The organism is Pseudomonas sp. H11T01 (assembly GCF_048515765.1).
GTDB lineage: Bacteria > Pseudomonadota > Gammaproteobacteria > Pseudomonadales > Pseudomonadaceae > Aquipseudomonas.
Map to the genome: position 1 here is coordinate 1 of NZ_JBLYED010000025.1, position 87,635 is coordinate 87,635.

Below are 87,635 nucleotides of genomic sequence, written 5' to 3' on the forward strand. Positions count from 1 at the left end.
AACTCACCGCACTGACAAAAAAAGGCATTGGCTTCCCCGATCATCCAAACCTGAAAACCGCGCTTGGAATCGCCACCCCGAACTTGGTGCATCGCTGGAGAAAGGCCGGTGCGGCGGGCCAGATTCCTGGCTATGCCACCCACATTGAAGGCGTCACAAAAGCTGCACAGTACGTCAAATATGGCGGTTGGATCGGCACGGCCGTCGGCGGCGGGGCTTCAGTTATTAAAGTCCAGGGCGTGTGTACAGAAGGCAATGCGGAAGCCTGTGAAAAGGTGAAATTTACCGAAGCGGGAAGCTTTGTTGGCGGAATCGCTGGTGGCGCTGCAGTTGGCACTGCCTTGACAGCAAGTACGGTCGGAACCATCTGCGTGGTGATAGGTGTTCCAACAGGAGGGATCGGCACGTTGCTGTGCGGCGTTGTGGTTGTTGGAGTAGGGGCTTTTGCCGGAGGAGCGGCTGGAAGCTCATTTGGTGGAGCTTTTGCAGACCTTATTTATGAGCAAAGTCGATGATTGATTGGACTGCTCGTGAGTTTTTTATCTTGATAGGCGGCGGAGGCGTTCTAACCGGACTAATTTTTAGTATCGCATTCGGGCTGTATCTCGCTTACACAACAACAGACGTAATGCTTGATCACCTGAAAAACAGCTCATCCGCCAAAGCTTTTGCATCACTTAGACATGGAGGACCTTTGGGCAAGCTTTTAATGGTTGGCGGCATCTCAGGGTTACTGACACTTTCTGACTTTCATCTGAAACGCGGCGGATTAAACTCGGAAGACGTTAAAAATTTCCCAGCTCAACTCAAGCTAAAACTGAAGATCCTATATTGGAGCTTAGTCGTATTTTCCATCTTGCTTTTTCTACTAGGCGGCATAGGTAAAGGTTTAGGCTGGCTTAAATAAACACCTGTACACGCGGCCACTTCCGACTTCCGCATGAGTGGACAGTGCGGTACGCCCACAGGGATTAAAGTATTTTTACGAGATTGCCAAATGAGTTTAGTTACCGCTGACAAGATATTTCTCTGTGTCGGTTTGATCGACTTTGGAGGCCTGTTCGTTTTACTTGGCATTGCGCTGCATCTTGCCTACACCAAGACGGATGTAATGCTAAACCACTTAAAAAACTGTCCCGCGGTTATGATCCGGGCACCCTTTAAGAACGGAGGTCCTTGGGGAAGGTTGTTTCTACTGGGCGCAATAATGGGTGTAGTGACTACGCCTCGCATCTATCTGCGCGATGAAGGTGCTAGTACTGAGGATTTAAAGAGCTTCCCTGCTCACCTTAAACGCAAACTGGTTGTTTTACAGTGGGCCGACTGGGGACTTCTATTTGTAATGTGTGGCCTTGCAACAGTAGTCACGTTCGATCTTCTCTAGATTTTTTCTAGTCGTAAGAGTTGGGGCTTTTGGCTGCATTGGCTGAAGTAACGACGAATGGACAATATTGAACTATGAAGCAAAAAACAAAAAGATGTAGAAACTGTTACGCCGTAAATACGATAAAACTGGGAAAAGGACCGCTCTCCGAACCCGTGAGAGCGGGCTCGCCACGCCCCCGTTGGTATTTGGCTCATTGGTGCAAGGTCGGGAGTGGGCGCTGCCATTCCTACAGAAGTGGCTGACGCACTGAGAGGACGTAATTTCAAAAGTTTCGATAAATTCAGGTCAGCACTTTGGGAAGCGGTCTCAAAATCGGCGGTTGCTGATCAGTTCATAAAACAGAATGTAAGCCGGATGCGCACGGGCAGGGCTCCACGGGTAAGAAAAGCCGACAGGGTCGGGGGTAGGCTGTCTTATGAGCTGCACCACCTCGACAAAGTGTCGGAGGGCGGTGACGTGTATGACATTGATAACCTGCGAGTAAACACCCCAAAAAACCACATTGACATTCACCGAAACGAATAGGCTAGCCATGACAGACACACTCCTGAAAAACAGCATCTCGGAGTACACCGAAACCGAGTTTATCGAGTTGCTAAAAGAACTCGCCAATGAAGATGAAGAGGCCGAAACAGATGATCGTGCCGACCTGCTTCTGCTCCACTTCGAGAAAATCAGCAAGCACCCGGACGGGTCAGACTTGATCTACTACCCGGAAGACGGTGCAGATAACTCCCCTGAAGGCATCACTCGGACTGTGAAGGAATGGCGTGCAGCTCAGGGTTTACCGGGTTTCAGGGACTGATCCTGAAAACTGAATCGTGTTCAGATCCGAGTCTTGTCATCCAGTATCGTCTGCAAAGTACTCGCCCTCTCCGCTCAACGCGCGGGCGGGGTTTATCGCTTCAGAACAACAGCGTTCAATCACCCCGCGCCCGCACGTTCAGAAAATTAATTCGGCGACACCTCAAGCATTGCACTTACTATATTAATCAATGAGAAAAAACATGAATAACAAAGCAGTTATCGTTTTTAGTGGCGGACAAGACTCAACAACCTGCTTGATCCATGCATTGCCGATGTACGATGAAATTCACTGCATTACGTTTGATTATGGCCAGCGCCATCGCGCGGAAATTGAAGTGGCGCAACAGCTTTCGAAAAAGCTTGGCGTGATGGTGCACAAGGTATTAGACACTTCATTGCTAAATGAGCTCGCCATCAGCAGCTTAACGCGAGATAACATTCCAGTCCCAACTACAGACAGTTCTGGGGACAGTCTGCCAAACACTTTCGTACCAGGCAGAAATATTCTGTTTTTAACCTTAGCCTCTATTTATGCATACCAAGTGGACGCTAAAACTGTAATCACAGGCGTTTGTGAAACAGATTTCTCTGGCTATCCTGATTGTCGAGATGAGTTTGTTAAGGCTCTGAATAAAGCCATTGAGTTGGGAATGGACTATAAGTTGCGCATTGAGACGCCGCTTATGTGGTTGAACAAGGCGGAGACATGGGCGTTAGCCGATTACCATAAACAGCTGGACTTGATTCGTTACCATACACTTTCTTGTTACAACGGCATAAAGGGGAGTGGGTGCGCCAACTGTGATGCTTGTAATCTTCGCGTAAAAGGGTTGAATGAGTTCTTGGAGAACAAAACAGAGATCATGAACAGCCTAGAAGACAAGCTAAAATTAAAATAGCTAACCTATTGCAGGGGAATGAATTACTAACAGCTAATCCACCCCCCTGTTTTTTTATGCAGTTCGGGCTCCAGCTATATACCTTTTAAATAAGGACCTTGCTCCATAGGCGGGCAAAATATTAAAAACAGCGAAACACATTTTTATAGCTATCTGAACATAAACTATATTAAGTATATCGCCATTTTGCATAGTTCCATAAAACGCAATAAAGCAAAAAAGAAAGCTGTCTATTATCACCGCAAAAAAAGTACTTAAAAAAACTCGTAAAAATAGAAATCTGGAACTTGTAAGCTCTTTTATCCTACACAACAAATAAGAATTAACATATTCGGAAAAAAGAAAAGAAACAGAGGACGCTACTAACACAGATGATACATGAGTAATGACTTCACTATAGGGCGCATCAAGCTTCCAGCCAGGCAATCCTGGGAGATAGGTAGATACGCTCAGCAAAATGATAATAAGAGCATTACTACCAAAAGCGAATAATATGGCTCTCTTTGCAAGCCTAAGCCCGTAAGATTCGTTCAACAAATCAACTATTAAAAACGTCAACGGGTAAAGAAAAACTCCCGGAGTAAGAACAAGATCAAATTCCTCTACGTAAATAGGCTTTGTCGCAGCAACATTTGTAAATATGTAAAGTGTAAGCAGCAGTAGATTCAGAGCAACATAAATCATCCACGACCTTTCATGACGATCATTTATTTCATATGCAGTTAATGCACCCCCACCAGAATAAAACTTCCTGTATATATCCTTTATTTCCATTTTATTTAAATTGTCTACTATTTCACTCTTCAACAAATCACCAAGCTTTACTTTAATGACTTTCCCTGTAGAGATCACCATGATGACAGCAAGGTTTTTGCTATTTTCAAACCCTAACAATTTGTATTTACTGTTTTCAGCCTCATTATTATCGACCATTAAACCTCTCCTCTATCACTTCTCCAACAACACAAACAACATCGGAATCAAAACAAAACTCATTAGTTATAGATAACTTTTTTGTTGTTTTGTCGTACACCAATTTTTCTCTATTGTCACTCGACAAACCCTTCTTCACTATCAGTAAGTCTCCTGACTCATTTACCCCACTAATTTCGCTTTCCAGAAGCACGCCTATTAAATTGCAGGCCGTGCCGAAGTAATAGGTCAGAGGGTGAGTAGTGGCTAACTCACCAATTCTTTTATCCAGACTCTGAATCAGCAAACTCTCTCTAATTACCGGGACCGCCGCCGGATTCATGTTTCCCTGAAGGGAAACACTACTCTCTATTATTTCCTTCTCTTCAAAATCAACAGTTTCTATCTCTTTATAAGACACACCAAAAAAATCAGAAATTTTGCGGATGGTGGTTTGTTGTACATTGACGACCCTTCCTTCCAGAATGTTATAGATGGTCGTTCTGGTCACACCACTGGAATTGCACAACGACAGCCGCGTTTCCCCGCGACTTTTTATGAGGTACTTTATATTGTTTTTTAACTTTTCCGCTTTATCTTTCTTGTGCATTAAATATCTACCATTTGCTTATTGCTGCAACAAACCACACGTTCGGAGGCGACTTTTTGTGAGTTCAGCATCCTACACACCTAGACTCGGCACAAAAAATATTTCTTCAAACACGCCAGACAACCGTCAAATAATGTTTCACCACCACTTGGCGCGCCCCCTGTATGACAGACACCGCCCACTCGTTTTAAAGAATTTTCTTACAATAACTATGGAGCACCGACGAATTTATGAGCGGCACAATTTTGGCAATTACAAATTGGGTTGATTGAACAACCTAATGATTAGCCACACATGAATCATTTAATTACACAGATGTTCATTTATTTGATTAATAAAATTGAATTTTCTGGTAATAAATCTACCGGCCCGTCAACTCACGTATCGCCGCCAACCAATCCTGGTTGACCGCATGAGACTGGCGCCTTCTTAACTTTGCAAGGAGCTCCGGCATGAAAAAAACCACCCCAAACTCCCCAGAATCGCCAGACGTTCCATCCGTCGACACCGTCGATTTATTCAAGCCCTCCGAAGTCATCGAACGCACCGTCGCCGCCCGCCTGCGCAATCCAGGCCGCTCCGACCCTGTCAGCCACGTCTTCACCATCATCCCGAATGTCGACACGGAATCACTGCTCTGTCACGCCTGTGAAACCCTTGCCTCCCTGAATGTCATGAGCACCGATCTCGCCTGCGAACTGGAAGGCCCGCGCCGCAATGTAGCGTTGGCCATTCAGCAACTGGCCGTGCTGGGCGAGTTACTGGTAAATCGAGCGCTAGACAACCTGGACCTACCCGAAGGGTTGCCTTCAAACAGCCAACGCTGAGTAGTCCCGTTCTTTTACCCAATGGAGGTTTTTTGTCATGGATCGATACATGCCTGTCACCGGCATCGACTGCACCATCGCATCGTTGCTGATCGACACTGAAGCGCCACTGGACGTGTTGCACGAAACCGCGGCCTACCGCATCCGCACCGTTACTCAATTGTTGGAGAGTTTCGCGTTCAGCGAAGGCGTTCACAGTGAGCTGGCGCGGGTGTTAGTGACTTCATTGCGCGATGGTTGCGATTTGATGGATGTCATTGGTCGACGATTGCAGCTGCAGGTTTCGACGTAGAAAAGAAAAACGGGCGACCTCACTGAGGTCGCCCGTTTTTATGATGCCGTGATGAACCCCGACCTGTACGCCCACACCTTCAAGCTCGACGACGTCGACCCACACTGCAGCAAGCTCGATTACCTGCGCGGTGAATTCCGGCAGATGAGCAACCAGTACGTGATGAACAACAACTTTGCCTTCGGTGGTGTGAACACCTCGCTGTTCTTTCGGCGCTGGTCGTAATTGCGCTTGATCGTTCCCACGCGCAGCAAAGGAATGCAGCCCGTGACGCTCCGCCTCACTGCCGAAGCGGACGCGGAGCGTCCAGTGAGGCATTCCCACGCAGAGCGTGGGAACGATCACCGGGTACAACCGCGGTATTACAGGTGTACGCCAATCCCCCTGTAGGAGCTGCCGCAGGCTGCGATCTTTTAAGGCCAGCAAGGCAAATCTCTTTAACTTGCAGGACATTTCCTAGAGAATCTTTGCGCCTTGTGCCTGCCAGATCCTGCGGCTAGTCTTCGCCCCGTCACTGCATATCAGTGATCGGGTTTAGCAGCCTGGGTCCAATAGGCGCATAGCGTCCCATACCTCATGGCAGGCGTTTTTTAACGTCCCCATTTTTATGGTGACTGTGCGCAGGGCACCTTCGGGTGCGCCGGTTTTCCTATTGCCCGGTCTGCTAACCTGCGTACAGCTGCCACCCTCTCGTTTAGCAGCGATCAGTGGCGGCTCCCATGCAGCAATAGGAGCAACACCACATGGACAAAATTACCCCCGATCCACCCATTCCACCCGTCACCCCGTCAATGGACAACGCCTTCACCCGCGACCTGCTCAAGGACCGTGCTGCGCTGTACCGCGCCCTGGATTATTACCTGCCCGATGCCAACCCCGCCGCGCCCGACGAACTGCGCTTTTACAACGTCAGCAAGGATGTGAGTTTCGAAGACTCGATGCTCTACACCGCCGACCTGCTGCGCTGTGCGTCAGTCACGGCTTACGAATGCGGGGATCACCTCAAAGGCTCCGAGCGCGCCATGGTCTTCGCTGTGTGGCATCTGCTCGAAATCGCCAAAGCCATGGTTGACCAGTCCATCGAGCACCTGAAACCGCGAACCCAGCCATAACCGAAAAGCGCCAGCACCGCTTTAAGCGTGCTGGCGCCTCAAGCGATAGGCTCGGCCTTACGGGTCAACAACTCGACAAACGCCTTGGCCATCGGCGAGTTTTGATCCTTCCTCTGCACCAGCCATACCGCCGAAATCGCTTCAGGGTCGAGCAGCGGTCGATAGACCACACCATCGATGCGCATTCGCCGATAAGACGCCGGCAGCACCGACACACCAAGCCCCGCCGCCACCAGGCCGATGATAGTCATCGCCTCACCGGCCTCTTGTGCGAAGTGCGGACTGAAACCGGCATCGCGCGCCAGGCTGAGCAGTTGGGTATATAACCCGCTGCCATAACTGCGCGGGAAGAATACAAAAGGCTCAAGGGCCAGCGCCGACAGGAACAACCCCTCCTCACTGCCGACCACCAGTGGATGCTTGGAACTGAGTACCGCCACTAAAGGTTCTCGCATCAACTCGACCACACTCAACGAGTCCGGCAGGGGCAACGGTCGCATGATGCCGACCTGGATTGACTCATCCACCAGCGCATCGGCCACTTGGGTGCTGCTCATTTCTCGCAGGTTCAGGTGCACGGCCGGGAAGCGCTGACGAAAAGCGAAAATCGCTTGTGGGATATTCGAGTTGAACGGTGCCGACGAGGTGAAGCCGATCTTCAGTTCTCCCAGCTCGCCCAGTTGCGCGCGGCGGGCCACATCGGCGGCTTTGTCGACTTGTGCCAGCACCAGACGCGCCTCTTCCAGAAACAACCGCCCGGCTTCACTGAGCTCGACCCGACGATTGGTCCGCTCGAACAAACGCGCGCCGACCTCTTGCTCCAGCGCCTGAATCTGCTGACTCAACGGCGGCTGGGAGATGCCCAGGACCTGTGCGGCGCGGCCGAAGTGCAGTTCTTCGGCGACGGCGATGAAGTAGCGCAGATGACGCAATTCCATGAAAACCCCATTAGGTCGTAAAACCTATCAAACAGGTCGAACAATATATTGGAAAGAATCATTAGCCAGCTATATGATTTTTTCATTGCCTGTCCGGCTACGCCCCACCGAGGTCCCCCGTGAAAACTGCCGTTGCCCCGCTAGCCCACGAAATGCCGCCTTCTGCGCGGGACGATGTGGTCGCTGAACTGAACGACATCTACATCGAAAAAGGCACGCCGATGTTTATGCGCACGGTGCTGGCGTTGTTTTCTGGCGGCTTCGCGACCTTCGCCCTGCTCTACTGCGTACAGCCGATGATGCCGCTGCTGTCCCACGAGTTTTCCATCAACGCCGCGCAGAGCAGCTTGATCCTCTCGGTCGCCACCGGAATGCTCGCTATCGGCCTGCTGATCACCGGCCCGATTTCCGACCGCATCGGCCGCAAACCGGTGATGGTCGCAGCGCTGTTCGCTGCCGCGCTGTGCACCCTCTTCAGCGCGATGATGCCGAGCTGGCAAGGCGTGCTGGTGATGCGCGCGTTGACCGGGTTGTCGTTGAGCGGTTTGGCCGCTGTGGCCATGACTTACCTGAGTGAAGAAATCCATCCACAACACCTCGGCCTGGCGATGGGTTTGTACATTGGTGGCAACGCGATTGGCGGCATGTGCGGACGCTTGATCACCGGCGTATTGATCGACTTCGTCACCTGGCACACCGCAATGCTGGTGATCGGCGGTCTGGCGCTGATTGCCGCAGCAGTGTTCTGGAAGATCCTGCCGGAGTCGCGCAACTTCCGCGCCCGCTCAATGCACCCGCGCAGTTTGCTCGATGGCTTCACCATGCACTTTCGCGATGCCGGTTTACCGTGGCTGTTCCTCGAGGGGTTCCTGGTAATGGGCGCCTTCGTGACGCTGTTCAACTACATTGGTTATCGCTTGTTGGCCGAGCCGTATCACATGAACCAGGCGTTCGTCGGTCTGCTCTCGGTGGTCTATCTGTCGGGGATCTATAGCTCAGCGAAAGTCGGCGCACTGGCCGACACATTCGGTCGCCGAAAAATGCTCTGGGGCACCATCGTGCTGATGCTGGTGGGGATTGCTCTGACGATGCTGACCCCACTGCCAGCGGTGCTGATCGGCATGCTGCTGTTCACCTTCGGCTTCTTCGGCGCGCACTCGGTGGCCAGCAGCTGGATCGGCCGCCGCGCGACCAAAGCCAAGGGCCAGGCGTCGTCGCTGTACCTGTTCAGCTACTACGCCGGTTCCAGCATCGCGGGGACTGCAGGCGGGATGTTCTGGCATTACGCCGGGTGGAATGGCATTGGAGTTTTTATCACCGCGTTGCTGGTGATTGCGCTGCTGGTGGCGTTGAAACTCGCCAGGCTGCCGTTGTTGCCGAACAATCAACCGATGTAGACAGAACACTTAGAATGCCTGCAACACCAGCCGCGCCTCCAATAGCTTGCCGCGCGTCTCCAGAGTCAGCGATTGCAGCACGGCACCTCCTTGCTCGGTCTGGTCCAGCCAAGCCAACAAGGCCAGCGCGTCGCCGCTGACCGTCAGACGCAGCAGGTCGCCCTCTACATCGAACTGTTGCAGTTCGAGACCCGCCGCGACGGCACTTTCGCTAACCTGAGTGGACGGCGGCTGAGTGGTGGCGGCTCGCCCATTGGGTGGCTGAGCGCGCTGAACCTCCATGGCCAGGGCCAGTCGTTGCTGATACTGCCGCTCAGCCACCAGCAAGCGTTGCTGAGCCGGCTGCCAAACCAGGCTGAAGGCCAGCACTGCCAGCAGAAACACCCCAAGCCCAGTCAACAACAGTCGATCACGCGGCGATTGGCGGCTCCATATTTCAATCATGGCCGCAGGCAATGCTATAGATTTGCCCATCACAATTGTTCCTCGAGTGTCAGTACCGCCTGAACCCGGTTCTGGTGTTTGTTGGCACTGCCGAGCTTGATAGGCATACCGCTCTTTTGCCCACGCTCACGCAGTTGTTCCAGTTCCGCGAAGCTGCTGGCGGTCAGTTGTATTTTCCAGCCCTCACCGGCCCGAAACTCGATCCGCTGAACCTCGACGCTGCTGCCGCCAATGACCTGCTCGGTCAGGTTCACCAAGCGGGCGATCTGTGTGCTCTGATTGACGCTACCTTTTCTTTGCAATGTCTTGAGTTGTGCAGACAGGTCAACAACGCGGGTCTGCTCCGGGTACATCGCCTTGAAGCGCTGTACGCTCTGGGTATACAGCCGCTGAGCTTCGCGTTCGAAAAAATGACTGCGGGCTTCGGTGAAACCCCAGGACAACGCGAATAGTGCCACTCCCGCCAGTAAGATCGTCGCCCATGGCCAGCGGGGCCGAGCCCGGCGGAACCCGCCTTGCAGCAGATTGATGGACTGACCTGTGTTCCCCAGCTGCAGGCTGTTATGGCCCTCCTTCAGCCAGCAAATGTCTGTGGGAAGAAGCGGATCGAGTGTCGCCACGACGTCTGCCGACACAGCCAAACGAGCGTCTAGCGCACCGCCGAGAACCCAACGGCCGAACCACCACGCAGCATAGGCCTGATCACCCGGTAACAGATCGGCATCGACGTAGATGGCTGTGGTTTCAATTCCCAACTCAGCAAGCAGATCCAGTAACGCCTTGAAGCGTGCCTTGTGGGTAACCAGAACCGGATAGCGACCCTCCTGATCGCGCTGTCCGGCACACAGGTGCAGAACTTCGAGCTCTTCCCCTAGTTGATCTTCGACGGCAAAGGCGATTGCCTGAACACCCGGCCGGCGCCTTGAGGGCCACTTTTCGGTACGGAACCAGCCACACATTTCCATCGGCAGCAGCAATTTAATCGCCTGCCCCCCAAGCTCTCTCGCGGCTTCGGCCAAGGTGATGGTTTGCCGCTCGCCAGACGCCGATAAGATACAGCTCGGCCAGTCAGGAGACGGATCGGCCAAGCCTTCGGCGGTCAGGTAGAGCCAGGTTTTCATCGGGAAAGTTCACTTTTAAGCGGGGCCAGGAGGCGTCGTTGCAGGATGTTCAACTGACGGCTTTTGAGATCACGTTCAACATCGGTGACCAGCCGCAAGTGGCTTTGCCCAAGGGCGACTTCCACCGTGATACGAAACCAGCGGCTGGTTACACCGAGGCCATGACTGCTCAGGGCCAGCCCGGAGAGCAGCGGCTCTTCGGTAAATGCTTGAGCAGAGCGATAGCCTTGTGCAGGGCGCTGGCTGACGACGGCCTCGGCGATGGCCGGGGTCATGCCCTCCAGCGTCATGAGCACCTGAGCCGGTGCGGTGTTGATGTTCAGGCTGGCGTCCCTGGGCAATAGTGCGACCCAGGGTTCTAAACGCCGGATCACCTCACCATCGATGCCCGGCAGCAAACGCAATTGGCTGAGGTCGCTCAAACCACCCGCCGGACTTGAGGTTTGCAATGCCTGTAGATCCAGAAGAGGTATTTCCAACAGTGCCAACAACCGCGACCAACGCTCCAGTGTGACCTGATCGATCTGCCCTTCCTTGAACAGGGTATTGAGGTTGAAGCGTCCGGCCAGGTCATCGATGCTGACCCGTATTCCCCCGTCTTCTGCCTCGAACGGCGGCTTGGCCCGAGTCCACTCCTGCGCCAGGTTGACGGTCTTCTGTTCGTCCAGCTCGGGGTTGCGCAATAGCCGCATGGCCCAGGCCTCTCCAGCGAGTCCCAACTGCCGCAACTGCACCTGGTGGAGTTGTTGCGCGCTGCTTACCACGACGAGGCGATGATTTCGCAGCATCCCGGCGGTGACCAGCAACGCCAGACTCATGATCAACAGCACGCTGATCAACGCCACACCACGTTGCCGAGCATTCATGGCGAAGTCCCCGGCAAGAGCACCACACGACGAATCTGCTCGAAGCGTCCCGTCGACAGCGTGACCTCCAGCGCTCTGGGTCGGGCCGCAGGTTTGGCCCGTCTGGTCGGCCAATCGTTGCGCCATCCCGTCTTGCTGTCGAACAACCGCCAACTCAAGGCGCTGACTTCGGTCAGGAGTTTTTGTCGCTGGAGCAATGGCTGCCCGGCACTGCGGCTCTCACGCCAGAGGGTGCCCTTGTCGAGGCGATAGCTGATGTCCTGCAATTCGCTGCGTGGTTGATCCAGCGGGTTACGCCAATTACTGCGCTGAAACTGCAAAAGCGTTTGCTTGAGCACAATGGGTTGCATGTTCACCTGCAAGACATCGCGTTCAATCACGGCGAGTGCGCGCTGCAGGCTTCTCAGCTCTCGTTCATGGACAGCCGTGCTGCGTTCGGCGCGCACCACACCATCGAACAACCTCCAGCAGGCGAGTCCAAGCAAGGCGAAGATCGCCATGGCGATCACCAGCTCGAGCAAGGTGAAGCCTTGCTGCCTATTCATCTCGAGCCTGTAGCCAGCCAGTAGTGCGATGCACGACCTGCTCACTGCCTGAACGACTGACACTGAGTTCAACCTTGAGCAGACGCGGGTCTTCCGCCGGCCCAATGGTCTGGCTCACGACCCAGTCACGTCGGTCGAAGTGTCGAGTCAGTTGCTGGCGACCTTGGGACGGCGCTGCCAGCAGTTGTAGTTCACTCAGTTGATTGTCAGCCAGCCAGGCGCCGCAGAGCTTCTCCTCCAGACGGGCATTCTGCTTCAGGGCATATTGACCGGCGGCCATCACGGCAGCCGCCAGAGTTGCGAAAACCACCAGAGCAATCATGATTTCCAGCAGGGTGAAACCTCGGTGGATCGTCCTGGATTCACGCTGCCTGCTGGATTTTTTTCGTTTCTTGCTATTCATTGATTGCCGGCTCGCCTAGTCCGTCACTGGAGACACTTAACCAACGCTGCTCATCCGTCTCGAGGTGCAGCGTGAAGGCACTGGTTTCATCGTTGCTGAGCAGCAACAAATGAGGCAGTCCAGGTCGATCCCCGAGTTTCAACGCTTGGCCTTCCTGCTCCAGACGCAGCTGCAACCCGGCCGGCAAGCGATAAGCCGTTCCGGCCGGACGCCAATCCAGGCCATCGAGCTTCAGCACCTGATAACCGTCGGTCTCAAGCCGCACGCCATATTCGCGGCCTTCAAGTACTGCTTGTTCTCGAAGTTTGTGCAGAAGCTGAATCAACCCGCTGGCTTCCTGCCGCGCCTGGCGCGCAGGATTGTTGCCGGTCGCAAAGCTCACCATGCCCAGCAAAACGCCGATCAACACGATGACCACCATCAACTCCAACAAGGTAAAACCTCGCGAATGCCTGGGCACGTATCAGCCTTCCCAGTTGCCGATGTCGGCACCATGGCCTTCGCCTCCAGGCACGCCATCCGATCCGAAGGAAAACAGGTCATAGCCACCATCGGCAGAATTCACACCGGGATAGAGGTATTGATACGGTGTGCCCCATGGATCGATCGGCAGGCTTTTGAGATAACCCTGGGGATTCCAGTTCTTCGGCACCGGCGCGCCCAGCGGACGTTTGCTCAGCGCCTCCAGACCTTGCTGGGTCGACGGATAGTTGAAGTTATCGAGGCGATACATTTCCAGGCTGGTGGAAACCGCCTGAATATCGGTCTTGGCCGCAGTGACCTTGGCCTGGTCGGGACGACTCATAAACTGCGGAACGACGATGGCGCCGAGCACGCCGATTATGACCACCACGACCATGATTTCAATCAGGGTAAAGCCGCGCTGGGCCTTGGCTGTTTTGTTCTGGACAGGGTTCATGGATCAACTCACCAGTTGGTTAAGGCTAAGAATCGGTAACAAAATGGCCATGACGATCAGCAGTACAACGCCACCCATCAGCACCAACATCATCGGCTCGAATAAACTCACGACCAGCGCAATACGTGCCGCGAGGTTTTTTTCCTGCTGCTCGGCGGCTCGCGCCAGCATGCTATCGAGCTCACCCGCACGTTCACCGCTGGCAATCATGTGCAGCATCATGGGTGGGATATCACCACTCAGTTCGAGCCCCCGAGTCAGGGTCCCGCCCTCACGCACTGAACGCGCGACGTCGTGCATTCGCGCGCGGATCGTCAGGTTGCCAATCACCGCAGCCGCGATTCCCAGAGCGTCGACCAGCGGCACCGCGCTCTTGCCGAGGATCGCCAGCGTGCTGGCAAACCGCGCCGCTTCGATGGCCCGAAACAGCCCGCCCAACAGTGGCGCCCCCAAGACCAGCGCATGCCAGCGCAAACGCAACGAGGGTTGGCGCAGAGTCCAGCGCACCGTCACGGCGGCACCCAATAACAGCGCCAGTAACACCAGACCGTGGCTGCGCAGGCCGTTGCTCAGGGCAATCATCCCTTGAGTCAAAAGCGGTAATGGCTGACCGCTGTCGACAAAAATTTTCACCACATCCGGAACCACATAACCGAGCAGGAAACCGACGATCGCCAACGACGCGAACAGCAATATCATCGGATACACCAATGCCAGTTGAATCCGCTGGCGAGATAACTGACGAGCTTCGGTGTAAGCGGCCAATTGCTCGAGGACATGGCCCAGATGACCGGAACGCTCACCTGCCGCGATGGTGGCGCGAAACAGTTCTGGGAAGGTCCGAGGAAAGCCGGCCAGCGCCGCTGCCAGCGCATACCCCTCCATCACCCGCGCTCTGACCGCCAACAGCAAACTGCTGACACGGCGCTTCTCGCTTTGTGCCGCGACCGCTCGCAGGGCTTCTTCCAGCGGTAACCCGGCCTGAATCAAGGTGGACAATTGCAAGGTCAGCAAAGCCAATTCGCCAGCACTCAAGCGGGTCGTGCTGCCAAAGGCCGTACCCTGATATCCCTGACTCTTTGCCGCACGCAATTCAGCCGGCAGCAAGCCGCGTTCACGCAGTAACTGCCGGGCATGGCGTGGGCTATCAGCCTCCTGCAACCCCCGGCAATGACGGCCGTTGCTGTCCTGGGCCTGGTACTCGAATGTCGGCATGCCCTAATCCTCCTGGGTGACTCGCAGCAATTCGTCGAGGCTGGTCAGGCCCTCCAGCACCAGCCTTTGGCCATCCTGAAACAGACTGCGCGACACCAGCCGCGCCTCGCGGGCGAGCTCCTGCTCACTGGCGCCCTGGTGAATCAGCGCAGACAAGGTCCCGGTGACGCTAACCAACTCATAGATCCCGATCCGCCCGCGATAGCCTTGCTGGCATTGCTTACAGCCGTGGGCCTTGAACAAGTGCGCAGCGGCCCCACTGTCGAGTCCCAGTCGCTGGCAGGCGGTCGCATCAGCGACATACGCTGTCTTACACTCGGGGCAGAGGGTGCGCAGCAGGCGCTGGGCCAGCACACCGATCAGAGATGAGGCCAACAGGTAGGCATCGACACCCATGTCCACCAGCCGGGTGACCGCGCCGACCGCGCTGTTGGTATGCAGGGTCGACAGCACCAAGTGGCCGGTTAACGAAGCCTGTACGGCGATTTCGGCAGTTTCCCGGTCGCGGATTTCTCCCACCATCACCACGTCCGGGTCCTGGCGCAGAATGGCCCGCAGACCTCGGGCGAAGGTCATCTCGACCTTTGGGTTGACTGGCGTCTGGCCGATGCCCGACAAGTGATATTCGATGGGATCTTCGACCGTGAGGATGTTGCGGGTCTGGTCGTTGAGGCTGGTCAGGGCCGCATACAAACTGGTGGTTTTGCCGGAACCGGTCGGACCGGTCACCAGCAAAATCCCGTGGGGTTTGCCGAGAATCTGCTGGAAGCGCGCCAGGGTGTCGGCAGGCATGCCCAACCGCTGCAAATCAAGGCGGCCGGCCTGTTTGTCGAGCAGCCGCAGCACCACTCGTTCACCGTAAGCAGAAGGCAAGGTCGAGACCCGTACATCGACCTCATGTCCGGCCAGCCGCAGAGTGATTCGACCGTCCTGTGGGATACGTTTCTCGGCGATATCGAGGCGGGCCATGACTTTGATCCGCGACACCAAAAGATTAGCCAACTCGCGCTTGGGTCTGAGTACTTCACGTAACTGCCCGTCGACCCGCATGCGCACCGACAGATACTGTTCGAAGGTTTCCAGGTGAACATCGGAGGCCTTCTCTCGCACGGCCTCGCTGAGCAACGCGTTGATCAACCGGATAATCGGCGCATCGCCTTCCTGCTCTAGCAGGTCGGCGGTCTGCGGCACCTGGTCGGCCAGACTAAGCAGATCAAGTTCATCATCCAGCCCTTGGGCGACTTGTTCGGCAGCACTCTGGCCTTCGCTGTAGCAACTCGCCAGACGCGCCGCGAATACGGCAGGCTCAAGCACCTGAAGTGGCAGCTCACGCCCGCTCAGGCGCCTGGCTTCCGCCATGGCACTAAACGGTGTATCCGCACGAACCGACAGACTCAATGCGTCCCCCGTCCCCTCCAGCAACACCCCGAAACGCCGGGCGAAGCCAAAAGGCAACTGCTCGCAAAATACCCCCTGCCAGGTCATGGCGCACTCGGTTCCAGCTTGCGCAGGTCGATGGATTGCGGATCAGTGGACCCATCGAACAGTTGGTGAGGGTCACGGGGCAGTAGCAGCGAATTGTTCTGACGGGCCGTCGGCTGACTGAGGTCGCGCAAGGCGTTGTACCGATCCTGGCTAACCTCGGCGATATCCTGCTTGCTGCGCACAATCGTCGGCCGTAGAAAAACCATTAGGTTGCTTTTGGTCTGAGTGTCTTTGGTCCAGCGGAACAACGCACCGAGATACGGAATACTACGTAGCAAGGGGACGCCACTTTCCTGGGTGCGAACGCTGTCCTTGATCAGGCCACCGATCACGATGATTTCGCCATCATCGGCGAGGATCGTGCTCTTCAACGCACGTTTGTTGGTGATTAGATCCGAGGAGTTCACGCCGGCTACCGAGGGCGCGATGTCCGAGACTTCCTGCTCGACCTCCAGCCGTAAAGTGGAGCCTTCATTGATGTGTGGTTTGATCTTCAGGCGGATCCCGACATCCTTACGCTCCACGGTGGTAAAAGGGTTGTCCGCACCGCTGCTATTGGTGGCATAAGAACCCGTCTTGAACGGGACGTTCTGACCCACCATGATTTCTGCCTCTTGGTTGTCCAGGGTCAGCAGGCTCGGGGTGGACAGAAGGTTACTGCGAGTGTTGCTGGCCAAGGCGGAAATCAAGGCGTTGAAGCGGTCACTACCCAGGCTGAGCAACGCTCCCTCGGGCGCGGGATTTTTTTCATCAAACTTCAACCCTCCGGGAATCGAAATACCTGTGCCGGGGAAGTTGATAAGACCTTTAGCATCTCCAGTACTGACGCCCCATTGAACCCCCAGCGCCTCGACGATATCACCGGAGATTTCCACAATAGCGGCATGGATCAGCACTTGGGCGCGCGGTTGATCCAACTGACGGACGATGTTCTCAATCATCCGGACCTGAGCCGGATCTGCTATCAATACCAGCGCATTCTGACTCTCGTCCGCCTTGACCATGACCTGCGTGACCGGCGTGGAATCTTTTGAGCTCCCAAGAGGGGCGTCCTGTTTGAGCCCCTGTCCCATGGCATCCAGCACCTCGGCCAATTGCTTGGCATCGCTGTGCCGCAGGCGGATCACCCTGGCGTTATCAAGCTTGGCAGTCGCCGGGATATCCAGCGAACGAGCCAGCTTGGTCAGCCGTTGACGCACGGCCTGCGTACCGATAATCACCAAACGGTTAGCCCGCGAGTCGGCAATCACCTGGCTTCCTGCATCCGTTCCCGGCTTGCCGAGAGACAACTCCATAACCTTGGCAATATCAGTGGCCAAGCCATGGCGCACCTCTACGACGACATGAGCGTTTTTTCCGCCGGAGTCCAGTTTTCGGACAACCTGCCCAACGCGCCTGACATTGCTCGCGGTGTCGGTGACCACCAGGGCATTGGCCGAGACCGACGGCCCGACATAGCCATTGGCCGACACCAGAGGTCGTACCAGCCCTGCTAGATCAGAGGCACTGCTTGAGTTGAGTTCAATCACCTCGGTGACGAACTGCGCCGCCGGAGAGGTTGCAGGATCACCGTTGCCAGCTCGTGTCTTGGCTTCCGTCACCGGAGTCACCAATATCCGGTCGCCTTGATCGATCACCGTGAAGTTATGGGCATCAAGCACCGAATAGAACAGCCGACGAACCCCTTCGCGATCCAAAGCTTTTTTGGACATCACGGTGATACGACCTTGAACCCGAGGATCAAGAATCACCGTCGTCCCCAAGATCGACGATATCTCTTCCACGACATCCCGCAATTCAGCGTTGTTCATTGCCAGTTGCCACTGCTGCTGCTCGGCCAGCACCGAGCCTTGAAACAGCAACGCCACCAACGCCATAAGGCGCAACGTGGGGCGAAATAGGCCAACCCTGATAAAACTGTTCATTCAGTCAATCACTCTGACGCAGGTCGGCAGCAGGCCGAAAATAAAGGGAGGATGGCTTGAGAGCGGGGCTGGGGCCTTCGCCCTTGACCGCCAGCAGAGACCGCTCGCCCGCCAATTGCAGAGGCAGCAACTCTTCACGGCCCTTGCGCCAGAGCACTACTTGGGTAATTTCCACGCGACGCAGGACGCTACCGCCCGGCAAGCTTTCACCGACCTGGTAAATGCGCTCACCATCGGGCCCTGCCAACAACGCCCGGGACTCGCCGGTACTGGAAACAAAACTCGCACGTAGCGTCAGCGGTTCGGCACTGCGCACCAATTCGTTTTGCGCGGCCAGACCGAGCACTGTCGCGATGGCGGCAGGATTCAGCTGAGCCCGCGAATCAACAACCGCTGCGGGCGGGACCGGAAGTTCACGTTGCACCACCATGGCCTCGCGCAAGGCCCACGCACTCCAGGCCAGGAACGCTGTGTAACCAAGCAGCAGAACCAGCAAGACGATCTTGAGCAAGGCGGGCCAATGACCGGACACTGCTGTGGCTGAAAACTTCAATCTCGATTCACATCAATCATTTTTTTTCCAGTCAGCTGAGACTCGGAAAGACATACGTTCAAGAACGCTACGCCCTGAAACTTCATGTTTAATGACGGCAGTTACGTGCAAGGCGATCAAGAGCGCGAGCAACAGACAAGCCCACACATGAACCGTTACAGACAGGGCGATAAAATCGGGGTTATCCAACGGTTGAGGGATAAAAAAAAGATCGAAAACACTGATCGCTCGATCCATCATTAAAATACCCGTCACCAATACAACACCAATGACCAGATAAATAAGCCTGTGCACGAACAGCGCGAGAGACTCTGCGAGTGATCGATTGTGCACGCCCACAGAGCGGTGATAACCAAAAGAAAGGTAAACTCTTAAAGCAAAAAATGGTAAGTACAGAGTGGTCAGCGATACATTAACGAAAGCCACCCATTCTTTGATCGCCAATGGCACATCGAATAACGATACATAGAAGCCGCTTATCAACGCCCATAAAATAACAATGACGGATAACCAGTGTAAAATTTTTTGTTGTCCCGAATAACCTGGCCTTCTCATTTCAAGCTCATACTCAGTCGCACTGATAATAAGTCGCCGTCAGCCAGACGGCTCCAGGCAATCACATGTAATGACTGCCCGGAGCGTTACTGGATCAACTTATTTTTGATCCCAAGCCATATGCCAGTGACCACCGACACCGGGTTCAAATCCATTAGCCGTTGGGCTGTATTGCTTGCAGTAGCCAGACTCAGGGAACGGCTTGCACTCATAGACCAGACCGTCTTTGGGTTGCAGTACTTTAGTACCGGCAGTGTATTGCTCAATACCCTCCGGGAACTGGAAGTCAAATTCCCCGCCGCCTTCGCCGGTCATTTCAGTCGTTTTCAGATCCTGAAGCGTGGTGCGGCCATCCTCAGTGGTGCCTATCAACTTCACCTGATGAGTGCCCGGTAAAGTGCGCACGTCGACGTTAATCCACGTACTGTTGGAATCGACCACTTGAGTGGTGATCCCTACCGGTTTGTTTTTATCGTTGTAGACCGTCGCCTCGACGTTCAGCTTGCGGTTGGTCAGCACTGGGAAGGACACTTTCCCGCTGCCGTTTTCCAGTTTGAACCCCTCATCGGGCATAGCCGAAATCACCATCCTGGCGTCAGGATCTCCCGGCATATCCAATGTCACTTCGTAACGGATGACACCGCTCTCTTTCTGGGCGTACAGCTTGTTCGTGCCCTTCACCGGTTCGATATTGTCCTGTTCGTCACGCATGCCTGCGCGCACCAGTTTCTGGGTCTTGTTGACCTGTTCGGCCAGTTTGAACGACCAGTTCTCCGGTTTGCCTTCTTCGGCGTTGTCGATAGAGATTGCGACGCTGTACTGCGCACTCTCGCCAGTGGCGGTAAAGGCTCGGGCCTTGACCTTGTCACCCGCCAGCAAGGTCGCAGCTGGGGCAATACTGCCAACGGAGTTCCAGCCGCCCGGCAGTGCAGCTTCGGCCAGGATATTCACGTCTACAACGTTATAAAATGCGGCGTCAGTGTCTCCGACGGCCCACACCCCGAGAATTACATGATGACCGGACTTGTCTTCAGGAATGGCGCACGCATGTTTGTCACCGGAAACCGGCAAAATATTCCCCCCGTCTACAAAGCAAAACGGCGTGCTATCGAAAGACGCACGCTTGAGCGGCTCGTTGGGGTTCCAGCCATTTTTGGTAATGAAGTATTCATGCTTGGTGGCTGGGTGAACAGCTGTGTATTTCCAGTCGAAATTGATATTACGGTCTTTGATCTCGGTCAGGTGCCAGCGAGTAGCCGACTGAGCATCCACTGCCGAGAACAACCCGATACCACCACTGGCAATCTTGCCGTCGACCGGCCCCTGAAGAGGAGCGCCACCAACACCGGCAGGAAACCCTTTGAAGGTTTCACCCACGCTTTGCGGTTCGTACTGTGCGCCACCACAGTCTTTGTTGAGACCTTTTTGGCAGAGAAATGCACGAGATGGTGGTTCGTTCAAGTAACCGTGAGCGGCGACATTCTGTGACGTCAACATCGCCGCCAACAGGGTCAATGAGGAAGCACATCCTGTTAACGCGCCTCCTTTAGAAAAGGTTTTTTTCATATTATTAGTTCCATACTAATTATTGACATTTAGTCACAACCCACCACTCCACCACAAACACTTCAACACCTGTAATCCGAAGCCACTCGATTGCTTTTAATAGGCTATTGGTCAAGTGGAATGCGAGGGAACTCTACAGGCGTGAATTATTTTTCTATGTAGGAATAATCTATAAATAATATAGGAAATATCAGAAAATCGAAAAATCCGACAAGGAGAGCAATACAAACTTACAAGAGGCGGCATTATTTAAAAGAACAAACCTCAACAAAAAATCATCCAAATTCGAAGTCTGTAACAAGCTTAAATAAAGGACATAACTTTAAAAGACTCCAACCATCAAAAGACATTTCAAAATGACTTTTAAGTTGGAGCGGATGAAATAGATTACAACGCACTACTTGGCCAACATATCAAACAAGAGCGTGCTGATAGCACAATACGTATCAAAGAAGGGAGGAGACGTGCATCGGAGGAGAGCAGCCTGTCCGGCGCTAGCACCAGACAAGCTGTAACAGGTAATCCAGGAAAAGATTACTGATGGTATTGCGCAGAAAGCTCATGCACCGCACGCAAGAACGCACCCGCATGTTCCGGGTCGACTTCCGGGGTGATGCCGTGGCCGAGGTTGAATACATGACCGCTGCCTTTGCCATAGCTGGCAAGGATGCGGCCGACTTCGGCGCAGATGGCTTCTGGTTTGGCGTAAAGCACGGTCGGGTCCATGTTGCCTTGCAGGGCGACTTTGCTGCCGACGCGCTGGCGGGCTTCGCCAATGTCACAGGTCCAGTCCAGACCCAGCGCATCAGCACCCGCATCGGCGATGCTTTCCAGCCACAGGCCGCCGTTTTTGGTGAAGAGGATGACCGGTACTTTGCGGCCTTCGTGCTCGCGGATCAGGCCGCTGACGATTTTGCGCATGTAGGCCAGGGAGAATTCCTGGTACGCCGCCGCCGAGAGGTTGCCGCCCCAGGTGTCGAAGATCTGCACGGCTTGGGCGCCGGCCATGATCTGACCGTTAAGGTAGGAGGTCACCGACTGTGCCAGCTTGTCCAGCAACAGGTGCATGACTTGTGGGTTGTCGTAGAGCATGGCCTTGGTCTTGCGGAAGTCTTTCGACGAACCGCCTTCAACCATGTAGGTGGCCAGGGTCCATGGGCTGCCGGAGAAGCCGATCAGCGGCACACGGCCGTTCAGTTCGCGGCGGATGGTGCTGACCGCGTCCATGACGTAGCCGAGGTCTTTGTGCGGATCAGGGATCGGCAGGGCTTCGACGTCGGCCAGGGTGCTGACGACTTTCTTGAAGCGCGGGCCTTCGCCGGTTTCGAAGTACAGGCCTTGGCCCATGGCATCGGGGATGGTCAGGATGTCGGAGAAGAGGATTGCAGCATCCAGCTCTGGATAACGGTCAAGCGGCTGCATCGTGACTTCGCAGGCGAACTCCGGGTTCATGCACAGGCTCATGAAATCACCGGCCTTGGCGCGGCTGGCGCGGTATTCAGGCAGGTAGCGACCGGCCTGACGCATCATCCACACAGGGGTGACGTCTACGGGTTGCTTGAGCAGGGCACGAAGGAAACGGTCGTTCTTCAGGGCAGTCATGTCGGCATCCGGAAAAAAAGTATGGGCATTTTCTCAGAGCGCGACGCAAAAGGCACGGCAAGAGCTGAGCCTTTTTTCTATCGGGTCAATTTGTCGCGCTGGAATGCAGTCTTCGCAACACCCGGAAGCCAATGTGGGAGCGAGCCTGCTCGCGATGAGGGCTTCACATTCAACATCACTGCTGACTGATCCACCGCTATCGCGAGCAGGCTCGCTCCCACAGGGTTTTGCGTCGTTCTAGTTAAACGCCCAGATAATCCAGGATCCCTTCGGCGGCATTGCGGCCTTCGAAGATCGCCGTTACTACCAGGTCAGAACCACGCACCATGTCGCCACCGGCGAAGATTTTCGGGTTGCTGGTCTGGTGTTTGTATTGGCCTTGTTCCGGGGCTACTACACGGCCCTGGCTGTCGGTCTGGATACTGTGCTGTTCGAACCATGGCGCAGGGCTTGGACGGAAGCCGAAAGCGATGACCACGGCATCAGCCGGGATGATTTCTTCGGAACCCGGAATCGGCTCTGGGCTGCGACGGCCACGGGCATCCGGTTCGCCGAGACGGGTCTCGACCACCTTCACGCCTTCGACCCGGTCTTCACCAACAATCGCAATCGGCTGGCGGTTGTAGAGGAATTTCACGCCTTCTTCCTTAGCGTTCTTCACCTCTTTGCGCGAGCCCGGCATGTTCGCTTCGTCACGACGATAAGCGCAGGTCACCGATTTGGAGCCCTGACGGATCGAGGTACGGTTGCAGTCCATCGCCGTGTCACCGCCGCCAAGTACCACAACCTTCTTGCCTTTCATGTCGACGAAATCTTCCGGCGACTTTTCAAAGCCCAGGTTGCGGTTGACGTTGGCGATCAGGAAATCCAGCGCGTCATAGACGCCCGGCAAATCTTCACCAGCAAAGCCGCCCTTCATGTAGGTGTAGGTGCCCATGCCCATGAACACGGCATCGTATTCTTCGAGCAGTTGCTCGATGGTCACGTCTTTGCCGATTTCGGTGTTGAGACGGAACTCGATGCCCATGCCGGTGAAGACTTCGCGACGATTACTCAGCACGGTCTTTTCCAGCTTGAACTCAGGGATGCCGAAGGTCAGCAGACCACCGATTTCCGGGTTCTTGTCGAACACCACCGGGGTCACGCCACCGCGCACCAGCACGTCGGCACAACCCAGGCCCGCCGGGCCCGCACCGATCACTGCGACACGCTTGCCGGTCGGTACGACCTTGGACATGTCCGGGCGCCAGCCCATGGCGAACGCGGTGTCGGTGATGTACTTCTCCACTGAACCGATGGTCACCGCGCCGAAGCCGTCGTTGAGGGTGCAAGCACCCTCGCACAGACGATCCTGCGGGCACACCCGGCCGCAGACTTCCGGCAGGGTGTTGGTCTGGTGGGACAGCTCCGCGGCGGCGAGGATGTTGCCCTCGGCCACCAGTTTCAGCCAGTTGGGAATGAAGTTGTGCACCGGGCACTTCCATTCACAGTACGGGTTACCACAACCCAGGCAGCGGTGGGCCTGATCGGCCGACTGCTGGGGTTTGAAGGGTTCGTAGATTTCCACGAACTCTTTCTTGCGTTGACGCAACAGTTTCTTCTTCGGATCCTTGCGCCCGACCTCGATGAACTGGAAGTCATTATTCAGACGTTCAGCCATGTTAAAACCTCATCAAACTCTTCAGGCGCATATCACTGCGGGTTGGCACGGGTGCTGGAAAGCAACGATTTCAAGCTGGCAGCCTTAGGCTTGACCAACCAGAACCGACGCAGATAGTCATCGAGGTTTTCGGCGAGGTTACGACCCCACTCGCTATTGGTTTCCTCGACGTATTCGTTCAGCACACGTTGCAGGTGGCTGCGATAGGCTTCCATCGCTTCGCCGCTGATCCGCTGGATTTCCACCAGTTCGTGGTTGACCCGGTCAACGAAGGTGTTGTCCTGGTCCAGCACGTAGGCGAAACCACCGGTCATGCCCGAGCCAAAGTTGTAGCCGGTCTTGCCCAGAACGCAGACGAAACCGCCTGTCATGTACTCGCAGCAGTGATCGCCAGTGCCTTCCACCACGGTGTGAGCACCGGAGTTACGCACCGCGAAACGCTCGCCCGCGGTACCGGCAGCGAACAGCTTGCCACCCGTGGCGCCGTACAGGCAGGTGTTGCCGATAATGGCGCTGTCCTGAGTCTTGTAGGCGCTACCAATTGGCGGAACGATGACCAGCTTGCCGCCCGTCATGCCTTTGCCGACGTAGTCGTTGGCGTCGCCTTCCAGATACATGTTCAGACCGCCGGCGTTCCACACCCCAAAGCTCTGACCAGCAGTGCCTTTGAAGCGGAAAGTGATGGGCGCCTTGGCCATGCCCTGGTTGCCGTGAGCCCGCGCAATTTCACCGGAGATCCGCGCGCCGATGGAACGGTCGCAGTTGCAGATATCCAGCGAGAAGTCGGCACCGCTCAGGTCGTTGATCGCCGAGGTGGCCATCTCGACCATTTGCTCGGCCAACAGGCCTTTATCGAACGGTGGGTTGCGCTCAACCTGGCAGAACTGTGGTTTGTCCGCCGGGATGTGGTCGCTGCCCAGCAACGGGGTCAGGTCCAGATAGTTTTGCTTGGTGGTTTGACCCTCAAGGATTTCCAGCAGATCGGTACGCCCGATCAGCTCTTCGAGGGAACGCACGCCCAGCTTGGCCAGCCACTCACGGGTTTCTTCGGCGACGTAGGTGAAGAAATTCACCACCATGTCGACGGTACCGATGTAGTGATCCTTGCGCAGTTTGTCGTTCTGAGTCGCAACGCCGGTGGCGCAGTTGTTCAGGTGGCAGATACGCAGGTATTTGCAGCCCAGCGCGATCATTGGCGCGGTGCCGAAGCCGAAACTTTCAGCGCCGAGGATTGCTGCCTTGATCACGTCGAGGCCGGTTTTCAGGCCGCCGTCGGTCTGTACCCGAACCTTGCCACGCAGGTCGTTGCCGCGCAGGGTCTGGTGGGTTTCGGCCAGGCCGAGCTCCCACGGAGCACCCGCGTATTTGATCGAGGTCAGCGGCGAAGCACCGGTGCCACCGTCGTAGCCGGAAATGGTGATCAAGTCCGCATAGGCCTTGGCCACACCGGCAGCGATGGTGCCAACACCCGCTTCTGCTACCAGCTTCACCGACACCAGCGCCTTCGGATTGACCTGTTTGAGGTCAAAAATCAGCTGCGACAAGTCTTCGATGGAATAGATGTCGTGGTGCGGCGGTGGCGAAATCAGGGTGACGCCAGGCACCGCATAACGCAGCTTGGCGATCAGACCGTTGACCTTGCCGCCAGGCAGCTGACCACCTTCGCCGGGCTTGGCGCCCTGAGCGACCTTGATCTGCAGCACTTCAGCGTTGACCAGGTATTCCGGGGTCACCCCGAAACGGCCGGTGGCCACTTGCTTGATTTTCGAGCTTTTGATGGTGCCGTAACGCGCAGGGTCTTCGCCGCCTTCGCCGGAGTTGGAACGCGCACCCAGGCGGTTCATGGCTTCGGCCAGGGCTTCGTGAGCTTCCGGCGACAATGCGCCCAGGGAGATCCCGGCGGAGTCGAAACGCTTGAGAACCGACTCCAGTGGTTCGATTTCGCTGATATCCAGCGGCTGATCAAGGGTTTTCACCTTGAACATGTCGCGAATCATCGAGATCGGACGGTTGTCCACCAGCGCGGTGTATTCCTTGAATTTGCTGTAGTCGCCTTGCTGCACAGCGGCCTGCAAGGTGCTGACCACGTCCGGGTTGTAGGCGTGGTATTCGCCACCGTGGACGAACTTCAGCAAACCGCCCTGCTGGATCGGCTTGCGCGGGCTCCAGGCCTCAAAGGCCAACGCTTTCTGCTCGGCTTCGAGGTCGACGAAACGCGCGCCCTTGATGCGGCTCGGCACACCACGGAAGCACAACTCGCAAATTTCTTCGGACAGGCCGATGGCCTCGAACAGTTGCGCACCGCGATACGAGGTGATGGTCGAGATGCCCATCTTCGAGAGGATCTTGAGCAGACCTTTGGTGATGCCTTTGCGGTAGTTCTTGAACACCTCATAGAGGTCGCCCAGCACTTCACCGGTACGGATCAGGTCGCCCAGCACTTCGTAGGCCAGGAACGGATAGACCGCCGAAGCACCGAAGCCGATCAGCACGGCAAAATGGTGCGGATCACGCGCGGTGGCGGTCTCGACCAGGATGTTGCTGTCGCAGCGCAGACCTTTTTCGGTCAGACGATGGTGTACCGCGCCGGTGGCCAGCGAAGCGTGCACCGGCAGTTTTCCCGGTGCGATGTGGCGATCGCTCAACACGACCTGGGTACGGCCGGAACGCACGGCTTCCTCGGCCTGGTCGGCGATATTGCGCACCGCCGCTTCGAGTCCGATGTTCTCGTCATAGTTGAGGTCGATGATTTGGCGTTCGAAACCCGGACGATCGAGGTTCATCAGCGAGCGCCACTTGGCCGGAGAAATGACCGGCGAGCTGAGGATCACGCGCGAGGCGTGTTCCGGCGACTCCTGGAAGATGTTGCGCTCGGCACCGAGGCAGATCTCCAGCGACATGACGATGGCTTCGCGCAGCGGGTCGATCGGCGGGTTGGTCACCTGCGCGAACTGCTGACGGAAATAGTCGTACGGCGTGCGTACACGTTGGGACAGCACAGCCATCGGCGTGTCATCGCCCATGGAGCCGACCGCTTCGTAGCCTTGCTCACCCAGCGGGCGCAGCACCTGATCACGTTCTTCGAAGGTGACCTGGTACATTTTCATGTACTGCTTGAGCTGGTCGACATCGTAGAAAGCCGAACCGTGGTCGTTGTCTTCCATGGTCGCCTGGATGCGCAGGGCATTCTTGCGCAACCATTGCTTGTACGGATGACGGGACTTCAGACGATTATCGATCGCATCGGTGTCGAGGATCTGACCGGTTTCGGTGTCCACGGCAAAGATCTGACCCGGCCCAACGCGACCCTTGGCGATCACATCTTGAGGCTGGTAGTTCCAGACGCCGATTTCCGAAGCCAGGGTGATGAAGCCGTTTTTCGTAGTAACCCAACGCGCCGGACGCAGGCCGTTACGGTCGAGCAGGCAGACCGCGTAACGACCGTCGGTCATTACCACGCCGGCCGGGCCGTCCCACGGTTCCATGTGCATCGAGTTGTATTCGTAGAACGCCCGCAGATCGGGGTCCATGGTTTCGACGTTCTGCCACGCTGGCGGAATGATCATCCGCACACCACGGAACAGGTCGATGCCGCCGGTGACCATCAACTCGAGCATGTTGTCCATGCTCGAGGAGTCGGAACCGACACGGTTGACCAGTGGGCCGAGTTCTTCCAGATCGGGCATCAAATCATTGGCGAACTTGGTGCGACGGGCCACAGCCCAGTTGCGGTTGCCGGTGATGGTGTTGATCTCGCCGTTGTGCGCGAGGAAGCGGAACGGCTGAGCCAACGGCCATTTCGGCAGGGTGTTGGTGGAAAAGCGCTGGTGGAACACGCAGATCGCGGTTTGCAGGCGCTGATCACTGAGGTCTGGATAGAAGGCGGTCAGATCCGCCGGCATCATCAGGCCTTTATAAATGATGGTCTTGTGGGAAAAGCTGCAGATGTAGTGATCGGTGTCGGCAGCGTTAGCCACGGACGAACGACGACGGGAGCTGAACAGCTTGATCGCCATGTCCTGATCGCTCAGGCCTTCACCGCCGACGAACACTTGTTCGATCTGCGGCAGACGCTCGAGGGCCAGACGGCCGAGCACGCTGGTGTCGATCGGCACTTTGCGCCAGCCGACGAGCTGCAGGCCGGCAGCCAGGATCTCGCGGTTCATGTTCTCACGAGCGGCTTCGGCTTTTACCGGGTCCTGATTGAAGAAGACCATGCCCACGGCATATTGCTTGGGCAGTTCGACGCCGAAGGTTTCCTGGGCAATGGCACGCAGGAACACATCCGGCTTTTGAATCAGCAGACCGCAACCGTCACCGGTCTTGCCGTCGGCGTTGATCCCACCGCGGTGGGTCATGCAGGTCAGGGCCTCAATGGCCGTTTGCAAAAGGGTATGACTGGGCTCGCCCTGCATATGGGCTATCAGGCCGAAACCACAGTTATCCTTGAATTCATCTGGTTGGTACAGACCTGCTTTCATAGACACTTTCTCACCAGGCTGCCTCTTACCGAGGCAAATTTCTTTTCAATTCAACCACTTACCGTCCACGCCGAACGTACGCCAGCTTTGTGGGGGCAAAAGGGAGGTCATTGTACACACCGACACAGAGGCTCACAAATTTGACGACGAAATGTCGCAAATCTATGTCGCATTTGTGAAAGGTTTAAAGGGATATGCTGTGCTAGTCAAAACTTTTTTTAATTTTGACCGCAACGACTCAAAAGCCACGATGACGCAGACACCACAAAGCACGCGGCTTTGGAAGCAGCATGCGCCTGCGGAAAATTTTGAGGTGCCGGGAGAGGCGGCCTGGGTAAGGCCGCCGAATCTTCAGCGAGTTGTAGCCAGTTCCTGTTGGACGCTGGCGACAGTGCGAGGCCAAGGTTTACCAGCCTGAACCTTCGCTGGCAAGGCCTTGATGGCGGTAACGGCTGCATCGCGGTTAGCGAAGTTACCGTAAGTGATCACATACAGCGGCTTGCCTTGCAGGTTTTTCTTGAAGTAACGGTACTCACCGCCCTGCTCTTTGACGAAGTTTTGCGCAGTCGCTTCGGAGCTGGTGCCGAGGATTTGCACCACGTAGTTGCCCGGCGCTTGCCCGGCGTACCAGCTACCACCGGTAGCGGCTTTGGCGACGGCGACCGGCTTCTCGACCGGTTTCTCAACAGGCTTGGCGACCGGTACCAGCTTGGCCACTGGAGCCGGTGCGGGTTTGGCCGCAGGCGCTGGCTTGGCGGTAGCAACTTGCGTCGGAGCAGGCGTTGGGCGTGCAGCAGGTGTTGGCGCAGGACCAGCCGGGACGCCTGCTGGAGGCGCTGTGGTGGTCACGGTAGGCGGCTTCGCACTGGAACCCGCGACCGGCACGCCGTCGTCGCCTTCGGTGATGCCGCCAGCGGCTTCAGCCAAGGGCCCACGCATGACTGGTTGCGACTGCCCAACCAGCGGCAATGGCATGGGTTGAGTATTCCCGGCGAACTCGACTGCCGGAGCGCCGCCGCTGTTCGGTTTAGGTGTTTGCCCCAATGGCAATTGCGCCTGCTCGTTGGCAGGAGCGCCGGTGGTCGGTGCTTTACTGCGACCTGGCATCAACCAGGCCGCTGCTACCGCCACCACGACGACGGCGGATATCGCCAATACGTGCTTCTTCGGCATATTGAACCCCATACTTGGACGCTTGACCGCTGTGCGGCTGGCAATCATGGCTTCGATCATTGCATCGCGAGCGACCTGGTTAATGGTGCCCGGCCAGCCATCGGAGCCTTCATGAATATCAGAGATCTGATCCGCCGTGAAAAGTTCGATTCCGCGACCCGCGCCTTCGAGACGCTGGGCCAGATATTCGCGGGTTTCTTCTTCGGCGTAGGGCTGCAATTCGATGACGTGGAAGCGTTCTTCCTCGGTGCTCAACTGCTCCAGGGCAGAAATCAGCGAAGATTCGCCGAACAGGAACACATGCGGGCGACCTTCGGGAGCACCTGCGGCCAAAGCCAACAGCGCCTCGAGCGCGGACTCGTCGAGTTGCTCGGCGTCATCCACCAGCAAATAGACTTCCTGACCGGTCAGCGCGAGCTGCACCACTTGCGCCAAAATCGAGCCGACTTCAGCCTGGGCAACGTTCAGCGCCTGAGCCACCTGCCGCAACACGCCTGCCGCATCGCCAGCGCCACGGGCGGAAACCACCACGCTTTGGACTGACTGCTTGTTGGTGCTGGCCACCAGCGCCTGACGCAGCAAGGTTTTGCCGCTGCCTTGTGGCCCGGTGACGACCAGTAGCAGTTGGCTATAACGGGCCAGATGGTGCAATTGCCCCAATACTGGCTTGCGCTGAGCAGGGAAGAATTTGAAGCCAGGCACCCGTGGAGCAAAAGGGTCATGACTCAACTGGTAATGGCCGAGGAAAGCCTCGTCGGCATGCAAACTAGTCATCGGGATCTTATTAACCTTTAAGCTGAGCCAGAGCGCGGTAATCCGCTCCCAGTGTGGCCTGTAAAACCTCTTTCGGATAATCGTCGGTCACTACGGCTTCGCCCATTCGGCGCAACAGCACCAGACGCAAACGACCGTCGATCACTTTCTTGTCAATTGCCATATGTTCGAGAAAATCTGCTTCGGTCATCTCTTCGGGAGGAATGACCGGTAACCCGGCACGCTGGAACAGGCGAATCCCGCGATCACGTTCTTGCTCGGTGATCCAACCCAGTCGAGCGGACATTTCAAGGGCCATCACGGTGCCAGCAGCGACCGCCTCACCATGCAGCCAGACACCATAGCCCATATGGGTTTCGATGGCGTGGCCAAAGGTATGCCCCAGGTTGAGCGTGGCACGCACACCGGACTCGCGCTCGTCGGCCCCCACCACAGCGGCCTTGGCCACGCAGGAGCGTTCGATAGCGACGGTCAGGGCCGATTGATCCAATGCACGCAGTCGATCGACGTTTTCTTCAAGCCAAGTGAGGAACGGCTCGTCGCAGATCAACCCGTATTTGATCACTTCCGCCAGGCCCGCGGACAATTCACGGGGAGGCAGGGTATTGAGCGTCGAGGTATCGATCAGCACCACATTGGGCTGATAGAAGGCGCCGACCATGTTCTTGCCCAGCGGATGGTTGATCCCGGTTTTGCCGCCCACTGACGAGTCGACTTGCGACAGCAGCGTGGTGGGCACCTGGATGAAATCGACGCCGCGCTGATAGCAGGCAGCGGCAAAACCGGCCATGTCGCCAATAACACCGCCGCCAAGGGCGATCACGGTGGTACGGCGGTCATGTCGCGCAGTGAGCAAACCGTCGAAAATAGTTTGCAGGGTTTCCCAGTTCTTGAAGGCTTCGCCGTCGGGCAACACGATGGAAATAACCGAAAACTGCGCGAGGCTGCGGGTCAGACGCTCAAGATAAAGCGGCGCGACGGTCTCGTTGGAGACGATTGCCACCTGCCGCCCGGCGATATGCGGCGCGAGCAGTTCGGGTTGCCCCAACAAACCTTCGCCAATATGAATCGGGTAGCTACGCTCGCCTAAATCAACCTTAAGTGTCTGCATGTGTCCCCACAGAGAAAATGGAAGCTGGCGCCCTGCCCTGTATTAACGGCCGGTACGCCTGGCTTTCTGACGTCATCTGGTTGCCAAGGGCCACGAGCTAAAGCGCTCATGACCGGACGCCGAGGATAGCGCATTTCGCTGTGCGCATTAACGGGGAGGAAGCTGCTGCAGGCGTTCAAGAATGTCCAGAACCACCATTCGCGGCGGCCGCTCATCAGTTTCCACCACCAGATCAGCGATTTCCCGATAAAGCGGGTCGCGAATTGCCAGCAGATCTCTGAGGGTTTTCGCCGGATCTGCGGTGCGCAACAGCGGACGATTGCGATCGCGAGAGGTACGGCCGACCTGCTGCTCCACAGAGGCATGCAGATAAACTACGCGCCCCCCGGCATGCAACGCCTGACGATTGGCATCGCGCATCACTGCGCCGCCACCGGTCGCCAACACCACGCCATCAAAGGCGCAGAGTTCGGCAATCATCGCCTCTTCGCGGTCACGAAAGCCCGGTTCACCTTCTTTATCGAAGATCCACGGGATATTAGCGCCCGTGCGCAATTCAATTTCCTTATCGGAATCTTTGAATGGCAGGCGCAGCTCTTTGGCCAGCAAACGACCAATGGTGCTTTTTCCAGCCCCCATTGGTCCAACAAGAATCAAATTTCGCACAGAATCAACGACTCACAGCAATCGCCTGGTTATTCATGATACGCGGAGTCAAGAATACCAGCAGCTCGGATTTTTTCTCCGAAACCACATCCCTTCGGAAAAGGCGGCCAAGATACGGCACATCTCCGAGAAATGGCACTTTATCTACAACCTTGCTTTGAGTATTTGAGAAAACGCCGCCGATTACGATGGTCTCGCCGTCATTGACCAGCACCTTGGCGTTGACTTCGTTCTTCTTGATCGGCGGGACATCGTTGAGCTTGTTCAGATAATCTGGCTCATCCTTGGTGACCTTGACCTCCATGATGATGCGATTGTCCGGGGTGATCTGCGGTGTCACCTCCAGCGACAGTGACGCCTCCTTGAAGGACACCGAAGTTGCACCACTGGAACTGGCTTCCTGATAGGGGATTTCCGTGCCTTTGAGGATCTTCGCGGTTTCCTTGTCGGAAGTGACCACTTTGGGCTGGGAGACAATTTCCCCATTGCCGGTCTTCTCCATGGCCGTCAGCTCCAGATCCAGCAACACGTTATCGGTAATGAAAGCGATACCCAGACCCGATGTGTTGCCGACCGTACCCATATCGACGAATGGCGAGTTGGTATTGGTGCCAGTCGGCGTGCCGATAGTAGATGACCCAGCGGCCCCATTACTGACGCCCGAGGTGTTCCAGTTTCCCTTGTTCTGGATCGAGCCGCCCCAACGCACGCCGAGGCTTTTGTCGTAATCAACATTGGCTTCGACAATTCGCGCTTCGATCATCACTTGGCGCACCGGGATATCCAGCTGGGCAACGATGCGACGTAGCTCATCGAGGCGGTCCTGGGTCTGGTAGGCAATGATGTTGTTGGTCCGCTCATCGACGGTGATAGACCCACGTTCATCGATTTTCGCATCGGCACTGGTGACCGACTGGAACAGTTTGGCAATGTCGGCGGCCTTGGCGTAGTTGACCTGCAATAGCTCACGGCGCAGCGGAGCCAGTTCGGCGATCTGTTTTTGCGACTCCAGCTCCTGGCGTTCGCGGGCGGCGATTTCATCCGCAGGGGCAACCAGCAAGACGTTACCGATTTTGCGCTTGTCGAGCCCTTTGGTTTTCAGCACAAGGTCCAGGGCCTGATCCCACGGCACATTCTGCAAGCGCAAGGTGATGCCGCCCTGCACCGTGTCACTGGCAACCAGATTGAGATTGGTGAAGTCGGCGATCAGTTGCAGCACCGAGCGCACATCGATGTCCTGAAAATTCAGCGACAGCTTCTCGCCACTGTAGGCAAAGCGCTCGGCATTACGTTTCTGCAAGTCGTCGGTGGTCATCGGCCGAACGCTGACGGTCAGCTTGTTGTCGGTCTGATAAGTCGAATAATCGAAGGCACCGCTGGGCTCGATGGTGATGCTGGCTTTATCGGAGGACGCACTGGCGTTGACGAATTGCACCGGTGTGGCGAAATCCTTGACGTCCAACCGGACTCTCAGCAGCTCGGGCAATTGGGTTTTCGCGAAACTCAGGGTGATCTTGCCATCGTGCTCCTGGATATCAGGGCTCATGCCCGGGTCCGACAACTCGATGACCACATTACCTTCACCCAGCTCGCCACGCTGAAAATCCACGCCTCTAATGGCCTTCCCAACTGGCGCATAGGCTCTGGCTGGTGCAGGCGTAGCCACTCGCGGCGCACTCGACTGAGGCTTCTGCGCCCCCCCTGCACCCTGACCGACCACTACGAACAGGTTGTTGCCCTCGACGCGCGCGCTATAGGGTGCCAACGCCGTCAGATTGATGATCAGCCGAGTACGATCTTTGGCCTCGACCACCGTCACACTGCGCGCATTGCCTGTACCCAGGTCGCGATTCTTGCTCGCCAATTGAGTGGTCACTCCCGGCAGGTCGAGGGCAATTCGCGCGGGCTGCTCGGTGGTATAGCCATGAGGCGCGGGAGGTGGCCCATCGAATGCCAGCTTCAACTCGACGCGGCCCCCCGGCAGCGCGGCAACATCCAGCGCTTTGAGGTTCGCCGCGTGTACCAACGGCGACATCAGCACTGTCCATAGCGCAATACCGAGGGTTGAAATAGTCCTGTTCATTATTCGAGTTCCACTATTGGTGCTCTTTCAAAGGAATGGTCCGCGGTCGCTCCAGCCAGGCACCCTCGCCATCAGGAACGATTTCAACCACATCGACTTGCGAGCCACTGATGGCCACGATCCGACCATCGTTGCGCCCCAGGTAATCACCGACTTTCAACCGATGCACACCGCCAGAACCACGCAGCAACGCGAAGGAACCGGTGGCGTTGGAGATCGTGCCAACCATTTCAAACTGTTCGATATTGAAACCTTCGAGAAACTGCTTCACCCGATTCAGGTCCGGTTTTACATCGCGCGATCCATGCTGGCGCCCTGCAAGATCCACCCGGGCCGGAGGTAGAAACGGGCTGCGCAAGGATGCCGCGTTATAGGTGAATGCCTGGTAGGACCTGAATGTCGGTGTTGGTTCAATCTTGCCCGGAGGTCGAAGGCGCACCTCATCCATGAAAGCGTCCAAATCGCTGAAGTCGCTATCACCGCCACATCCGGACAGCCCCATCAGTACCACAACCGTCAATGTCCAGTGGGCTGCCTTCATTGCTGCAGCCCCTTGTCGTTGTAGCGATAGGTCTTGGCCAGGATGCTCATGCGCAGTTTCGAGCCAATGTCCGGTGTGACCGGTTTGATTTCGAAATCATGCAGGGTGACGATTCGTGGCAGGCCGGCCACTCCGCTGACGAAGGTTGCAAGGTCATGGTACGCACCGGTGACGGTGATCTGGATTGGCAACTCGATGTAGAACTGCTGCGCCACCTCCGGCAGCAACTTGATCTCCTCGAACTCCAGCCCACTGCCCAAACCCGTGCGCGTGATGTCTTCCAACAGACCGGGAACCTCGGTATCACTGGGTAGCTGACGCAGCAGCATGCCGAAGGAATTTTCCATGTCCTTCATCTGCTCGGTGTAATGCTCCAGATTCGCCGCCATATGGGCCTTGGTCGCAAACTGCTCCTTCAGGGTTGTTTCATCCGCACGCTGCTGGTCGAGCTGATCCTGAAGATCCTTGAGGAAGAAGTTGTAGCCCAGAGCCAACACCAGGACCATGAGCAAGGCACCGGCCATGGCTTTGACGGCTGCAGGCCACGCCCCCATGTTGCTCATGTCCAGATCGTTCAGGTCGATCTTGCGCAGCCCCTCGAACCATTCGGACGGAGTCATTTCGCGCCCTCCGTGGCGGCGGGCTGAGTCTGACGAACGGTCAGCCGGAAGACGTTGGCCTGATCCAAAGCACCGGTTGTATTGGCCTTGACCTCGGTCAGGCTCGGCGCATCGAACCAGTCGGAAGCATCAAGGTTACGCATCAAGTCGGAGACTCGATTGTTCGACGCCGCCGCACCCGTAATGGAAAGGGTTTTACCAGCCATCTTCACTTCGGTGAAATAGACCCCGTCTGGCAGCGTGCGGGCCAACTGATCGAAGATTCGTCCACTGACCGGCCGATTGCCCTGTAAGTCCTGGATGATCCTCATCCGCTCCACAAGTTGTTGGCGACGGGTCTTCAAGTCGCCGATCTGCTTGATCCGTTCATCGACCAGAGCAATTTGCTGGCTGACATAGTTATTACGGGCCGTTTGCCGATCGATCTCGCCACTGATGTATTGATCAGCGACAAGCACCACACCGACCGCTATCACCAGCACACCCGCCAAGGCCATCAAAAAGCGTTTACGGCGCTCTTCTCGCAGCTCTTCGCGCCAAGGTAAAAGGTTGATCCGCGCCATCAGTCGAAACTCCTGAGGGCCAGTCCGCAGGCAATCATCAGGGCCGGCGCATCATTGGCCAACGCAGTGGCATTGACCTTGTTGCTCAGCGTCATATCGGCGAAAGGATTGGCCACCTGAGTCGGCGTACCCAAGCGCTGTTCGATCAGTCGATCCAGCCCGAAGACCGAGGCTGTACCGCCCGCCAACAGGATGTAGTCGACCGAGTTGTACTGTCCCGAGGCGAAGAAAAATTGCAGAGAACGCGAGACTTGCTGCACCAGAGCATCCTTGAACGGTTGCAGAACCTCGATGACGTAATCGTCCGGCAGGCCTCCCTGTTTCTTGGCCAACCCCGCCTCTTCCATCGACATGCCATAGCGACGCTGGATTTCCTCGGTCAACTGGCGCCCACCAAACAGCTGCTCGCGGGTGTAGATGATCCGCCCGTCATGCAGCACGCTCAGGGTGGTCATGGTTGCACCGATGTCGACCACAGCCACCGTCAAACGGTCCTGAGGCGCGGCCAATTGCGCTGCGAGCAAACCGAACGAACGCTCCAGGGCATAAGCCTCGACATCGACAACTCGAGCGGTCAGACCTGCGAGCCCCAGAGCCGCTTCACGAACCTCGACGTTTTCTTTACGGCAGGCTGCCAGCAGCACTTCGACGCGTTCAGGATTACGCGCCGAGTAGCCCTGGACTTCAAAATCGATAGCGACTTCTTCGAGTGGATAAGGAATGTACTGATCAGCTTCGATTTTCAGCTGGCTTTCCATCTCGTCATCAGAAAGCCCGGCGTCCATCTCGATGGTTTTGGTGATCACCGCCGACCCGGCCACCGCCACGGCCACATTCCTGATGCCGGTCTTGGCCTTGAGCAGCAGGCGTGACAAGGCCTGCCCCACCCCGTCCAACTCGGCGATGTTCTTTTCGACCACGGCGTTGGCCGGCAGCGGTTCTACCGCATACGCCTCTACCCGGTAGCGGTTTCCCGAGCGGCTTAGCTCGAGAAGCTTGACCGAAGTGGAGCTGATATCGATCCCCAAAAGCGTATTGGCTTTTTTGCTGAAGAGTCCTGGCACTACCAATTCCCTATGACTATCCGTGAGTTACGGACTCTTTATTGTTCGATCCGTTCAATGTCTGCGTCTTGACAGAAGCGCAAATGACGCTGACCGCGGAAAAATGCTTATAATGCCCAACGTTTTTTCCGCTTTTTACTTCAAGCGTGGGTCGATCCTGTTTACCGTGAATCTCCTGACGCCCAATTCATTCTTTTCTCTGGAAATCCAAAAGCCTTGATTCGTCTGCTGAAGTTTTTCGGGTGGTCCATCGTCGCTGTTTTCTGCGGACTGCTCCTCGGTCTGAGCGGCGCGTATCTTTATCTTAGCCCCGGGTTGCCATCCGTGGAGGCGCTAAGAAGCATCCAGTTGCAGATCCCTTTGCGGGTTTACAGCAGCGACGGCAAATTGATCGCAGAGTTTGGCGAAATGCGCCGCACACCGATCCTTTTCGCCGACATTCCCCCCAATTTCATTAATGCGTTACTTTCTGCTGAAGATGACAATTTCGCCAATCACTACGGCGTGGATCCCAGCAGCCTGATGCGTGCCGCCACTCAATTGGTAAAAAGCGGACACATTCAGTCGGGCGGTAGCACCATCACCATGCAGGTCGCGAAGAATTTCTTCCTCTCCAGCGAACGCAGCTTCTCGCGCAAGACCACAGAAATCCTCCTGGCCTTGCAGATCGAACGTCAGCTGACCAAGGACGAGATCCTCGAGCTCTACGTCAACAAGATCTACCTGGGCAACCGTGCCTACGGGATCGAGGCCGCGGCGCAGGTCTATTACGGCAAATCGATTCGCGACATCACACTCGCACAGATGGCGATGATCGCCGGCCTGCCGAAGGCACCTTCGCGCTTCAACCCCCTGGCCAACCCGGCACGCAGCAAGGAGCGTCGCGACTGGATTCTGGGGCGCATGTACAAGCTCGGAAAAATCGACGAAGCAGCCTATAAGGCAGCCGTGACCGAGCCGCTCAACGCCAGTTACCACGTACCGACGCCTGAAGTTAATGCGCCGTACATCGCTGAAATGGCCCGCGCCGAAATGGTCGGCCGTTATGGCAGTGATGCCTATACCGAAGGCTTCCGCGTCACCACCACGGTACCGAGCAACCTGCAGGAAATGGCCAACACTGCCATCCAGGAAGGCCTGATCACCTACGATCAGCGCCATGGCTACCGCGGACCGGAATCTCGCCTCCTGGGCAAGACCCATGAAGCCTGGGTTCTGGAACTGACCAAGCAGCGTCCGATCAGCGGGCTTGAGCCGGCCATCGTCACTCAGGTCGACAAGAACGGTTTGCAGGTTCTGACCCGCACCAGCGAAGAACATGTCAGCTGGGACAGCATGAAATGGGCCCGGCCGTTCCTTAACACCAACAGCGTGGGCGCCAATCCGAAGCAGCCATCGGATGTTGCCCAGGTCGGCGACCTGATCCGTGTGCAACGCCAGGCGGACAATTCGCTGAAGTTCAGCCAGATCCCGGTTGCACAGGGAGCACTGGTCTCGCTTGATCCGACCAATGGTGCCATTCGCTCACTGGTTGGCGGCTTCGCTTTCGAGCAGAGCAACTACAACCGCGCGCTGCAGGCCAAACGCCAGCCGGGCTCGAGTTTCAAGCCATTCATCTACAGCGCTGCGCTGGACAACGGTTACACCCCGGCGACCCTGGTGAATGACGCACCGATCGTGTTCGTCGATGAGTACCTGGACAAGGTCTGGCGCCCGAAGAACGACACCAACACCTTCCTTGGCCCGATCCGCATGCGCGAAGCCTTGTACAAGTCGCGCAACCTGGTATCGATCCGCCTACTGCAAGCCCTGGGTGTCGACCGCACCATCGATTACATCAGCAAGTTCGGCTTCAACAAGCAAGACCTGCCGCGCAACCTGTCTCTGGCCTTGGGCACCGCAACCCTGACCCCAATGGAAATCGCTACCGGCTGGAGCACCTTCGCCAACGGCGGTTACAAGATCGCCCCGTATATCATCGACAAGATCGATAGCCGCAACGGGGACAACCTGTTTACTGCCAACCCACCCAGCGTCCCCGCCGGCAACACTGCCAGCAACGCAATTGCAGTTCCGGCAGCCAACACTTTTACGGTCAACTCGACGCCCGGCGAAGCACTCGCGGCGCAGACGACTGTGCAAGCGCCGGCGGTAGCTGAACGCATCATCGACGGCCGCACCACCTATATCCTCAACAGCATGCTGGAAGACGTGATCAAGCTCGGCACCGGGCGTCGCGCCCTGGCACTGGGACGTAGCGATCTGGCTGGCAAGACCGGGACCACAAACGAATCGAAGGATGCCTGGTTCTCCGGCTACAACGCCGATTACGTGACCACGGTCTGGACCGGTTTCGATCAACCGGAAAGCCTTGGCCGCCGCGAGTTCGGCGGTACCGTCGCACTGCCGATCTGGATGAGTTACATGGGCGCCGCCCTCAAGGGCAAACCGGCTCACACCCAGAACGAGCCGGAAGGCATCCTCAGCCTGCGAGTCGACCCGGTCAGCGGCCGTGCAGCCACTCCAGGTACACCGAACGCCTACTTCGAGCTGTTCAAGAGCGAAGACACCCCACCTTCAGTCAACGAACTGGGTAACGGCAACGTACCGGGCAGCCCGCTGCCAGCGGATGAAGCAGCGCCGATCGATTTGTTCTGAGTATTCCCCTGATCGTTCCCACTCCGCGTGGGAACGATCATAAATCACCACTGTTCAAACGAAAAAAAGCCCCGACTCATCCGAACCGGGGCTTTTTGTTTGACGCTACGACGGCTTAGCCGTTGAAAACGTCATCCACGCTTTTGAGCGGGTAGTTCTTCGGATACGGCAGGGTAGCAACGCCGGTCTCGATCGCAGCCTTGGCCACGGCATCGGAGATCACGGTGATCAGACGTGCGTCCATTGGTTTCGGAATGATGTACTCACGACCGAATTCCAGTTTGATGCCGCCGTAGGCGTCGCACACTTCCTGAGGTACCGGCAACTTGGCCAATTCGCGCAGGGCGTTGGCGGCAGCTACTTTCATTTCTTCGTTGATGCGCTTGGCGCGAACGTCCAGGGCACCGCGGAAGATGAACGGGAAGCCCAGTACGTTGTTGACCTGGTTCGGGTAGTCCGAACGGCCGGTGGCCATGATCACGTCGTTACGGGTAGCGTGAGCCAGTTCCGGGGAGATTTCCGGATCCGGGTTCGAGCACGCGAAGACGATCGGGTTGGCCGCCATCAGCAACAGGTTTTCTGCGCTCAGCAGGTTCGGACCGGACAGGCCGACGAACACGTCAGCGTCTTTCAGCGCGTCGGACAAGCTGCGCTTGTCGGTAGCGTGAGCGAACACTGCTTTGTACTGGTTCAGGTCATCGCGGCCGGAGTGGATCACACCGGTACGGTCAACCATGAAGATGTTTTCGATATTGGCGCCCATGCTCACCAGCAATTTCATGCAGGAGATAGCGGCAGCACCGGCGCCCAGGCAGACGATCTTCGCCTCAGGCAGGGTTTTGCCAGCGATTTCCAGGGCGTTGATCATGCCGGCCGCAGTAACGATCGCGGTACCGTGCTGGTCATCGTGGAATACCGGAATGTCGCACTGCTCGATCAGAGCACGTTCGATTTCAAAGCACTCTGGCGCCTTGATGTCTTCCAGGTTGATGCCACCGAAGGTGATGGAGATGCGCTTGACGGTGTCGATGAAGGCTTGCGGGCTTTCGGAGTCGACTTCGATGTCGAACACGTCGATGCCGGCGAAGCGCTTGAACAGTACGCCTTTGCCTTCCATGACGGGCTTGGAAGCCAATGGACCCAGGTTACCCAGACCGAGAATCGCGGTGCCATCAGAAATGACTGCAACCAGATTGCCCTTGCCGGTGTACTTGTAGGCGAGTTCAGGGTCGCGGGCGATTTCGCGGACTGGTTCGGCTACACCGGGGCTGTAGGCCAGCGACAGATCGCGGGCGGTAGCGGTGGCTTTGGTGAGCTCGACACTCAGCTTCCCTGGACGAGGATGGGCATGATATTCGAGAGCGGCAGTTTTCAAATCAGACATGTGGGCATTCCGCTTTTTTACTGTGGGACAGACGGACCGCCGAGGATACTCGTGTCGTAAAGTCCCTACAAGACTGACCAGTCACTGGTGTCAAGGGCCCTACTCTAAGACTTTGGGCCAAGAGCCACGAAACACAAGGGATTAACTGTTCACAATCAACAGAAAAAATGTCTACAATTTTCTCTTATTGCGTCAGTTGAAGCATCGCCGGATCGGTCAATGGCAGCAACCACCGCGCCTGAGCGGATTCCAGCTCGCCACGCCGGGAACGGTCGAGGACCCAGCCGCGCGCTTCGACTTGCTGACCTTTGAGCCGCTCCAGCATCGAAACATCGAATTGACCGAGCACATTGGGTGCAATGCGCAGTACAACCGAATCCTGCAACTCGATCCACAACCCGCCACGATTGCGCTGAACATTGCTTACACGACCGCTCAGCACGGCGAAACCCGAGGCAGTGATCTGATCCGCTTTCAGTACAGGCGATTGCCGCCAGAGCCCGAGACCCGCCTGGCGTGCGCTGCGCTCTGCCGCTTGCTGACAGCCCACAAGATCGACATTCGGTGCAATGGCCACTTGATAGCCAAGACCTTCAGCCAGCAGTTGAGCTTCAAGGTTCGCACCATTGGCGCCATACACATGGGCCAACGTACGGCCATAGCGGTCCTTGCTCTCCTGCCCCAGAAGCAAGCCAACCCGACCGTTACTTTCGCTCACCAGCGCCTGCAAACGCTTGCTGGCTGCCACGGCGAAAGGCTCATCCGATCGACCTTTTTTGCCCAGCTCCGGGGTATTCAAACCGATCATGCGCACACTGCGGCCATCACTTAGACGAATAGTGTCGCCGTCGACCACGCGCTGGACCTTGACGGTCGTCAATCCGGTCGGTGCCGGGCAAAAGGCCTGAGCGCTGGAGAACCAAATCGCGGACATAAAAAAGGCGCCCGCAAGGGACGCCTTTTTTAACAGCAGGGAAAAGCCCATCGGGCTTTTCAGCCTTACTCTGCAGCAGCAGGAGCTTTGGCTTTGCCGAAAGCACCAAAACGGTCTGCGAAGCGCTGTACACGACCGCCAGTATCCAGAGTCTTCTGCTTACCGGTGTAGAACGGGTGGCACTCGTTGCATACGTCAGTACCCAGTGGCTTGCACAGGTTCGAACGAGTTTCGAACTTGTTGCCGCAGCTGCAAGTTACTTCGATGGTTTCGTATGCTGGATGGATATCGGCTTTCATGGTGTATTCCTCAGGCTAGCGTGCCGCCACTCAACACTATTGTTGAATACCGCACGTAATTAGGCCGCGGATTCTACCAGACCTTCGAAATCGCGCAAGCTGTCCCTTACTCCGACCGTCTGCTAGGCTCCGGGCCTTCTTCACCGCCCGCTTACCGAGAAATCCCCGCGTGCCCGACGCCATTTTGCGCCTCGCCCTGCCCTCGCCGCTGCGCCGCCTGTTCGACTACCGCGCCCCTGCGGGTGTCCTGCGTACTCATCTGCATCCGGGCATGCGCCTGCGCGTGCCCTTCGGTCGTCGCGAGATGATCGGCATTCTGGTGGAAATCACCAGCCACAGCGACGTCCCGGCAGAAAAGCTCAAGCCAGCGCTGGCGCTGCTCGACGCCACACCGCCCTTGCCACCGGCGCTGTTCAAGCTGTGCCTGTGGACATCCCAGTATTACCAGCACAGCCTGGGCGACACCCTGAGCTGGGCACTGCCAGTGTTGTTGCGCCAGGGTGAACTGGCTGAAGCTCGCCAGGAACGCTTCTGGTCGATCACCCCAGGCGCGCGCCTCGACGATCCGCGCATCAGCCGGGCGCCACGTCAGCGAGAGGCCTTGGCGACACTGGCGCAGCACCCTCACGGAGTGGCCCATCAGCTGCTCAGCAAACTGATGCTGAGCAAAGACAGCCTCGATCTGTTGCTGGCCAAAGACCTGGTGCAGGTGGAGATCCGCAAGCACGCGCCCGGCGAACGCCATGAACACTGGCTGGCGCAACCGGAGTTGCCGCTCAACCCGGAGCAGCGCGCCGCCTATGAAGCGATTCGCGCAGGCTTCGACAGCTTCCATGCGTTTCTGCTGGCCGGGGTCACCGGCAGTGGCAAGACCGAAGTCTATTTGCAGTTGATCCGAGAAACCCTCGAGGCCGGCAAGCAGGCACTGGTGCTGATTCCCGAGATCAACCTTGGCCCGCAAACTCTGGCGCGCTTCGAACAACGCTTCAATGCCCGCATCGCGCTGGTGCACTCGGCAGTCAATGACCGCGAACGGCTGGAAGCCTGGCTTGCAGCCCGAGATGGAGACGCCGACATTATTATCGGCACTCGCTCGGCACTGTTCACGCCAATGAAGAACCCTGGCCTGATCATCATCGATGAAGAACACGACGGTTCTTATAAACAGCAAGAAGGCCTGCGCTATCACGCTCGTGATCTGGCTCTAGTGCGCGCCCGTCAGGAAAATATTCCGATCGTCCTGGGTTCGGCCACGCCTTCGCTGGAAAGTCTGCACAACGCCTACACCGGCCGCTATGGTTTGCTGCGTCTGAACCAGCGGGCCGGCGGCGCGCAGCAACCGCGCTTCCTGCGCCTGGACGTTAAAAGTCGTCCGCTGGACAGCGGTATTTCCGGACCGATGCAACAAGCCATCGGCCAGACCCTCGCGGCCGGGCAGCAAGTGCTGGTATTTCTCAACCGCCGCGGCTTCGCACCAACGCTGCTGTGCCATGACTGCGGCTGGATGTCCGAATGCAACCGCTGCGATGCGCGGATGACCGTGCATCAGCGCTCCGGCGAACTGCGCTGCCACCACTGTGGCTATGTGGAGCGCGTGCCGCGCCATTGTCCGCAATGCGGCAAAGTTGATTTGCGCCCCGTCGGCGCGGGCACCGAGCGAGCCGAAGAGCGGCTGGGGATTCTCTTTCCGGATTACCCGGTGCTACGCGTCGACCGCGACAGCACCTCGCGCAAGGATGCGATGAACCAGCTGTTCGCTACCATCCAGAAAGGTCAGCCGTGCATTCTGGTGGGTACGCAGATGCTCGCCAAAGGGCATCACTTCCCACGGGTGACCCTGGTATCGATTCTGGACGCTGATGGCGGACTGTTTTCCGGCGACTTTCGCGCCAGCGAACGCATGGCCCAACTGATCGTCCAGGTCGCCGGGCGTGCCGGCCGCGCTGAAGAGCCGGGCAAAGTGATCATCCAGACCCACCTGGCCGACCACCCGTTGCTGGTGCAGTTGACCGAACAAGGCTACTTCGCCTTTGCCGAACAGGCCTTGAGCGAGCGCCGTGCCGCTGGACTGCCACCTTTCGCGCATTTGGCGCTGTTGCGAGCTGAAGCGCATAAACCGGGACAGGCCGAAGCCTTTCTCGATGAGGCCTGCAGCGAGGCCGAGCGCTTGCTGGGTGAACAGAACCTGACCGGCATCGAGCTGCTCGGCCCGGTGCCGGCACCCATGGAGAGGCGCGCCGGCCGCTATCGCGCACAACTCTTGCTGCAAGCCTCTGCTCGCGCGCCATTGCATCGGCTGCTGAGCGCCTGGTTGCTGGTGCTGGAGCAGATGCCTAGCGGGCGGCAGGTGCGCTGGTCTTTGGATGTTGATCCGGTGGATTTATATTGATTGGTATATCGCTTTCGCGGGCAAGCCCGCTCCCACAGGGTTCCATATATCCTGTGGGAGCGGGCTTGCCCACGAAGACGTCCTGATAGGCTCCGCAGGTCTATAACCTGCCCACGAAGGTTGGCAAGCCCGCCTTCGCAACGGATAATGCCCAGTTTTTCCACCTGCGCATCGAAGCGCCGCCGCGCCTGCGGTCGAAAGAGAAGACCATGAAAGACACCATTCGCCAGCTGATCCAGAAAGCCATCACCCAACTCGTCAACGAAGGTGTGTTGCCTGAAGGCCTGACGCCGGCGATCCAGGTGGAGAATTCCCGCGACAAGACTCACGGCGACTTCGCCAGCAACATCGCCATGATGCTGGCCAAGCCTGCGGGCATGAAGCCACGCGATCTGGCAGAAAAAATCATCGCCGCACTGCCGGCCGACGAAAACGTCAGCAAAACCGAGATCGCAGGCCCAGGCTTCCTTAATTTCTTCCAGAACACCCAGGCCCTGGCCTCGCGCCTGGACACAGCCCTCGCGGACCCGAAAATCGGTGTACGCAAGGCCGGTCCGGTACAGCGCACAGTGGTCGATCTGTCGGCGCCGAACCTGGCCAAAGAGATGCACGTCGGCCACCTGCGCTCGACCATCATCGGCGACGGCGTGGCGCGGGTTCTCGAGTTCCTCGGCGATACCGTAATCCGTCAGAACCACGTCGGCGACTGGGGCACCCAGTTCGGCATGCTGATGGCTTATTTGCAGGAAAATCCGATCACCAGCGACGAACTGTCGGACCTGGAAAACTTTTACCGCGCCGCCAAGCAGCGCTTCGACGAATCCGAAGAGTTCGCCGATCGTGCCCGCGGCCTGGTAGTGAAGCTGCAAGCCGGTGATCCGGAATGCCTGGCGCTGTGGACGCGGTTCCGGGATATCTCGCTGTCCCACTGCCAAGCCATCTACGAACTTCTGAACGTCAAACTGACCATGGCCGACGTGATGGGTGAAAGTGCCTACAACGATGACCTGATCAATGTGGTCAACGACCTCAAGGCCAAAGGTCTGCTGGTGGAAAGCAACGGCGCCCAGTGCGTGTTCCTCGACGAATTCAAGAACGCCGACGGCGACCCGCTGCCGGTGATCATCGTCAAGGCCGACGGCGGCTATCTCTACGCCACCACTGACTTGGCGGCCGTGCGCTACCGCAGCGGCAAACTAAAGGCTGATCGCGCGTTGTACTTCGTAGACCAGCGTCAGGCCCTGCACTTCCAGCAGGTGTTCGAAGTGGCCCGTCTCGCCGGCTTCGTGACCCATCCGATGGAAATGGAGCACATGGGCTTCGGCACCATGAACGGCGCGGACGGCCGTCCGTTCAAGACCCGTGACGGCGGCACCGTGAAGCTGATCGATCTGCTGAACGAAGCCAAAGAACGCGCCTACGCGCTGGTCAAGGAAAAGAACCCGGAACTTGCCGAAGCCGATCTGCGCAACATCGCCAAGGTGGTGGGCATTGGCGCGGTGAAGTACGCCGACCTGTCCAAGCATCGCACCAGTGACTACAGCTTCAACTTCGACCTGATGCTCAACTTCGAAGGCAACACCGCGCCTTACCTGCTGTACGCCTACACCCGTGTGGCCGGCGTATTCCGTAAACTCGGCAAGGATTTCAGCGAAGTTGAAGGGCACATCGTGCTCGAGGCGGCTCACGAACATGAGCTGGCCGCCAAACTGGCGCAATTCGGTGAAGTGCTGAATAACGTCAGCGACAAGGGCACGCCACACATCCTCTGCACCTACCTGTACGACGTAGCCGGTCTGTTCTCCAGTTTCTACGAGAACTGCCCGATCCTCACCGCGCAAACGCCAGCACAGATGCAGAGTCGCTTGCGTCTTGCGGCGCTGACCGGTCGCACACTCAAGCAAGGCCTGGAGTTGTTGGGCCTGGAAACTCTGGAGCGTATGTAAGTTGGCTGCCAAGAAAAAACCTGCACCCAAGCGTGGCGCCAGCCGTTACCAAGCTCCTGCAAAAAAACCGATCCCGGGTTGGCTATGGATGGCCATCGGCCTCACCGTGGGTGCATTCATCGTCTTTTTGATGAAACTCGAACCGGGCAAGGGCGATGACGTCAAACGGGTCAAGCAAGAACAGCAGAAAGCCACCAAGATCGCCGAAGCGAACAAGACGCCTCCGAGCCCACAGCAGCCGGTGAAGCCGAAATACGACTTCTACACCTTGCTGCCGGAATCCGAAGTGATCGTGCCGCCGGATGCCGTGCCTGAGAAAACCCTGCCGACTCCGCAGCCTGTACCAGTGGCTCCGGTGACCCCGGCCCAGGCGGCGAAGATTGACACTGCCCGGGCTCAGGCGGCACTTGCCGGCATTACCCCACCGCCGGCGCCGCCAGTCTCCAAAGCAGCGCCGGTGACCAAGTTCTTCCTTCAGGCCGGTTCGTTCCGCAAAGAGGCCGATGCCGACAAGGTTCGCGCGCAGATCATCCTGCTCGGGCAGGCGGTTGCCGTTGAGTCTGGGACCGTGAAGGACGAGACCTGGTATCGAGTGCTGGTCGGGCCGTTCAGCAATCGCGAACAGCTGACCACTGCACAGAAACAATTGGCCGGCAGCGGCTTTAGTAATCTGTTGTTACAACAACGCCAAAGCCGCTAACGCCTCTGATCGTTCCCACCCTCCGGGTGGGAATGCATCCCGTGACGCTCTGCGTCACAACGGCAGAGGCTGGAGCGTCCAAGGCTGCATTCCCACGCAGAGCGTGGGAACGATCAATCGCCTTCACCTTTGCAACACCGCCCGTCTCTCAACTCCGCCCACAGTTGAAATACGCTCCACCACCCCCATATGAGTTTCCATCAGGGCATTTTCGCCCCGCTGCGTGGAGACTCTCCCTTGACCACCATCGTTTCAGTTCGCCGCCACGGCAAAGTCGTCATGGGCGGCGACGGCCAGGTTTCTCTCGGCAATACCGTGATGAAAGGCAACGCGAAAAAAGTTCGCCGCCTGTATCACGGTCAAGTCATCGCCGGTTTTGCCGGGGCTACCGCTGACGCCTTCACTCTGTTCGAGCGTTTCGAAGGCCAGCTCGAAAAACACCAAGGTCACCTGGTTCGCGCGGCCGTAGAGCTCGCCAAAGAATGGCGCACCGATCGTTCCCTAAGCCGCCTGGAAGCCATGCTGGCAGTTGCCAACAAAGACGCGTCCCTGATCATCACCGGTAACGGCGATGTGGTTGAGCCTGAAGAAGGCCTGATCGCTATGGGTTCCGGTGGCGGTTACGCTCAGGCCGCAGCCAGTGCCCTGCTGAAGAAAACCGATCTGTCGGCTCGCGAAATCGTCGAAACCGCGCTCGGCATCGCTGGCGACATCTGTGTATTCACCAACCACACCTTCACCATTGAGGAGCAGGACCTCGCCGAGTAAGCCTGTGCAGGCCTAGCGCCACGGCTTTTATTCTTGCTTGAGGACCGCAAATTATTATGTCCATGACTCCCCGCGAAATCGTCCACGAACTTAATCGCCATATCATCGGCCAGGACGATGCCAAACGCGCCGTCGCCATCGCGCTGCGTAACCGCTGGCGCCGGATGCAGCTGCCCGAAGAGCTGCGCGTCGAAGTGACGCCCAAGAACATTCTGATGATCGGCCCGACCGGTGTCGGTAAAACCGAAATCGCCCGGCGCCTGGCCAAACTGGTCAACGCTCCGTTCATCAAGGTCGAAGCGACCAAGTTCACCGAAGTCGGCTATGTCGGCCGTGACGTCGAGTCGATCATTCGTGATCTGGCCGACGCTGCGATCAAGCTGCTGCGCGAACAGGAAATGACCAAGGTTCGTTATCGCGCCGAAGAGGCTGCCGAAGATCGCATCCTCGACGCACTGCTGCCCCCGGCACGCATGGGCTTCAACGAAGACGCCGCGCCGAGCCATGATTCCAATACCCGCCAACTGTTCCGCAAGCGCCTGCGCGAAGGTCAGCTGGATGACAAAGAGATTGAAATCGAAATTGCCGAATCGGTCGGTGTCGACATCTCTGCGCCACCAGGCATGGAAGAAATGACCAACCAGCTGCAGAGCCTGTTCGCCAACATGGGCAAGGGCAAGCGCAAGAATCGCAAGCTCAAGGTCAAGGAAGCGCTGAAACTGGTACGCGACGAAGAAGCCGGTCGCCTGGTCAATGAAGAAGAACTCAAAGCCAAAGCCCTGGAAGCGGTCGAGCAACACGGCATCGTGTTCATCGACGAAATCGACAAGGTCGCCAAGCGCGGCAATTCCGGTGGCGTCGACGTGTCCCGCGAAGGCGTACAGCGTGACCTGCTGCCGCTGATCGAAGGCTGCACGGTCAACACCAAGCTGGGCATGGTCAAGACCGACCATATCCTGTTCATCGCCTCTGGTGCGTTCCACCTGAGCAAGCCGAGCGATCTGGTGCCGGAGCTGCAAGGCCGTCTGCCGATTCGTGTGGAACTCAAGGCGCTGAGCCCTGAAGACTTCGAACGCATCCTCAGCGAGCCCCACGCCTCGCTTACCGAGCAATACCGCGAGCTGCTGAAGACCGAGGGCCTGACCATCGAGTTCTTGCCCGACGGCATCAAGCGTGTGGCCGAGATTGCCTGGCAGGTCAACGAAAAGACCGAGAACATCGGTGCCCGTCGCCTGCACACCTTGCTCGAGCGCCTGCTTGAAGAGGTGTCGTTCAGTGCCGGTGATCTGGCCAGCGCCCATGACGGCAAAGCGATCCTGATCGATGCCGACTACGTCAACAGCCACCTCGGCGAATTGGCGCAGAACGAAGACCTCTCTCGTTATATCCTGTAAGCAATACTTACAGTGGTAGCGGACCTGTGGGAGCGAGCAAGCTCACTCCCACAAGATCCCACACGAGACGGACTACAGGTCATGACCAAATTCCCCATCGCCATCGAACTGCACAAAGCCTCGAAAACCCTGACGCTGAAATACGCGCCGGATGAGGTGTATCACCTGCCCGCCGAATTTTTACGCGTGCACTCTCCTTCCGCCGAAGTCCAGGGCCACGGCAACCCTATCCTGCAATTTGGCAAGATCGGCGTAGGCCTGAACAAGGTAGAACCGGCCGGTCAGTACGCACTGAAATTGACCTTCGACGACGGCCATGACAGCGGCCTGTTCACCTGGGATTATCTGTACCAACTGGCGCAACGTCAGGAAGCACTGTGGGCAGATTATCTTGCAGAACTCAAAGCGGCTGGAAAGTCCCGCGACCCGAGCGAATCCATCGTTAAGCTGATGCTCTAATTCAGGCATTTCGCTCTTTAGAGGGCATTTTCTAATTTCATCTGTTTGAATGCTCCGCTGCGTGGCAAGCGATTGGCCTGCTTGCGAAAAAAATTAAACTCGGGTAACCAATGGAGCTGGCAAGTTCCCTGCAGTGCTCTCTGAACTAGAAAGCAACGTTGTGCAATTAACGGTCACCCGAGCAGTAGTACCTGGCGGTTGCTGTGTGACTACACAGCTGGTCCCGGTACTCGTCTCAGGACAATGGAGCGTCGTAGATGAGTAACAAGAATAGCGATGACTTGAATCGTCAAGCCTCGGAAAACACCCTCGGGCTTAACCCTGTCATCGGCCTGCGTGGAAAAGATCTGCTGACTTCTGCCCGAATGGTTTTAACCCAAGCCATCAAACAACCCATTCACAGCGTCAAGCACGTCGCGCATTTTGGCATCGAGCTGAAGAACGTGATGTTTGGCAAATCGAAGCTGCAACCGGAAAGCGATGACCGTCGCTTCAACGACCCGGCCTGGAGTCAGAACCCACTCTACAAACGCTATCTGCAGACTTATCTGGCGTGGCGCAAGGAGCTCCACGACTGGATCGGCGACAGCAACCTGTCCGAACAGGACATCAATCGCGCTCACTTCGTGATCACCCTGATGACCGAAGCCATGGCCCCGACCAACAGTGCGGCCAATCCGGCGGCGGTCAAACGCTTCTTCGAAACCGGCGGTAAAAGTCTGCTCGACGGCCTCTCACATCTGGCCAAGGACTTGGTCAACAACGGCGGCATGCCGAGCCAGGTGGACATGGGTGCTTTCGAAGTCGGCAAGAGTCTGGGAACGACCGAAGGTGCGGTGGTTTTCCGCAACGATGTACTCGAATTGATCCAGTACCGGCCGACCACCGAACAGGTGCATGAGCGACCGCTGCTGGTGGTCCCGCCGCAAATCAACAAGTTCTATGTGTTTGACCTGAGCCCGGATAAAAGCCTGGCGCGCTTCTGCCTGCGCAACAACCAGCAAACCTTTATCGTCAGCTGGCGTAACCCGACCAAGGCTCAGCGTGAGTGGGGCCTGTCGACTTACATCGACGCGCTGAAAGAAGCCGTCGACGTTGTTTCCGCCATCACCGGCAGCAAAGACATCAACATGCTCGGCGCCTGCTCCGGTGGCATTACCTGCACCGCGCTGCTGGGTCACTACGCCGCCCTCGGCGAGAAGAAGGTCAATGCCCTGACGCTTTTGGTTAGCGTGCTCGACACCACCCTCGACTCCCAGGTTGCGCTGTTCGTCGATGAGCAGACCCTGGAAGCCGCCAAGCGTCACTCGTATCAGGCCGGCGTGCTCGAAGGCCGCGACATGGCCAAAGTCTTCGCCTGGATGCGCCCTAACGATCTGATCTGGAACTACTGGGTCAACAACTACCTGCTGGGTAACGAGCCACCGGTCTTCGACATTCTATTCTGGAACAACGACACCACCCGGTTGCCTGCTGCGTTCCACGGCGACCTGATCGAAATGTTCAAAAATAACCCACTGATCCGTGCCAATGCACTGGAAGTGAGCGGTACGCCGATCGACCTCAAACAGGTCACTGCCGACATCTACTCCCTGGCCGGCACCAACGATCACATCACACCCTGGAAGTCGTGCTACAAGTCGGCGCAACTGTTCGGAGGCAAGGTCGAATTCGTGCTGTCCAGCAGCGGCCATATCCAGAGCATTCTGAACCCGCCGGGCAATCCGAAATCACGTTACATGACCAGCACTGACATGCCGGCCACCGCCACTGAATGGCAAGAAAATTCCACCAAACACACCGATTCCTGGTGGCTGCACTGGCAGGCCTGGCAGGCCGAGCGCTCGGGCAAACTGAAAAAGTCCCCGACAACCCTGGGCAACAAGACCTATCCGTCAGGAGAGGCCGCACCGGGCACGTATGTGCATGAACGTTAAGTTGTAGGCAGTCGAGAAGTCCGCGGCACTCGGAGGTGCCGCGAGCCCTACCCATACAGCCGAGGCCAGGCCTCGAGTAATCTGGAGCACGCTCAGGACGGCGTGTCCGGCGGTTTAACCCACAGGGCTTCTGAGATGCCGCAACCGTTCATATTCCGTACTGTCGACCTGGATGGCCAAACCATCCGCACCGCGGTACGCCCCGGCAAGTCTCATATGACGCCCTTGCTTATCTTCAATGGCATCGGCGCCAACCTGGAGCTGGTGTTTCCGTTCATCCAGGCGCTTGACCCGGATCTGGAGGTGATTGCCTTCGACGTTCCCGGTGTTGGCGGCTCGTCCACGCCCAACAGGCCTTACCGTTTTCCCGGACTGGCCAAACTGACCGCGCGCATGCTCGACTACCTGGACTACGGGCAAGTCAACGTCGTGGGAGTTTCCTGGGGTGGCGCACTGGCCCAGCAATTTGCTTACGACTATCCAGAGCGCTGCAAAAAACTGGTGCTCGCAGCAACCGCAGCAGGCGCCTTTATGGTGCCGGGCAAGCCGAAAGTGCTATGGATGATGGCCAGCCCCAGGCGCTATATCCAGCCATCCCATGTGATTCGCATTGCTCCACTGATTTATGGCGGAGCCTTCCGTCGCGACCCCAATCTGGCCGCAGAGCACGCCAGCAAAGTACGTTCGGCCGGCAAGCTGGGTTACTACTGGCAGCTCTTCGCGGGGCTGGGCTGGACTAGCATTCACTGGCTGCACAAAATTCATCAGCCCACCCTGGTGCTCGCCGGTGACGACGACCCGCTGATCCCGCTGATCAACATGCGCATGCTGGCCTGGCGAATTCCCAACGCCCAGCTACACATAATCGACGATGGTCATTTGTTCCTGATTACCCGCGCCGAAGCCGTTGCGCCGATCATCATGAAGTTTCTTCAGGAGGAGCGTCAGCGGGCAGTGATGCACCCGCACCCGACGCCGCTCGGCAGAACGTAGAGTCTCGCGGATGTTGAAAGGACCTTCGCCTGCGCAAGAACGGGCTGGACCGACTATGGTGTCTGTCTTGAATTGATGTGCTTGTTGATGGCTTGACGAAGGAGTGTTGACTCATGAGAGAGAAACCAACGCCGGGCGCGTTGCCCACACCCGCGACGTTCATCAACGCTCAGAGTGCGATTACCGGTCTGCGCGGCCGGGATCTGTTCTCGACCCTGCGCAGCGTGGCCGCCCACGGCCTGCGCCACCCGGTGCACAGCGCCCGTCATGTTCTGGCTCTGGGCGGTCAGTTGGGCCGCGTGCTGCTGGGCGAAACGCTGCACACGCCGAACCCGAAAGACAATCGCTTTGCGGACCCGAGCTGGAGACTGAATCCGTTTTACCGGCGCAGCCTGCAGGCCTACCTGAGCTGGCAGAAACAGGTCAAAAGCTGGATCGATGAAAGCGGCATGAGTGACGATGATCGCGCCCGCGCGCATTTCGCCTTCGCACTGCTCAATGACGCCGTGTCCCCCTCCAATACCCTGCTCAACCCGCTGGCGATCAAGGAGCTGTTCAACTCCGGTGGCAACAGCCTGGTCCGCGGTCTCAGTCATTTATTCGACGACCTGCTGCACAACAACGGGCTGCCGAGCCAGGTCACCAAACACGCCTTCGAAATCGGCAAGACCGTGGCAACCACCGCCGGGTCAGTGGTGTTTCGCAACGAGCTGCTTGAGCTGATGCAATACAAGCCGATGAGCGAAAAACAGTACGCCAAGCCGTTGCTGATCGTGCCGCCGCAGATTAACAAGTACTACATTTTCGACCTCAGTCCGGGTAATAGCTTCGTCCAGTACGCATTGAAGAATGGCCTGCAAGTGTTCGTGGTCAGCTGGCGTAACCCGGATGTTCGCCACCGCGAATGGGGCCTGTCCAGTTACGTTGAAGCACTGGAGGAAGCACTGAATGTTTGCCGCGCCATCACCGGCGCGCGCGACGTCAATCTGATGGGCGCCTGTGCCGGCGGCCTGACCATCGCGGCTCTGCAAGGTCATCTGCAAGCCAAGCGGCAACTGCGGCGGGTCTCCAGCGCAAGCTATCTGGTCAGCCTGCTGGATAGCCAGATAGACAGCCCGGCGACGTTGTTCGCCGATGAGCAGACGCTGGAAGCCGCCAAGCGCCATTCCTATCAACGAGGTGTGCTCGAGGGGCGCGACATGGCGAAAGTCTTCGCCTGGATGCGCCCCAATGACCTGATCTGGAACTACTGGGTCAACAACTACCTGCTGGGCAAGGAACCGCCGGCCTTCGACATTCTGTATTGGAACAGTGACAACACGCGCCTGCCAGCGGCATTCCATGGCGACCTGCTGGACTTCTTCAAGCACAATCCTCTGACTCACCCCGGCGGGCTGGAGGTCTGTGGCACGCCTATCGACTTGCAGAAGGTCAACGTAGACAGCTTCAGCGTGGCCGGTATCAACGACCACATCACCCCGTGGGACGCGGTGTACCGCTCGACCCTGCTGCTGGGTGGCGACCGGCGCTTCGTACTGTCCAACAGCGGGCATATCCAGAGCATCCTCAACCCGCCGAACAACCCCAAGTCCAACTACATCGAGAATCCCAAGCTCAGTGGCGATCCACGTGCCTGGTACTACGACGCTACCCACGTCGAAGGCAGCTGGTGGCCACGTTGGCTGAGCTGGATTCAGGAGCGCTCCGGCACCCAACGGGAAACCCTGATGGCCCTCGGTAACCAGAACTATCCACCGATGGAGGCGGCGCCAGGTACCTACGTGCGCGTGCGCTGAACTCTCTCTGCGCCACGGTCGGGCTATTGGCCGTGGCATGACTCAATAACCAAGAAGACTGGATGAAAACCCGCGACCGGATCCTCGAATGTGCCCTGCAACTGTTCAACCAAAAGGGCGAACCGAATGTCTCCACCATGGAAGTTGCCAATGAGATGGGCATCAGTCCTGGCAACCTCTACTACCACTTTCATGGCAAGGAACCGCTGATCCTCGGCTTGTTCGAGCGCTTCCAGGCCGAACTGGTCCCTCTGCTCGATCCGCCAGCGGACGTTCAGCTGACCGCTGAAGACTATTGGCTGTTCCTGCACTTGATCGTCGAACGCCTGGCGCACTACCGCTTTCTTTTTCAGGACCTGTCCAACCTGGCCGGACGCTTGCCGAAACTGGCCAAAGGTATTCGCAACCTGCTCAATGCCTTGAAGCGTACCCTGGCGTCGTTGTTGGCACGGTTGAAAGCGCAAGGACAGTTGGTCAGCGACACACAGGCGCTGGGGCAACTGGTCGAGCAGATCACCATGACGTTGCTGTTTTCACTCGACTATCAACGGATTCTTGATCGCGGGGGAGAAGTTCGGGTGGTGGTGTACCAAATCATGATGCTGGTAGCGCCGCACTTGCTGCCGCCAGTGAAATTGGCGACCGAGCAAATGGCGTTGCGGTATCTGGATGAGCATGAGTGATCAAAAGATGATCGTTCCCTCGCGCCGCAAAGGAATGCAGCCCGTGACGCTCCGCGTCACTGCCGAAGCGGACGCAGAGCGTCCATAGAGGCATTCCCACGCGGGAGCGTGGGAACGATCAACACAGAAACAAAAACGCCCGACCTTTGCAGGCCGGGCGTTTTTGTGAGCCCCCAAAAAATCAGGACTGACTGGTTGGCGTCGGTGAAGTCGGCGCAACAGTCGGGGTGACCGCAGGGGTCGGTGCAGCAGCGGAGTTCGCTGTGCTGACCGGAACTGCGGGGTTGGCAGCAGCAACTGCAGGCTTGGGTGCAGCAGCCTTCGGCGCCGCTGGCTTTTTGGCAACCGGCTTCTTCGCAGCAGCAGGTTTAGCTGCAACCGGTTTAGCGGCCGGCTTGGCCGCTGCAGGTTTAGCTGCGGCGGTTTTAGCGGCAGGTTTTGCTGCTGCTTTAGCCGCGGGCTTAGCTGCAGGCTTAGCTGCTGCTTTTACCAGTGGTTTGGCCGCAGTTTTTGCTGCTGGTTTAGCCGCAGCGGTTTTGGCAGCGACTGGCGGCGTGACCGAAGCACCGGTCAGACGCTCGATCTGCTTGGTCAGGGTATCGACCTTGCTGTGCAGCGCTTTCACTTCATTGCGGCTAGGCACGCCAAGACGCGAAATGGCACTGTTCAGACGCTTGTCGAAAGCCTCTTCCAACTCACCCCATTTGCCCAGCGCACGGTCTTTGACATCACCGACACGGGACTTGGCCGACTGGGCAGAGTCCTTGGCGGCATCGACTTTTTTGCCGACAGCACTTTTGGTGAGCTTCTCGGCTTTCTCGCCATCTTTGACCAAGGTATCGAAGAGTTTGCTGCCGTCAGTATCGATCTTCGAGTACACGCCTAAACCAGCGAGCCAGATTTTGCGGGAGTAGTCTTCGACTTTCCCGATCCACGAGCTGCCTTCTTTTTCAGTATTCTTTTTACCAGCCATCCCGTTCTCCTTAATGTTTACGCGCGACACGTTCAAGCAATGCCGTCAGCCCATCGAGCTTAGCAGAGAGTGTCTCAACATCATGTTTAGACGCAATGCCGAAGCGATTCAAGGCACTGGCGACACGCGTGTCAAAAGCCTTCTCGACTTTATCCAGTTGCACTTCGACTTTGCCCTTGAAACTGGTGACGTCACTCTTGACGTTATCAATCTGACTGTTAGCGGCTTCAAGTTGTTCAGTGACAACTTTTTTGCCTTTGTTTTCAACAGCTTGACCCGCCTTGATCAACTCTTGAAAGTACTCGCTGCCTTCATGACCGACCTTGGCGTAGGCACCCAGGCCAGCCAGCCAGATCTTGCGGGCATACACTTTCACTTCGCTCAGAGTGGTTGGCTGAACGTCGATTTCTTTCTTCAGACTAACTTTGGCCATGGTGCACCTCACGCGCAAAAGGTTTGAGGAACTGCCCGCAGGAATGAGGGCTTAGGCACAAAGTAGTGAGAAAAATTAGAAACGGCACCCTAAGAAATAACACAAACCTCTGTAGGAGCATTTCAGGCGAAGGCTTTATCCAGCGCCTTTTCGATTTCCGATTTGATCGTGCCACTCATGGCCGACATTAACAGGCCCAGTTCGACATCAACCCTGATCGAGTCATCGCCCACATACACCGCACCTTTCACACCGGAGCGCTTGAGGTTCAGGGTGTCACCGGACCACTGCGGCTCCAGGCCATATTGATCGGACAGTTTCTGCGCTAACTTGTCGGCCTTCTCGCGGGCAGCTTCCTTACCCAGGCCATGGGCGCGTTCAACACTTATACGGGCCATTGAATGACTCCTGTTTTATCGGGACTTGCCTGGAGCGTCTGACCCTCATGCGTCAAAACGTCCTGGCGGTTACCTATCTTACATTCAGCCTTGCCAAGACAAAGACCGCCACCGGGATTAGAATGTCCCGCATTCTCTTTTGGTGACAGCGATATGACTGATCAGCGCAAAGGCAGTGATGCCGAACCCACCACTCACTTCGGCTTCAAAAACGTCCCGGAAAGCCAGAAGGCGGAAAAAGTCGCGGAGGTTTTCCACTCGGTAGCCGCCAAGTACGACCTCATGAACGACCTGCTGTCGGGCGGCATGCACCGGCTGTGGAAGCGTTTCGCGATCGAGCTGTCTGGCGTTCGCACCGGCAATCGCGTGCTGGACATCGCAGGTGGTACGGGCGACCTGACCCGAAAATTCTCGCACCTGGTGGGCCCGACCGGTCAGGTGGTATTGGCTGACATCAACGCGTCCATGCTCAAGGTCGGTCGCGATCGTTTGCTGGATCTGGGCGTGGCGGGCAATGTCGAGTTCGTCCAGGCCGACGCCGAAAAACTGCCGTTCCCGGACAACCATTTCGACTGCGTGACCATCGCCTTCGGCCTGCGCAACGTGACCCACAAGGAAGACGCCCTGCGGTCCATGCTGCGCGTACTCAAGCCCGGCGGTCGCCTGTTGGTGCTGGAGTTCTCTAAACCGACCAACGCACTGATGTCCAAAGCCTACGACGCCTATTCGTTCGCCTTCATGCCGCTGATGGGCAAGCTGATCACCAATGACTCGGAAAGCTATCGCTATCTGGCCGAGTCGATCCGCATGCACCCGAATCAGGAAACCCTGAAGTCGATGATGGTCGAGGCCGGTTTCGACCGCGTGACCTACCACAACATGACCGCAGGCATCGTCGCCCTGCATCGCGGCATCAAACCCTGATGCTGCTCAGCGGCCTGCTCGCCGGCGTCGAACACGGCCTCAACCGCGTGCTGCGCCTCGACAGCACGGCCCTGCCGCGCTTGCAGCATCTGAGCGGCAAGGTGATTGCTGTCGATTGCCGCAACCCGGCGTTGCAGCTGTTCATTATGCCCAGCGATGAAGGCCTGATGCTGGCCGCTCATTGGGCTGCCGATGCCGATTGCACCTTGCGCGCTCCGGCGTCGAGCTTGCTGAGCCTGGGGCTGAGCAAGGACAAGACGTCGATCCTCCACGGTCCCGAAGTCGAACTCGAAGGTGACAGCGCCGTACTGCTGGAACTCGCCGCCATCCTGCAAGACCTCGAGCTGGACTGGGAGTATGAGCTTTCACGCTGGCTCGGCCCGGTCGCCACTCAATTGCTCGGCGGCCATTTGCGCAGCCGCGCGCGCTGGTATCAGCAAGGTTTCGCCAGCCTGAACCAGAACCTTGCCGAATACCTCAGCGAAGAGTCGCGTGCCCTGGTAGGCCAGCGCGAAGCCGAAGCCCGCTTCAGCGAACTAGACCAGATCAAGCTTGATCTGGAACGTCTTGAGGCGCGTTTCGAGCGTCTTTCCCGATCCCTTGATTCAAGCGATAACGCATGAAGCTGCTTGCCGTCCGCCGTTTGTTTCGCATCCAGCGCGTTGTGATCCGCTACCGCCTCGATGACCTGTTGTTCGCCCTGCCGCTGCCCTGGTTTCTGCTCGCGCTGCGCTATGCCTTACCGTGGCGCTGGTTTCCACGCAAGACACTGACGCTTACCCGCGGTGCGCGCCTGCGTCTGGCGTTGCAGGATCTGGGGCCGATCTTCATCAAGTTCGGCCAGATTCTATCCACTCGCCGTGACCTGTTGCCCGAAGACATTGCCGACGAGCTGATGCTGCTGCAAGACCGCGTACCTCCGTTCGACTCGCAACACGCGATGGATCTGATCGAAAGCCAGCTCGGCAAGAAAATCAGCGAGGTTTTCAGCCGTTTCGACTTCGAGCCACTGGCCTCGGCCTCGGTGGCTCAGGTTCACGCCGCGCAACTGAAAAGCGGCGAAGAAGTGGTGGTCAAGGTCATACGCCCAGGCCTCAAACCCATCATCGCCCAGGATCTGGCCTGGCTGTTCATCCTCGCCCGCGCTGCCGAAAAGCTCTCCGCTGATGCCCGCCTGCTGCACCCTGTGGACGTGGTTCAGGACTACGAAAAAACCATCTACGACGAACTCGACCTGTTGCGCGAGGCGGCGAATGCCAGCCAGCTGAAACGTAACTTCGAAGGCTCGCCGATGCTTTACGTGCCGCAGGTCTACTGGGACTGGTGCCGGCCGAAAGTGTTGGTGATGGAGCGCATCTACGGTATTCAGGTCACCGATCTGGCGACCCTGGCCGACCAGCGCACCGATATGAAAATGCTCGCCGAACGCGGTGTGGAAATCTTCTTCACCCAGGTATTTCGCGACAGCTTCTTCCATGCCGACATGCACCCCGGCAACATCTTCGTCAGCACCGTACAACCGTGGAGCCCGCAGTACATTGCCATCGACTGCGGCATCGTCGGCAGCCTGACCCCGGAAGACCAGGACTATCTGGCGCGTAACCTGTTCGCCTTCTTCAAGCGCGACTACCGCCGCGTCGCCCAATTGCACATCGATTCGGGCTGGGTGCCGGCGGAAACCAAGCTCAATGAATTCGAAGCAGCGATCCGTACCGTTTGCGAACCGATTTTCGAAAAACCATTGAAAGACATTTCCTTCGGCCAGGTGCTGATGCGCCTGTTCCAGACCGCACGGCGCTTCAACATGGAAGTGCAACCGCAGCTGGTTCTTTTGCAGAAAACCTTGCTGAACATCGAAGGCCTCGGCCGTCAGCTGTACCCGGACCTGGACCTGTGGAACACAGCCCAGCCGTTCCTCGAACGCTGGATGCGCGATCGGGTCAGCCCCAAAGCCTTGCTGGGCAACCTGCAGAGTCAGGTCGAGCAACTGCCACACCTGGCCAACATGACCCGCGACCTGCTCGAACGCATGTCGCAACCTCATGCGTCCAATACGCCGCCACAGTGGCACAAACGAAAGGACGACGTATTCCTGCGCCTGCTCGGGACTGCACACCTGGCTGGCGGCACGATACTCGCGGCCGGTGGACCGTTGAATGAATGGGGGCATTGGCCGGCTGGAATCATGATTGCTGTCGGTTTGTATCTGGTCGTGCGCCGATAGCCAGTGGCGCAAGGTGCTGGCACACTGTTCTACATCGCCGAGGCGCAGCAATGAGCGCTGAGCCCGGTTGTCGGAGTCGAAGATGAAAGAATGGCTGGATGAGATCAAATGGGACAGCGACGGCCTGGTACCGGCGATTGCCCAGGATCACAAAACCGGGCGCGTGCTGATGATGGCCTGGATGAACCGCGAAGCACTGGAGCTGACCGCCGCTGAGAACCGGGCCATCTACTGGTCCCGCTCCCGCGGCAAGCTGTGGCGCAAGGGTGAAGAGTCCGGGCATGTGCAAACACTGCACGAGATGCGCCTGGACTGCGACGCCGATGTGATCATCCTGATGGTCGAACAGATCGGCGACATCGCCTGCCACACCGGCCGCCAAAGCTGCTTTTACCGCGTCTATGAGAACGGCGACTGGAAGACCGTCGACCCAGTGCTCAAAGACCCGCACGCCATCTATTCGGCAGGACACTGAAATGACTGACACCCTGACCCGTCTGGCCCAAGTGCTGGAAGAGCGCAAAGGCGCAGCGGCCGACAGCTCCTATGTCGCCAGCCTGTACCACAAGGGCTTGAACAAGATTCTGGAAAAAGTCGGCGAGGAATCAGTGGAAACCATCATCGCCGCCAAGGACGCCGCCATCAGCGGTGACTGCAGTGATGTGATCTACGAAACTGCTGATTTGTGGTTCCACAGTCTGGTCATGCTCGCCCAACTGGGGCAGCATCCACAGGCCGTGCTGGACGAGCTGGAGCGGCGCATCGGTACGTCCGGGCACGTCGAGAAGGCTTCGCGCCCGTCCGCTTGAATAACACTTATAAGAGAGGAGTTGCAGCATGGGCATTTTTGACTGGAAACACTGGATCGTCATCCTGGTTGTCGTCGTGTTGGTATTCGGTACCAAGAAGCTTAAAAACCTCGGCACTGACGTCGGTGAGTCGATCAAGGGCTTTCGCAAGGCCATGAACGACGAAGAAAAACCTGCTGATCCGACGGTGACACCGGCCCAACCGGTACCGCCAACGCAGCCACAATCTTCGTCGCTGAACGAACCGCACACTATCGACGTGCAGGCACATAAAGTCGAAGAGCCGATCCGCAAAGACTCGTGAGCACTGACTAATGTTTGGTATCAGCTTCTCTGAACTGCTGCTCGTCGGCCTCGTCGCCTTGCTGGTGCTTGGCCCAGAGCGTCTGCCGGGTGCTGCGCGAACGGCCGGCCTGTGGATCGGACGTCTGAAGCGCAGCTTCAACGCGATCAAACAGGAAGTTGAACGTGAAATTGGTGCCGACGAAATTCGCCGGCAACTGCACAACGAACACATCCTGTCGCTGGAAGAGGAAGCGCGGAAGATCCTCGCGCCGCAACAGCAGACGCCGACCACCTTCGAGCCAGTGACAGAGCAGACGATTCATGCGCCAGTCGCGGCTGCCGTCGAGCCAGCGCCTGCGGTGACAGCTGTCAGCCCTGTTGAACCGATTGTCAGCGCGACACCGACAGCACCCGTTTCTCCTGCGGCGGCACCCAGTACGCCTGCCCCCCACGACCCCACTTTGCCGCCGCGAGCCCCATGAGCGCTGATAAACCGGAAAACGACCAGCACATGCCGCTGGTTTCGCACCTCACCGAGTTGCGCACCCGCCTGCTGCGTTGTGTCGCGGCGATCTTCCTGATCTTCGCCGGGCTGTTTGCCTTCACCCAGCAGATCTACACCTTCGTCTCCATCCCGCTGCGCCAGTACCTGCCGGCGGGCGCGACGATGATCGCCACCGATGTGTCCTCGCCGTTTCTCACACCGCTCAAGCTGACGATGATGGTCTCGCTGTTTTTGGCGATCCCGGTGATCCTGCATCAGATCTGGGGCTTTATCGCACCGGGTCTGTACAAGCACGAGAAACGAATCGCGGTGCCATTGCTGGTTTCGAGCATCCTGCTGTTCTACACCGGGATGGCTTTCGCCTACTTCCTGGTGTTCCCGCTGATCTTCAAATTTTTCGCCTCGGCCACCCCGGCCGGCGTGGAAATGATGACTGACATCACCAGTTACCTCGATTTCGTCATGACGCTGTTTTTCGCCTTCGGCGTAGCGTTCGAGATCCCGGTGGCGGTGGTGCTGCTGGTGTGGATCGGCGTGGTCGACGTCAAATACCTGAAGAAAATCCGCCCGTATGTGGTCATCGGCTGCTTCGTGGTCGGCATGATCCTCACCCCGCCGGACATCTTCTCGCAGACATTGCTGGCGGTGCCAATGTGGCTACTGTTCGAAATCGGCATTCTCTTCGGCAGCCTGATCAGCAAGCGTGGCGAGCATCCCGACGACCAACCCGCCGACAGCGACCATAACGACCAGCCGCCAGCGACCCAGCCGTGAACTTGCTGCTCCTCGAAGAGGCCGACTTCATTGCGGCCGACCGGGTGATCCTGCGCGATCGGCGTCTGACGCACATGCAGGAAGTCCATCGCTCGGTCGTCGGTGACAGCCTGCGGGTCGGGCGCATCGGCGGGCTGATGGGTTCGGCCGAGTTGCTGCGCCTGGAAGCCTCTGAGGCGGAACTTCGAGTCAGCCTCGACCAGCCACCGCCGACCAAGCTGCCATTGACGTTGCTGCTGGCCCTGCCGCGGCCGAAGATGCTTCGCCGCGTGCTGCAAACCGTCGCCGCTATGGGTGTGCCTCGAGTGGTGCTGGTCAACAGCTACCGGGTCGAAAAGAGCTTCTGGCAGACACCGTTCCTTGAGCCCGAAGCAGTTCGCGAGCAGTTGATCCTCGGCCTGGAACAGGCCCGAGACAGCGTACTACCGGAAATCATCATCGAAAAACGCTTCAAGCCCTTCGTCGAAGACCGCCTGCCTGCAATGGTCGAGGGCACCCTCGGGCTGGTCGGTCATCCCGGTCACTACCCGCCCTGCCCACGCGGCCTGGACGAGCCGGTGACCCTGGCCATCGGCCCGGAAGGCGGCTGGATCCCCTACGAAATCGACCTGATGGCCAAGGCAGGCCTGCAACCGGTACAGCTTGGCGAGCGCATCCTGCGGGTCGAGACGGCCGTGACCGCCCTCCTTTCTCGACTGTTCTAAACGATCACGGCGCCCGCCAGTAGGAGCAGAGCTTGCTCGCGATCGGAGCGCTGCGGGGTGTCAGAAATACTTGACCAGTTCAGCCTCGCTCCTACCTACAGGTTTCCTCCGGCCTGCCGATACACTCCCAATAGACCCAATCATGCGCTAAGGGAGTTCACAGCATGTACCGTTGGCTAGCCCAGAACCTGGGAAATGTGAGCGTCAACCTGAAACTTGGCATTGGCTTCGGTCTGGTGCTGCTCCTGACCCTGCTGATTACCTCCACCGGCTGGACGGGCCTGAGTAGCGTGATTGAGCGCGGCGACAAACTGGGCTATATCGCCACGCTAAACGACCTGACAAAAGACCTGCGCATTGCCCGCCTGGACTACGAAATGCGCAGAGGCGAACAAGGCCCGGCGGTGGTCAGCGATCTGCTGAATAAGCTCGACGAGGGCCTGCAAGTAGCGCGCAAACGGCTTGAGCAGCCCGACAGCATTGCCATGCTCGACCGGCAACTGGCCGCCGTGAGCGAATACAAACGCGCCTTCGCCGACATGACTCAGGCAACGGCGAACCGCGAAGCCGCCCGCGCCAAACTCGGCGCCACCGCCGACAATGCCGTGGCCCGCGTGGCGGAAGTCGAGAAGTCTTTGCTGCAAGGTGACAGCGTCGCGCAGTTCAACAGCGTGATCGACCTGAGCAAACTGATCCAGCAAGCGCGCTTCCAGGTCCGTGGTTACACCTACAGTGGCAAGCCCGAGGCCGAGCAACCGGCGCTGGACGCCATCGACAATGCCTTGAAGAACCTCGAGAGTCTGCCGGGCAAACTGCCGGAACAGCACATCGCCAACCTGCAGCAGGCCACCGAATCGCTCAAAGGCTACCGGGCAGCCGTCAGCCAGTTCCGTGATTCCCAAGTGGCCAGCGCCGCTGCCCTCACCCGCATGGCAGACCATGGCAACGTTTTGCTCGACATGAGCAAGCAGCTGACCAATGCGCAAACCGCCAAGCGTGACAGCGATGCGGCGCAAGCAAAAAACACCCTGACCCTCGTTACCGTGCTGGCACTGGTGTTCGGCCTGATTGCCGCTTGGGCAATCACCCGGCAGATCGTAATTCCGTTGCAACAGACCCTCAAAGTGGTCGAGCGCGTGGCTTCCGGCGATCTTAGCCAGGACCTCGACGTTCAGCGCCGCGACGAACTCGGCCAACTGCAACGCGCCATGCAACGCATGACCGTGAGCCTGCGGGAGCTGATCGGTGGCATCAGCGAGGGGGTGACGCAAATCGCCAGCGCCGCCGAGCAGCTGTCAGCCGTCACCGAACAGACCAGCGCCGGGGTCAACAGCCAGAAAGTCGAGACCGACCAGGTCGCCACCGCCATGCATGAAATGACCGCCACCGTGCAGGAAGTCGCGCGCAACGCCGAAGAAGCCTCCGAAGCCGCGTTAGCTGCCGACCAACAAGCCCGTGAAGGCGACAAGGTGGTGGGCGAGGCGATCGCTCAGATCGAACGCCTGGCCACCGAGGTCGGCAACTCCACCGAAGCCATGAGCCATCTCAAACGCGAAAGCGACAAGATCGGCAGCGTGCTCGACGTGATCAAGTCAGTGGCGCAACAGACCAACCTACTGGCCCTCAACGCCGCCATCGAAGCCGCCCGCGCCGGTGAGGCCGGACGCGGTTTCGCGGTGGTCGCCGATGAAGTGCGCAGCCTCGCCCTGCGCACCCAAAAATCCACCGAAGAAATCGAAGAACTGATCGTCGGCCTGCAAAGCGGCACCCAGCAAGTCGCCAACATCATGGACAACAGCCGCAGCCTGACCGACAGCAGCGTCGAACTGACCCGCCGCGCTGGGGGTTCGCTGGCAAACATTACCCGCACCGTGTCAGCGATTCAGGCGATGAACCAGCAGATCGCTGCGGCGGCCGAGCAACAAAGCACCGTGGCCGAAGAGATCAACCGTAGCGTGCTGAACGTAAGGGATGTTTCGGAACAGACCTCGGCAGCCAGCGAGGAGACCGCGGCTTCCAGCGTTGAGTTAGCACGGTTGGGGACGCATTTGCAGATGCTGGTGGGGCGGTTCAGGACCTGAAGAACGAGCTGCTGTCACAACTACCTAGCAGTTCTGCTAGGTAGACATCGTTCTCACGCCGGTAGAAGCTGGATCAATAGCCTAGCCGCCTGAGGATGATCAATGTCCAATTCACGTGACAGCTCATTAATTCACTACCAATACGATGCCCTTGATCGTTTGGTAAGTTGCACGCCCGCAGGTCAGCCTCGGCTGGATCGCCTCTATCAAAAAGACCGGCTGACTACTGAAATTCAAGGCGCCATTCAGCGTCAGATCTTTCAATGCACGGACATGTTGTTAGCAGAACTGCGGCAGGAGGGTATCCAGCGCACTTCGTTGCTGATGACCGATAAACAACGTTCGGTATTACAGACTTCGGATGGCACGTCGGCCTATACGCCTTATGGTCATCGCCCGGCTGAAGGGGGATTAACCAGCCTTCTGGGTTTCAATGGCGAGCGTCACGACCCGATCACCGGCCATTATTTACTGGGGAACGGGCACAGGGCGTTCAATCCGGTGCTTATGCGCTTTAACAGTCCGGATAGTTTGAGTCCCTTTGGAAAAGGTGGCTTGAATGGCTATGCGTATTGCGAGGGAGATCCCATTAACCGCACGGATCCCACAGGAAAATATTGGCAGGATTTGGCATGGATTACGATGGGTGTCGCGGATCTTACAGGCAGTTATCTGCTCTCCCGCCTCCCCAGTGTGAGGCAATTGCAACCGCTGGCGCAGCGGATTCCCGGGGTCGGAAGCACCGGTTTTGGGCGGACCGCCAAGGGAATAGCAATAGTAAGCGGGTTTTCTGCCACCGCACTTTTCCCTGTCATGGGCATTATTGGGTATGAACACCCTGATTCACCGCTAAATGATCCACTCATGATCGCGATGGCGACGCTTTCGGGATGGGTTTTTATCAGTGGTTTCGGCCTTTCCCTGCACAAACTTGCCCGACCATCGAAAGTCCCGAAACGAACACGAGTCCCACGCCTGACACGATCACAGTCTCTACCCAATATGCCGCATAACTTAGGCAGTAATTTTAGTAACTCTTCGACAGGAACGACTTCCAGAAGCAGCCAGGATTACATGGCGCCCCTAGCTATTCACAAATCCCCTGCGCAAGCCTCAAATGCGAATTTGGATAAATTCAACTGGATGGCGAGATTTAATCGAGGTGAATTCAGGCCTGAATCGGGTGTAGTTCAAAACTCCACCTCGATCCGAAGAAACAGCCACTAAGAAACCCTTAGGAGACGTTCATCTTTAAGCCTGATGAAGATGACAAGAGCCTGCAAGTCACCCAAAGCCTAAGAGCGCGACATGGATCTACAACACCTGCCTTAAAAACGCCTGAGCCCGCAGATCCTTCGGCGACGCAAAGAATTCGTCAGGCGGGGAATCTTCCAGCAATTTGCCGTGGTCGAAGAACAGCACCCGATCCGCCACTTCCCGGGCGAAGCCCATTTCGTGGGTCACGCAGACCATGGTCATGCCTTCTAGGGCCAGGGTTTTCATCACGTCGAGGACTTCGCCGACCATTTCCGGGTCGAGCGCCGAGGTTGGTTCATCGAACAGCATGACCTTCGGCTCCATGGCCAGCGCTCGGGCTATCGCCACGCGCTGTTGCTGACCGCCGGAGAGGCGTGACGGGAACTCATTGGCCTTCTGTGCGATACCGACCTTTTCCAGCAATGCCCGGGCCTTGGCCTCGCGCTCCTGCTTGCCGCGTTTGCGCACGACTTTCTGCGCCAGGCAGAGGTTTTCCAGCACGGTCATGTGCGGGAACAGGTTGAAATGCTGAAAGACCATGCCAACTTCACGGCGGTAGGCGTTGACGTCGGTTTTCGGGTCGGCCAGCTCCAGGCCGTCGATGCTGACGGAGCCGGAGTCGAACTCTTCCAGGCCATTGAGGCAGCGCAGGAAGGTCGATTTGCCGGAACCGGACGGACCGATCACCACTAGCACTTCGCCTTTCGCCACTTGGGTGGTGACGTTATCTACCGCGCGGACTATTTGCCCACGGGTGTCGAAGACTTTTACCAGATCGCGGACTTCAATCACTTTGCGCGAGCCTCCGCTCAAGCCGGCTGGCGATTTTCGACAGCGGCAGGTTGATCAACAAATACAGGCCCGCCACGCAGAACAGAATCTCGAACGGCGAGAACGAGGTGGTGATGACTTCCCGGCCGCTTTTAAGCAGCTCGGTAATGGCGATTACCGACACCAGCGAGGTGTCTTTCACCAGACTGATGAATTGCCCAGCCAGCGGCGGCAGAACGCGTTTGAAGGCCTGCGGCAGGACCACATGGCGCATCGACTGGCCAGCGCTCAAACCCAGCGAACGCGCGGCCTCGTTCTGGCCACGGGCAATTGACTGCACGCCCGATCGGATGATTTCCGCTACATAGGCGCCAGTGAACAGCGACAGCGCGGCAATCCCGGCGAACTCGCGGGAGAGGTTCAGCACCGTGCCGATAAAGAAGTAGAAAATGAAGATCTGCACCAGCAACGGCGTGCCACGCACCAATTCGACATAGATCGTCGACAGGTCGCGCAGGGTCGGGTTGTTCGACAGCCGGCACAGGCCGGTAGCCAGCCCGATCAGCAGTCCGAGCACACCGGAAACTACCGACAGCCATAAGGTGGTCCACAAGCCCCACAACAGCGGTCCGGCCGCCCAATGGCGGGTGACGCCAATCACATCGCCTTCGGCCACCTCATCGCCATGGGCGACTTGCAGGCTGTTGTCGTCGACAGTCAGGTGCTGCTCGTCACCAGCGTCGTTGCGCAGGGTGACTTCGGCCTTGTCGCCTTTGCGCACCAGTTCGCTGACGGTGGAGATATCCGCCGCTCGCTGGGACTCTTCGGCGTGGTAGGCGAAGTATTGGGGCACGCGGTTCCAGCGCCATTCGTAGGACATCAGCGAGGTGGCGTAGTAAAGCGCGCCGGCCAGACCGATCAGCACCAGCACGGTCAATACGTGCCAGGGCCATTGGGCTTTTTTCTGTTTCATCTATCAGCAAGTTCCGAATTCTGTGTCGCCAGGGAGGCCGTCTTCGCGAGCAAGCTCGCTCCCACAGGGACCGCAGTACCCTTGTGGGAGCGAGCTTGCTCGCGAATGGGGCGGCGCGGTCTAGCTGACCGAGCGCCGTCCGTCAGCCTTACTCCATATCCTTGAGCCAGTCGGTCTCTTTGAACCACTTGTCATGGATGCGATCGTAGGTGCCGTCTTCGTGGATCTGGTGCAGGAAGTTGTTGATGAAGTTGATGCTGTCGTAGTCACCTTTCTTCAGACCGAAGGCCAGCGGCTCGTAGGTAAACGGCTTGTCGAGGAATACCAGCTTGCCGTTACCCACCTTGTTCACCGCTACGACGTTGTATGGCGCGTCGTAGATGAAGGCGTCAGCCTTGCCGTTGACCACGTCGAGCACCGCTTCCTGCTCGTTGTCGTAGCCGTGGTATTTGGCTTTTGAGATCAGCTTTCTGGCGACTATTTCGCCGGTGGTGCCCTGCTTGGAGGTGATGCGGTAGTCGGCGGTGTTCAGGTCTTTATAGGACTTGATGGTGCCTTCCAGTTCCTTGCGGATCAGCAGGGTCTGGCCAACCACGATGAAGGGTTCGCTGAAGTTCAGGCGCAGGTTGCGCTCCTGGGTCAGGGTCATGCCGCTGCCGATCATGTCGAACTTGTCAGTCATCAGGGCCGGGATGATGCCGTCATAACCGGTGGAAACCATTTCCAGTTTGACGCCCATGGCCTTGGCCATGGCTTTGAGCAGGTCGACTTCGAAGCCGATGATCTCGCCGCGCTTGTTGGTCATTTCAAACGGCATGTAAGTCGGATCCATGCCGACTTTCAGCGTGCCGCGCTTGACCGCGTCATCAATGGCACCGGCCTGAGCCGCGTTGACTGCAATCAATGCCGTGACGCCGAGCAACAGCATCGAGAGATACTTCTTCATCATCAAGCCCCCTGAACCTATCTTTTTGAGGCGCGCAAAAAGCAGGTTTTCGTTAGAAAACCGGCAGATACGAACAATAAGTTGTCCGGGCGCACCAATTCGGGGAGCGATCCTAACGCACTCGTTTGTTTGCACAAGGGTTTAGGCAGGATTTGTTGTCGCAGGGACGGCGGGAACGATCAAACCCCACAAACAAAAAACCCCGCTTCTTCTCAGGAGCGGGGTTTTTCATCATGCCGGCTGTGCTTCAGCAGACAGCGGCTTCAACGGTAGTAACGGCGCATGCGGATCGGCTGCGATGGACTGGCGCCAGGCGCTCAGCCACTCGGGATGACCTTCGCTCCAGACCTGCTCATGCAGGCGACCCAGAGCCACCGGATCGCTGAGCAGAGCCAGACGCTCATTGTTGTTGAGCCCCGCAGGGCCAACTTTCAACGCGTGACGCACCCGCTCGACCCGCAACCACTCGATCGGCTCAGCCTGGCCATGACGGGCCGTGGCCAAGGCGCAAGCCAGAGCGTTCTGCTGCGGATCGACCACTGCCCGCACGAAACCTTCTTTCAGCGCATGCCAACGGTTTTCGTGGGTGTACTGATCGGTCGCCAGCAAGGCCTGTGGCGGTGCGTATTCCTCAGGAATCAGGAACAGGCTTTCATCACGGGACTTAAGGCCCAGCCCGACACGGCTGGAGATCACCGAAACCGGGATCGACAGCATCAGCGAACCGACAATCGGCACCAGCCACCAAAGGAAGCTTGGGTTGAGCCAGATCACCAGCAAGGCCCAGAAAAAGCCCAGCAGGGTTTGCGGACCATGGCGACGCACGGCTTCGCTCCAGGGTGTGGAGTCGTCGTCACGTTGCGGGGAGTTCCAGGTCGCGGCCCAACCGAGGAACGCGGCAAGAACGAAGCGCGTGTGGAAAATCATCCGCACCGGCGCCAGCAGCATGGAGAACAGCATCTCCAGCAACATCGACAGGGTGACCTTGAACTTGCCACCGAACTCTTTCGCGCCCTTGGCCCAGATCAGGATGATGCTCAGCAACTTCGGCAGGAACAGCAGCACGATAGTCGTCGAGAACAGCGCAATCGCCTTGTCCGGATGCCATTGCGGCCATAACGGATACAGCTGCCGTGGTTCGAGGAAGTACTGCGGCTCCATCAGCGTGTTGACCGCCAGCAGGGCCGTCGACAACACCAGGAAGAAGAACCATAACGGCGCCGACAGGTAAGACATCACGCCGGTCAGGAACACCGCACGGTGCACCGGGTGCATGCCCTTGACCAGGAACAGCCGGAAGTTCATCAGGTTGCCGTGACACCAACGACGGTCACGCTTGAGTTCGTCCAGCAGGTTAGGTGGCAGTTCTTCATAGCTGCCGGGCAAGTCGTAGGCAATCCACACGCCCCAGCCGGCACGGCGCATCAGCGCAGCTTCGACGAAGTCGTGGGAAAGGATCGCACCCGCGAACGCGCCTTTGCCGGGCAATGGCGCCAAGGCGCAATGCTCGATGAATGGCTTCATGCGGATGATCGCGTTGTGGCCCCAGTAGTGGGATTCACCCAACTGCCAGAAGTGCAAGCCAGCGGTGAACAACGGACCGTATACGCGAGTGGCGAACTGCTGCATGCGTGCATACAGCGTGTCCATGCCCGAGGCACGCGGCGCGGTCTGGATGATCCCGGCGTCCGGTGTGGCTTCCATCAAGCGCACCAGACTGGTCAGGCATTCGCCACTCATCACGCTGTCAGCGTCAAGCACAACCATGTACTTGTAATCACCGCCCCAACGACGGCAGAAGTCATCGAGGTTACCGCTCTTGCGTTTGACCCGACGGCGACGACGGCGATAGAAGATCCGCCCGAAACCTTTGGCCTCACGGCAAACGTCCAGCCAGGCCTGTTGTTCGGCGACGCAGATGTCGCTGTCATTACTGTCGCTGAGGACGAAGAAATCAAAGCGGTCCAGATCGCCGGTCGCCGCGACCGACTCAAAGGTCGCCCGCAGACCCGCGAATACACGCGGCACGTCTTCGTTGCAGATCGGCATCACCAAGGCGGTACGCGCTTCTTTGGCAATCGGCTCGTTACCGGCGCTGGCGCCGGAAATGCGGTATTTGTCATGCCCGGTGAGCAACTCGAGGAAGCCCATCAGTGCAGTCCAGAAGCCCGCCGAAACCCAGCAGAACAGAATCCCGAACAGAATCAGGATGCTGGTTTGCAGCGCGTACGGCAGCACCTGCGTGGCGGTTTGGGACAACGATTGATGCAGGACTTCGTTCAGGTCGACGAAGGACCAGCCCTGGTACGGCATGATGCCTTTCATATACCAGCCGGCGACGATGGTCTGGCCGAGCATCAGTGTCAGCAAGATGTAGCGACGGATCGAGCCAACCGTACGCCAGCGGGCAGCCGGCAGTACGCGCTCATCGCGTGGCGGGGCAGGTGGATTGCTACGCCCGGTCAGACGACGCCAGCCACGCACCAGAATATTGGTGCGCCACGGCTCCGGAACGACCTTGGTCCGCCGAATCGGCGGGGTCGCCTTGAGGCAGACCCGGCCTTCGGCATCGACCGCCAACATCTCGGCCTCCTCCAGCTCTTGCGCAGAGTTCAAGGTCAGACGGCGGCCTACCGAGGCTTGTGCAGCCTCGGCGGGCGCGTCGAAAGCCCCGGACGACAGACGTTCATGCAGCTCACTGAACGATTTGCAGCCCGCCAGTTCCGCGCGCTGCGCATCGCTCATCGGCAGATGCGCCAGATACTCGGCAAGAGTCTCTGGCTGTACTTGGGAATTACTCATCGGCAGGCAACTGGTAGCTCCAGGTCTCGGTCAAGACTTGTTCAGTTTTTACCGAGTCCGGCGTGGCTGGGGTCGCTTCGGCAGCAGCAGGCTGCTTGGCGTCTTGTTCTTTCTTCTGTTTCTCTTGTTTCTCTTGTTTCTCTTGTTTCTCTTGTTTCTCTTGTTTCTCTTGCTGCCTGGCGGCGATCTTCTCGGCCTTGGCAACGGAAGAATTGGCCGTCGCAGCCGAAGCTCTGACCGGCTCTGGGGCAGCAATGTTCTGGACCAGTGCGGCACGCATCTCAGTGGACTTGCTCGGGTCCTTGATCTTCATGCGCAAGGTCAGGCGCCAGCCTTGGGTTTCTGGATTATAGCGAACACTATTTTCCACCAGTTCGGCATTGTCGCCAACGCTGACCTGACTACGAACCGGCGTATCTTCCGGCAGAGCCTTGAGAGACGGGCCTTCGAAGTCCACCAGATAAGCGACGCTGCCGTCCGGCTGACGGATCAGGTTGGACTGCTTTACGTCACCGGTAGAGCGCAGGGTCTGCTGGACCCAGGCGCTATCGGCCGGATGCAATGCAGCTTCGTCAATCGTCCAGTGCAGGCGATAGGCGAAGTCCAGCGGCTGGCCTGGTTCAGGGAGTTTTTCCGGGCTCCAGAAAGCAACGATGTTGTCATTGGTTTCGTCGGCGGTCGGAATCTCCACCAGATCGACAGAACCTTTGCCCCAGTCGCCTTCTGGCTCGATCCAGGCACTTGGGCGCTTGTCGTAGCGGTCGTCGAGGTCTTCGTAGTGGCTGAAGTCCCGACCACGTTGCAGCAGGCCGAAACCACGCGGATTTTCAACCGAGAAGTTGCTCACAGCCAGGTGTTTCGGGTTGTTCAGCGGACGCCAGATCCATTCGCCATTGCCGGCATGAATCGACAGACCGCTGGAGTCGTGCAGTTCGCGACGGTAGTTGAGCACTTTCGACGGCTGGTTGGCGCCGAACAGGAACATGCTGGTCAGCGGTGCAATACCGAGCTTGTTGACCTTGTCACGCAGGAACATCTGCGCCTTGACGTCGACGATGGTGTCGCTGCCCGGACGCAGGATCAGCCGGTAAGCGCCGGTCGCACGTGGCGAATCCAGCAGGGCGTAGATCACCAGATGCTTGTCGGTCGGCTTGGGTTGCTCAATCCAGAACTCGGTGAAGCGCGGAAACTCTTCGCCGGACGGCAGTGCGGTGTCGATGCCCAGGCCGCGTGCGGACAAGCCATAGGTATGACCTTTACCGACGACGCGGAAGTAGCTCGCGCCGAGCATGGTCATGATCTCGTCTTGCTTGTCTGCCTTGTTGATCGGGTACAGCACACGGAAACCGGCATAACCCAGTTGTTCGGTGGCCTTTGGATCGACTTTGAGGTCGCCGAAATCGAAACGACTCGGGTCGTACTTGATCTCTTGAACGTTACTGGCAGTGATTTCGTTGATCTTCACCGGCGTGTCGAAGTGCATGCCCTGGTGATAGAACGACAGCTTGAACGGGGTTTTCTCGTCGGCCCATTCGGCTTTTTCGGTGCGGAAACGAATTTTTTGGTAATCCGCGAATTTCATTTCGCGAAATTCGTTCGGCAGGTTACTGCGCGGGGCTTCGTACTTTTGCCCGGCCAGCTCTTTTGCCTTGGCCGATACATCATCCAGATTGAATGCCCAAAGCTGGCCGGCGCTGAGCAGACAAAGCAGTGCTGAGCCCGTCACCAGTGCGTTTCGTAACCGTTTGGCAGACAATTTTGGTGCATTACAGGGACTAACAATCACGAGCAACCCTCGCCGAAAACAGATCAAAAACCAACGGCTAGCAAGCAGTCTGTGTGGCCAGTTTTGTTAGCCTATTTCGGTGCCAGGAAGCCAGATACTGCGTTGCTGCTCCTCGCCATAGCGGGCTATGACTCGTCGCAGCGCCTTGTCTCTGACTCCCTGGCCCTCGAAATATTGCTAACAAAACTGACCGTACAGACCGCTCATGCCAGGTTGGCGAGCATTATTCCGACTCCGATGGGGCTAAATGATTCCCCAAACGGTCCCGGACAAGTCTCTACCTAAGTCAAAATGGACCAACGAACGCTGATCCCCGTAGCGCGCGATTATCTAGTAGGCCGCGTTACAACGCATCAGGGGTAACAAAGTATTTATCGCGGAAACCCTCTGTTTTCGGCTAAAAAAGGCTTAAAAAGATGTTTCAAGCGCTTTCAGGTCTGTAACAGGAAGGTTACCGGGCCATCATTGACCAAATGCACCTGCATGTCCGCGCCAAATATCCCTGATGCCACATTGCCATGCAACTGTTGCGCCCGTGCAACTAAATAGTCAAAAAGCTCTTCACCCAACGCAGGAGTCGCGGCTGTGGAAAAGCTCGGGCGCAAACCGCTTTTGGTGTCGGCTGCCAGAGTGAACTGCGACACCAGCAACAAACCGCCACCGACATCGGCCAAAGACAGGTTCATCTTGCCCTCAGCATCACTGAATACCCGATAGTTAAGCAGCTTATTCAGCAATTTGTCGGCGTTGGCCCGCGTGTCCTCGGGTTCGACTGCCACCAGCACCAGCAACCCCTGGTCGACCGCGCCAACACTCTCCCCCGCCACTTCGACTCGCGCGCCACGCACGCGTTGTAGCAGGCCCTTCATGCTTCTTCAGGCGGCAGGTCGAGCAAGCGCCGGGCCATGTGGCTGGCCGCGCGCACCAGCGCATCGGTAATTCCAGGTTCGGACGCCGCGTGACCGGCATCGCGAATGACCTGCAGCTCGCTGTTGGGCCAAGCCTGATGCAGCTCCCAGGCGTTATCCAGCGGGCAGATCACATCGTAACGACCATGGATGATCACACCCGGTAAATGGGCGATCTTCTGCATGTCGCGAATCAGCTGATTGGGCTCAAGGAAGGCATTGTTAGTGAAGTAGTGGCATTCGATCCGGGCAATCGACAACGCACGCTGCGGCTCGGAGAAGCGCTCAACGACCATCGGGTTGGGGCGCAAGGTTGCAGTACGACCTTCCCACGTCGACCAGGCTTTGGCCGCGTGCATCTGGGCGATCTGGTCGTTACCGGTCAGGCGCTTGTGGAAAGCCGTGAGCAAATCATTGCGCTCATCCAGCGGTATCGGTGCCACATAGTCCTGCCAGTAATCCGGAAACAGTCGGCTGGCACCGGCCTGGTAGAACCATTCGATCTCTTGCGGACGGCAGAGGAAGATCCCCCGCAGGATCAACCCGTGGACCCGCTCCGGGTGAGTTTGCGCGTAGGCCAGCGCCAGGGTCGAACCCCAGGAGCCACCGAACAGCACCCATTTTTCGATGCCCAGGTGCTGGCGAATCCGCTCAAGGTCGGCGACCAGATCCCAGGTAGTGTTGTTTTCAAGGCTGGCGTGAGGCGTCGAACGACCGCAACCGCGCTGATCGAAGGTGACAATGCGATACAGGTTCGGATCGAAGTAACAGCGACTCTGCGCATCGCATCCGGCGCCGGGGCCGCCGTGAATGAACACTACCGGCAAACCTTTCGGTGAACCGCTTTCGTCGACGTACAGCGTGTGAGTTTCATCGACGGCCAGATCGTGCCGGGCGTGGGGTTTGATCTGCGGGAACAAAGTCTGCATTGCGCGCTCCGTAAGGGGTCGAGGTCATCCCTGTGGGGACTTCTATTATTCTGCCGTCCGGCATCATAAACCCGAATGGTGCAATGAGCATGTTCTTGGAGAAATTGGGGGGGGCTTCAGGATCACGACGACCCCGACCGAAGGCGGACGCAGAGCGTCCGTTGAGGCATTCCCACGCAGAGCGTGGGAACGATCTTTCATACTATTCGCTATAACGCTTCTGCGCCCAATCCAGCAGCCCTTGCAGCAATTCCTTGAGTACGACCTGAGTCGGCGCAGCCAGATCAGGGCGATAACGGAATGGCTCGATCTCTTCCATGTAAGTGCGTTGCCCTAGCTCAAGCTGCACCGCATGGATGTTTTCGGCCGGGTTGCCGTAATGCCGGGTGATGTGGCCGCCTTTGAAGCGACCATTCAGCACATGGCTGTAGTCCGTGTGCCGGGCGCAGATGGCTTCCAGCTGGCTGGCCAGTTGCGGATCGCAGCTGGCACCATTGAAGGTGCCAAGGTTGAAGTCCGGCAGTTGCCCTTCGAACAGGTGCGGGATCACTGAGCGGATCGAATGCGCGTCGAACAGCAGCGCATAACCGAATTCGGCCTTCAGCCGTGCCAGTTCTTGTTGCAAGGTGCTGTGATACGGTGTCCAGACCTGCTCGAGATAACGGGCGCGTTCCTCGGCAGATGGCTCCAGCCCTTCGCGGAACAACGGCACGCCGTCGAACAGCGTCGCCGGATACAAACCGGTGGTGGCGCCGACATACAAAGGCTTGTCGTCGGAAGGCCGGTTAAGGTCGATGACGAACCGCGAGTACTCGGCCGCCAGGGTGCTGGCACCCAACGCTTGAGCGAACTCATAGAGCTGCGGGATATGCCAGTCGGTATCCGGCAGGCTTTGCGCCTCAGGAATCAGCCCGGCTTCTACCGCAGGCGTCAGGCGCAGGCCGGCATGGGGCATGCTGATCAGCAACGGCACCCGGCCTTGTTTGAAGTTCAGAACCTTATCCACAGCCATTCTCCTAAATCGTGACTTCGACGCCGTGACGCACGACGCGTTTATCCAGATCGCCGCCCAGCCAATACGCCAGGTCCGCCGGACGATCAATCTGCCAGGCGACGAAATCCGCCACCTTGCCGACTTCCAGCGAGCCATGGGTTGTGTCCATGCCGAGCGCTGTAGCCGCATGAATGGTCGCACCGGCCAAGGCCTCTTCCGGGGTCATACGGAAACAGGTGCAGGCCATGTTCAGCATCAGCCGCACCGACAACGCCGGCGAGGTGCCTGGGTTGAGGTCGCTGGCGATGGCAATTTTTACGCCGTGCTTGCGCAAGGCTTCCATCGGCGGCAATTGGGTTTCGCGCAGGAAGTAAAACGCTCCCGGCAGCAAGACCGCGACGGTGCCGGACTTGGCCATGGCGATAGCGTCGTCTTCGGTCATGAACTCCAGATGGTCGGCCGACAACGCGTGATAACGCGCCGCCAGACTCGAGCCATGCAGGGACGACAGTTGCTCGGCGTGCAGTTTCACCGGCAAACCGAGGTTCTGCGCGGCGATGAACACCCGCTCGACCTGAGCAGGAGAAAACGCCAGGTATTCGCAAAACGCGTCCACCGCATCCACTAGCCCTTCAGCGGCCAGCGCCGGGAGCATTTCGCTGCAGATGTGATCGATGTAATCGTCAGCGCGATCCGCGTATTCCGGCGGCAAGGCGTGAGCGGCCAGGCAGGTGCTGCGCACGCTGACCGGCAACTCGGCACCAAGACGACGGACCACTCGCAGAATCTTGCGTTCACTGGCCAGGTCCAGGCCATAGCCAGACTTGATCTCGACGCTGGTGACGCCGTCGCGCAGCAAGCTCTTCAAGCGTTTATGCGCGCTGGCGAACAATTCGTCCTCGCTGGCGGCCCGAGTCGCGCGCACGGTGCTGGCGATGCCACCACCGGCCGCGGCGATTTCAGCATAGCTCACGCCTTGCAGACGCTGCTCGAACTCGCCACTGCGATTGCCGCCGAACACCGTATGGGTGTGGCAGTCGATCAGCCCCGGGGTGACCCAGGCTCCGGCGAGGTCGTGCACCTCAGGGTATTCGCCAGCCGGCAGTTCACTGCGCGGGCCGATCCACTCTATGTGCGCTCCTGACGTCACGATGGCGGCATCCTCGATGATCGAGTAGTTGCCCTGCGCCATGCTTGCGACGTGGCAGTGTTGCCAGAGAGTTTTCATCCGAGGCCTCCGTTAAGTTATCGATGGGACAAAGAAAGATCGCGGGACACCTGTGCCGCCTGCCCTGCCGCGGGTTTGACCCACATCAGGTAAGCGATCACCAACAGGGCAATCCACACCACGCCGACGATCAAGGCTGCTTGAGTGTCCGGGAAATAGCCCAGCACACCGAAGATAAACACCATGAACGCAATCGCCGCTATCGGCGCATACGGCCAGAAGGGCACCGGGAACTTCAGCTGCGCGACTTCATCCGGGCTCATCGAGCGACGCATGGCCACCTGAGTGACCAGAATCATCAACCAGACCCAGACCGTGGCGAAGGTCGCAATCGATGCGATCAGCATGAACACGTTTTCCGGAATCAGGTAGTTCAGCAGCACACCACCAAGCAAGGCTGCGCTCATGACCACCACGGTCATCCATGGCACGCCATGGCGCGACAACTGGCCAAAGCCCTTTGGCGCCTGACCTTGCTGGGCCAGACCGTACATCATGCGGCCGGCACCAAAGATGTCACTGTTGATGGCCGAGACCGCCGCCGAGATCACCACGATATTGAGGATGGTCGCCGCCGAACTGATGCCCAGGTTGTCGAAAATCTGCACGAACGGGCTGCCCTGGCTACCGATTTGCTGCCATGGGTAGATAGACATCAATACGAACAGAGTCAGCACGTAGAACAGTAGAATCCGCAGGGGAACGGCGTTGATCGCCTTGGGCAGAACATGCTGCGGGTCTTTCGCTTCACCGGCGGTCACGCCGATGATTTCGATGCCGCCGAACGCAAACATCACCACGGCAAACGAGGCGATCAGGCCACCGACACCGTTTGGCATAAAGCCGCCATGGCTCCAGAGGTTGCTGATGCCGGTGTCCGCGCCAGGTGTGGCCGTACTGATTCCGAACAGCATGATGCCGAAACCACCGAGGATCATCGCGACAATGGCTGCAACTTTGAGCAGCGACAGCCAGAACTCCATTTCACCGAAGACTTTGACGTTGCACAGGTTCAGGCCACCGATCACCGACACAATGCCGAGCACCCAGATCCAGCGCGCGACTTCCGGAAACCAGAAGCCCATATAGATGCCGAATGCGGTGACATCGGCCATGCCGACGATGACCATCTCAAACGCGTAAGTCCAACCGAGAATAAAGCCCGCCATCGGTCCCAGGTAAGTGCTGGCGTACTGGCCGAAAGAGCCGGAAACAGGGTTATGCACAGCCATCTCACCGAGGGCGCGCATGACCATGAACACCGCCGCGCCACCAATCAGGTACGCCAGCAATACCGCAGGACCGGCCATTTGAATGGCCGAAGCAGAACCGTAAAACAGCCCGGTGCCGATCGCCGACCCCAGTGCCATGAAGCGAATATGTCGAGCCGATAGCCCGCGTTTCAAGCCTTTTGCTTGCTGTTGCATTTCTCGTCCTTAATTATTTTTGTCGGAAAAGATCGTTCCCACGCTCCTGCGTGGGAATGCCTCAATGGACGCTCTGCGTCCGCTCTTGTGACGCAGAGCGTCACGGGCTGCATTCCCACGCAGAGCGTGGGAACGATCAGCACGATCAGAGGCTAGGCAGCAACTTCGCCAACACCAGCTCGTTCAAGCAACGCGAAGCCAGCAGCTCGCTCGCTGCGTTGATGTCCGGAGCGAAGAAGCGGTCTTTCTCGTAGAACGGTACTTTGCTGCGCAGGATGCCACGGGCTTTTTCGAGCTTGGCCGACGTCTTCAGACCGTCGCGCAGGTCCAGGCCCTGGCAGGCAGCGAGCCATTCTACAGCGAGAACACCACGGGTGTTTTCGGCCATTTCCCAGAGACGCTTACCGGCGGCAGGGGCCATGGAAACGTGGTCTTCCTGGTTGGCGGAAGTCGGCAGGCTGTCCACCGAGTGCGGGTGCGACAGTGCTTTGTTTTCGCTGGCCAATGCCGCAGCAGTCACCTGAGCGATCATGAAACCGGAGTTAACCCCGCCGTTGGCCACCAGGAATGGCGGCAATTGCGACATGTGCTTGTCCATCATCAGCGAGATACGGCGTTCGCTCAGCGAGCCGATTTCAGCAATGGCCAGCGCCATGTTGTCAGCGGCCATGGCCACAGGTTCGGCGTGGAAGTTACCGCCGGAGATCACGTCGCCTTCAGCGGCGAACACCAACGGGTTATCCGACACGGCGTTGGCTTCGATGCTCAGCACTTCGGCCGCCTGACGGAACTGAGTCAGGCAAGCACCCATGACTTGCGGCTGGCAGCGCAGGGAGTACGGGTCCTGAACCTTTTCGCAGTTCTGGTGGGAGTCGGAGACTTGGCTGCTCTCACCCAGCAGATCGCGATAAGCGGCAGCCGCGTCGATCTGACCGCGCTGACCGCGAGCGTCGTGAATACGAGCGTCGAACGGCGAGCGCGAGCCCAGCACCGCTTCAACGGTCAGACCGCCAAGAGCCAGGGCGCCAGCGAACAGGTCTTCGCCTTCAAACAAGCCACGCAGCGCGTAAGCGGTGGAAACCTGAGTACCGTTAAGCAGCGCCAGACCTTCTTTGGCAGCCAGTGTCAGCGGCTCCAGACCGGCTTGCTTCAACGCGCTCACAGCGTCCAGCCATTCACCTTTGTAGCGGGCTTTGCCTTCGCCCAGCAGGACCAACGACATGTGGGCCAGTGGCGCCAGGTCGCCGGAAGCACCGACCGAACCTTTGAGTGGAATATGCGGGTAAACCTCGGCATTGATCAGTGCAATCAGCGCATCGATCACCTGACGACGGATACCGGAGAAACCACGGCTCAGGCTGTTGACCTTGAGCACCATGACCAGTCGCACCAGCGCGTCGCTGATCGGCTCGCCGACGCCGGCTGCGTGGGACAGCACCAGCGAACGCTGGAGGTTTTCCAGGTCTTCGCTGGCGATGCGAGTCGAGGCCAGCAGACCAAAACCGGTGTTGATGCCGTAAGCGGTGCGGTTTTCGGCGAGGATTTGTTCCACGCAGGCAACGCTGGCTTCAATCTGAGCCGAGGCGCTGTCGTCCAGGCTGATGGTTACTGGCTGCTGGTAGACAGCACGCAGTTGGGCAAGGGTCAATTGGCCAGGAATAAGGTTTAGCGCAGTCACATTTATGCTCCTTTTGAGAGTTTTACTAACTAGCCAGTCGCTCCGGATGATTCCGTTGTCCGTCGCTTCCCGCTTTATAAGGGGGTGGCGCCTTGGCACGCTGGCTTTTGTGGAAATCGGTTTCAGTGCAGATTCGGTAAAACGGTTTGCAGCAATGTCGGGGCTTTCAAAACGCTTGCTGCGCTGGCGATATCTGGCGCCAGCCAACGGTCCTGGTCGTAGGCAGGAACGTGCTCACGCAACAGTCTCCACGCGGCGTCGGTACCCGCGCCGAAGCGCTGTTCCTTGAGAAACTCAAAGGCCTGAGCGGCCAACAGGTACTCAATGGCGAGGATCTGTGTGCAGTTCTCCAACGCCCGATGCAGCTTCAGTGCAGCGTTGGTGCCCAGGCTCAGATGGTCTTCCTGCAGGCCCGAGGTGACGTAGTTGTCGAGCACCGCCGGTTGCGCCAACTGGCGGTTTTCCGCACACAGCGAAGCGGCAACGTATTGGGCGATCATCATCCCCGAATTGACACCTGGGTTGCTCACCAGAAACGCTGGCAAGCCGCTGACGTGCGGGTTGATCAGGCGGTCCAGACGACGCTCGGCAATCGAACCGATTTCCGCCATGGCAATCGCCAGCAGGTCAGCCGCCAGAGCCACCGACTGACCGTGCGGGTTGGCCTGGGACATTACCCGGTAGTTATCCGGCGTGCCCAACAGCAGCGGGTTGTCGGTGGTGGAGTTGAGTTCGGTTTCGATCTGCCGGGTGGCGTGATCAAGTTGATCACGGGCCGCGCCATGCACTTGCGGGATCGAGCGGATGCTCAAGGCATCCTGAGTACGAATGCCTTTGCTGCTGGCGATCACTTCACTGCCGTCGAGCAGGCTGCGCAGGTTGATGCCGACCTGTTGCATCCCCGGATGCGGCTTGAGGGCGATGATTTCAGCATCGAACGCGTCGATCTGGCCACGCTGGGCTTCGAAGCTCATGGCGCCAATTACGTCGGCCCATTGGATCAATCGGGTCGCGTCAGCCAGGGCCAGACAGCTCAGGCCAGTCATACACGGCGTGCCGTTGACCAGGCACAGTCCGTCTTTTGCGCCGAGCTGCACAGGCTTCAAACCTTCCTCAGCCAAGGCTTGCTGAGCCGAGACAACCTGACCGCGATAACTGACCTGGCCGACACCGAGCAGACAGATGCCGATATGCGCCATGTGGGTCAAATAACCCACCGAGCCCTGGGACGGCACTTGCGGAGTGATGCCATGGTTGAGCAAGGCCAGCAGCGCTTCGACTACCTGCCGGTGCAGGCCGGATTTACCGTGGCTGTAATTGATGATCGCCGCGCACATGATCGACCGCGTCTGCTCGTCGGTCAGCGGTGCACCGACGCCACAAGCGTGACTGAGCAAGGTATTGCGCGACAGCTGGCTCAGTTGCTCGCCTTGCAGCGAGACATTGCACAGCGCACCCAAACCGGTATTGACGCCATAGGCGCGCTCGCCGCTGGTGACAATGCGCTGGACGATGGCCTGAGCATTGTCGATCCGCGCCCAGACTTGAGCCGACAGTTCAAGCACAGCACCCTGCCGTGCGACTGCGACCACATCCTGCCAGCGCAACGGGGCGTCGGCGATAACGATTTTTTCAGCCTGTGACATTTTCAACCCCATTCTTATGACCTGAATATCTATGCAGCTTTACCGGCACTATCGCGAGCAAGCCCGCTCCCACATTAGATCGGCGTCAAACACCGGTACTGGGCACACCGAAAATCCAGTGTGGGAGCGGGCTTGCTCGCGATGAGGCCCGCACAATCACCGAAAATCTCTCAAACCGTCGCAGCACGACGCTGAACGAAACGATCCACATATTCGTCGGCAGGCGAATGGAGGATTTCTTTCGGCGTACCGACCTGTATCAACCGGCCGTCCTTGAGAATCGCGATGCGGTTGCCAATGCGCACGGCTTCGTCGAGGTCGTGGGTGATGAACACGATGGTCTTGTGCAGCGTCTTTTGCAGCTCGAGCAACTGGTCCTGCATCTCGGCGCGAATCAGCGGATCGAGGGCACTGAACGCTTCATCCATCAGGATGATGTCGGTGTCCGCTGCCAACGCGCGGGCCAGGCCCACGCGCTGACGCATGCCACCCGACAGCTGATGCGGGTATTTGTTTTCGTAGCCCTTGAGGCCCACGGTGTTGATCCAGTGCAGCGCGCGTTCGGCGCACACTTCCTTGGTCTCGCCACGGACCTTCAGGCCATAGGCGACGTTGTCGAGCACACTCTTGTGGGGCAACAGGCCGAAGCTCTGGAACACCATGCTGATTTTGTGCCGACGGAATTCGCGCAGGGCTTCCATGTCGTATTGCAGGATGTCCACGCCGTCCACCAGGATCGCGCCGCTGGTCGGATCGATCAGGCGGTTGAAGTGGCGCACCAGGGTCGATTTACCGGAACCGGACAGGCCCATGATCACGAAGATCTCGCCGGTGCCGATAGACAGCGACAGATCGTTCACGCCGACCACGCAGCCGGTCTCGGCCAGCACCTGATCCTTGCTCTTTTTCTGGCGAATCATCTCCAGCGCGTCCTTGGAACGGGCGCCGAAAATCTTGAAGACGTTTTTGACTTCGATTTTGCTGATGGCTGCGTTACTCATTTGTTCACCTCATGCCGTGGCCGACCGTAGGCCTGAGTAATGCGGTCGATGACCACTGCGAGAATCACGATCGCCAGACCGGCTTCAAGGCCGCGACCGACGTTGAGGGTCTGGATACCCACCAATACATCTTCACCCAGGCCACGGGCACCGATCATCGAGGCAATTACTACCATCGACAGCGCCATCATGGTGGTCTGGTTGATCCCGGCCATGATGCTCGGCATGGCCAGCGGCAGTTGCACGCCGAACAGTTGCTGCATGCGGTTGGCGCCGAAAGCGTTAATCGCTTCCATCACTTCGCCGTCGACCTGACGAATGCCCAGATCAGTCAGACGAATCAGCGGCGGTGCGGCGTAGATCACGGTGGCGAAAATCGCCGGAACCTTGCCCAAACCGAACAGCATCAGCACCGGAATCAGGTACACGAAGCTCGGCATGGTCTGCATGATGTCCAGCAGCGGCATCAGGAACGAGCGCAGGCGATTGCTGCGCGCCGACAGAATGCCCAACGGAATGCCGATCAATACCGAGATCACCGTCGCCACCATCATCAGCGCCAACGTCTGCATCAGTTTGTCCCAGAGGCCAACCGCACCCACCAGAAACAACAAGCCGACGATCACGGCGGTGGTCACCACTTTACGGGTGGCGTGCCAGGCAATACCGGCGACGATTGCCAGCATCAGCCACCAGGGCGCCGCACGCAGCAGGCCTTCGAGATTGACGATGGCCCAGAGCAGGGTGTCGGAGATCTGCCGGAACACGTCACCGTAGTTGGTGACCAGCGAATCGACCCAACCGTTGACCCAGTCGGCGATGGAAAATGTGAAGTTTTCGGGAAACATAAGGTGCTCTCGATCAAGTGGTTGAGGAGGAACTCCCGGCTGACCTTACGGCCAACCGGGATGATTCAACCTACAAAGCCGCGTCGATTTTCTTGGCTGCGTCGTCGCTCACCCACGCGTGCCAGACTTCAGGATGTTCCTTGAGGAAGATCTTCGCCAGCTTCGGCGATTCGATACGTTCCTTGGTCATGCGCCCCAGGTTCTGGTTGAGCAGGTCGATAGGCAGGTTGACCTTCTCCAGCACTGCGACCAGTTCCGGTGCTTGTTCGTGGAACGTCTTGGACAAGCCGACCTTGATGGTCACGCTCTTGTCCACGCCCGGTTTCTCTTCCAGCTTCACCAGATCCACCTGGCCCATCAACGGGGTTGGCGACCAGTAGTAAAACAGGATCGGCTCGCCGCGCTTGTAGCTGGAAAGAACGGCCGCGTCCAGCGCCGGGCCAGTGCCTGGGCGGAAGTTGGTGTAGGTGCTTTCCAGACCGTAGCTTTTGAGCATATTGCTGTTGTCCAGTTCACAGGTCCAGCCGGCCGGGCAGTTGTAGAAACGGCCCTTGCTTGGCTCTTCCTGATCTTTGAACACTGCAGCGTATTTGCCGAGATCGGAGATGTTTTTCAGGCCCGGAGCCTTGGCTTCCAGTTTACGCTTGGCGTCGCCTTCAACCACATAGCGCGGCACGTACCAGCCTTCAACCGCACCAACCACTGGCGCGCCGACACCGACGACTTTGCCGGCCTTCTCAGCCTTGTTCCAGACTTCGCTGCGGCCTACCCACTCCTCGGCGAAAATCTGAATATCGTTGCTGCTCAAGGCGTTTTCCATGGTGATGGAGTTGCCCGGCAGACTGTCAGTTTTGCAGTCGTAGCCTTTTTCCAGCACGACCTGCAGCACGTCAGTGAGCAGCATGGCGCTTTCCCAGTTCAACCCGGCGAATTTCACCGGTTTGCCCGATTCGCACCAACCAGCAGCCTGAGTGGCGCCGGCACTGGCGAGCACACCCAAGGAAAGCATAGTGGTCAGCAGAGTCTTATTCATCTTCATTGTGTGACGCTCCCAAACATGAAATGGATTACGGCAGTCAAGAGGCATCCAGCCCTTTCCACGTCCATTCAAGGTCTATACCGCAGCAGCGCGGCCTGCCCCACTCAGCTTTTGCTCGATGACCGCGCCCTGCTCTATCGGCAGGATGAGGCGGTCGGGTACGGCGCCATGCCACTTCTTGGCCGCCAGGTAATACATCCCGGCAGGTACCACCAGACCGATGATCCAGGAGATATCGGTATCACCGAGGCTCGCGACCAATGGACCGGTGTAGAAGTGCGTGGAAATGAACGGCATTTGAATCAACACGCCGACCACATAAATGCTGATGCCCATAATGTTCCAGCGCCCGTAACGACCGTCCGGGTTGGACAGCGCCGGGATGTCATAACGCTCTTTGGTAATGCAGTAGAAGTCCACCAGATTGATCGCGCTCCACGGCGTGAAGAACGCCAACAGGAACAGGATGAACGCGGAGAATTCTTTGAGGAACGAGTCCTTGCCGAGCAACGCCAGCAAGGTAGCGATCACGACCACGGCGAAGATGTACAGCAGGCGAACCGTGCTGGAAATCTGCCGGCTGCCGCGAAAGCCACTAATAATGGTGGCAATCGACATGAAGCTGCCGTAGGCGTTCAGCGTGGTGACGGTCACCTTGCCAAAGGCCACCGCAAAGTACAGCAGGGCCGCGACGATGCCGGTACCGCCAAGACTGACGATGAACGACACTTCGTGATGGGCGAACTGCGAACCGGCCAGTGCCGCCGCGAACACCCCGAAGACCATCGAGGTCTGCGCGCCGATCATCGAACCCAGGCCCACCGCCCAGAACGTTTTTGACGCCGAGGTCGTGCGCGGCAGGTAACGCGAGTAGTCCGCGACATACGGACCAAAAGCAATCTGCCAGGACGCTGACAGCGAAATCGCCAACAGGAAGCTGCTCAGGGAGAAATGCTTGTTACCCAACAGCGCGCCGATATCGTTGCCGGCTAGCAGTTTGTAGAACAGGTAAGCGAACGCGATCACACCCAGCACACTGGCCACCCGGCCAATCCCGTGAATGACCCGATAGCCGAAGATGGTCAGGACCACGATCAAACCGGCAAAGGTCACGATCCCGATCCAGTCATCGACGTTCAGCAACTGGGCAATCGCCTGCCCCGCCAACAGCGAACCGCTGGCAGAAAAACCGATGTACATCAGGCACACCAGCACCAGCGGGATCACCGCGCCATACACGCCAAACTGCACGCGGCTGGAGATCATCTGCGGCAAACCCAGTTGCGGGCCTTGCGCCGCATGCAGCGCCATCACACCGCCGCCGAGCAATTGCCCGATCAGCAGACCAATCAACGACCAAAACACATCCCCACCGAGCACCACCGCCAACGCACCGGTCACAATCGCGGTGATTTGCAGGTTGGCACCCAACCACAGGGTGAATTGACTGAACAGACGACCGTGTCTTTCCGCTTCCGGTATGTAGTCGATCGAACGCTTCTCGATCAACGGTTTACTGCTTGCACGATTGTCATTAACAGCCATTACTCAACCTCTGTGGATTGTTCCAGGATTCGTCTGTTTTGCATTGGGCCGCCCATCCCTGGCGGCCCCCTTATCAGCCAGTAATCATCGGCAGGTTCAGGCCTTGCTCGTTGGCGCAGTCGATCGCGATCTGATAACCGGCATCGGCGTGACGCATAACGCCAGTGGCCGGGTCGTTGTGCAGCACGCGAGCGATACGCTCGGCCGCTTCGTCAGTACCGTCGCAGACAATCACCATGCCCGAATGCTGGGAGAAGCCCATGCCGACGCCGCCGCCGTGGTGCAGGGAAA

General features: G+C 57.9%; 80 protein-coding genes and 4 pseudogenes. 34 read left to right on the top strand and 50 right to left on the bottom strand.

The window, feature by feature from the left end; all coding sequences use genetic code 11:
* From ACN1C3_RS26130 to queC, 6 genes and pseudogenes are all read left to right on the top strand, one after another.
* Positions 1 to 515 (top strand): annotated as a pseudogene (locus ACN1C3_RS26130) (hypothetical protein); the annotation flags it as partial.
* Positions 512 to 907, top strand: coding sequence for a hypothetical protein (locus ACN1C3_RS26135; RefSeq protein WP_419118628.1), 396 nt, complete (start codon positions 512 to 514; stop codon positions 905 to 907). The pseudogene ACN1C3_RS26130 and the gene ACN1C3_RS26135, both read left to right, overlap by 4 nt.
* A gap of 90 nt (positions 908 to 997) precedes the next feature.
* Complete coding sequence (locus ACN1C3_RS26140; protein WP_419118629.1) at positions 998 to 1,384, top strand: hypothetical protein; 387 nt, start codon at positions 998 to 1,000, stop codon at positions 1,382 to 1,384.
* Between the two features lie 237 nt (positions 1,385 to 1,621).
* Positions 1,622 to 1,912: an HNH endonuclease gene (locus ACN1C3_RS26145; protein ID WP_419118702.1), complete on the top strand. Its 291-nt coding sequence runs from the start codon at positions 1,622 to 1,624 to the stop codon at positions 1,910 to 1,912.
* Between the two features lie 7 nt (positions 1,913 to 1,919).
* Entirely contained in the window at positions 1,920 to 2,192 is a 273-nt protein-coding gene (locus ACN1C3_RS26150) for a bacteriocin immunity protein (RefSeq protein ID WP_419118630.1), read from the top strand.
* Positions 2,193 to 2,394: 202 nt separating this feature from the next.
* Positions 2,395 to 3,093, top strand: a complete 699-nt coding sequence (queC, locus tag ACN1C3_RS26155) for a 7-cyano-7-deazaguanine synthase QueC (protein ID WP_419118631.1) — start codon at positions 2,395 to 2,397, stop codon at positions 3,091 to 3,093.
* Between the two features lie 54 nt (positions 3,094 to 3,147).
* On the opposite strand, the gene ACN1C3_RS26160 is transcribed toward queC, so the two are convergent.
* The gene (locus tag ACN1C3_RS26160; RefSeq protein ID WP_419118632.1) at positions 3,148 to 4,026 is read right to left on the bottom strand and encodes a queuosine precursor transporter; all 879 of its coding nucleotides are present in this window, start codon (positions 4,024 to 4,026) and stop codon (positions 3,148 to 3,150) included.
* Positions 4,016 to 4,615, bottom strand: a complete 600-nt coding sequence (locus ACN1C3_RS26165; protein ID WP_419118633.1) for a helix-turn-helix transcriptional regulator — start codon at positions 4,613 to 4,615, stop codon at positions 4,016 to 4,018. Before ACN1C3_RS26165 ends, ACN1C3_RS26160 begins: the two co-directional genes overlap by 11 nt.
* 452 nt (positions 4,616 to 5,067) lie before the next feature.
* On the opposite strand from ACN1C3_RS26165, the gene ACN1C3_RS26170 reads away from it, so the two are divergent.
* The 4 genes and pseudogenes from ACN1C3_RS26170 to ACN1C3_RS26185 all read left to right on the top strand — a co-directional run bounded on the left by ACN1C3_RS26170 (position 5,068) and on the right by ACN1C3_RS26185 (position 6,846).
* Positions 5,068 to 5,442, top strand: a complete 375-nt coding sequence (locus tag ACN1C3_RS26170; RefSeq protein WP_419118634.1) for a DUF6124 family protein — start codon at positions 5,068 to 5,070, stop codon at positions 5,440 to 5,442.
* A 37-nt stretch (positions 5,443 to 5,479) separates the two neighbouring features.
* Positions 5,480 to 5,734 (top strand): hypothetical protein, encoded by a 255-nt coding sequence (locus ACN1C3_RS26175; protein ID WP_419118635.1) that lies wholly within the window; start codon positions 5,480 to 5,482, stop codon positions 5,732 to 5,734.
* Between the two features lie 48 nt (positions 5,735 to 5,782).
* A pseudogene (locus ACN1C3_RS26180) lies at positions 5,783 to 5,959 on the top strand (beta-ketoacyl-ACP synthase); the annotation flags it as partial.
* A 518-nt stretch (positions 5,960 to 6,477) separates the two neighbouring features.
* A complete protein-coding gene (locus ACN1C3_RS26185; protein WP_419118636.1) occupies positions 6,478 to 6,846 on the top strand; it encodes a DUF6124 family protein in 369 nt (122 codons plus the stop codon).
* Between the two features lie 38 nt (positions 6,847 to 6,884).
* Here the strand turns inward: ACN1C3_RS26185 and ACN1C3_RS26190 are convergent, their stop codons facing one another.
* Positions 6,885 to 7,784: a LysR substrate-binding domain-containing protein gene (locus ACN1C3_RS26190; RefSeq protein WP_419118637.1), complete on the bottom strand. Its 900-nt coding sequence runs from the start codon at positions 7,782 to 7,784 to the stop codon at positions 6,885 to 6,887.
* A gap of 152 nt (positions 7,785 to 7,936) precedes the next feature.
* On the opposite strand from ACN1C3_RS26190, the gene ACN1C3_RS26195 reads away from it, so the two are divergent.
* Positions 7,937 to 9,181, top strand: coding sequence for an MFS transporter (locus tag ACN1C3_RS26195; protein WP_419118703.1), 1,245 nt, complete (start codon positions 7,937 to 7,939; stop codon positions 9,179 to 9,181).
* Between the two features lie 9 nt (positions 9,182 to 9,190).
* Here the strand turns inward: ACN1C3_RS26195 and gspM are convergent, their stop codons facing one another.
* The 24 genes from gspM to ACN1C3_RS26315 form a co-directional block, all read right to left on the bottom strand.
* Positions 9,191 to 9,655, bottom strand: coding sequence for a type II secretion system protein GspM (gene gspM / locus ACN1C3_RS26200; protein ID WP_419118638.1), 465 nt, complete (start codon positions 9,653 to 9,655; stop codon positions 9,191 to 9,193).
* Complete coding sequence (gene gspL / locus ACN1C3_RS26205; protein ID WP_419118639.1) at positions 9,655 to 10,746, bottom strand: type II secretion system protein GspL; 1,092 nt, start codon at positions 10,744 to 10,746, stop codon at positions 9,655 to 9,657. Before gspL ends, gspM begins: the two co-directional genes overlap by 1 nt.
* Positions 10,743 to 11,612: a type II secretion system protein GspK gene (locus ACN1C3_RS26210; protein ID WP_419118640.1), complete on the bottom strand. Its 870-nt coding sequence runs from the start codon at positions 11,610 to 11,612 to the stop codon at positions 10,743 to 10,745. Before ACN1C3_RS26210 ends, gspL begins: the two co-directional genes overlap by 4 nt.
* Complete coding sequence (locus ACN1C3_RS26215; RefSeq protein ID WP_419118641.1) at positions 11,609 to 12,157, bottom strand: type II secretion system protein GspJ; 549 nt, start codon at positions 12,155 to 12,157, stop codon at positions 11,609 to 11,611. Before ACN1C3_RS26215 ends, ACN1C3_RS26210 begins: the two co-directional genes overlap by 4 nt.
* Positions 12,150 to 12,560, bottom strand: coding sequence for a type II secretion system minor pseudopilin GspI (gspI, locus tag ACN1C3_RS26220; RefSeq protein WP_419118642.1), 411 nt, complete (start codon positions 12,558 to 12,560; stop codon positions 12,150 to 12,152). Before gspI ends, ACN1C3_RS26215 begins: the two co-directional genes overlap by 8 nt.
* Positions 12,553 to 13,020 (bottom strand): type II secretion system minor pseudopilin GspH, encoded by a 468-nt coding sequence (gene gspH / locus ACN1C3_RS26225; RefSeq protein WP_419118643.1) that lies wholly within the window; start codon positions 13,018 to 13,020, stop codon positions 12,553 to 12,555. The genes gspI and gspH overlap by 8 nt, the downstream gene beginning before the upstream one ends.
* Positions 13,021 to 13,023: 3 nt before the next feature.
* Positions 13,024 to 13,479 carry a type II secretion system major pseudopilin GspG gene (gspG, locus tag ACN1C3_RS26230; RefSeq protein ID WP_419118644.1) on the bottom strand — a complete coding sequence of 152 codons (456 nt, stop codon included), beginning with the start codon at positions 13,477 to 13,479 and terminating at the stop codon, positions 13,024 to 13,026.
* Positions 13,480 to 13,482: 3 nt separating this feature from the next.
* On the bottom strand, positions 13,483 to 14,694 hold the full coding sequence (gene gspF / locus ACN1C3_RS26235) for a type II secretion system inner membrane protein GspF (RefSeq protein ID WP_419118645.1): 1,212 nt from the start codon (positions 14,692 to 14,694) through the stop codon (positions 13,483 to 13,485).
* 3 nt (positions 14,695 to 14,697) lie between these two features.
* The gene (gene gspE / locus ACN1C3_RS26240; protein ID WP_419118646.1) at positions 14,698 to 16,179 is read right to left on the bottom strand and encodes a type II secretion system ATPase GspE; all 1,482 of its coding nucleotides are present in this window, start codon (positions 16,177 to 16,179) and stop codon (positions 14,698 to 14,700) included.
* On the bottom strand, positions 16,176 to 18,104 hold the full coding sequence (gspD, locus tag ACN1C3_RS26245) for a type II secretion system secretin GspD (protein ID WP_419118647.1): 1,929 nt from the start codon (positions 18,102 to 18,104) through the stop codon (positions 16,176 to 16,178). Before gspD ends, gspE begins: the two co-directional genes overlap by 4 nt.
* A gap of 4 nt (positions 18,105 to 18,108) precedes the next feature.
* Complete coding sequence (locus ACN1C3_RS26250; protein WP_419118648.1) at positions 18,109 to 18,657, bottom strand: type II secretion system protein N; 549 nt, start codon at positions 18,655 to 18,657, stop codon at positions 18,109 to 18,111.
* 12 nt (positions 18,658 to 18,669) lie between these two features.
* Positions 18,670 to 19,212: a cytochrome b gene (locus tag ACN1C3_RS26255; RefSeq protein ID WP_419118649.1), complete on the bottom strand. Its 543-nt coding sequence runs from the start codon at positions 19,210 to 19,212 to the stop codon at positions 18,670 to 18,672.
* Between the two features lie 99 nt (positions 19,213 to 19,311).
* A complete protein-coding gene (gene gbpA, locus ACN1C3_RS26260) occupies positions 19,312 to 20,778 on the bottom strand; it encodes an N-acetylglucosamine-binding protein GbpA (protein ID WP_419118650.1) in 1,467 nt (488 codons plus the stop codon).
* A 534-nt stretch (positions 20,779 to 21,312) separates the two neighbouring features.
* Positions 21,313 to 22,380, bottom strand: a complete 1,068-nt coding sequence (hemE, locus tag ACN1C3_RS26265; protein ID WP_419118651.1) for a uroporphyrinogen decarboxylase — start codon at positions 22,378 to 22,380, stop codon at positions 21,313 to 21,315.
* Between the two features lie 241 nt (positions 22,381 to 22,621).
* On the bottom strand, positions 22,622 to 24,040 hold the full coding sequence (locus ACN1C3_RS26270) for an FAD-dependent oxidoreductase (protein ID WP_419118652.1): 1,419 nt from the start codon (positions 24,038 to 24,040) through the stop codon (positions 22,622 to 22,624).
* Positions 24,041 to 24,072: 32 nt separating this feature from the next.
* Positions 24,073 to 28,521, bottom strand: coding sequence for a glutamate synthase large subunit (gene gltB / locus ACN1C3_RS26275; RefSeq protein ID WP_419118653.1), 4,449 nt, complete (start codon positions 28,519 to 28,521; stop codon positions 24,073 to 24,075).
* 351 nt (positions 28,522 to 28,872) lie between these two features.
* Complete coding sequence (locus tag ACN1C3_RS26280; protein WP_419118654.1) at positions 28,873 to 30,468, bottom strand: SPOR domain-containing protein; 1,596 nt, start codon at positions 30,466 to 30,468, stop codon at positions 28,873 to 28,875.
* Between the two features lie 10 nt (positions 30,469 to 30,478).
* The gene (gene aroB, locus ACN1C3_RS26285) at positions 30,479 to 31,579 is read right to left on the bottom strand and encodes a 3-dehydroquinate synthase (RefSeq protein ID WP_419118655.1); all 1,101 of its coding nucleotides are present in this window, start codon (positions 31,577 to 31,579) and stop codon (positions 30,479 to 30,481) included.
* Positions 31,580 to 31,726: 147 nt separating this feature from the next.
* Positions 31,727 to 32,245: a shikimate kinase AroK gene (gene aroK, locus ACN1C3_RS26290; protein WP_419118656.1), complete on the bottom strand. Its 519-nt coding sequence runs from the start codon at positions 32,243 to 32,245 to the stop codon at positions 31,727 to 31,729.
* A gap of 4 nt (positions 32,246 to 32,249) precedes the next feature.
* Positions 32,250 to 34,328, bottom strand: coding sequence for a type IV pilus secretin PilQ (gene pilQ, locus ACN1C3_RS26295; RefSeq protein WP_419118657.1), 2,079 nt, complete (start codon positions 34,326 to 34,328; stop codon positions 32,250 to 32,252).
* 13 nt (positions 34,329 to 34,341) lie between these two features.
* The gene (locus tag ACN1C3_RS26300; RefSeq protein WP_419118658.1) at positions 34,342 to 34,869 is read right to left on the bottom strand and encodes a pilus assembly protein PilP; all 528 of its coding nucleotides are present in this window, start codon (positions 34,867 to 34,869) and stop codon (positions 34,342 to 34,344) included.
* Positions 34,866 to 35,489: a type 4a pilus biogenesis protein PilO gene (gene pilO, locus ACN1C3_RS26305; protein WP_419118659.1), complete on the bottom strand. Its 624-nt coding sequence runs from the start codon at positions 35,487 to 35,489 to the stop codon at positions 34,866 to 34,868. Before pilO ends, ACN1C3_RS26300 begins: the two co-directional genes overlap by 4 nt.
* The gene (locus tag ACN1C3_RS26310) at positions 35,486 to 36,052 is read right to left on the bottom strand and encodes a PilN domain-containing protein (protein ID WP_419118660.1); all 567 of its coding nucleotides are present in this window, start codon (positions 36,050 to 36,052) and stop codon (positions 35,486 to 35,488) included. The genes pilO and ACN1C3_RS26310 overlap by 4 nt, the downstream gene beginning before the upstream one ends.
* Positions 36,052 to 37,116 (bottom strand): pilus assembly protein PilM, encoded by a 1,065-nt coding sequence (locus tag ACN1C3_RS26315; protein ID WP_419118661.1) that lies wholly within the window; start codon positions 37,114 to 37,116, stop codon positions 36,052 to 36,054. Before ACN1C3_RS26315 ends, ACN1C3_RS26310 begins: the two co-directional genes overlap by 1 nt.
* A gap of 216 nt (positions 37,117 to 37,332) precedes the next feature.
* Here ACN1C3_RS26315 and ACN1C3_RS26320 point away from each other — a divergent pair, with 216 nt between their 5' ends.
* Positions 37,333 to 39,774 (top strand): penicillin-binding protein 1A, encoded by a 2,442-nt coding sequence (locus ACN1C3_RS26320; protein ID WP_419118662.1) that lies wholly within the window; start codon positions 37,333 to 37,335, stop codon positions 39,772 to 39,774.
* A gap of 115 nt (positions 39,775 to 39,889) precedes the next feature.
* On the opposite strand, the gene ACN1C3_RS26325 is transcribed toward ACN1C3_RS26320, so the two are convergent.
* The 3 genes from ACN1C3_RS26325 to rpmE form a co-directional block, all read right to left on the bottom strand.
* Positions 39,890 to 41,158, bottom strand: a complete 1,269-nt coding sequence (locus tag ACN1C3_RS26325) for a malic enzyme-like NAD(P)-binding protein (protein ID WP_419118663.1) — start codon at positions 41,156 to 41,158, stop codon at positions 39,890 to 39,892.
* A 184-nt stretch (positions 41,159 to 41,342) separates the two neighbouring features.
* Complete coding sequence (locus tag ACN1C3_RS26330; protein ID WP_419118664.1) at positions 41,343 to 42,143, bottom strand: thermonuclease family protein; 801 nt, start codon at positions 42,141 to 42,143, stop codon at positions 41,343 to 41,345.
* A 14-nt stretch (positions 42,144 to 42,157) separates the two neighbouring features.
* Positions 42,158 to 42,391, bottom strand: a complete 234-nt coding sequence (gene rpmE, locus ACN1C3_RS26335) for a 50S ribosomal protein L31 (RefSeq protein ID WP_028621753.1) — start codon at positions 42,389 to 42,391, stop codon at positions 42,158 to 42,160.
* Between the two features lie 169 nt (positions 42,392 to 42,560).
* Here rpmE and ACN1C3_RS26340 point away from each other — a divergent pair, with 169 nt between their 5' ends.
* The 10 genes from ACN1C3_RS26340 to ACN1C3_RS26385 all read left to right on the top strand — a co-directional run bounded on the left by ACN1C3_RS26340 (position 42,561) and on the right by ACN1C3_RS26385 (position 55,456).
* Complete coding sequence (locus ACN1C3_RS26340) at positions 42,561 to 44,780, top strand: primosomal protein N' (RefSeq protein WP_419118665.1); 2,220 nt, start codon at positions 42,561 to 42,563, stop codon at positions 44,778 to 44,780.
* A gap of 209 nt (positions 44,781 to 44,989) precedes the next feature.
* A complete protein-coding gene (gene argS, locus ACN1C3_RS26345; protein ID WP_419118666.1) occupies positions 44,990 to 46,726 on the top strand; it encodes an arginine--tRNA ligase in 1,737 nt (578 codons plus the stop codon).
* Position 46,727: 1 nt separating this feature from the next.
* Positions 46,728 to 47,426, top strand: coding sequence for an SPOR domain-containing protein (locus ACN1C3_RS26350; RefSeq protein ID WP_419118667.1), 699 nt, complete (start codon positions 46,728 to 46,730; stop codon positions 47,424 to 47,426).
* A gap of 237 nt (positions 47,427 to 47,663) precedes the next feature.
* Positions 47,664 to 48,194: an ATP-dependent protease subunit HslV gene (gene hslV, locus ACN1C3_RS26355; RefSeq protein WP_007899242.1), complete on the top strand. Its 531-nt coding sequence runs from the start codon at positions 47,664 to 47,666 to the stop codon at positions 48,192 to 48,194.
* 56 nt (positions 48,195 to 48,250) lie between these two features.
* Positions 48,251 to 49,588 carry an ATP-dependent protease ATPase subunit HslU gene (hslU, locus tag ACN1C3_RS26360; protein ID WP_419118668.1) on the top strand — a complete coding sequence of 446 codons (1,338 nt, stop codon included), beginning with the start codon at positions 48,251 to 48,253 and terminating at the stop codon, positions 49,586 to 49,588.
* An 81-nt stretch (positions 49,589 to 49,669) separates the two neighbouring features.
* Positions 49,670 to 50,047, top strand: a complete 378-nt coding sequence (locus ACN1C3_RS26365) for a gamma-butyrobetaine hydroxylase-like domain-containing protein (protein ID WP_419118669.1) — start codon at positions 49,670 to 49,672, stop codon at positions 50,045 to 50,047.
* A 257-nt stretch (positions 50,048 to 50,304) separates the two neighbouring features.
* Complete coding sequence (gene phaC, locus ACN1C3_RS26370) at positions 50,305 to 51,984, top strand: class II poly(R)-hydroxyalkanoic acid synthase (RefSeq protein ID WP_419118670.1); 1,680 nt, start codon at positions 50,305 to 50,307, stop codon at positions 51,982 to 51,984.
* Between the two features lie 135 nt (positions 51,985 to 52,119).
* A complete protein-coding gene (phaZ, locus tag ACN1C3_RS26375; RefSeq protein WP_419118671.1) occupies positions 52,120 to 52,977 on the top strand; it encodes a poly(3-hydroxyalkanoate) depolymerase in 858 nt (285 codons plus the stop codon).
* A gap of 113 nt (positions 52,978 to 53,090) precedes the next feature.
* A complete protein-coding gene (gene phaC / locus ACN1C3_RS26380) occupies positions 53,091 to 54,773 on the top strand; it encodes a class II poly(R)-hydroxyalkanoic acid synthase (protein WP_419118672.1) in 1,683 nt (560 codons plus the stop codon).
* Between the two features lie 62 nt (positions 54,774 to 54,835).
* A complete protein-coding gene (locus tag ACN1C3_RS26385; RefSeq protein WP_419118673.1) occupies positions 54,836 to 55,456 on the top strand; it encodes a TetR/AcrR family transcriptional regulator in 621 nt (206 codons plus the stop codon).
* Positions 55,457 to 55,637: 181 nt separating this feature from the next.
* On the opposite strand, the gene ACN1C3_RS26390 is transcribed toward ACN1C3_RS26385, so the two are convergent.
* From ACN1C3_RS26390 to ACN1C3_RS26400, 3 genes are all read right to left on the bottom strand, one after another.
* Positions 55,638 to 56,429, bottom strand: coding sequence for a phasin family protein (locus ACN1C3_RS26390; protein WP_419118674.1), 792 nt, complete (start codon positions 56,427 to 56,429; stop codon positions 55,638 to 55,640).
* Positions 56,430 to 56,439: 10 nt separating this feature from the next.
* On the bottom strand, positions 56,440 to 56,862 hold the full coding sequence (locus tag ACN1C3_RS26395) for a phasin family protein (RefSeq protein ID WP_419118675.1): 423 nt from the start codon (positions 56,860 to 56,862) through the stop codon (positions 56,440 to 56,442).
* A 122-nt stretch (positions 56,863 to 56,984) separates the two neighbouring features.
* A complete protein-coding gene (locus ACN1C3_RS26400) occupies positions 56,985 to 57,260 on the bottom strand; it encodes a polyhydroxyalkanoic acid system family protein (protein WP_419118676.1) in 276 nt (91 codons plus the stop codon).
* 153 nt (positions 57,261 to 57,413) lie between these two features.
* Here ACN1C3_RS26400 and ubiE point away from each other — a divergent pair, with 153 nt between their 5' ends.
* The 12 genes and pseudogenes from ubiE to ACN1C3_RS26460 all read left to right on the top strand — a co-directional run bounded on the left by ubiE (position 57,414) and on the right by ACN1C3_RS26460 (position 66,793).
* Positions 57,414 to 58,184 (top strand): bifunctional demethylmenaquinone methyltransferase/2-methoxy-6-polyprenyl-1,4-benzoquinol methylase UbiE, encoded by a 771-nt coding sequence (gene ubiE / locus ACN1C3_RS26405; protein WP_419118677.1) that lies wholly within the window; start codon positions 57,414 to 57,416, stop codon positions 58,182 to 58,184.
* Complete coding sequence (locus ACN1C3_RS26410) at positions 58,184 to 58,807, top strand: ubiquinone biosynthesis accessory factor UbiJ (RefSeq protein WP_419118678.1); 624 nt, start codon at positions 58,184 to 58,186, stop codon at positions 58,805 to 58,807. The genes ubiE and ACN1C3_RS26410 overlap by 1 nt, the downstream gene beginning before the upstream one ends.
* Positions 58,804 to 60,408 (top strand): ubiquinone biosynthesis regulatory protein kinase UbiB, encoded by a 1,605-nt coding sequence (ubiB, locus tag ACN1C3_RS26415; RefSeq protein WP_419118679.1) that lies wholly within the window; start codon positions 58,804 to 58,806, stop codon positions 60,406 to 60,408. Before ACN1C3_RS26410 ends, ubiB begins: the two co-directional genes overlap by 4 nt.
* 82 nt (positions 60,409 to 60,490) lie before the next feature.
* Positions 60,491 to 60,883, top strand: a complete 393-nt coding sequence (gene hisI, locus ACN1C3_RS26420) for a phosphoribosyl-AMP cyclohydrolase (protein WP_419118680.1) — start codon at positions 60,491 to 60,493, stop codon at positions 60,881 to 60,883.
* Between the two features lies 1 nt (position 60,884).
* The gene (locus ACN1C3_RS26425) at positions 60,885 to 61,217 is read left to right on the top strand and encodes a phosphoribosyl-ATP diphosphatase (protein WP_419118681.1); all 333 of its coding nucleotides are present in this window, start codon (positions 60,885 to 60,887) and stop codon (positions 61,215 to 61,217) included.
* A gap of 28 nt (positions 61,218 to 61,245) precedes the next feature.
* Positions 61,246 to 61,521 carry a twin-arginine translocase TatA/TatE family subunit gene (locus ACN1C3_RS26430; protein WP_419118682.1) on the top strand — a complete coding sequence of 92 codons (276 nt, stop codon included), beginning with the start codon at positions 61,246 to 61,248 and terminating at the stop codon, positions 61,519 to 61,521.
* A 10-nt stretch (positions 61,522 to 61,531) separates the two neighbouring features.
* A complete protein-coding gene (tatB, locus tag ACN1C3_RS26435; protein WP_419118683.1) occupies positions 61,532 to 61,984 on the top strand; it encodes a Sec-independent protein translocase protein TatB in 453 nt (150 codons plus the stop codon).
* Positions 61,981 to 62,781, top strand: coding sequence for a twin-arginine translocase subunit TatC (gene tatC, locus ACN1C3_RS26440; protein ID WP_419118684.1), 801 nt, complete (start codon positions 61,981 to 61,983; stop codon positions 62,779 to 62,781). The genes tatB and tatC overlap by 4 nt, the downstream gene beginning before the upstream one ends.
* Positions 62,778 to 63,485 carry a 16S rRNA (uracil(1498)-N(3))-methyltransferase gene (locus tag ACN1C3_RS26445; protein ID WP_419118685.1) on the top strand — a complete coding sequence of 236 codons (708 nt, stop codon included), beginning with the start codon at positions 62,778 to 62,780 and terminating at the stop codon, positions 63,483 to 63,485. Before tatC ends, ACN1C3_RS26445 begins: the two co-directional genes overlap by 4 nt.
* A gap of 164 nt (positions 63,486 to 63,649) precedes the next feature.
* Positions 63,650 to 64,711: pseudogene (locus ACN1C3_RS26450) on the top strand (methyl-accepting chemotaxis protein); the annotation flags it as partial.
* Positions 64,712 to 64,852: 141 nt separating this feature from the next.
* Positions 64,853 to 65,566, top strand: a complete 714-nt coding sequence (locus ACN1C3_RS26455) for a methyl-accepting chemotaxis protein (RefSeq protein ID WP_419118704.1) — start codon at positions 64,853 to 64,855, stop codon at positions 65,564 to 65,566.
* Positions 65,567 to 65,668: 102 nt separating this feature from the next.
* Entirely contained in the window at positions 65,669 to 66,793 is a 1,125-nt protein-coding gene (locus ACN1C3_RS26460) for an RHS repeat-associated core domain-containing protein (protein WP_419118686.1), read from the top strand.
* 87 nt (positions 66,794 to 66,880) lie between these two features.
* On the opposite strand, the gene ACN1C3_RS26465 is transcribed toward ACN1C3_RS26460, so the two are convergent.
* The 17 genes and pseudogenes from ACN1C3_RS26465 to ACN1C3_RS26545 form a co-directional block, all read right to left on the bottom strand.
* On the bottom strand, positions 66,881 to 67,615 hold the full coding sequence (locus tag ACN1C3_RS26465) for an amino acid ABC transporter ATP-binding protein (protein ID WP_419118687.1): 735 nt from the start codon (positions 67,613 to 67,615) through the stop codon (positions 66,881 to 66,883).
* On the bottom strand, positions 67,608 to 68,567 hold the full coding sequence (locus tag ACN1C3_RS26470) for an amino acid ABC transporter permease (RefSeq protein ID WP_419118688.1): 960 nt from the start codon (positions 68,565 to 68,567) through the stop codon (positions 67,608 to 67,610). The genes ACN1C3_RS26465 and ACN1C3_RS26470 overlap by 8 nt, the downstream gene beginning before the upstream one ends.
* A gap of 148 nt (positions 68,568 to 68,715) precedes the next feature.
* A complete protein-coding gene (locus ACN1C3_RS26475; protein ID WP_419118705.1) occupies positions 68,716 to 69,513 on the bottom strand; it encodes a transporter substrate-binding domain-containing protein in 798 nt (265 codons plus the stop codon).
* Between the two features lie 231 nt (positions 69,514 to 69,744).
* Positions 69,745 to 72,315 (bottom strand): glucans biosynthesis glucosyltransferase MdoH, encoded by a 2,571-nt coding sequence (mdoH, locus tag ACN1C3_RS26480; RefSeq protein ID WP_419118689.1) that lies wholly within the window; start codon positions 72,313 to 72,315, stop codon positions 69,745 to 69,747.
* Positions 72,308 to 74,101, bottom strand: coding sequence for a glucan biosynthesis protein G (locus tag ACN1C3_RS26485; RefSeq protein WP_419118690.1), 1,794 nt, complete (start codon positions 74,099 to 74,101; stop codon positions 72,308 to 72,310). The genes mdoH and ACN1C3_RS26485 overlap by 8 nt, the downstream gene beginning before the upstream one ends.
* Before the next feature lie 431 nt (positions 74,102 to 74,532).
* Positions 74,533 to 74,970 carry a D-aminoacyl-tRNA deacylase gene (gene dtd, locus ACN1C3_RS26490; RefSeq protein ID WP_419118691.1) on the bottom strand — a complete coding sequence of 146 codons (438 nt, stop codon included), beginning with the start codon at positions 74,968 to 74,970 and terminating at the stop codon, positions 74,533 to 74,535.
* Entirely contained in the window at positions 74,967 to 75,938 is a 972-nt protein-coding gene (gene pip, locus ACN1C3_RS26495) for a prolyl aminopeptidase (protein WP_419118692.1), read from the bottom strand. Before pip ends, dtd begins: the two co-directional genes overlap by 4 nt.
* 202 nt (positions 75,939 to 76,140) lie before the next feature.
* The gene (gene hutG / locus ACN1C3_RS26500; protein ID WP_419118693.1) at positions 76,141 to 76,944 is read right to left on the bottom strand and encodes an N-formylglutamate deformylase; all 804 of its coding nucleotides are present in this window, start codon (positions 76,942 to 76,944) and stop codon (positions 76,141 to 76,143) included.
* 10 nt (positions 76,945 to 76,954) lie between these two features.
* The gene (gene hutI / locus ACN1C3_RS26505) at positions 76,955 to 78,160 is read right to left on the bottom strand and encodes an imidazolonepropionase (RefSeq protein ID WP_419118694.1); all 1,206 of its coding nucleotides are present in this window, start codon (positions 78,158 to 78,160) and stop codon (positions 76,955 to 76,957) included.
* Between the two features lie 17 nt (positions 78,161 to 78,177).
* Positions 78,178 to 79,587: an amino acid permease gene (locus tag ACN1C3_RS26510; protein WP_419118695.1), complete on the bottom strand. Its 1,410-nt coding sequence runs from the start codon at positions 79,585 to 79,587 to the stop codon at positions 78,178 to 78,180.
* A gap of 145 nt (positions 79,588 to 79,732) precedes the next feature.
* Positions 79,733 to 81,265, bottom strand: a complete 1,533-nt coding sequence (hutH, locus tag ACN1C3_RS26515; protein WP_419118696.1) for a histidine ammonia-lyase — start codon at positions 81,263 to 81,265, stop codon at positions 79,733 to 79,735.
* A 122-nt stretch (positions 81,266 to 81,387) separates the two neighbouring features.
* Complete coding sequence (gene hutH / locus ACN1C3_RS26520) at positions 81,388 to 82,911, bottom strand: histidine ammonia-lyase (RefSeq protein WP_419118697.1); 1,524 nt, start codon at positions 82,909 to 82,911, stop codon at positions 81,388 to 81,390.
* A 170-nt stretch (positions 82,912 to 83,081) separates the two neighbouring features.
* Positions 83,082 to 83,912 carry a quaternary amine ABC transporter ATP-binding protein gene (locus ACN1C3_RS26525; RefSeq protein WP_419118698.1) on the bottom strand — a complete coding sequence of 277 codons (831 nt, stop codon included), beginning with the start codon at positions 83,910 to 83,912 and terminating at the stop codon, positions 83,082 to 83,084.
* Complete coding sequence (locus ACN1C3_RS26530; RefSeq protein ID WP_419118699.1) at positions 83,909 to 84,760, bottom strand: ABC transporter permease; 852 nt, start codon at positions 84,758 to 84,760, stop codon at positions 83,909 to 83,911. The genes ACN1C3_RS26525 and ACN1C3_RS26530 overlap by 4 nt, the downstream gene beginning before the upstream one ends.
* Positions 84,761 to 84,830: 70 nt before the next feature.
* Positions 84,831 to 85,799, bottom strand: a complete 969-nt coding sequence (locus ACN1C3_RS26535) for an ABC transporter substrate-binding protein (protein ID WP_419118700.1) — start codon at positions 85,797 to 85,799, stop codon at positions 84,831 to 84,833.
* A 75-nt stretch (positions 85,800 to 85,874) separates the two neighbouring features.
* A complete protein-coding gene (locus ACN1C3_RS26540) occupies positions 85,875 to 87,344 on the bottom strand; it encodes a purine-cytosine permease family protein (RefSeq protein WP_419118701.1) in 1,470 nt (489 codons plus the stop codon).
* A gap of 73 nt (positions 87,345 to 87,417) precedes the next feature.
* Positions 87,418 to 87,635, bottom strand: a pseudogene (locus ACN1C3_RS26545) (urocanate hydratase); the annotation flags it as partial.

Coding starts and splice junctions, on each gene's coding strand:
- gbpA (WP_419118650.1), bottom strand. CDS start 20,778: ATGAAAAAAACCTTTTCTAAAGGAGGCGCGTTAACAGGATGTGCTTCC.
- ACN1C3_RS26150 (WP_419118630.1), top strand. CDS start 1,920: ATGACAGACACACTCCTGAAAAACAGCATCTCGGAGTACACCGAAACC.
- ACN1C3_RS26530 (WP_419118699.1), bottom strand. CDS start 84,760: ATGTTTCCCGAAAACTTCACATTTTCCATCGCCGACTGGGTCAACGGT.
- argS (WP_419118666.1), top strand. CDS start 44,990: ATGAAAGACACCATTCGCCAGCTGATCCAGAAAGCCATCACCCAACTC.
- ACN1C3_RS26185 (WP_419118636.1), top strand. CDS start 6,478: ATGGACAAAATTACCCCCGATCCACCCATTCCACCCGTCACCCCGTCA.
- ACN1C3_RS26410 (WP_419118678.1), top strand. CDS start 58,184: ATGCTGCTCAGCGGCCTGCTCGCCGGCGTCGAACACGGCCTCAACCGC.
- ACN1C3_RS26310 (WP_419118660.1), bottom strand. CDS start 36,052: ATGGCGCGGATCAACCTTTTACCTTGGCGCGAAGAGCTGCGAGAAGAG.
- pilQ (WP_419118657.1), bottom strand. CDS start 34,328: ATGAACAGGACTATTTCAACCCTCGGTATTGCGCTATGGACAGTGCTG.
- ACN1C3_RS26395 (WP_419118675.1), bottom strand. CDS start 56,862: ATGGCCAAAGTTAGTCTGAAGAAAGAAATCGACGTTCAGCCAACCACT.
- ACN1C3_RS26470 (WP_419118688.1), bottom strand. CDS start 68,567: ATGAAACAGAAAAAAGCCCAATGGCCCTGGCACGTATTGACCGTGCTG.
- hutI (WP_419118694.1), bottom strand. CDS start 78,160: ATGAAAACTCTCTGGCAACACTGCCACGTCGCAAGCATGGCGCAGGGC.
- ACN1C3_RS26170 (WP_419118634.1), top strand. CDS start 5,068: ATGAAAAAAACCACCCCAAACTCCCCAGAATCGCCAGACGTTCCATCC.
- pip (WP_419118692.1), bottom strand. CDS start 75,938: ATGCAGACTTTGTTCCCGCAGATCAAACCCCACGCCCGGCACGATCTG.
- ubiB (WP_419118679.1), top strand. CDS start 58,804: ATGAAGCTGCTTGCCGTCCGCCGTTTGTTTCGCATCCAGCGCGTTGTG.
- pilO (WP_419118659.1), bottom strand. CDS start 35,489: ATGACTCCGTCCGAATGGTTCGAGGGGCTGCGCAAGATCGACCTGAAC.
- ACN1C3_RS26165 (WP_419118633.1), bottom strand. CDS start 4,615: ATGCACAAGAAAGATAAAGCGGAAAAGTTAAAAAACAATATAAAGTAC.
- ACN1C3_RS26460 (WP_419118686.1), top strand. CDS start 65,669: ATGTCCAATTCACGTGACAGCTCATTAATTCACTACCAATACGATGCC.
- phaZ (WP_419118671.1), top strand. CDS start 52,120: ATGCCGCAACCGTTCATATTCCGTACTGTCGACCTGGATGGCCAAACC.
- tatB (WP_419118683.1), top strand. CDS start 61,532: ATGTTTGGTATCAGCTTCTCTGAACTGCTGCTCGTCGGCCTCGTCGCC.
- gspL (WP_419118639.1), bottom strand. CDS start 10,746: ATGAAAACCTGGCTCTACCTGACCGCCGAAGGCTTGGCCGATCCGTCT.
- aroB (WP_419118655.1), bottom strand. CDS start 31,579: ATGCAGACACTTAAGGTTGATTTAGGCGAGCGTAGCTACCCGATTCAT.
- hslU (WP_419118668.1), top strand. CDS start 48,251: ATGTCCATGACTCCCCGCGAAATCGTCCACGAACTTAATCGCCATATC.
- phaC (WP_419118670.1), top strand. CDS start 50,305: ATGAGTAACAAGAATAGCGATGACTTGAATCGTCAAGCCTCGGAAAAC.
- ACN1C3_RS26190 (WP_419118637.1), bottom strand. CDS start 7,784: ATGGAATTGCGTCATCTGCGCTACTTCATCGCCGTCGCCGAAGAACTG.
- ACN1C3_RS26195 (WP_419118703.1), top strand. CDS start 7,937: ATGCCGCCTTCTGCGCGGGACGATGTGGTCGCTGAACTGAACGACATC.
- ACN1C3_RS26175 (WP_419118635.1), top strand. CDS start 5,480: ATGGATCGATACATGCCTGTCACCGGCATCGACTGCACCATCGCATCG.
- ACN1C3_RS26385 (WP_419118673.1), top strand. CDS start 54,836: ATGAAAACCCGCGACCGGATCCTCGAATGTGCCCTGCAACTGTTCAAC.
- ACN1C3_RS26430 (WP_419118682.1), top strand. CDS start 61,246: ATGGGCATTTTTGACTGGAAACACTGGATCGTCATCCTGGTTGTCGTC.
- ACN1C3_RS26160 (WP_419118632.1), bottom strand. CDS start 4,026: ATGGTCGATAATAATGAGGCTGAAAACAGTAAATACAAATTGTTAGGG.
- ACN1C3_RS26540 (WP_419118701.1), bottom strand. CDS start 87,344: ATGGCTGTTAATGACAATCGTGCAAGCAGTAAACCGTTGATCGAGAAG.
- phaC (WP_419118672.1), top strand. CDS start 53,091: ATGAGAGAGAAACCAACGCCGGGCGCGTTGCCCACACCCGCGACGTTC.
- ACN1C3_RS26455 (WP_419118704.1), top strand. CDS start 64,853: ATGCATGAAATGACCGCCACCGTGCAGGAAGTCGCGCGCAACGCCGAA.
- queC (WP_419118631.1), top strand. CDS start 2,395: ATGAATAACAAAGCAGTTATCGTTTTTAGTGGCGGACAAGACTCAACA.
- ACN1C3_RS26525 (WP_419118698.1), bottom strand. CDS start 83,912: ATGAGTAACGCAGCCATCAGCAAAATCGAAGTCAAAAACGTCTTCAAG.
- hutH (WP_419118697.1), bottom strand. CDS start 82,911: ATGTCACAGGCTGAAAAAATCGTTATCGCCGACGCCCCGTTGCGCTGG.
- ACN1C3_RS26400 (WP_419118676.1), bottom strand. CDS start 57,260: ATGGCCCGTATAAGTGTTGAACGCGCCCATGGCCTGGGTAAGGAAGCT.
- dtd (WP_419118691.1), bottom strand. CDS start 74,970: ATGAAGGGCCTGCTACAACGCGTGCGTGGCGCGCGAGTCGAAGTGGCG.
- gspM (WP_419118638.1), bottom strand. CDS start 9,655: ATGGGCAAATCTATAGCATTGCCTGCGGCCATGATTGAAATATGGAGC.
- ACN1C3_RS26475 (WP_419118705.1), bottom strand. CDS start 69,513: ATGAAGAAGTATCTCTCGATGCTGTTGCTCGGCGTCACGGCATTGATT.
- ACN1C3_RS26510 (WP_419118695.1), bottom strand. CDS start 79,587: ATGCAACAGCAAGCAAAAGGCTTGAAACGCGGGCTATCGGCTCGACAT.
- gspI (WP_419118642.1), bottom strand. CDS start 12,560: ATGAATAGCAAGAAACGAAAAAAATCCAGCAGGCAGCGTGAATCCAGG.
- ACN1C3_RS26325 (WP_419118663.1), bottom strand. CDS start 41,158: ATGTCTGATTTGAAAACTGCCGCTCTCGAATATCATGCCCATCCTCGT.
- rpmE (WP_028621753.1), bottom strand. CDS start 42,391: ATGAAAGCCGATATCCATCCAGCATACGAAACCATCGAAGTAACTTGC.
- ACN1C3_RS26300 (WP_419118658.1), bottom strand. CDS start 34,869: ATGAAGGCAGCCCACTGGACATTGACGGTTGTGGTACTGATGGGGCTG.
- ACN1C3_RS26140 (WP_419118629.1), top strand. CDS start 998: ATGAGTTTAGTTACCGCTGACAAGATATTTCTCTGTGTCGGTTTGATC.
- ACN1C3_RS26390 (WP_419118674.1), bottom strand. CDS start 56,429: ATGGCTGGTAAAAAGAATACTGAAAAAGAAGGCAGCTCGTGGATCGGG.
- gspF (WP_419118645.1), bottom strand. CDS start 14,694: ATGCCGACATTCGAGTACCAGGCCCAGGACAGCAACGGCCGTCATTGC.
- ACN1C3_RS26135 (WP_419118628.1), top strand. CDS start 512: ATGATTGATTGGACTGCTCGTGAGTTTTTTATCTTGATAGGCGGCGGA.
- gspE (WP_419118646.1), bottom strand. CDS start 16,179: ATGACCTGGCAGGGGGTATTTTGCGAGCAGTTGCCTTTTGGCTTCGCC.
- ACN1C3_RS26255 (WP_419118649.1), bottom strand. CDS start 19,212: ATGAGAAGGCCAGGTTATTCGGGACAACAAAAAATTTTACACTGGTTA.
- ACN1C3_RS26365 (WP_419118669.1), top strand. CDS start 49,670: ATGACCAAATTCCCCATCGCCATCGAACTGCACAAAGCCTCGAAAACC.
- ubiE (WP_419118677.1), top strand. CDS start 57,414: ATGACTGATCAGCGCAAAGGCAGTGATGCCGAACCCACCACTCACTTC.
- hisI (WP_419118680.1), top strand. CDS start 60,491: ATGAAAGAATGGCTGGATGAGATCAAATGGGACAGCGACGGCCTGGTA.
- ACN1C3_RS26210 (WP_419118640.1), bottom strand. CDS start 11,612: ATGAATGCTCGGCAACGTGGTGTGGCGTTGATCAGCGTGCTGTTGATC.
- hemE (WP_419118651.1), bottom strand. CDS start 22,380: ATGACTGCCCTGAAGAACGACCGTTTCCTTCGTGCCCTGCTCAAGCAA.
- gspG (WP_419118644.1), bottom strand. CDS start 13,479: ATGAACCCTGTCCAGAACAAAACAGCCAAGGCCCAGCGCGGCTTTACC.
- ACN1C3_RS26535 (WP_419118700.1), bottom strand. CDS start 85,799: ATGAAGATGAATAAGACTCTGCTGACCACTATGCTTTCCTTGGGTGTG.
- ACN1C3_RS26270 (WP_419118652.1), bottom strand. CDS start 24,040: ATGGCTGAACGTCTGAATAATGACTTCCAGTTCATCGAGGTCGGGCGC.
- gltB (WP_419118653.1), bottom strand. CDS start 28,521: ATGAAAGCAGGTCTGTACCAACCAGATGAATTCAAGGATAACTGTGGT.
- mdoH (WP_419118689.1), bottom strand. CDS start 72,315: ATGAGTAATTCCCAAGTACAGCCAGAGACTCTTGCCGAGTATCTGGCG.
- ACN1C3_RS26280 (WP_419118654.1), bottom strand. CDS start 30,468: ATGACTAGTTTGCATGCCGACGAGGCTTTCCTCGGCCATTACCAGTTG.
- gspD (WP_419118647.1), bottom strand. CDS start 18,104: ATGAACAGTTTTATCAGGGTTGGCCTATTTCGCCCCACGTTGCGCCTT.
- ACN1C3_RS26330 (WP_419118664.1), bottom strand. CDS start 42,143: ATGGGCTTTTCCCTGCTGTTAAAAAAGGCGTCCCTTGCGGGCGCCTTT.
- ACN1C3_RS26215 (WP_419118641.1), bottom strand. CDS start 12,157: ATGAATAGGCAGCAAGGCTTCACCTTGCTCGAGCTGGTGATCGCCATG.
- ACN1C3_RS26425 (WP_419118681.1), top strand. CDS start 60,885: ATGACTGACACCCTGACCCGTCTGGCCCAAGTGCTGGAAGAGCGCAAA.
- tatC (WP_419118684.1), top strand. CDS start 61,981: ATGAGCGCTGATAAACCGGAAAACGACCAGCACATGCCGCTGGTTTCG.